Genomic DNA, 113,002 nt, shown 5'->3' with positions numbered 1-113,002 from the left:
GAACCGGTATATCAGCGACCGATTCCTTCCCGACAAGGCGGTTGATCTTGTTGACGAGGCGGCCTCCCGGCTGCGCATTGAACTCGACAGCATGCCTGCGGAGATTGACGCCCTCGACCGGCGGGTAATCCAGCTCGAGATCGAAAGGCAGTCGCTGAAAAAGGAGACCGATAAAACCTCAGTCGAAAGGCGGGGAAAGATAGAAAAGGAGCTTGCCGATCACCGCGAAGCGATGGACAAAATGAAGCTCCACTGGGCGAGCGAAAAGGAAGCGATCAAGAAAATTCAGAGCATCAAGGGACAGATCGAAAGCTTCAAGCTTGAAGAGCAAAATGCCCAGCGCTCAGGCGACCTCGCGCGGGCGGCGGAAATACGGTACGGAAAACTCGTCGAATTGAACCGGGAATTGGAGCAGGAAAATCTTAAACTGCTGGAGGCGCAGACGGAAAAACAGATGCTCAAGGAAGAGGTGGACGCGGAAGATGTGGCCGAGGTGGTGGCAAACTGGACAGGCATCCCCGTTTCCCGGATGATGGAGGGCGACGTCCAGAAACTCCTCCAGATGGACGAGCGTCTATCCAAACGCGTCATCGGACAGCAGGAAGGGATCGCCGCCATCTCCAGCGCTCTGCGCCGGGCTCGTTCCGGCCTTCAGGACCCAAACCGGCCGATCGGTTCCTTCATCTTTCTCGGCCCGACCGGGGTCGGCAAGACCGAACTGGCCAAGGCGCTCGCGGAATTCATGTTTGACAGCGAAGCAGCCTTGATCCGCATCGACATGTCGGAATTCATGGAAAAGCACTCGGTAGCCCGACTGATCGGCGCTCCTCCAGGCTACGTCGGTTATGATGAAGGGGGATTTCTGACCGAGGCGGTCCGCAGGAAACCGTACTGCGTTCTATTATTCGACGAAATCGAAAAGGCGCACCCTGATGTCTTCAATATCCTGCTGCAGATTTTCGATGACGGCAGGCTGACGGATGGCCATGGCCGCACGGTTGACTTCAAAAACACGATTGCTATTATGACCTCGAATATTGCCGGCAGCGCGATCCAGGATCCGCTTTTGTCAGAAGAGGAAAAGACAGACATGGCCATGGAGGCCCTCCGGGCGACATTCCGTCCGGAATTTCTGAACAGAATCGATGATATCATCATTTTCCATTCCCTGCGGATGGAGGACATCGAACGGATCATTGACATCCAGCTTAACCTGATCAGAACCCGCCTCCAGGAACGGAAAATAACGGTTGAATTGACACAAAAAGCAAAAGATTATATAGCTCGCCAAGGTTACTCTCCGGTGTACGGCGCCCGCCCTTTGAAAAGGGTAATGCAGAAGGAAATTCTCGACCGTCTGGCAATGGAGCTCCTGGAAGGCAAGTTCGTCGAGGGGAACTCAATCGTGATAGATTACGATGAAACAGCTATTTCACTAAATAAAATATGAACATGCGGCAATAACAACTATTCGGCATGTTGTATGTAACCGCCTAAAGGAGAAGAAAAGATGAATACGCTTAAAACGGGATTGCTCCTCGGCCTGCTGACCGGGCTTTTGATGCTGGCAGGCGGCCTGTTCGGGGGGCAGCAGGGTGTTTTTATTGCGTTTATTTTCGCCACCGTGATGAACTTCGGAAGCTACTGGTTTTCGGACAAGATCGTTTTGCGGATGTACCACGCCCGCGAGGCAACGGAACGGGAGGCCCCCGAACTGTACAATCTGGTCCGAAACCTCGCCCTCCGGGCACAGTTGCCGATGCCGCGGGTCTATATCGTCCCCGAGGAAACCCCGAACGCCTTTGCGACGGGGAGAAATGAACACTACGCGGTTGTGGCCGTTACCGAGGGGCTCCTCCGGGCGCTGAAAACGGATGAGCTGGAGGGGGTTTTGGCCCACGAACTGACCCATATCAAAAACAAGGACATCCTCATCGGCTCGATTGCGGCGACAATGGCCGGGGCAATCGTCATGCTGGCGCACATGGCGCAATGGGCAGCACTTTTCGGAGGCGGCCGGAGCGACGACGATGAGGGGGGAAGCAACATCGTCGGCCTGATCCTGATGGCGATCCTTGCCCCGCTTGCCGCCTCGCTGATCCAGATGGCGATCTCCCGGTCAAGGGAGTATCTTGCCGATGAGGGGGGGGCAAAGATCTCCGGCAAACCTTACAGCCTGGCCAGCGCGCTCGGCAAGCTTGCCGGCGCCGCGCAGGCGATTCCGCTTACGGCAACCCCCTCGACCGCCCACATGTTTATCGTCAATCCACTGACCGGCAAGTCGCTGATGAATCTATTCAGCACCCATCCGCCGATCGAGGAGAGAATTGCCCGGCTTCGCAAAATGCGGACGTTGGGGGAACAATAGTTAAAAGTTAAAAGGCAAAAGTCAGAGTGCAAACAAATATTGAGGAGGCTCCATGGAAGAGGGAAAAAATGACAAGGGGTTTGTTATAAAGGACCGCCGTCTGTTTGACGAAGCGGGGGGAGTGCGGGCCGAGGCAGAAAAAAAGGCCGACGAGCAGGCCGACGAAAGCCTCGGCAAAGAGGAAATCCCCTCTTCACCTGTTCAGGATGAGGGTAAGGAAGAAGATTACGGCCCGCTTCCCGAAATGAATTTCGCCGGCTTCATCTACTCGCTTGCCACGACGGCCTTTTATCACTTCGGCGATTTTCCCGATCCGGCGACAAAAAAGCCTGCCCGGAATCTCATCGCAGCCAAGCAGACTATCGATATCCTCAGCATGCTCAAGGAAAAGACGGAGGGCAACCTCGAACAGGCCGAAAAAAAGATGCTGGAGGATGTCCTGTACGAATTGAGAATGCGCTATGTGAAGGAAGCCGAAGGCAAGTGACCTCAAAAAAGGCGCCGGCAAAGATAAACCTCTGTCTGAGGGTGGTCGGAAAGCGCAGCGACGGCTACCATGACATCATCTCCCTGATGCAGTTGATCAGCCTCTACGATGAACTGACCTTCGTTCAGAGAGCTTCCGGAATAATGGTCAAATGCCCGGGCAGCATTTTGCCCGAGGATGAAAACAATCTTGTTTTCCGGGCAGCCGCGGGATTTTATGACAGGACAGGGCTCAAGCCGGGGATCGAAATAACCTTGCAAAAGCACATTCCTGTTGGGGCCGGGCTGGGGGGCGGCAGTTCGGATGCAGCGACCACTCTCGTTACCATGAACGAACTGCACGACTCGCCGCTTTCAACGGAGGAACTGCTGCGACTGGGGGAATCTCTGGGGGCGGACGTTCCTTTTTTTATTTTCGGGAAAACAGCCTGGGCCTCCGGCAAGGGGGAGATGCTGACGGAGGCGCCAGGCCTGCCTTTATTCTGGATTGTTCTGATCAACCCCGGGTTCCCGGTTTCGACAAGGGAAATTTACCAGGGTCTTAATTTGGGATTGACAAAAAAAATAATTAAATATAGTATTCCGCGTTTTTCCTCAGTAAAAGAGGCGGCATCGGGTCTTGTAAACGACCTCGAACGGGTTACGCTGGCGCTTCATCCTGCTTTGGCGGAGATCAAGGCCTTTTTACTGAAGAACGGCGCCCTGGGGGCGGCCATGACCGGCAGTGGGCCAACGATGTTTGGCGTTTTTGCCGACGAGGCGTCAGCGCAGAGGGTTATAAGAAGCTCCGCTGCGCAAAACGGATGGCTGATGTTTTGCGTTCGCTCGCTTCAGGGGAGTCTTGGATAATTTAAGTAAACGATTTTAATTGGGGCGTCGTCAAGCGGTAAGACACAGGAATTTGGATCCTGCATTCGGAGGTTCGAATCCTCCCGCCCCAGCCATCAGGAATAAATTGGTGCAAGGAGTTGACATGCTTGAAAGAATGAGGGTTTTTACCGGAAATGCCAACGTTGACCTGGCACGCCGGATAACGGAAAATCTCGGCATCGCCATGGGCAAGGCCAACGTGGTATCCTTCAGCGACGGCGAAACGCGCGTGGAAATAAATGAAAATGTTCGGGGAATGGACGTTTTTATCATCCAGCCTACCTGCCCGCCGGTAAACATCGCCCTGATGGAGCTGCTGATCATGATTGACGCCCTGCGCCGGGCCTCGGCGGATCGGATAACAGCCGTTATCCCCTATTACGGGTATGCCCGGCAGGATCGCAAGGTTGTGCCCCGCGCCCCGATCAGCGCCAAGCTCGTCGCGGATTTGATAACCCAGGCAGGCGCCAACCGCGTTATGGCAATGGACCTTCATGCCGGCCAGATACAGGGATTTTTCAACATCCCCGTGGACAATATTTTCGCCACCCCCATTCTCTTTGAATACTTCAGGCATAATTACACGGGCGACAACATCGTGGTTGTCTCCCCGGACACGGGGGGCGTCGAGCGAGCCCGCGCCTTTGCCAAACGGCTGGGGGCAAGCCTTGCCATTATCGACAAACGCCGGGAAGGCCCCAATGAGGCTCAGGTAATGAATATCATCGGTCACGTCAAGGGGATGAGGACCATTCTGCTGGACGACATGATAGACACCGCCGGCACCATTGTTCAGGCGGCAAAGGCCCTCTCCGAGGAAGGGGCCCTTGAGGTGGCCGTCTGCTGTACGCACCCCGTTCTTTCCGGGCCGGCAATAGAAAGGCTAAAACAGTCAGCCATCAAAGAGGTGGTCGTTACGGATACGATCCCGCTGAATGAGAATGCCAAAAACTGCGATATAATAAAGGTTCTTTCCGTTTCCGCGCTTCTCAGCGAGGCGATTCGCAGGATCTACTACAACGACTCAGTGAGTTCATTATTTATTTAGGAGGAGCAAATGGAAACAATTGAATTAAAGGCCAGTATCAGGGAAAATTCCGGCAAGGGGCCGTCGAGACGTTATAGGATGGAGGGGCTTGTTCCTGCGGTAGTTTACAGCAAGGGAGACTCATCCGTTCACCTTACCGTCAGCGAAGCAGATATGCAAAAAATAATCCGTTCGAAAAAGGATAAGCATTTCATAAAGCTCGTAATCGATGGGGAAAAGCAAATGGAAAAAATTTCCATGCTGAAGGAATTGCAGTATGAACCGATGAGCCGGCATCTTTATCATGCCGACTTTTATGAGATCATAATGGATCACCGGCTGACGGTGGATATCCCCCTCAATTTCATCGGTACGCCGGTGGGCGTTGTCAATGGCGGCGAACTTCTGCATTCGAAAAGGGATCTGAAAATTTCCTGTCTGCCTGCAGATATGCCGGATTACATAGACGTTGCTTTGGCCGGACTGGATATTGGCGACTCGCTTAAGGTAAAGGATCTTGTTCTTCCGGAGGGGGTTGCCGCCGTTGACCACGGAGATGTGGGAATAGTGGCTGTCGTTGCGGTAAAGGCCGCTATCGTGGCGCCGACGGAAACGGCAGCAGGGGAAGGCGCTGCCCCGGCGGAAGCAGCGGCCAAGCCGGCAGCCACTGACAAGGGGAAAACAAAATAGCATTTCACCAAAGGCAGAATTTACCGCGTAACGGTGATTTTGCCATGCTTTTATGGCGCTGATGAGGGGATGGATTGAAGCTTGTCGTGGGACTGGGGAATCCTGGCTTAAAGTACAAAACCAGCAGGCACAACGCAGGCTTCATGATCCTTGAGCGCTTCTCGGATTTACATGACATATCCATCAATCAATCGCTTTTGAGTGCAGAGGTGGGCAAAGGCCGGATAAACGGAGAGATGGCAATCCTTGCCAAGCCCCAGACCTTCATGAACTTGAGCGGCGTTTCCGTCAGAAAACTGGCAGATTATTTTAAAATAACGACGGAAGATCTGATCGTGTTGCACGATGATCTGGATCTGCCCTTTCAGACAATTCGCCTGAAGTACGGCGGCGGCCACGGAGGGCACAAGGGACTGCTTTCCCTGATGCAGCACATGGGGAGCGGCGATTTCTGCCGCGTCCGCTTCGGGATCGGGAAACCCACCCGTAAATCCATGGTGGAGGGGTACGTTCTGGAAAATTTTTCCAGCACGGAAGCAGAGTCACTTTTCGAGGCGACGGACAAGGCTGCCGCGGCTCTCCATGATATTCTTTTCTCGGATATCCGGACAGCCATGCAGAAATACAACCGTAAGGAGGGTACGAACTCCGAAAAGTAAAACTTATTTTATTGACATTGCAAATAGCTTCAGTATATAAGCCGCGCGATGTAAACCGGCGCCGCGAAAGCAGTCATATCTGACCGGTGTAGGGTAAAATCAGAACAACTGTTTAAGGAAGTTCGTATTCGTCTCATTGGAGAACACGCGGCGGTTGACGTAACGGGTTTTTAAAACGCAACTTTAATTAAGGAGGGGATTTATGTTTGGTGAAAGTGCACTTTTCTACATTGCTCCACCAATAGCGGCTCTGACAGCGTTGTTTTTTGCCTATATCAAGGCCAGTTGGGTCAGTCGGCAGGACCCCGGCACCGAACGGATGCAGATGATCGCGAGTTGGATAGCCGCCGGCGCCCTGGCTTTTCTGAAGAGGGAATATCGCTATCTCGCCATCTTCGTAGTCTGTGTGGCGGTATTGCTTGGCATCAGCAACGCCGGCCTGGAGGACTCCAGCGCGATGATCGCCCTTTCCTTCATCGTCGGCGCGATCTGCTCCGCCGGAGCTGGCTGGATCGGCATGAAAGTGGCCACCAAAGCCAACGTCCGCACCGCTGCAGCCGCACGCACGGGGCTGAATCCCGCCCTGCAGGTTGCCTTTGCCGGCGGCTCGGTCATGGGAATGTGCGTGGTGGGTCTCGGTCTCCTGGGACTCAGCCTGGTTTTCATCCTCCTCACCTATATGTATCCCGCTTCAATCACCGACACCAAGGTCATGAACCTCGTACTTAACGTACTGGCCGGCTTCTCCCTCGGCGCATCCTCTATCGCCCTTTTCGCCCGGGTCGGTGGAGGCATCTACACCAAGGCAGCCGATGTCGGCGCTGATTTGGTCGGCAAGGTCGAAGCCGGCATCCCCGAGGATCACCCCCTGAACCCGGCCACCATCGCCGACAACGTCGGAGACAACGTAGGCGACGTGGCCGGCATGGGCGCTGATCTCTTCGAGTCCTACATCGGCGCCATTGTCTCTTCGATGATCCTGGGCACCGTCTGGTTTTCCGGCATCCAGACTGCCGGCGGCAACGGCATGAACGCCGTTTACCTGCCCCTCGCCATCTCGGTTATCGGCATCGTCGCCTCGATCATCGGCGCCTTTTTCGTCAGAACCAAGGAGGGCGGAAATCCGCAGACGGCACTCAACATGGGAACTATCGTCGCCAGCATCCTGATGATTATCATGACCGCCGTGGCGATTAAGCAGCTTCTTCCCGCCGGCGGCATTACCGTCACGGGCATAATCAGTAAAACTACGACTACTTACCAGTGGTGGGGGGTCTTTCTCGCGATCGTCGGCGGGCTGGTTGCCGGTATGGCGATCGGCTTCGTGACCGAGTATTACACAGCCACGGAAAAAACCCCGGTTAATACCATTGTCGAAGCCAGCAAGACGGGAGCGGCCACGACAATCATTCAGGGAATTGCCGTAGGCATGAACTCCACGTCCATCCCGATCTTCCTGATCTCAGCCGCGATTCTCCTTGCCTACTTCATGTCCGGACTTTACGGTGTGGCCCTCTCCGCCGTGGGCATGCTCTGCACCACAGGCATCCAGCTCGCAGTTGACGCCTACGGACCGGTCGCCGACAATGCCGGCGGTATCGCCGAAATGTCGAGACTCGGCAGAGAGGTCCGCGCCCGCACCGACAAATTAGACGCTGTCGGCAACACCACTGCCGCCATTGGCAAGGGCTTCGCCATCGGCTCGGCAGCACTCACCGCCCTGGCTTTAACCAGCGCCTACATGACCAAGATGGGAGGCAAACTTGCCCTCGACGCCGCCGACCCGGTCGTCCTCGTCGGCCTGCTGATCGGGTGCATGCTGCCTTTTCGCTTCTCCGCCATGGCCATGGTCTCGGTGGGCAAGGCAGCCCAGGACATGATCCAGGAAGTGCGCCGACAGTTTCATGAAATCCCCGAGCTACGGCCCGCCCTCGACGCCGCCCAACGCGCCGAACACGAGGATCGCGCCCCGACTGCCGAAGAACAGAAGATCATCCAGGCCGCCGACGGCAAGGCCGATTACGCCAAGTGCGTTGACATCTCTGCCACCGCTGCCGTCAAAAAGATGGTCGCCCCTGGTCTGATGGCCGTCAGCGCCCCTGTTGTTGTGGGCATCATCAGCCCCAATATGCTGGGAGGACTGCTGATCGGCGTGACGATCTCCGGCGTTTGCCTCGCCATTTTCCAGGCCAACGCCGGCGGCGCCTGGGACAATTCCAAAAAACAGGTCAAAGAAGGCGGCCACGAAAAGTGGGGAGTTGGCTACGATGAGATGCACAAGGCAACCGTTACCGGCGACACCGTCGGCGACCCGTTCAAGGACACCTCCGGCCCCTCGCTCAACATTCTGATCAAGCTGATCAGCGTGGTGGCCATGATCATCGCCCCGATGCTCTACAACATGCACTTCAGATAGAACCGGATTCCCTCCGGACATTAAAAAGCCAGGCTCGCTTGCAGCCTGGCTTTTTATTTTTCCATAATTCCCTGCGGCTCGCCCAAGACATCCTCATTGCCTTTGCAAACTGTGCTCCCGCGCTTAATGTAACGATGGTAAAGTCAAGGGAAAATGCAATGAAACGTAAATACTTACTGGTTTTGCAGCCTATTTCTCGTTACACTGATTCAGAAACGCAGGGTGTAAAAAAGTGGCGGATGGAAAAGGAGGGAGCCTAAAAACCATCCGCCACCGTGGCACCGAAAGGGGGAATTGCTTCCCGTCCTTCAGTTTTCAGGAAAAATACTATTCACCGCCGGCTTGTCTGCCCCGGTTTGCTCATCACTGGCTACAAAGAATTCAAACTCCTCTTTTTTTGCCATTTCAGAGCTATTGCCCTCATATTTATGCGAATTTCCGTCTTCCGGCTCTTTGTGCATAAAACTTCCGCTCTTACGGGTTGCCAACATAAACTAAAAAACTCGCCAAACAATCAGTCCGTAGCAAATTCGCCAATCCATCAAGCAATAGAAATGCCAGAATTGCATCTATTCTTTAAATCTTAGCACTGCTGACAATAGTTGAAAATATTCCTGAGCCGCAGGTTTTCCTGCAATTTTTTCCTCTGTTAAACAAGTCCCCATATATTCAGATTATTATCAGTCTCGCCTCTTGATAAAAAATATGGTAATGGCTCATCGGCTTTGCAGAAAAGCGCTCTTTTGCTGTATTGAAAGACACGGCTTGCTGTGTGACAAGCCGATCAAGCCCGCGGTAACAGCGCTAATCGCGATAATTCTTGCGCTGAAATGGCACATAGTGTGCTAAATTGGCACTTATTTTAAAGGAATCCCTGAAAATGGCAGAGATTAATAAAGACAATTATCCACCGCCGCGCCTTGCCTGGTTTATGTGGGGACTGGGGGCGGTTTTATATCTGATAGGCTTTTTTCAGAGGGTCGCGCCAGCCGTAATAACAACGGAACTAATGCATGATTTTGCCATCGGCGCCACCGGTCTCGGAAATCTCTCCGCCTTTTACTTTTATAGTTATGTCTTCATGCAGGTTCCTACCGGCATCCTGGCTGACCGCCTCGGCCCGCGCCGTCTGCTTGCCGCAGGAGCGCTAGTCGCCGGCATAGGCACACTGTTTTTCGGGCTGGCGCCGACACTCTTTTGGGCTGGCATAGGCAGACTGCTGATCGGCGGCTCGGTTGCCGTTGCCTTTGTCGGAATGCTGAAGCTGGCTGCCCACTGGTTTGCCCCGCGTCAGTTTGCCCTGGCCACAGGAATGGCGCTTTTTTGCGGCATTATCGGGGCCGTCTCTGCGGGGGCGCCGCTCCGGGTGCTGGCTGATCTGGCTGGCTGGCGCCAAATAATAGTGGCCTCCGCCCTCTTCACACTGGGGACGAGTCTGGCGATCTGGCTTCTGGTCCGCGATGATCCCGCGTTAAAAGGGTTCACAAGTTACGCCCACCCGGCAGCGGAAGAGGCTCGGAAGAGCTCTGTTAAAGAAGACCTCCGGGAAATTTTCCGCTCTCGGAATACCTGGCTGCTTTGTCTGATTCCGGGTGGGGTGGTCGGCCCGATTCTGACCTTTTCCGGACTTTGGGGTTGCCCTTTCTGGTTACCCATTACCATTTCACCGCAACCGGGGCGGCAGCGCTCAACTCGTCCGTACTGATTGCCTGGGCGCTGGGCGGGCCATTGGCCGGCGGGCTTTCCGACAGGATCGGCAGGCGCAAACCCCTTTATATAGCAGGCTTGCTGACTCTTACCGGCGCCTGGGGACTGGTCATTTTAGTTCCCGCCCTGCCGGTTCCCCTGCTGATTGGCTTGCTGCTGCTGGCCGGGCTCGCCTCGGGGAGCATGGTTGTCGGGTTTGCCTTTATCAAGGAGTCCGTCCCCCTGCGGCTGGGGGGAACAGCTTCCGGTCTCGTAAATATGGGAACAATGACCGGACCGATGATTTTACAACCGGCGGTGGGGATGATTCTCGATTGGACCTGGCAGGGCAAGCTGGTTGACGGAATCAAGGTTTACGGATTTGACGCCTTCCGCCTCGGTTTCTCCCTGATGCTGGCCTGGGCAGTGGTCAGCTCCGTGCTGATTTTCTTTACCAAGGAGACTGCCAAAGATGGCCCAAAGATGAGATGCAAGATGTTCAGGTTATTTGTGGTCAGGCCCTTAGCTTTTTTTCTTCCCGGATCAGCTTGTAGCGGGAAATGCCCAGCCGCTTTGCCGCGCGGCTCCTGTTGCCGCCGCTTAACGCAACGGCGCCGGCGATGATCCTTTTCTTCGTCTCCTTGGTAACCCGGTCAACTGTCCCAATAAAATCGACCTCCGCGGTTGACAAATCGGGGAACATGTCGTCGATGCGCAAATTCAGTTCTTCCTTGTTCGCCGTTTTTCGCATCTCCGCCGGCAGCTTTTCACACGCGATCAAATCTCCTCCACTGTGGAGTATCATAATCCGCTCGATTATGTTCCTCAGTTCACGAACATTCCCCGGCCAGGGATAAAGGATAATAATCCGTTCCGCCTCTTCCGTAAAACCCTTTACCGTCTTTTTGAATTTATCATTGAACTCTTCCACATAATAGCGGGCCAGCAGCAGCAGGTCCTCTTTTCTCTCCCGAAGAGGTGGAATCTGGATCGGGACCACGCTGATCCTGTAATAGAGATCCTCCCGGAAAGAGCCTTCTGCGACCATGCGGTTCAGATCCCGGTTCGTGGAAAAGACGAACCGCACATCGATCGGAATGCTTTCATTGCCGCCCAGACGGCGGATATGCCTGTCTTCCAGCATCCGTAGAAATTTTGCCTGAATACGGATATCCATATCGCCTATTTCGTCGAGCAGCATCGTGCCGCCATTGGCGTATTCGATAAGGCCGATCTTCCGTTTTCTCGCATCGGTAAAGGCCCCTGCCTCATAACCAAATATCTCGCTTTCTAAAAGCGCCGCGGGAATCGCCGCGCAATTGACATCGACAAACGGTTTGGCAACCCGGTTACTCTGGCGATGAATCGCCCGCGCAATCAGCTCTTTGCCTGTACCGCTTTCGCCCTGGATAAGAATGTTGGTATCGTGCCCGGCCACTTCCTTGATTATGTGAAAGAGCTCCAGCATCTTTTCCGATTTGCCGATGATGTTATGAAAACCCAGCAGGATATTCTCCCGTTCCTTGAGTTTTTTCACCTCGGTTTTCAGGGAGTTCGCTTCGATCGACAAAAGCGAATGCATAATCGCATTTTCGTAGGAATTGGAGGCGTTGTTGACAAGAATGTCCAGAATATGAATCTTCTCCGGCGCATAGTCCCCTGTTTTTTTGGCCAGATAAAGCGCGCCCTGGAATTTCTCCCCAATCTTCAGCGGAATGGCAAGCTCCGAGGGATAATCGGCAAAAAAAGGACGAGTGGCCGCTCCTTGCGAGTTATTCCGCCGCAAAACGAAAGCGTTGTCATCGATCGCCGTCTTTATAATGGTATGGGCTATTTCCTCCTTATAGGACATCTGGTCGTCGATCAAAACCTTGCCCCCGTCATTGACCAGACAACGGTTCTTTTCAAGATCGAGAATATAGACAAATACCTTTTGCGCGCCCGCTATCCGCATCGCCCCCTCGGCAAGAATTTCCAGGATATGGTTATTGAGGATGTAGCTGGCGTTCATGCGGGAGACAGAATCCTGCAGGACGGTAAGCATCCTGATTTTTTCCAGATTGTCTTCAAAAAGCCTGATATTGTGGATCATCATGCTCAGAATGTTGGCATAGGTTACAAAAAGGTTGATTTCCTCCGGGCAGAATTTGGTCTCCTCGTTAAACCAGGCGGCGATGATGCCGATCACCTCCTCCCCTATCTTTAGCGGGGCACAGAAGTATGAACCACGATCGTATATTTTTGTAAGCATCCGGTCCATTTCCGTCATACGGGGATCAGTCGCGGTCACCTCGACCGCGATCGGCTGGCCCGTTTTTGCCACCTTGGTGACAATGCAATCGTGTTCATAGATATTGATGATTGAAACGATCTTGCGCAGCTCTTCGCGGCTGTAATTGTTGATTGCTCTGGCTTCCAGATTCTGGCGCGAGGCGTCAAAAAGACGGATGATGCCCCGGTCAAAGCCGATGCTTTCGACAACCTCATCGAGTATCTTCTCCAGTATCTGATCGACCTTGGAAGGCGCCGCCAGAAACGTGCTCAGCCGAAAGATGCTCTGCAGCAGCTTGTCTTTGTCGAGTTGAAGCGCCGCCGGGGGCGGCAGATTAGCCAATTTTGTCATAAGCCAGAAACTGCATGGTAAACATCGCCCGGCCCTGCGTCGCAGAGCGCAGGTCGGTGGAATAGCCAAACATTGCCTTGAGCGGAACCTTGGCCCTTATCTCGCTGATTGTCCCTTTGGGGGAAATCTCCTGAATTTCCCCCCGCCGGGCGTTGATATCCCCGATAACCTCGCCCATAAACTCCGGAGGTGTAATGATATCAACCCGCATGATGGGATCAAGCAAAACAGGTTCGGCCAGTTGACAACCATCCCGGAAGGCGGTTGCCGCGGCAATTCGGCAACCCAGCGGGGTGGTTTCGCCTTCCCGAATCACACCGCCTGCAATCGCAATCCGGATGTCAATGACCGGATAACCGGCCAGAACGCCGCTCTGCAGCCCCTCTTTTATCCCTTCTTCCATGGCCAGGAGCATTTCTTCGGTAAACAGGGGCGCTTGATCATCGAGTTTGCGGATTATCTCTGCACCGCTCCCCCTTTTGCCCGGTTCCAGCAGAAGCCTGACGCTGCCGAAATGCCTCTTGTCCGCCAATTCCCGCTCGAAAACCCCCTCGCACTCCACCTGTTTTTGAATGGTTTCGCGGTGGACAACCCGCGGCTTGCCGACATTGATGCGGGTATTGAACTCGCGCAGCAGGCGGTCGGTTATTATCTCGAGATGCAGTTCTCCCATTCCGGAAAGCACCGTCTGCGCCGTCTCGTCATCGTCTTTTACCCGCAGCGTGGGATCCTCCTCCATCAGCTTCCCCAGGGCAACAACAAGCTTTTCCTGGTCAGCCGGGGTCTTCGCCTCGATCGCCAGACTGATGACCGGTTCATAAAAGTCGATCAGCTCCAAAAGGATCGGGTGCTCCTCGCTGCAGATCGTATCGCCGGTCGTTATCTCCTTGAGTCCCATGACGGCAATGATGTCCCCGGCCCCGGCCTGCTCCAGCCGCTCCCTCTTGTTGGCATGCATCTTCAGGATGCGCGAGATCTTCTCCTTCTTGCCCCGGCTGGCATTGAACAGCTCGTCCCCGGCGTTTATCCGTCCGGAATAGATGCGCAGATAGGTAAGCTTGCGGCCTTCATCCTGCATTATTTTGAAGGCCAGCGCCGCCAGCGGCTCCTTATCACTGCTGATCCTGATTTCTTCCTGCTTGGTCAAAGGGTTTATCCCCCGCACCGGGGGGATATCCTCCGGCGAAGGCAGATAAAAAACAACGGCATCCAAAAGCGGCTGCACCCCTTTGTTTTTGAGGGCGGAGCCGCACAGAACCGGAACAATCTTCAGGGAAATCGTCGCCTTCCGCAACGCCTCGTTGATCTCGGCGCCGCTTATTTCCACCCCTTCCAAATATTTTTCCGCAATCCCGTCGTCAACATCGGCAAGGAGCGAAATCATTTTTTCCCGTTGCTCCTGCGCCTGCGGCATTGCCTCCTCGGGAATATCCTCGTACTGATACTCCAAACCCTTCGTAGCATCGTCCCATTTAAGCGCCTGCATGCGGATCAGATCAACAACGCCCCGGAATGACTCTTCTGCCCCCAGGGGCATCTGGACAGGCAAAGGCAGCGAGTTGAAGCGCTCCTTCATCTGCCCGATCGTCCCCTGAAAATCGGCCCCGATCCTGTCCATTTTATTGATGAACGCAACCTTGGGAACCCCGTAGCGGTCGGCCTGCCGCCAGACAGTCTCCGACTGCGGCTCCACGCCGTCCACGGCGCAGAAAACGACGACGGCCCCGTCGAGCACCCGGAGACTCCGCTCCACCTCAATCGTGAAATCCACATGGCCGGGGGTGTCGATCAGATGGATCGCATGGTTCTCCCATTGGCAGGTTGTCACCGCCGAGGTTATCGTGATGCCCCGTTCCTGCTCCTGGGGCATCCAGTCCATAACCGCCTCGCCGTCGTGAACTTCCCCCATTTTATAGGACTTCCCCGTATAGAAAAGTATCCTCTCGGTCACCGTCGTCTTGCCGGCGTCGATGTGGGCGGCTATCCCGATATTCCTCGTCCGCGAAAGTTTTGATTTTGCTGCCATAACTGCACCAGAAAATATTTATTAACTATTGAGGCTGAGGAACCCTGATCAGTTCCTGGTTGGGATAAAAAGGCTGGTCAAGCCCGATATGCCCCTTCAGCGACTCCCGGCTCTTGCCTTCGATCAGAATTTTCACCCTCTTTATCTCCGGCAGGTTGGCAGTCAGGGTATTCGTCAAGGAATAGACGGTAGCCATCTCCGCGGCGCTTCCCCCGGGATGGTTTTTAATCAGGCTCTCCCGAAAATCGACAAGCAGCAGGTCGCTTCCCTCTTTTTTCACGCTTAGAAGTTCGGCATTCTGGGGAAACGTATTGACAAGCCCCGTTTTTGAGCCGGCGATCAAGGCATTTACCATCTCAACCGCCTGACTCTCCGGGGCCGTCTCCTTGACCAGAAATCTTTTTTCCGGAAGCAGGTAGCGTTCATTGGCATCGGAAAAGTACAGGATCGCCTCTATCTTCTCTTTTTTCGACTCGGCGATATGCTTGCCGGTCGCGGGCGGATAGATATAGTCAAAAAGCGTGATAAAAAAAACGGCCAGAAAAACTACCGCAACTACGACAATCACCGATAAGATCAGCGTTCTTTTGTTCTTTTTCGTTTTTTTCGATTTAACCCCGGCGCTGCGGATTTGCTTTTTGGTGGACATATTGCTCCTTAATTATTAGGGGTTTAGTTGACAACCCCTCTAAAATTATCCCTGCTTCTTGAATTTACTGCCTGCCCCGTTATTGCCGTTGACCCACCAGTCGTCATTTTCCTTCGACCACCAGGCCGAGTAATCCGTTTCGAGAATGCTCACGGCAAGTCGGCGCGCCGTTTCCGTCACCAGACGCTCCCGGGCAAAACGCATCCACTCCTTGCTGTATTTGTTTCCCAGATCGCCGCATTCCTTCAAGTGGAGGATCAACGCCAGTTGATCGGCATCCCGGGCCAGGAGCGCCTCTCTCGTTTGGCGCTCGTTGAATTCATCAAGGGCGCCTTCAATCTCCCCGCCGAAAAAAAGCGGGGCCGCCAGCTCTTTTACCGCCTTTTTCTCATCAACCTGCACATACTTTTTATTCACGTAATTCATGTCGCCGGTGCGCGCCTCGGGCAGATCGTGCATCAGGCATAGTCTTAAGACCTTCAACTCGTCGGCCTCGGTATCCATTTTACACAATGCATACCCAATATAAAGAGTGCTCAACACATGCTCGGCAACCGACTCGGAACCGGAGCCGAGGAACTGAAACCCGCTCCGGGGGGTCTTCCTCAACATGCTCGTTTCAAAAAGAAATTCAGCTATTTCCTTCATGCACCATCACCATCTGCTCTCCAAAAGAGGGTGCCGCCTTATTTCCAGCAACACTCCAACGACTTGCCTCAATGCGACAGATCTTTCTTGATTGTCCGCACCCGATTGCCCATCATCTCGGAAATCTTTTTCAACTGCTGCTGCAGGGCGGCGATGCCTTCCGGCTGCATTGCCGCAACCCGGTCGATCTGTTCTTTCCAGTACTCAACTATTTCTATCTCGCCATCCTTCAGCTTGCGCTCCATTCTTGCCTGTATTTCCTTAAGCAGCGCCGCATTCTTCTCCATTTCGCCCATATCTTTTTTCCCCCCCGACATCGCAAATGTCTCCATTAAGCAGTAACAATAATTTACTGGCGGGGTGTATATATCACTTAAACCATATCTTGCAATCAGGAAAATGGGTATCTGCAGCCCTGGCAGCGCCGGGCAAGGTCGTTCAGGCGGGGCAGGATGCCCGATTCCCCGGATGCCTCGACAAGGTTTTGCAGGGCACGGGGAATGTGCTGCAGGAAATGGGGTTTGCCGCGCGTGAGTCCGAGAAAGCCGTACGCGCCAAGGGCCTGCATCAGTCGCTGCGCGGAGGCTTGAAAAAAAAGCGCGCGGAATTTTTCCCATGAAGAAGTTGAGCCGGCAAGATCGTAATAAAAACGCAGCAGGTAAGCGCGCGCACCTTCCGGAAACTGGACGTAAGGATCGTAAATCAACGACCCGAGGTCGTAAAACAGGCTTCCGAACCGCATCCCCTGAAAATCGATAAGTACAGGTTTTCCTTCCTTAACCATTACATTTTGCGACTGAAAATCGCGATGGATCAAGGATGCCTGTGTTTGCAGAAGTCCGGCAGCCAATCCGGCCAACTCCGCTTCCAAGTCATTTTTTTCCTGCGGGGCAAGCTCCATCCGGCAGACTTTTTGAACAATATTCTCCAGAAAGTAGTTTCTCTCCCAACGGTATAATTTTTCATCATAAGCCGGCATCAAGGGAAGCGAGTGCGATAAATGGAGCTTCCTGTCAATCTGCTCCGGGGAAAATGCGTGCATTTTTGCGGCAAGCGCCAGCGTCTTTTCATAAATTGCCCGTCGCTTCCCCCACGTTTTTTCGCGCAGGCTATAGAGATCGCGATCGCCCAGATCCTCCATCAAAATCAGCCGCCGTTCCGGAGCGTGGTTATAAATGGCCGGCACACTGACGCCGCTTTCCCGAAGCAATGAGGCGGCGGCAACATAAACGTCGTTTTCCGCGTACATATCCCCGTAGCGCATCAGAATCGCCGACGGAAAACCAGGCGCTGCGACTCGGGAATAGCAGCGATCCGACCCGCCCTTGCCGACCGCTGACAGCTCTACGGGGGTGTCGGCAGGAATCCCCAGCGTTGTCCGGACAAACGCCTCTTCATCCGGATTATTACTGCATTTTTCCTTTTCCACCGGCTTCGCGGCAGCAGCGTTTTCACCCGGTTTTTGCCCCGCCTTTTTGCCTTCACTCGCACCGGGCGGCCATTTTTCGTAATTCAGCGGCGGCACAAAGGGGGCAAGCCTAAGGTATGCTTCCAGATTGCCGACATCCTCCCAGATCCCCTCGTCGATCACAACCGAGGCCACCGCGCCCGGTTTTTGTCTTATCATTTCCACCAAGGGCAAAATGATCGATTCCACGTTACCACTGGTCAGACGGCGTAAAAACCTTCTTTCCACAATGTAGATGCCGGTAAAAAGACAGTTTCTCACTCCAGGATTGCCGAGAATATTTCGAATGTCGCAGATCCGATCGTGATTATCGAGAGAAACGTTTCTGTTCGCCCCCCGGCTTCTGAGTGCCAGGGTAACTTCCCGCCCTTTTTCCCGGTGGGCGGCAAGCAGCCGGGAAAGCGGCAGATCCGAAAGAATATCGCCGTTATAAACAAGCAGGCTTCCCCCCTTTGCAAGCAGGTCTTCAATATTCTTGAGTCCGCCGGCCGTATCGAGCAGGATAGGCTCGTGCCGAAAAATAAGCGGTTTCCCCCGCCAGAGTCGGTCAGGAAAGGCAGCGTCATAAGCGGCGGCGAGGTAGTGGGTGTTGACGATAAAACGCTCTGCACCCACGGTCAGACAGTGATCCAGCGCATAGCTGACGAGCGGACGTCCGCCTACGGGGAGGAGCGGCTTCGGCAGGCTGTCGGTAAGGGGCCGCAACCTCGTACCCAGCCCGGCCCCCAGAATAAAACATGTTGTCGGCGTCATGCCCTACCCCTTTTTTCTACCAAACTCCGGATCGATCTTCACGAGCGCGGCGACGATAAAGCCGGGGACAGTCGAAACCAGTATCCACAGAAAGAACCCGGGGTAGCCTAAGCGTTCCTGAATCCAGCCGCTCGACATAGCCGGGATCATCATCCCGAAGGCCATGATCCCCGTTGCAATCGCATAGTGCACCGTCTTGTATTCACCCTCGCAGGCCATGATCATGTAGAGGGAATATGCCGTAAAACCAAACCCGTATCCGAACTGTTCGATCGCCACTGCGGCGTTTATTATCCAGAGATTCTGCGGCAGCGCGACGGAAAGATAGATAAAAATGACGTCCGGCAGGTGCATGGCAAAAACCATTATCCACAGCCAGTATTTAAGTCCCTTTCGCGAAGACGCCCAGCCGCCGAGGAGCCCTCCCGCCATCAGCGCCAGCGCCCCGACAGTCCCATAAACGATGCCGACTTCCGTCGTCGAAAGGCCAAGCCCCCCCTTCGCCCGTCCGTCGAGCAGAAAAGGGGCAACCATCTTGACGAGCTGCGCCTCGGCAAAGCGATAAAAGAGAAAAAAGGCGATTATCGGCACGATATCCTTCCGCCGGAAGAAAAGGACGAACCCCCGCAGGAAAAGCGCAAGCGAGCTCTTCTGCGGATCGCGCCGCACGGGATGATCCGCAGCCGGAAACGGAAGAACAATAACATGGTAAATGAAGAGGGCCAGCACCAGCGCCGCCAGCAGGAAAAAGGTCAGCGACCACGCCGTCTGCACGCTGAAGCCCCGCGTTTCCAGGTTCCCGGCAAAAACAACGAGAATTCCCTTGGCGGCGATCACCGCAATCCGGTAGAAGATCGTCCGCACCCCGATAAACGCGGCCTGCTGGTGCTCCTCAAGCCCCAGCATATAAAAGCCGTCGGCGGCGATATCGTGCGTCGCCGAGCTGAAGGCCATGATCCAGAAAAATGCCAGCGTGTAGCGGAAAAAGGCGGGTGCCGGGATCGTCAGGGCAACGCCGGCGAAAGCCGCCCCGACGATAAGCTGCATCGCCACGATCCAGAAGCGTTTTGTGCGGAACATATCGACAAACGGGCTCCACAGCGGTTTGATCACCCAGGGCAGGTAGAGCCAGGAGGTGTACAGCGCAATCTCCGTGTTGGAGACGCCCAGCCTTTTATAGAGGATAACCGAAACGGTCATCGCCATGATGTAGGGGACCCCCTCCGCCAGGTAAAGAGACGGAACCCAGATCCAGGGGTTAATGTGTTGCATCTTCGGGAATTTCATTGCCGACTGGTTTTGTCCCTTCCTGCAGTGCGCCGGAGTTTTTCGTCATTCCTGTAAAATTATGAATGGGGGCTATATCACAGGGGGAGAAACATTGCATTTTATTCTTGAGCGGTCAGCTAAAACAGTTTGGACCCCCGCTTCCTCCCGGGGGGCCAAAGGGCATAATCATTCTAAAAAGCGGAGCTTAATGTTAATACAATTGGAGGGACGCGCGTTGTCGCCACAATCGTATTGAGGGCCACATTGGGCCCGGATACGGACTGACTGGAGGCAACCATGCGGAATTCGAATTTATTCCCCGTAAAGGCAAACGGCGAGGTGCGGTTCCGATCCGTCGTATCCTTGGGAAACTTTGGCAGGGTAGCGACATTCATATCCAGTTCGCCTATGGCTTTGGCCGGCTGGAAAACGCCCTTTTCGATGCCGGTCAGAATTTCGGTGATCTGATCTCCCAGAAAGACCGAAATAATGGCCGGCGGCGCCTCATTCGCTCCCAGGCGGTGATCATTGCCGGCGCGGGCGGCCGTGGCGCGCAGGATGGGCGAGTAACGATCGAGCGCGGCCAGTACCGCCATCAGAAAAATCAGAAACTGGAGATTCTCGCACGGCGTTTTCCCCGGCTCCAGCAGGTTCTGGCCATCGTTGGAGCTCAGCGACCAGTTGTTGTGTTTCCCGGAACCATTGATCCCCGCGTAGGGCTTTTCGTGCAGCAAACAGACCAAATCGTGGCGCAGGGCAACCCTTTTCATGGTGTCCATGACCAATTGATTGTGATCCGCAGCAATATTGGTGCTTTCATAAATCACTGCAAGTTCATACTGGGCCGGCGCCTCGCCGGTATAGGAATAGAAGGCAGTCGGGATACAGAGCGTCAGACCGTCGCCGTCGTCGCGTAAAAACGCGGGCGAGGTGCAATCCCAGGCCGTATAACCTCGGGCCTCAAAGGTTGCCCGCAGACCTCCGGAAGGAAACGAGGAGGCATCCGGTTCGCCCTGGTTGAGCTCTTTCCCGCTGAACTCGAAAATCGCCTTGCCGAATCCCAACGGCTTTAAAAAGGCTTCATGCTTTTCGGCGGTAATGCCGGTTAACGGCTGAAACCAGTGGGTAAAATGGGTTGCCCCCTTTTCCATTGCCCAATCCTTCATCGCATTGGCCACGGAATCGGCAATGGTTCCATCTAAGGGTTTGCCTTCGTTGATCGTCGCCATCAACTTTTTATAAGCGGCTTCCGGCAGGCGCTCCCGCATAACCTTGTCGTTAAAAACATTTTCTCCGAACGAATAAAGCGCATTTTCAGTGTGTTGCATATAAACTTCTCCTTGTATGGAAATAACCCCCAATATTACAAAACGGCTCAATCGGTTGACCGGGCCTCTGTTTTTCAAGCGAATAGCATGCCAAAATTTAAATATATGATTATATGAGATATTTTAAAAAAACACCCGTGTGGAAGGTGATTATTGATACATATTTATACTTTTAATCCAGAAGGTCCTCCAAAAATTGCGAGGCGAACGGCCGACAAGACAAGCTGCAAACAGCTAACATAGCGATTTATAATGGATTTACCCAACGTGCTTGCAGCGCCGGCAAAGCGATACATTTTTGCACCAAGGGCGGCATTCTCCACTCTCCGTTGAGAAACTCATTGGCAACTAATCCACAATGACGCCGTATGAATTGTTTGCGGGAATAACCCCCGCTTTTCAAGGGAGACGCTGCATTCGGGAAGTGTGTTTTGCGGGCTGCCAGCGCCTTAACAGCTCACCTCATTTTTTTCCGCCATATAGGTTCGTTCTGGCTCCTCTATCTGCTCGGTTACAACATGAGTATCGCCGTCTGGGTCGGCATCATCGCCTTTGCGGGGCTGGATGCGGAAACGGGCGTCGTCATGCTCCTCTACCTCGACCTTGCCCATGAGAAGTGGCGCAAGGAAGGAAAATTGAATAGCCTGCAGGATCTCAAGGAATCGGTCATGTTCGGCGCCGTCAAGCGGATCCGGCCCAAGATGATGACGGTCAGCGTCATCCTGGCCGGCCTGGTCCCCATCATGTTCAGCCACGGCACAGGCGCCGATGTGATGAAACGGATCGCCGCGCCGATGGTCGGCGGCGTGGTCACCTCCACCATTTTTGAACTGGTGATCTACCCCGCCATTTACATGATCTGGCGCGGCAGGGAGTTAAAGACGAAGGGATAGATCACCCTGCATAAAGAGGTAAGCCGCTCCTTGGCAATATTTTGATAAGACGTTCAAACGGGGAAAAGCCAGTCCTGGAAGCTTGGATCGCGGCCCGACGCTATCGCCTGCATCCTTGCGGCAAGCATGCGCGTAATCGGTCCGGGCGCTGACGGAAGGAGGCGCTCTCCCACCCGGCTTACGGGCAGAACCCGGTGAACCGTTCCGGAGAAGAAAATCTCATCGGCTTCGTTCAGCAAGCCCTCTTGCAGGGCGCCGGCAAAGGTCTCGATGCCCATCGCCTTCGCCGCCGCCAGGATTGACTTGCGGGTTATGCCCTGGAGAATGTGACCGATATTGGGGGTGAGCAGACGCCCTTCGCGCACCAGGAAGATCGACTCCGTGCCGCCCTCCGCGATGTTTCCCTCCAAATCGAGCATAATCGCGTAAGCGAACCCGAGATTTTTGGCTTCCGTTCGGGCAACGAGGCCGTTGAGATAGTTGGCTGCCGCCTTCGCCTCAATCGGCACGGTGCGCGGATCAAGCCGCCGCCAGCGGGAGACAAAGGCGGTCACGCATTCATTTTCCGCCAGAGGCTTTTCTCCAAAATCGCCGTCGGGATCCAAAACAAAAATTGCCAGATGCAGCGGCTTTTGCGGGGGCAGAAGCGAAAACGAGGGCTCCGGATAAAAACCGATTATTTTTATCGCCCCCACCTGCAGCGTGTTGCGGCGAACCGTTTCTTTGATCGCCTCGTGCAACTCTGCCACGGAAAGGGGAAGCGTCATCTCCAGCGCTAAAGCCGAGCGCAGAAAGCGGGCAACATGCTCGTCCAAGCGAAAAATCGCCCGGCCCTTCGTCGTTTCGCCGAAGGCAAGCACATCGAAAATCGCCGAGCCCCTCCCCACACTGTGACTAAGGATGGGGAGCTTTGCCTCGCCCATCGCAACAAAGGCGCCATCCAGATAAACAATACGATTTTCCGGCATCTTCATTCTCTTCCAACCGCCCCGGAGACGGCGGGGCTCTGCAAATCATCCGGGGAGAAGGCAAATCGCTGCTCCAATAACCCCGGCAGCTCTTCCGGCGCAAACGGCAACATTGCAAAGAGGTGCTTTTCCAGCTCCACTGACCTCCGCCAAAGTCTGCTTAGCAACTCCCTGCGCTCCGACGTCCCGCCGTACCTCTCCATGATATAGTCCATCCGCTCCGCAAGCGAGGCAACCCTGTCATGGAGCACGCGTTTGTCGGCGTAATTGACCACTTCCGCCTCGGTTGGGTTCACTGAGAGAAAATAGCTTTCGAGAAAAACGTGCTGGCCGATTATCCGGCCAACCTCGGGGTACCCCTTTTCGGCAATCAGCAGTTCCCCGGTTCTGGCGTGATCCTCTTTTGTCTGCAAACTTCTTGTCTTCGTTATGTCATGAAGGAGCGCTGCCGCGCCGAGCAGTTCCCTGTTCAGACCGCTTTTCAGAAGATTATCCGCGATAAACAAAGAAACCCGTTGCACCTGCAAAGAGTGAGCGATCATGTTTTCCAGCATCCCCACCTCAGAAATTATTTCCATGCATACCGCTTCTGAAGGGATGGCGATTGGCCTTGCTTTCATACGCTCGCTTCATAGCAGATCGGCGGCCGGATAGCCATAGAATTTAAGAGGCCTCCAGAAGAACAGGAAATGCAAAAATCACCTTGACATAAGCTTGCAACTCCCCCTATTATCGGCTGCAAAAGAGATTGGCAGATGGCGCCGATTCACAATCACCCCTTGAGGAGGAAAAAATGAAAGCAACCGTTACCAAAAAATGCATGGGAGACAGAAACTGCAATAAATTATGCCCGGAGGTTTTCGAATACAATGAGGACGAACTGAAATCGACCATAAAATTGGACCCGATCCCGGATAAATATAAGGATGTGGTGCGACAGGCCGCAAAAGAGTGCGGCGCCGACGCGATTGAAATCGCAGATTAATGTTCACAAATCGCAGATTAGTGTTTAAGGGCTTGTTTTTCAAAGGTTTTCAGGAGGAAAATGCGACATGGCAAAATTCAGGGAAAGTAAAACAGCAAAGAATCTGCTTCTTGCCTTTGCCGGCGAGTCGCAGGCCAGAAACCGCTATACCTACTTCGCCCGGGCGGCGCGGCTGGATGGCTATATACAGATAGCTGATATCTTTGAAGAAACAGCTAATCAGGAATGCGAACACGCCTTTAGGTTCTTCAAATTCTTCAATGGGGGGGAGATGGAGATTAGCGGCAGTTTTCCCACTGGCGTCGTTAAAACAACCTATGAAAACCTGCTTGCCGCGGCCGAGGGGGAACATTTTGAGCATGCCGAATTGTATCCAGGTTTTGCCCAAATCGCCCGCGCCGAAGGGTTTGACCGCGCCGCCGAGACCTGGGAGGCGATCTGCGTCTCGGAGAAGCAGCACGAAAAGAGATATCGAGAGCTGGCCGCCAACATCAAGGCGGACAGGGTTTTCAAACGCGACCGGCCCGTAGTCTGGCGCTGCCGGAACTGCGGCTACCTGCACACCGGAGAGGAAGCGCCCCTTCAATGCCCCGCCTGCGCCCACCTCCAGGAGCAATTCGAACTGCTGGGCGAAAACTGGTAGCAAGAGACCGCTGCGCCCGCTTACTATCGCTGGCCGGATACAATGGAAAGGGAACAGATTTGTTTATTGACAATAATAAATCCGTCCCCTTTTCTCCCCTTGAAGATTCCTCTTGCTTTTATGTATCCCAAAAGATACAATTCGTCCATGATCGAAATCCGACAAACCGAGGCATATTTTCAGTGGTTCGACAGCTTGCGCGATCGACAGGCACGGGCGCGCATCAATGCCCGTATCCGCCGTCTGTCGCTCGGCAACTTTGGCGACGTGAAGCCGATTGGCGGGGGCGTCTCGGAACTGCGAATAGATTTTGGTCCCGGCTACCGAGTGTATTTCGTACAGCGCGGCCAGACGTTGGTGGTTTTGCTTGTCGGCGGCGATAAACGCACTCAAGACCGGGACATCAAGAAAGCGCTGAAACTGGCGCAAGAATTATAGGAGACTATCATGACAAAGACTAAAACCCGCCCTTGGGATGCTGCAGAACATTTGGAAACCGCAGAGGATATGGCCGCTTATCTGGAAGCCGCACTCGAACAAGGCGATCCCGCGCTGGTGGCGGCAGCTATGGGAGATATCGCACGGGCAAAGGGAATAACGCAAATCGCTCGCGAAACAGGTCTCGGACGCGAGAGCCTTTACAAGGCGTTATCACCCGAAGGCAATCCGGAGTTCGCTACAGTACTTAAAGTCGTGCGGGCGCTTGGATTACGGCTTCACGCAACCGCGGTCCAGTCATAGACTTTATGCCGTTATCCGCCGTTGACCAAAGGAACATGTTGAAGTCGCCATGGTGAAATACTGGTTGACAATTTAATCGTTTTATGGTGATATTGTAAACCAATAAACATTGGTGAACATATGATAGAAAAAAGACTCAAACAGTTGCGCTTGGTCAATGGCCTGTCACTGGATGGACTGGCAGCCCAGTTGGGTGGTTTTGTTACCAAGCAGGCGCTTTCAAAATATGAAAGAGGAATGGCAAAGCCTTCTCCGGTTGTCCTGAATAAGCTGGCGTCTGTCCTCGGTGTCAAGGCGGTATCCTTGTGGACGGAACCGACTATCTCGTGCAGTTTCATCGCCTACCGGAAAGGGTCGGGGCTAACAAAACATGAACAGACACGGGTCGAAGCCCTCGTGTACGGGCTCTTGGAAGAACGGATCCGCCTACGGGATCTCCTGCATGAACCGGCAAAGATGACCTTGCCCATCAAGGGCTTTCACGTAAAAGCGATCGGCGATACGGAAGCGTTTGCCAAGGAACTCCGGAACGTCTGGGGCGCGGGACTTGAACCCATAGCCAGCGTGACGGGGACCCTCGAAGATCATTCCGTTTTTGTCGCAGAGATCGAGGCTAACGAGCGGTTTGACGGGGTGTCGGCTGTCGCTTATGATGCCGAGCAGAACTTGTCCGCAGCTGCGGTTGCCTCCCGCAGGTCGCTTCCAGGGGAACGACAGCGGCTCAACCTGTCTCATGAGTTGGCCCATCTCGTCTTGGATGTTCCGGAACCGATTAACGAGGAAAAGGCAGCCTTCCGCTTTGCCGGGGCGTTTCTCGCCCCGGACGAAACACTCTACAGAGAAGTTGGCAGAAAGAGAGCGTTTATTCCGGCGGCGGAGTTGCTCCTTTTGAAACAACGCTTTGGCATGAGCCTGCAGGCTTTGATTTACCGGCTGCATGACCTTGGAATCATCTCGGACTCCCACTACCGGCAATGGTTCATGGACATCAATCGTCTCCACTGGAAAAAGCAGGAACCCTCGCCGCTGCCGTCGGAACAGCCGATGTGGCTGAGAAAAAGCGTGTTGCGCGGTGTGGCGGAAGGGTTGCTTACCGAGGAGGATGGAATGAAGATGCTGGGCGAATCGATGAAGATGAAAGAACCCGTGTCGCTTGTCGAACGCCGTGCGTTTATGAAGCTCCCTCTGCTTGATAGGCGGAAGATCATGGCCCGGCAAGCCAAAGAAATTGCGGCTCATTACGAAAAGGATGCGTCATGGAAAGATTTGGAGGGGGACGACATCGTTGACTATTAGGCGTGGCGACGTCTGGTTGGTCAACTTTGATCCAACCAAAGGCGCGGAGATGACGAAGACCCGGCCGGCTGTGGTGGTGAGTTCCGACGCCATCGGCATATTGCCGATCAAAATGATTGCACCGGCAACGGACTGGAAAGATCGTTACTCACGGAATCTCTGGCACATCCGGATAGATCCCGACAAAACAAACGGCTTATCAAAGACCTCTGCCGTTGACGCCCTGCAAGTGCGCGGCGTGGCAACGGAAAGGTTCATCCGTAAGCTCGGTCAAATCTCAGCATCCACGATGGATGAGATCGTCGCTGCGATAGCGGCTGTCATCGAGTATGAATAGTCAAGATTTTACCCTACAATCTAAAACAAACATACGAGATTTATCGGAAACCAAAATAATACGGGGAGTGTCCCTGTATTCATCAAAACGAAAAGAGGGAGCCTGCCGGTTCCCTCTTTTTCTTCATCCAATAATGCTTACTTTTGAATTCCCATTCTCTCTTTCTACAAGTCCGTTTTCAGTCCTACGAGCAAGGGCTTCAATTCCGGTAAACGCTCCTGAGCAACCTTCCAGACGGTTTTCAGGTCGACCCCCATGTAATCGTGGATGAGCACGTCACGCATGCCTGCCATGTTACTCCAAGGAAGATCGGGGTGTTTCTTTCTAAAGGATATTGGAATGTGCTTCGTTGCTTCGCCGATAATTTCGAGACACCTGATCACCGCATTGACCGTCTTCTTATCCGCCGCAAATATTTCGCAGGACATGCCTTGGGTAAACTCGGCGGTATCGGTAATAGCAGTTATAATATCATCAAGGTAGTCTGATATTTCCCACCCTTTAGACATATTCTACCTCGGATAGAATACGTTTGCCTATGGCTGGCTTGAGAGCGGTTTCCATGACCAGATCAACCTTGGCCTGGAGCTGGCTTTCGAGGTATGTGCGCAGGTCTAAAAAATCGAAGAGGTCGATATCTCGGTTGAAGGTAACGAGTATATCGATATCACTCTTCTTTCTCTGCCTCCCCCTAACATAGGAGCCAAACAAGCCGAGCCGCTGGACTCCGTAGCGGGATTCCATTTCGGTCTTTTTGTTCCTGATGATTTTAATTATTTCTTGCTTTCCCATAATTGCTTGCCTGCATTATTACGGGGATACAATAGGAGAATCTTTGTTTCATGTCAACGTGATTTAAGGCGACCTAATGGACCAGTTCCGCGCCGGCGTGGGTGTGCCAGAAATAGAGGCCCCCATCTTCCTTGTCCAGTTTTCGGCATACGCAATCAACGACCTATGTTGAAAAATAAAGCGTTGTATTTGATTTTTCAATGATAAATGCAACTCAATCCTTTCGCTTATCCTGACCGGCTTTCGGAATAACTACGAAGTAAGGACCGCATAGAAATCGTTCATGCCGGCAAATTCGGAGAACATCATCACCTCGCTGGAGATGCGGATGAAGTGCGGGATCGGGAAATGCGGCCGCTGCAATGTGGGGAAAAATACGTCTGCAAGGACGGCCCGGTTTTCTCGCTGGCCGAGCTCGACAAATTGACGAAGGAATATTGATTGCCTCCCCTTCGGAACAGCCTCTGTTTCCAGTCAAGATCCGCGATCTGCAAAAGAGGGAGCCCGCCGGTTCCCTCATTTCGTACATCGAATGAAGCTTTCTTTTGAACGGCTCTGCCACCGTCTGCAAACGGCGTTTTCTGCTAAATACTACTCTGGCGAAAGTTTACTGAAAGCTCCAATCAATCGGCAAAACGCACTTATTGACGGTTCCAGTGACTCGGCACCCCGCTGCAGAACTTGGCGCAAGATTTCGGGCGGAACCTTCGCAAGCATGGGGTCCAACATCGACAACAACTTTGACAGGTCCGTCCTGGCAACATCATGTGGACTTAGGAGTTTCTCGAAAATCGAACGTATTCCTCGCAGAAAGACAGCTTCAGATGATTCTGAGCTCTTCCCACTGTGTGCCCACAAAACAGAAGGAAAAAGAAGTTCTGCCCAGGTATTCGGCACTTCGCCCTTATTGGGGAACCATGGTGTTTCGTTTAGAACTAAGATCGCATTCTCGGCAGATTTGACTGCTACCTCCTTTGTACTATCGATTAAGTCGCCAGAAAGCCATTTACAAAGATGAAAGAACAACACTTCATGTAGGAAAGTCCGATGTTTTGCATAATCAGCAAACAGCAGCGGTATCTGTGCATCTATAAGCGAGCCTCGAATTTCGAGAATATCCCAAGCTATCGGCAGTTTCCATAAATCAGTGTTAAGAAGAGATGCATCCAATGCAGCCAAATAGGCCTGTCCAGAATCCGGGTCGTCAAATATAGCAGACTCTCTGAGGATTGCCCACATCCGCGTCAGTTCCCTCAAATGGGGCTTATTGCTATCTCTGTCTGACCAAATTTTACTCCATACATCGAGCAAAGGAACCGTTTCCGCCATTTTGGGTTGTTGACCGTAAATGAATCGCAGGATTGTGGTGATTAGAATGCCGGTCTTGCCTACAGTTGAAATAGATGACAAAGATTGTTCGTCCAGGGCATCCAAGAAAAGGCAATCTTGAAGAATCGCTGGTAGCGCAGGATGAACTTCATTGGAATCGCGTGCGCAGTCTTTCAGTTGTAGAATTACTTTTGCAGAATCTCTGTCGTTTGAAACTTGACCAATTGAAGTTGCAGGGCGGTGACGATACTTCCTATCGCATGAGAAGCCTTCAGGAACCTCTCCAAGTCTACCAATCAACGCTGTTGTTGCTGAATAATGGATTGGCCTACCGTGTAGGATTGCATCACGAACGGTATTCTCATCAAGTCCGCCGAATTCATCTGATAACAGAGCAAGCCAATGATAGACATCGTGCCAGCGGTTTTGCTTGACTCTTGGATCAGCCATACATTCTTTGGCTGCCTGTCCGATTGATGCTCTACGTTGTTCAGCCATAAGACCGAATTCCAATAAAGCCATACCCCCACTCTCGCCCTCACTAATACCCCCAACTCGTGTGTCGTCGCAAAGCAATGACCACACTACATCCTTCCATTTAGCCTTTTCACTGATTGCCTGTGCTACCAAGGCGAGGATCGGTGGGGTTCCTCCCTTTTCGCAGATTTCTCTGCCTACTTCGATTAGACGCCGTCCGAACTCTGGATCTCTTGCAACCCTATTCATATTGTTTACTAATTGCCAACTGAATGATGTGCTCTGTTGAAGAGCAATGCACTTGGCTTCATTGATAGGAGTTAATCGTGCTCGGTGAAACTCCATAAGATGTTCGGCAGCACGACTAGCCGAATCAAGCTTCGGTTGATCAATCTGTCCCAACAAGAATTCGAAGGATGCTTCCGCAGCAATCAAAGCCTGCCCAGAGGGTTCACGACATAAATGCCAATTACCCAAAGACAAAAGAGATGCCATCAATTCCTTACGATAGGCATGATCCAGTTCAACCCCTCCTTTTTGAAGCACAATGAGAGCTAACGCCCGGGACTGAGGTTCAAGAAGGTTCAGTTTACTTCTCAAGGAAGCGAGTACACTGGGACCAAAGTCGAGTGTTAGACAGAAGCTCTCCCATTCATGCCAATCAAAGCTATGACTTTGCGCACGCGAGCGAATGGACACAAAAAGAGCCTCAGCCTCGGTTTGTGGATCAGCAGAGACTAGGATTGCAGCAGCACCCCGTCGCGCATAAGGATCGAGACTCTTCAATCTGTTTCGTAAAGCATTGCGAAAGATTTTGCCTTTTGGTCCCTTCAGTACTCGCACAAAACCTTCTCGCACCTCTGGATGACGTGGAAGAATATATTGCCCCAGACTACGCGTACAGCGCGCCAGCAATTCCGGCCCATTCTCGATTGTTTCGATTCTTTCGAGTAAAAGACGCCACCACCCGGAATGAGCTCCGTGCGGTTCCTCAGCATGGGAAATTCGGGAGGCTAGCCAGTGAACTCCACTGTCCCCTCCGTGTAAAACCAGCGCCGAAAGTATTTTTTCCGCCGACGCAATATATCCGCCATCGTGCATCGCCTTCATCAAAGCACCACCTAGGACGGATAAGCGCCGCTCACCGGCATCATAGAGGACCTTGGCAGCACCAGCAGCGACTGTTGCGTCCTCCGTGGCGAGCGCCCACCTAGCGAAACGCATCCATCTATCACCTAGGCGTTCGCGGCATTGTGCGAGAATCTCTCCCTCATCGGCAACCACTTCTTGTTTTGATGTGGTTCGTAAAGCCTGTCTGATAATAGAATAAGGCGGATCAACCTTCGGGTTCCAGTCGAGCCATAGGCGTGCAGCCCGTGCGCTCTCGCTTGACCGCTGCAATAATAGAGCATCAATAATCTTAGCTGAATCTTCCGCCCCCTTTGCCAAAAGTAACTGCTCCTTCACCCATTCAGTGAACAGTCCATCGTCCATTGCAAGGGACTGATACCAGAACCTATCTTCATGCAAAAAAGCTTCTGGCACTAGCACCGACAGTATGGTTAGAACTCCGAAGAAGTTACCCTCACCCGTGGCTTGGTAAGGGGAGACGAGCCTAGCAAGTTTTTCCTTTTGCGCCGAAGTCAGTGTTGCGCGCACAAGTGCAGCCCATTCTGCAAACACCTCCTTGACTATCGCAGACCCTGCATTTGGAATCGGATATCTCGGGTCCAAATAGTCCTTGAAGAACCACTCGAATCCAGTTTCTCCTGCAAGTGCGAGAGTCTTTGCTATGTTTCGAGCTGATGCCTTTCTCTCATTTTGGAAAAAGGTCAACGGGCGATACCCAAGATCGTCGATTTGACAAACTGTATGTGACGCAAGAGCAGTATCGGCGGCTTCAGCAACGATGTAACATGCCGCAGGAAGATAGCCATGTTCATTCATCAGAGCATCGATATAGGCGTTCAGTCGCTCTCGAATTTTGGGGAATAAACCACGCCGCTTTGCAATTGCAGCGACAAATGAGATGGGCCGCCAAACCTCACGGTCTGGAAGAGGTTTACTATCGTGACTGTTGATCCATCGAGAAAGATAGCCCATCGCTGCGCATACTTCCGCCAGAGGCTGGAGGGGGAATTCAATTGATTCGGCTTTTGTGAGCAAACCGAGCCATTCGTAAAACGAAATCGCTTCTTCCGCAAGTTGATAGCTGTTCGCTCCGGGAATAGTAGTTGCGCGTTCCTCTAACAATGTTTTTGCTTCTTCCTGGCCTATTTGTCTTTTTGTTACAGCTTTTTCTGCTAGAATTGATAAAAATAGTCCTTTTTGTTCAGGAGTGGGGAAAATTTTATCGAAATGTAAGTACGCAGAGGGCTTATCATCACGTTTTTGCCATCCATCTAGCCGCTCTATCAGGAGATCATATAGCAAGTCACCGAGCGTTAATTGAGCAACTGAGGAAAGACTTTTCAAATGTTGATATATCAGACGGATCGAAAGCGGAGAGTTTGCTATCGAATCGAGAGAGGTCATGTCCTTTAAAGATCTAAGCAAAACCGATGTCCTCTCATGCAATTGCTCTGTTGGAACACCCTCGGCGATCAACTCTTCTCGAATAAAGTCACTTTTTGAGGTGTCATCTAACGCTACGGTATGCACAATTCGCCAATCGGCGTAAGATACACCGACTAATTCGACAGGCCTTGCGGTACTGACCACCTGAATTGTCGGCCAATTCTCGACGAGCGCAGCCGAGTGCCTCAACAAGCGAGCGGCGACATCGCGAGCAAGCTCATCTAGTCCATCAAGGACGAGCAGCACCTCAATTCCTCGATCGAGCATTGAGCTAAGGTTGAATTTCGGTGTTTTTAGCCATACTGCATTGGCAACATAGTCGTCGATGTAATTGAGCAAATCCCGTGGCGTAAATTGGCCTGAACATCGGAGGGACTTTACCGGAACAAAAACTGCCACAGCATTTGCGGACCTGTCTATTGTTTCGGTCACCAATTGAGCGGCGAGTGTGCTTTTCCCAGTTCCCAAGTCCCCAAGTAACAATGTACGCCTGGATTCTCGAACAGCGTCGTAAAATGGCATCTCATGTTCTGTGTGTTTTTCTCTGATGAGCCGGCCAGCCCTATCATATTGATTACGCTGAACGCTTATTCGTACTGCTACCGGTCGCCTGACTATTGCGGGGAGTATTCCAGTTTGCCTTAATAGACGAGACTTTATTTCAAGATGTCTTACAGCGTCATTACGAAACGAATTCCGATACTCCTGTGTGCTGAATGCAGCTTCAACCTGGAATAAATTCCGCTCACGATCGCGTTCGATTACCAGATATTGAGTAAAGGCTTCATGTGCTCTCCACTTGTTTTCGACCGAGCGCGGATCAAACTCGAATGAGCGGTCAATAACCTTATCCCCAGCAATCTGAATCAACCGAATTGTGTTAAAATGTGCGGCACCTGCGTATGCCGATCCACCGGTAAAATTCAAAGCTCCTTCCGCTATACGATCCGCACGCCTTACAGCATCGTGTGTATGCCCAGTCAGCATGATATGCGAGCGATGGGCGAAATAGTCGTAAGTATTCTGGCGGAGGCCGGAGGTGTGTCTCTCGTCTTTATTCAGCATTTCTGCGGGATGATGAAACAGTGCGATTGTCAGGGGAGCACTAGGCTTATCTTCAAGAAGTTGAAGGTCGCTATGACTCTCCATATATTTTAAATGTGGCAATCCAATCCAAAGCTTTCCTTCGTCAAAGTCGTCCTTAGAAAACCATGAAGAGTTTAGTACGATAAATCGAATCTTATTTATCGTTCTCATCCCCACCAAGCGGGATTCGGATTCGCCAAACTTCATAATTGGCATCTCCACCTGGTTGCAGAAGGAAATGAATTGTGTGAAAGGTTCTTCGAAATGTTTGGCAATTGGTGGTGACAGAACTTTGTCAGCATCTTTTGACGATTCAGGACGCGAAAGCTTTTCTGCCGTGGTACGTATGACATCATGATTTCCAGCACAAACGATCATCTGTTTGTATGTCAGACCACAGACTTCAAGAAGCTCGTCAAGCCAATTCCTCGCCTCTGCATATTCTGATTCATAGCCGTGCCATGCAATATCTCCAGAGATGCATATGATTGTCGGTTTCCATGGGGGCTCAAGTTTCTTCAATTCGGCAAGCATACCATCCAAACAAAGCTTACGATCTGCATGTCCTGATGGTTCCTTGCCTTCCCAACCAAAATGTATGTCCGTGAGGTGGAGGATAGTTTGCATCTTAAACTCGATCATAGATGAAAGAATAAGGGTCGAAACCGTTGCCGGTCAGCGCCGGGCTTATGCCCTGTGCACCTTCACGGGTTCGATATCAACTTCAGCCCCCAAGGGGCGCGGCGACAGTGGGTGAGAACAAGACAGGGTTAAATACTCACGATTTCATGATGATTCTTGCGGAGGACAATACAGAAAAATCGGGGGGATATCAAGAAAAATAATGTAGTCGCTCGGTGTCAATGGTTATTCATTGTCGGGCCGCTTGCCATCGGCCACGGATAAATCTCTCCGGTGGCTCCGTGATCAAAGGATGACTGGGAAAAGTTCGGCATAAATCAATTCTGTACAGTCAGTTCGGCAACCACGGCTTCCATGAGGTTGACGGCAGCAGTGCGGGAGGCCATGAGTTGCATTTCCAGCTGGTCCACCAAGGCCATCAATTGATCGACTTTGGCAACGATCTGGTGTTGTTCGGCGAGGGGTGGGATGGGAATTGGGTAGGCCTTCACTGTGGCCACATTTACGCGGGGTGCGGCCCCACCGGTTGTCTCGCGGCGAGCGATATCCGTTATGAAAGGGGAGTTCAAAATCAATTCCAGAAACGGGGGAATCATCTTTTCTCCAGATCTGATCAGCATCATCCTCTGGCCCAAGCATAGCTCTACATTCGGTGGGACACGACAAGCTACGCCAAGTATTCCACCCTCTCGGCTGTAAAGAATATAGTCCTCTTGAGGGCGCAGGCGTTGAATTCTCTCGGTGTAAGTTTCTTCGCTCACATACCGAGGAGTCGAAAGATCAAGACGTCCAGGGCGAAACTGAGTGGTCCTTATGCAAATTTTTCCATATTCGGTCCACTTCGGCGTTGAATGAGGACAATCAACAATTTCCGCAGTAATACTGACAAGCGGCGCACTTGACCAACCATTCGGCAGAGCCGGAATACTCATCACTTTTTTAGTAATTGTGTTATTGGACGACCATGCATCGTACGATGTATTTTCATCCAAAATTGGGGGGACGAGTTTTCCTTGGACGGCGAGGGTGAGGATGGTTTTGCGGAGGTCGGCGGGTGCGATGGCGTAAGACGGATGAAAGAGGGAGTTGAGGTTCTCTGGTGTGGGCGCGTCGGCAAAGCGGGCGAGAGAGGCGCGGGCAAGTGCGGCGTGCCGGGTTTCGCGTTCCTGCTGCTGCGTCTCCAGTCGATCACACAAGGCCATCAATTCATCCACCTTCGCCACGATCCGCTTCTGCTCGGCGAGGGGTGGGAGGGGGAACGGCTTCAGCGCGAAATAACCGGTGGGGACTCTTTTTTGTCCCGCCGATCCTGTCATGGCCGGAATTCCCTCAGCGATAAATAAGGGTGATTTTAGGAAAATCCAGACATATTCTGGAAGCACTGGTCCTCCGACAGGACGCGCGACATGAAGTTCTGTAGTACCGGCGCCAATTCCGTTCTTCAGTCCACGAAAAACTGCTGATTTTCCGTTCTGAAAACATGGTGTGATTTTGGCGAGAGCTATGTCACCATCTGCAAAGTGTGTGAATGATTTTTTTATCTCACCCCAGCGCCGGATTTCCCCATCAAGCGGTCCACGGTAGTTTTGCGGTATACCGGGCATAGGAATGAAAGTCGCTAAAGCATCATCCTCGACGTCATTGCGCGGGTTGATCAACGAAATCTCGGCAAGGGTTGTCCATGCCCAACTTTTAGGAAGTGATCCGGCGGTTTTAAATTCACTCACCGGTGTTATTGACTGGGAATTACGTATCCGTTTTTCTTTAACAAGACGGTTACGCTCATTTATTGAACGTTCAATAAGATCTGTTGCACTACCGTCGTTTGGGCTCTGCTCCACCAACTTTCCTTGAACCGCAAGTTGCAACACCAATTCCCGCATCTTCGCCACCGCGTTGGGCGCTTCGGCGAATTGTTCGAACTTCTCGAAGAACGTCTCCAGCTTCATACGCCCGCTTCCTGCTCCCGCACCCAATCGGGCAAGGCATAGAGGGGCCAACCGAGGGCAAAGGGTGATTTCCGCGACGGCGTTGCGGAAATCACCAATTGTGCAGAAGGGTTCTGCACAATCCTCCTGAATTGGTCAGTAGCCTTCTGACCTTTTTGCGTCAGCAGTAATTGCCCAGACGCCTTCTGGGGAATCTTGACGGACAAAGATTTGTCAGACGCCTTCTGAAAAATTGGGAAAGCGATTATTTCCTTCATCCTTCTGCCTTCATACTTCGTGTCAACGCCTCCTGCAACTGCGCCTTCAATTCGGCGCGGGTGGCGGCGATCTGGGCGAGGAGTTTTTCGTATTCGGGTAGAAGGTGATCCAGGTCTCCGGGGCCGGTGTCGCTTACGTGCGGATTCTTGAGGTCGAGGTTGTAGTTGCCCGCCTTGATCTGGTCGATGGAAACGCGCCAGGCCTGCTCGTTTTCCACGCGCCCGGCGAAGCCATTCGTTTCATCTCCCCACCAAGCCCGCTCCGGCTCGAACTCCTCGATGCGGATCGGTTTCCCTTTGTTGTAGGACTTGGCGCCGGGCGGATAGGGATGCTCGTAGTACCAGACTTCGGTGGTTGGCTGACCCTTGGTGAAGAAGAGAAGATTGGTCCGGATGCCGGTGTAGGGATTGAAGACACCGTTGGGCAGGCGGACAATGGTGTGCAGGTTGCACTCGCGGAGCAACTCTTCCTTGATGCGGGTCTTCACGCCTTCGCCGAAGAGTGTACCGTCGGGGAGAACGAGACCGGCGCGGCCGCCGGGCTTGAGGATCTTCATGAGCAGGACCAGAAAAAGATCGGCTGTCTCACGGGTGCGGAATTCCGCGGGAAAGTTGGCCTCGATGCCGTCTTCCTCCATGCCGCCGAAGGGCGGATTCGTGACGATGACATCCACGCGCTCCCTGGGCGACCAGTCGCGCAGGGGGCGGGCCAGGGTGTTGTCGTGGCGAACATTGGAGGGGATGTCGATGCCGTGCAGCAGAAGGTTGGTCATGCAGAGCACGTGGGGCAGATGCTTTTTCTCGATGCCCGCGAAACAGTCCTGAATGAAGCGTTCGTCGGCTTCCGTCTTGGCCTGCTTGCGCAGGTACTCAATGGCGCAGGTAAGGAAGCCGCCGGTGCCGCAGGCGGGATCGAGGATGATTTCGTGTTTATCCAGGCGCGGGTTGACCTGCTCGACGATAAATTGGGTGACGGCCCGGGGCGTGTAGAACTCGCCCGCATTGCCGGCGGATTGCAGGTCCTTGAGCAGCTTTTCGTAGATGTCGCCGAACATGTGCCGGTCGTCGGAGGCATTGAAGTCTATGCCACTGATTTTATTTATGACCTGCCGCATGAGGGTGCCGTTCTTCATGTAGTTGTTGGCATCCTCGAAGGTGGTGCGAATGAGGGGGGTGAGCTTGTCCCCAGTTCCGCCCGTCAGGGCCTTCAGCTTAGACAGGAGGGTATTGTTGACGAAATCGAGCAGGGGCTCGCCCGTGATGCCCTCGTCATCGGCAGCCCAGGTGGACCAGCGCAGTTCGGCGGGGAGCGGCGACCGGTACGCATCTCGGAGGAGTTCGAGTTCCTTTTCGCGGTCGTCGAAGATTTTGAGGAAAAACATCCAGCCGAGCTGTTCCAGGCGCTGGGCGTCGCCGTAGGTGCCGGCGTCCTTGCGCATGATATCCTGAATGGTTTTAACAATATTGGAGACATTGGGCATAGGTCAGGCCGCCTTGAGGTAAAGTTCTGTTTCCAGTTCCTGAATGGCGGCCAGGTAGTTCTCCTTGCCACCGAAGAGATTGATGATTTCCACCGGTGTGCCGAAGGTGGTCAGCGGGTCAACTTTCAGGATATCGAGAGATTCCACGCTCCTGATGCCACTGTCGGCGTACTTCTGCAGCAGCTCCTGAAGAACGGCCCGCGCCTGCTCGCCGTACCGGGCGAAAACATGGCGTTTTTGCACGCGCTCGGCTCGCTCACGGCGGGTCAAGGGCGGCTGGTCGAAGGCGACATGGCAGACGAGATCGAAGGCGTCATAGTCGCGTCCCACCTGCTCGGCCAGTTCGTCGAGGAAAACCCCTTGGCCGGCCAGCTCATCGATCACGGCCTGTTTGCGCTCCGCGCTGTTCCATGCGGTGAGAAAGTCGCTCAGTGAGGTATAGGCCTTACGGATGGTCTTACGGGTATAGTCCCGGAGCGACTCGGTAATGAGCTTGCCATCGGCGTCGAGGTATTGCACGCGCTCGGTGGCAATGGTTACTTCCACGTCGTCGACGTAGTACTTCTTCCGAGGCTCTCCTGTCTCGGGCGGATCGATCAAGATTCCGCCCGAAGGATATTCGGCGCCGGTCTCGGGCTGGTCGTCCGGAGGAACAACCGAATCTTTTGCATCCGGCTCATAGATCTGCACGGGATCGCCGTCGAAATCCGGGTCGGCAAAGAGCGCCGTGGCCCGCTTGAAGTCCATGATTGTAAAGAAGAATTTGTTATAATCCTCGTTGATGCGGGTGCCGCGGCCGATGATCTGCTTGAATTCCGTCATGGAGTTGATGCGTTTGTCGAGCACGATCAGATGGCAGGTTTGGGCATCCACGCCCGTGGACATCAGTTGCGAGGTCGTGGCGATGACCGGAAAAGTGGACTCCGGATCAATGAAGTTGTCGAGCTGCGCCTTGCCCTCGTCATTGTCACCGGTGATGCGCATGATGTATTTGTTGTTGGCCGCGGCGAGGTCGGGGTTGGCGTTGACCAGGGCCTGGCGCATGCGCTCGGCGTGATCGATGTTGTCGCAAAAGACGATGGTTTTTGCGAATCGGTCGGTGGCCTTGAGGAATTCGGTGATCCGGGCGGCGACGAGTTCGGTCCGCTTCTCGAGGATGAGGTTACGGTCAAAGTCGAGATCGTTGTATTCCCGGTCCTCTATCTCCTGGCCGTACTTGTCGGTCTTGCCCTTCTCGGGCCGCCATCCTTCCAGGTCTTTGTCGATGCCGATGCGCACGACTTTGTACGGCGCCAGGAAGCCGTCGGCGATGCCCTGCCGGAGCGAGTAGGTGTAGATCGGGTCGCCGAAGTACTCGATGTTGGAAACGTCTTTGGTTTCCTTGGGGGTAGCGGTCATACCGATCTGGGTGGCGGAAGAGAAGTATTCGAGTATCTGGCGCCAGTTGGCATCGGCGGCGGCGCTACCGCGGTGGCATTCGTCGATGACGATCAGGTCGAAAAAGTCCGGCGAGAACTGCTTGTAAATATTCTGCTCTTCCTCGGTGCCCGTAACGGCTTGGTAGAGCGAAAGGTAGATCTCGAAGGCCTTATCGGCGGTGCGGTTGGTGATCTTCGTCATGGCCGTGCCGAAGGGTTTGAAATCGTTGATCTTGGTCTGATCGGCCAGGATATTGCGATCCACGAGAAAGAGAATGCGCTTTCTGGCGCCGGACTTCCAGAGCCGCCAGATGATCTGGAAAGCGGTGTAGGTCTTGCCCGTACCGGTGGCCATTACCAGCAGGATGCGGTTCTCGCCGCGGGCGATGGCATCCACGGTGCGGTTGATGGCGACGAGTTGGTAGTAGCGCGGCGACTTGCCGGAACCGTCGTAGTAGTAGTCCTGGGTTGTTACTGTCTCCTGTGTAGCCGTGTAACCCTTGGCAGCGCTGTAGCGCGCCCAGAGCTCAGCGGGGGTGGGGAACCGGTCGAGGGGGATTTCCGTTTCCACAATGCCGCAGGTGGAGGTGCGGTCGTGCTCCAGAAAAGCATCGCCATTGGAACTGTAGGCAAAGGGAACGTCCAAAATCGCTGCATATTCCAGGGCCTGCTGCATGCCGGCACCCACGGTGTGGTTATTGTCCTTTGCCTCGATGACGGCGATGGGAATGTTGGGTTTATAGAACAGAATGTAATCGGCCTTTTTGGCCTCGCCGCGTTTAACCGTTTTGCCGCGCACGATGACACGGCCTTTGGTGAAATAGATCTCCTCGCGCAGTTGGGTCATCACGTTCCACTTGTTGCCGTCCGCACCTGCGAGCGCCGGCGTGATGAACTTGGTGCGGATATCTGCTTCGGTCAGAGATTTCTTATTCATGGCGATTAGAACCCTGTCGTGGTCTTTTGCAGTATTTTCTCTACCCTTCTTTTTATTTCCGGCGTCATTGCGATATCATCCGGCCATGGCCGTTTATGGCCGTCGGCGGGACCTTTTCGGGTTGCGTCGATAGTGATATTCGTTTCGGCAATCGCAATATCCCGCGCAGGATCGACATTATTGAACGCCTTCCAGAGCAGCAGCGAATCGTCCGCGAGGTCTATCGCGGCATCGTAGAGGACAAATATTTCCCCACCCCGGAGCTCCCGGGCCAGCAGAGCGAGATAGGGGCGGGAGGATTGCCCTTTTTCCTTATCGATGGTTGCCGCGATGAGCCGTCTTTTACACCCGGGAAAGAATATCCTCAATCCGGTAAAGCCGCCCTCTTTTTCTTGCAGCCGCCGCAGCAGCTCCGCGTCGCCTTCAGGGGAAATTGATGAAGAATCAAGGCATTCCCTTAATCGCTCCCCTTCACCGGCAATGCGGGCGGTCGCATCGATCGCGATTTTCGCCCCCAGCAGAGGATTAACCGCGGAGTGGTCGAGGACATCGAGAATGCCGCTGGCAATGGTAACATCGGAAGAGAAATCTATTATATTGAGGATATGCTCAAAGAGTCGCCGACCGTCTGCCAAAAGCGATTGATCGTCAATGATGATTAGAGCCTTGGCAAAGCTCATCTGGCCGCTCCCCCACAGGCCGTAGGCGATCTTGGCGGCGTGCCCCGGATACTCCTTTTCGATGGCGACAACGGCAATGCTATGAAAAACTCCCTCCCAGGGAAGCAGATAATCCTTTATTTCCGGCATGACCGTCTGGAGCAGCGGCAGAAAAAGGCGCTCCGTCGTATAGGCAAGGTAGCAATCTTCCATGGGCGGACGTCCCACCACCGTCGCGCTGTAAACGGGATTTTTCCGGCGGGTGATCGCCGTCAGATGAAATACCGGGTAGAGATCGGCAGCGGAGTAGTAGCCCGTATGATCGCCGAACGGCCCTTCGAGCCTTGTTTCTGCAGGATCGACATAGCCCTCGAGGATAAACTCCGCCTCCGCCGGCACGTCGATATCTACGGTAACCGCTTTGACCAGGACAACCGGGCTTTGCCGGATGAAGCCGGCCATCATCATTTCATCCACCCCTCGCGGCAGGGGCGCCGTTGCCGCATAGGTAACAGCGGGATCCGTGCCGATGGCGACGGCAACCTCCATCCGGCGGCCGGCCTTTTGGTATTCAATAAACTGGTGCGATCCGTCCTTGTGGATATGCCAGTGCATCCCGGTTGTTTTCCCATCATACATCTGCATCCGGTACATCCCGACATTCCGCCTGCCATCTCCCAGCCCCTTCGTAAAGACAACCGGGAGCGTAATGAACCTCCCCCCATCCTTTGGCCAGCATTGAAGAATCGGCAGCTTCGTCAGATCGATCTCATCCCCCGTAAGGACAACCTCCTGACAGGGCGGCGCCTTCAGCTTTTTTGTCCTCGGGATGAATTTAGCCCAGGACAGCGCTTTCGGGATCATCCCGATCTTTGCGAGGATTGACTGCGGCGGCGCCTGTTTGATGATCCCGGCCAGCCTTGCGGCAAGCTCCTGCGGGGTTGATTCGAAGGCCAGGGCAATCCTTCGGTAACTGCCGAAGGCGTTCGTGACAACCGGAAACGCTGAACCTGCAACCTTTTCAAAGAAAAGCGCCTTCCCGCCATCTGCGGATTTGGACATCCGGTCGGTTATCTCCGTTATCTCCAAAAGGGGAGAAACCGTATCCCTGATCCGCAGCAATTCCCCTTCTTGCTCAAGTCGGGCGATGAACTCGCCCAGATTTTTATAACCCATCGCGTTTACCCACTTCCCAATGAAACCCTGATGAGGGAGCGCGTCCCTCCGGTAAATTGAGCATTCTTATTGCTTCATAATACAGTCCCCAGAAAAATCGCCGCCAGCACGAGCAGCGAAATAACGCTGTTGACATTGAAAAAGGCGATGTCAATTTTGGAAAGGTCGCCGGGATTGACAAGCCGATGCTCTACAATAAAAAGAATCCCGATAACGGCAACGAATACAAGGTAGATATGGTTCAACGGAAACAGCCAGTAGAGACCCGCGAGCGACAGTACGCTTGCCGCATGCAGCAGCCCCGAGATGATCATCGCCTTTCTGACGCCGAAATAAACCGGGATGGAATAAAGGCCCTGCTTGTGATCAAACTCAACATCCTGGCAGGCGTAAAGAATATCGAAACCGGCGATGTAGGTCATAAGCGCCAGACTCAGCACCGAGATCGCCCCGGGCATTTTCCCGGTCGCCGCCACCCAGACGGCCATCGGGGCAATTCCGATGGCAACTCCCAGAAACAGATGGGCAATCCAGGTAAATCTTTTCGTATAGGAATAGGCAAAAACAAACGCCAGCACAGGGAAGGAAAGCCAGAAACATAAAATGGATAGCGCCCCGGAAGCAATGATGAAAACCAGGCTGGAAAAAAAGGTAAAGAAGGCGGCCTCCCGTTTGGAAATAGCGCCCCGGGGAATCTCCCGGATGGCGGTGCGCGGATTCGTTGCATCCAGTTCGGCATCGGCGATGCGGTTGAACCCCATCGCGGCCGACCGGGCGGCCGCCATCGCAATTACAATCCAAAATACGGTTTTAAGAGCGAGCGGACTTGTCGCCTGCACCAGGACAACCGCGGAAAGGGCAAACGGCAGGGCGAAGATCGTATGGGAAAATTTTATCATCCGTGAATAAACCACGGCTTGGGAGAATATTTTCATCGCTGACTAAACCTTGCTGCTGTTATTGGCAGCCACTGTGACCCATTCCCGCCGCTCCGGGCTATCTGCCTTGGGCAGAGCAGGCAAGACCAGATACTCGAAAAAACGCAACTGGACATCGCGGAGTCGCTCGATGTTTTTTATGATGGCGCTTCTTTGGTCATGCTCCGGGGTATCGGAAACAAATTTGAAGATAAAGCAGCCCAGACCAAAACGGCGGGCGGTCTGGACAAGGGCGGCCCCCTCCATATCGACGAGATCGGCAAGCCCAGCGACCCCTTTTCTCTCTTCCGCCGTCCGTAGCGGCCGATCCTGAGTGGCAAGCGATGCCATGGCAAAGCCTTCCAGAACATCAGGAACGTGCTCCATAAAAACCCCCGTCCGGAGATCAGGCCGATCCGGCTCGATTATTTTACTTATATGGTAGAGCGCGCCCAATTCGCTTTTCTCGTCAAGAGCCCCGGCGGCGCCGATATTGCAGATCAGATAAGGCCGAAAGCCCTGAATAAGCCAGGCGCCTGCCATCGCGGCATTGACCTTGCCTATTCCGGATATGACCAACGCCATTCTTGAATCCTTGAAGATCCGAAACGGCGAACTGGCTATTTCGGCAAGCGCCAGCCCTCTGATCAGGGGCGCCGCCTCCGTCATTGTCGCCATTACCAGCCCTGTTAAAGGAGTTTCCAACGCTCTGCCCTCTCTTTCAGGACGGATATGGCGTCCTTGCCCGCGGAACCGAGAGACAGCGTAAAATCATTGACGTACAGTGCGATGTGCTCTGCCGTTACCTTATCGTCCAGCTCCCGGGCGTGTTCCTTGATAAAATCCCGTCCCGCGGCGGGGTGTTTCCGCGCATAAAGAACCGAATCGCGAATGAGGGCGGAAACGGCCTCCTGATTAGAAGCCATGTCGCGGCGGATGGCTATGCAGCCCAGCGGAATCGGCAGCCCCGTTTCCTGCTCCCACCACTTACCCAGGTCAACCAGGGAGGAGCAGTTGTACCTTTGATAGACGAATCGCCCCTCATGAATGATCAGTCCCGCGTCAAACCGGCCAGCGGCAATGCCGGGGAGTATCTCGTCAAATCTCGCAAACTCGACCTTCGCCTGCTTTGCGCCCCCCATCCAGAGCTGCAAGAGCAGATAAGCAGTCGTGTAACGTCCGGGGACGGCGATCCGGGCGCCTGCGAGTGACTTGAAAGAAGTCCCGGCGACCAAAAGCGGCCCGCAGCCATAGCCGAGGGCCGCCCCCGCATCCAGCAGCAGATAGCGCCCGCCCAGGAGCAGATACGCATAAAACGACAGCTTTGTAACCTGCCAACCGCCGGAAAAGGCCTTCTCATTGAGCTCCTCCACGTCCGCAATCCGGGGATGAAAGAGATAGGGAGTTGCGTCTATTCTCTTATTGACAAGCGCATCGAAGATAAACGTATCGTTCGGGCAGGGTGAAAAACCGATGTCAAGTTCTATTGTTTCGCTCATGCAAATGACCTGATCTGCCGGTAATCCGAATCCCGCTGGATGGGAATCCGTCCGGCATCCCTGATGATGTCGATCATCTCGTCCATGCTGGTTTTGTTTTTCAGCCCCGTCGCCCCTACCACCACCTCTTCGGTAAGCACCCCGCCCATGTCGTTTGCCCCCATCGTCAGGGCGAGCTGCGCCATTTTCATCCCCTCGGTCAGCCAGCCGGCCTGGAGATAGCGGACATTGTCGAGAAAAATACGGGCAATGGCGACGATCCGCAGGTAGTCCATTCCGGTGGCCGCAGCAACATTTTCCATCCGCGTCTGGGCTGGGGAAAAGGACCAGGGGATAAAAGCCCGAATCATGCCGGTGCGATCCTGCAGACCCCGGATGACGCTTAGATGCGCGATCCGCTCCGCCCGGGTTTCTCCCAACCCGTAGGTCATCGTCGCGCTTGATTTCAGGCCGCACCGATGCAGGGACTCCATTGTCTCCACCCACTCCCCGACAGAAATTTTCCGGGGACTGACCAGCTTGCGCACCCGCTCCACAAGGATGTCGGAGGCGCCGGGAACGGAATCAAGACCCGCCTCCTTCAGGACTTCTATAACATGAGCAACGGAAAATCCCGAACGGCGGGCGGCGTACACGAGCTCCGCCGGCGAGAAGGAGTGGAGCGTCACCCCGGGGAAACGGTCTTTGATCGCCCGCACCATCGCGGTCAAGTCATCCAGTGCATAGCGGGGATTGAGCCCCCCCTGCAGCATCACCTGCGTGCCTCCGCTTTCAACCAGTTCTGCTACTTTGCTCAGAATCACTTCGTTGGTGAGTTCATAAGGCTCTATTTGACCGGCCCGGGCGTGGAAAGCACAAAAACTGCATTCGGCTTCGCAGACATTGGTAAAATTTATAATCCGATCGATGATGAATCCGACCTCAGCGCCGGGCACAGCCAGCCGCGTCCGGAAGTCGGCCGCCCTGCCCAGCTCCAGTATGTCCCAGTCAAAAAGGTTCAGGGCCTCTTCTGCGCTGAGCCGCTTTCCTGCATAGATCTTTTCATTAAGTTCATTCATGCCGTACCCCTGCACAACGCCCGTTGTTATTCTTTCAACGGTCCCAGGAAAGCCTCCCCCGCTGTTTTCTTAAGCAATCCCATTTCCGCGGCGCTTTGCAGATAAAAGGAAAACGCCTCCCGCAAAGAAGGGGTAAAATTGTATTTCAACACCCGGTAGTAGGCATCAATATCGTAGTGAACAAGCGGGTATCTTTCCGCGGCCCTCCGGATCACCGTCTCGCGCTTCTCGGCGAGCAGAACCAGTGATTTTCTGTAGGATTCCACAACTGCGGCCACGACAGCGGAATTTTTCTCCAGCAGTCTTTTATTGACGGCAAAAACGGCAAACACCACGGGATGATTAGTTTTCCTCATCCATAAATCCCCCAGATCGTAAGTATAGGGCGCCATCTCCCCCATCATCGCCTCATTGCCGATAATCAGCGCCGCATCAACGCCTGCGTCTTTAAGCGAGGGATTGGGGGCGGTCGGAACATACCGGGGCTCTATCCGATAATACCGGGAAAGGAGTATTTTCAGAATAATCACCGAAGTCTTGGAGGCGCTGGTCAGACCGATCCGTTTTTTGTCCAGATCCTCAATCGGCATGTTGCTCGAAAGGATCACCGAATGGACATAGCCGACGGAGCTGAGGCAGAAATCGGGCAACAGCAAGACCCTGTCGGCCAGTTCCGGATACATCGCGGCGGAGACCGGGCTCATGTCCAGCTTCTCCTCCGCCATCATCCGGTTGAGCTCGCTGGGGTAACCCGGGACCACCTCTACACCGGCAGGCGGCGCCCCTTCAAACATCTGATAATAAAACGGGTAGCAGTTCAAATAATCTATATAGCCGAGCTTCATCAGCTTTTCCTTTCCTGGTAGTTAGCCGCCGCCCGGACCGGCCTGAACCCTGAAGCTTCAATGAGTTTTCTCAAACTCGCCTCACTGCCGACATCGGACGTTTTTGCCCCGGCGGCATGAACAACCTTTTCATAATGATAGGTTCCCCCCAGATCATCGACCCCGAAATGGAGCAGCATCTGCGCCATCTTGTCGCCCAGATACATCCACAGCGCCTTCAGATGGGGGACGTTGGCAAGAAAAATGCGGCTGGCGGCAAACAGGCGGACATCGCCGAAGCCGGTGGTTTGAGAGCGCCGGGCGCGGATAGCGGTGTTGGATTCGTGAAAGGGGAGCGGGACAAAGGTCTTGAAGCCACCGGTCTCATCCTGAAGGGCGCGGAGCATGGACAGGTGAGCGACGATCTCTTCCGGGGTTTCCAGATGGTTGTAAAGCAGCGTCGCATTCGTCTTCAGACCAAGCGAATGGGCAATCCGCATCACCTCTATCCAGCGCGTACCCGGGATCTTCAACGGCGCGATCCTCTTTCTTACCCGGGGGGAAAAGACCTCCGCCCCCCCGCCGGGAAGCGCGCCCAAGCCGGCGCTCCGGAGGCGCGTGAACACCTCTTCCACGGAAATGCCGTTTAGCCGGGAGAAATAATCGTATTCAACGGCGGTAAAGGCCACGATAAAAATTTCCGGATTAATCGCCTTGATCCGCCTTAGCATCTGCTCGAAATACTCTATCTTCAGGGCCGGATTCAGCCCGCCCACAATATGCACCTCGTCGATGCCGAAGGAATTTGCCGCGCGCACCCTCTCTTCGATCTCAGCGAGCGAGAATGTGTATGCGTCCGGGTCTTTATCTCCCCGCGAAAAGGCGCACAAGGGGCAGCGCAATTCGCAGACATTGGTGTAATTGAGATTCATGTTGACTTCATAATAGGCGGCATCGCCGTTGAGCTTCCGTCGCAAGTAATCGGCAATTACTCCCAGCTCGAGAATATCGCTGGTTTCAAGCATGTAAAGGGCCTCGGTTTCATTTACCGGGCTCTCGTCGGCAACCTTGGCGGCGATCAGCCGGAGGTTCTTGTTCCTTATCCTGTCCACAAAATTTGCACTCATGCCGTGGATTTCCCGAAATGTTTATAAGCTTGGAGGGACACGCTAAAGTCGCGTCCGGGGCGGGCTATTCTATCGCCCATGTCGTGGAATCAGCCTTATCCTGAATAACGACGCCCATGCCGGCCAGTTCTTTGCGCAGCTCGTCGGCCTTCGGCCAATCCTTTGCCGACCGGGCCTCTCGGCGCTTTACGATCAGCTCTTCAATCGCGGCAACATCCAGACCCCGTTTTTTTGCCTCCCGCAGCCGGTCCTCACGGAAATAGGTTTCCGGATCCTCCAGAAAAATCCCCAGCACCTTTCCCAATTCCAAAAAGAGATCCCGCATCTGCATGGCAAAGACCGGCGAAACGAGCTTCTTCTTATCGGCAAGATAGGCGTTAACCGCCCGCACGGCATCAAAGAGGTGGCCAATGGCCCGCGCCGTGTTGAAATCATCGTCCATCGCCTCGATAAAGAGCTCCCGGAGCCCTTCCTCATCTTCAACGACCAGCGCCCCTCCCGACACAGCTGCAAACCCCTTTTCCGGGGCAATCTCCACAAGCGCCTTCAGCGTCGCGTAAAAGCGGTTCATCCCCTGCCGCGCCTCATTGAGGGCGGTATCGGAAAAATCAACCGGGCTCCGGTAATGACTCTGCAACAGGAAAAACCGGAGCACTTCGGGATGATACTGTTCGATAATTTCCCGGATCGTAAAAAAATTACCCAGTGATTTTGACATCTTTTCACTGTTCACCCGGACAAAGCCATTGTGCATCCAGTAGCGGGCGAAGGTCTTGCCGGTTGCCCCTTCCGACTGGGCGATCTCATTTTCGTGATGAGGAAAGATCAAATCCTCCCCTCCCCCATGAATGTCAAACGTTTCGCCGAGATAGCGCTGGCTCATCACCGAACATTCGAGGTGCCATCCTGGGCGCCCCTTGCCCCAGGGGCTGTCCCACCATGGCTCTCCCTCCTTGCTTGCCTTCCAGAGGGCAAAATCAAACGGATTTCTCTTTTTTTCGTTCACATCAACGCGAGCGCCGGCAGTCATTTCTTCGAGATTCCGGCCGGAGAGCTTCCCGTATTCCGGAAACGCCTCTACGGAATAATAAACATCGCCGTCGCTTGAATAGGCCAACCCCTTTTCCATCAGGGCGGAAACAAGGCTGATCATTCCCTCAATGTTCTCGGTAGCCCGGGGGGTGAAGGTGGGGGGGGCAACCCGCAGTTTCTGCATATCCTCGTCGTGCTCAAGGATATAACGCTCGGCGATCTCACGGATGTCGCTTCCTTCCCGTTTTGCCTTGTCGATAATCTTGTCGTCCACGTCGGTGAAGTTCTTCACATAGGTTGCCTCATAGCCGCGGTAGCGCAGATAGCGGGTTATCACATCAAAAACGACCGCCGAGCGGGCGTGGCCGACATGGCACAGATCGTAAGCCGTGATCCCGCAGACGTAAATCCCCACCCGGCCAGGCGTGAGCGGCTGGAACTCCTCCTTTTTGCGCGACTGGGTGTTATATATTTTCAGACTCATTTCTCCTCCTGCTTTTCACGGGTACAGGCCTGACTTGGGCAGGCCGCTTCCTTCCGGAAGATCGCACATCAGATTCATGTTCTGGATCGCCTGACCGGAGGCGCCTTTGATCAGGTTATCGATTACCGAAACCACGATCAGCCGGTTTGTCCTTTTGTCAACCGTCACTCCGATATCGCAAAAATTGGAGCCGGCGACGGAGGAGATATTGGGAAACTGACCGGTGCGGCAGATCCGGACAAACGGTTCCTTTTCGTAAAATCCCCGATAAAGGGCCGTTGCCTCTTCAGCGCTGATCTCCTTTGCGAGTTTTGCATAAATGGTGCTGAGAATGCCCCGCTTCAACGGCAGCAGGTGCGGCGTAAAGGAGATCGTCAGCGGCTGACCGGCAAGACAGCTCAATTCCTGTTCGATCTCCGGGGTATGACGATGCCCGCCAATCTTGTAGGCCTTGAATCCCCCCGCAACCTCGCAAAACAGGGAGGCGATCTGCGGCTCCCGGCCGGAGCCGCTTACCCCTGATTTGGAATCGGCGATGACCGATGACGGGTCAAGCAGATGGGAACGCAAAGCCGGCGCCAGGCCGAGAATAACGCTGGTCGGATAACATCCGGGGTTGGCAAGAAGCCTGGCGCCGCGGATATCTTCCCGATAAAGCTCGGGAAGCCCGTAAACCGCCTCGGGAATCAGCTCCGCCGCCGAATGCTTGCGATACCATGCCTCATAGACAGCCTTATCGCGAATTCGGAAATCCGCGCTTAAGTCAATTACCTTCTTGCCCGCCTTCAGGAAAATGGGGGCAAGCTCCATCGAAGCTCCGTGCGGCAGGGCCAGAAAGACCACGTCGCAGTTCTTCGCCAATGCCTCCGGCGAATCGTTTGTGTAAACAAGCTCCGTTTGCCCGGCCAGCGCCGGATAAACATCGGCAAGAGAAACCCCGGCAAACCTCCGGGAGGTTATTGAGACCACCTTTACCCCGGGATGGTCAAGCAACAGTCTCGCCAGCTCCTGACCGGTGTAGCCGCTACCGCCGTAGATACATACCCTGATCACCTTTTCTGCCTCCCTTTTCTCTTTGTTCTTTTCCAACACCGTCTGCGGCCCGCCAATTACATGCCGTTTTTCGCCATTTTCACCCCAAAAAAAAGGGAGGCGATCAGCCTCCCTGCGGGATTTATCTCTTGGAGAACTGGAAGCGTTTCCGGGCCCCCGGTTGTCCATACTTCTTTCTTTCCTTAATTCGGGAATCACGCGTCAGAAAACCGGCCTTTTTCAGAACAGCCCTCAATTCCGGTTCATATTCAAGCAGCGCCTTGGAGATTCCATGTTTGACTGCACCCGCCTGACCGGCGATTCCACCGCCCTCAACGCTGATATCAAAGGAGAGCAGACCCTTTTTCCCCGTTATCTCAAGCGGCTGCTGAATGAGCATCTTCAGGCTTTCCCGCGTGAAGTAGTCGTCGAAATTACGTTTGTTTACAGTCCAGTTTCCAGTGCCCTCCTTCATATAGACCCTGGCAATGGCGCTCTTTCTTTTTCCCGTCGCGTAAAAACTTTTTCCCGTCATCTGCTTCTCCCCTGTACGTTCGCCGAACAGCCTGTCAGCGGTAAAATACTATAACTCAAGTATCCGTGGACACTGCGCCTCGTGCGGATGATCGCCGCCGGCGTAGATCTTGAGTTTCTTCATCATGGCGCGCCCGAGCGTGTTCTTCGGCAGCATTCCCCTGACCGCCGCCCGGATCAGCTCTTCGGGCTTCTCCTTGAGCATCTTCCCCGCCGCGGTCGCCTTAATCCCTCCCGGATAACCGGAATGATGATAATAAATCTTGTCGGTAAGCTTCTTGCCGGTAAGGGCCACACTGCCGGCATTTACGACAATCACGAAATCGCCGGTATCGGTATAGGGGGTATAAACCGGTTTGTGCTTCCCCCGCAGACGGGCTGCTATCTCGCTTGCCATCCGGCCCAGAATCTTGCCTCCGGCGTCCACGAGGTACCAGTCTCGCTGAACTTCTCCCTGTTTTGCCTGATATGTCTTCATTACTTCTCCTGCTACGCACGAATTTGAAAGGTGGAAACTACGCAAATTGTCGCTGTTTGTCAAGCAAAAACTTGCATAATGTCTCAATCAATTGCTCCCCCCCAACCCCAGCAGGGAAAAATATGCCATCACGCTCCGGTCGTTATAGCGATCGGCAACGGTCAACTCCACGGCCCAGCACTGTTTCTGATACCTCAGCCCCACGGTGGATTCGACTGTCGTGCGCTCAAGCTGATTTTGTCTGATGATATAATAGACATCAAGGGAAGAAAAAAGTTTCGCCCTGACTGCAAGGTTTATCTCTTCGAGTATGTCCCTGGTATAGCGGTAACCAACCGAGACAAAATCGCCGCGCTTGTCGGATAATGCCAAATCGTAGTTGTTCTGCGCTATCCTCCCGGAATTGACGTCAAATTTATTACGGGTTGACAGTAAAAAATAGCGAAAAGGCGACATATCCAGCTCCAGATCGATAGTGCCGAAGGGACGAATTTCCCTTTGTCCTTCCCCCGCGTCCCTTCTGGCTTCCCTGATATCGTACGCCTGGCTTAACTTCAGCCGCATCAGTTCCCGGTAGCTGGTTCCCCCGCCTTTTTCCTTCATCCTCGCGGTAACAAAGCTGACCATTCCATATCTCAGGCTATGGTAATCAGCAACCCGATCGAGAAAGTCGGGAATATTTTCCGATGCGCCCGGGGCATAAGTGTAGGTGATTTCCGGCTTGACGACATGCCGGAGTTTTTCCAGCGTTTGGCCCCCTGTTTCATAGACGCGGCCAAACTCGGTGGACAGCGTTGTCCCCATTGCCAATAAGCCGCGCTGGCCGTTTTTTTCCAATCCGTCGGTCAGGGAATCGGAACGTTCCCAGACATCGCCCCGGAAGCCGGTCCATGACGTCATTTTCAGATACTTCCCCAGCTTGACGGGGAAAAAGAGGGTCGGGCTCAGTTCCCCAAGCTGCCCCCGCTGACCATCCTGACTGAAGAAATAATCATAGCCGCCGGTAAATTCCATCTGCAGCGGGCTGCCGAAAAGGGGCCGCCGAAAACCCGTCAGGATCGCCTCCGGATATTTCTGCAGCGTCAGATTGTTGTCCGGTGAGGAAAAATCGTCGGTATAACGGACAAGCGCCGTCAGGTTGTAGAGGGGCCAATCCTTTGCCATTCGTACGGTGGAATTCAGATATCCGAGTGATTCATCCCCCGGGAAGGAAACTCGCCGGAATCGCTCCTCCCCGCCTGGCGAGTAATGTTCCGCGTAGTAGTTGAAGGTGGAAAAGTCGCGAAAGTACCAGTGGTCAGAAACTCTGTTGATGTCGGCCCTGATGTTTAAACCATTCGCCAGGGCTGCTTCATGGTTGAAATAATAGGACCAGCGGTTCCGGTCATCCTGCCAATCGCGGCTGATCGCTCCGGTTGTCTCCGCAATCTGCTGACGGTCGCGGATAAAATCGCCATAAAAAACGCCGGAGGAATCGGGGGTGATAACGTAGCGAAGTTCCAGACCTTCCTTGAAACCCCTTTTTTCCAGGTAGCGCTGGTAAAAGGTCGCGTCGGCGCCCTCGGAAATGGCCCAGAAAAACGGGATTTCCACATCAAGCCCGTTTTTGTCGAGTGAGTATGAGAAACGGGGGAATAAAAATCCTGTCTGGCGAGTAGTTTTTGCGGGAAAGATCAGCCAGGGCAGATATAAAATCGGGATGTCGCGGATCAGAAACCGCCCCTGTTTGAGCGTTCCGTAACCATCAACAGTAACATCCACCTCTTTGCCGGTTATTCTCCAGTCCGGGCAGCTCCCGTCACAGGTTGTAAACGACCCTTCTTCGACCCGGTAGTTGGCCTCCGTCTTTTTTTCAATCCGCTCGCCCTGGATGTAAAGATGGTTCTCGGCAATAAACATCCCCCCTTCTTCCACCGTTCCGGTCCGGGCGCCAATATTGAAGGAAACCTTCTCCCCGGTGAGGATGTCCTGGTCGTTTTTGAGCTCCACGCGGCCTGCGGCATGGGCAAGATTCGCCGAGCGCTTGAATGTCACCGAATCGGCTTTGAGATAGCCCCCGGGAAAGGTTATCGTCACCTTCCCCGTCGCGTGAAACGAGTCATCATCGCCGTTATAGGCAATCGAATCGGCCTCAATTGCAACCGGTCCATCGCCCAAATCCTTTTCGAAAGCCAAAAGAGGAGAGCCCCCCAGGCAGAGCAAAAGGATGATTGTCAGTGAAAAAAAAATATCGGTTCTTCGCACAGCAGTTTCTCTCTTTGCGCTTCAGCTTTGCTTTCCCTGGTACATTTTCTTGATTTCCCCCACAAGGTAAAGGGACCCGGCCACACAGATCAGGTCTTCCTTCCTGGCAAGAAAAAAAGCCTGCCGCAGGGCCTCGCCCGGACTTTGGATGACCTCAATATTTTCGCCGAATTCGGAAGCAACGGGCAAGAACGCCTCAAGGTCAAGCGCCCGCTCGCAAGGCGGACGGGTAATGATTATCCGGTCGGCAAGGGGGAAAAGCCTTTTGGCCATCATCCGATAGTTTTTATCCCCCAAAACCCCGAAAACGAGGATCAGCTTCCGGTAGTGGAAATCATTGACCAAGGCGCGACACAGGGTAGCGACTCCCGCTGAATTGTGCGCTCCGTCAACGACAACTTCCGGCGAGCGTCCGAGAACTTCCAGACGTCCTTCCCACTTGGCATCGCCGAGCCCTCTGCGCACAGCCTCTTCCGGAACGGCAAACCCGGCGTTGACCTCCCCGACCATTTCAATGACGCCCAGCGCCAGCGCGGCGTTGGCAAGTTGATGCGCCCCGGTGAAGGGGCACGTCAGACCCTTGTAGTTTTTCCTGATCCCCCGGTAGGAAAAGGCGCCGTCTCCCTTGAGGATAGTGCGGAACTCCTTCCCCAGCCGGTAGAGGCCGGCATTTTTTTCCTGACAGATCCCCGCTAACACTTTCAGAACGGACGGCTGACGGGCCGCAGTGAGACAGATTCCCCCGCTTTTTATAACCCCGCCTTTTTCGCAGGCTATTTGCTCCAGGGTGCTGCCCAGATATTCCTCGTGTTCGCGGGAGATATTGGTGATGACGGAAACGAGGGGGTTTATGACATTCGTGGCGTCCTGTCTTCCCCCCATGCCCACCTCCAGCACAGCAATATCGATTTTCTGCCGCTGAAAATACAAAAACGCCATGGCGGTAATAAACTCGAAATAACTGACTGTTTCGACGACGCTTTTTTTAACGGTTTGCAGGCAGGCGACGGCCGCTTGCTGGCTTATCATCTCGCCATCGATGCGAATCCGCTCGCGAAATTCAATCAAATCAGGGGAGGTGTAAAGCCCTGTCCGGAAGCCGGCTGCAGACAGCATCGAAGCGGTCATGGCGGCAACAGAGCCCTTGCCATTGGTGCCGGCAATAATCACCGCCGGGCAGGCATCCTGGGGATTGCCCAGCCGCTCCAAGAGCGCCTTGATCTGTTCAAGCCCCAGACGAATGCCCATGGGGTTCAGGGCTTTCAAATAGGAGAGCGACTCTGTATAGGTCATGATTGCGCAGTTCGGAAGTGTTACGTATCAAGGGGGAACTAAATGGTTGCAGCAGGAGAGCGAAAACAAGGAAGGCGGATTTGCACCCGCCTTCCCTCTTGTCGGCTATCCCTTTGCAGCGGGTTTTTTTGCGGCCGGCTTTTCGCTGACAGCGCCGGGCATAAGTTCAATTATCGACATCGGAGCATTGTCGCCGGCGCGGTTTCCGGCATGAACGATCCTCGTATAGCCGCCCAGACGCTCCTTGTAACGTTCCGCCAACTCACCGAAGAGCTTTCCCACAATCTCGCGTTCGCGAACATAGGAGGCAGCCTGGCGACGGGCATGCAAATCGCCCCGTTTGCCCAGCGTCACCATCTTATCCGCTACCTTTTTGAGCTCCTGCGCTTTGGTGTTGGTGGTTTGAATCTTCTCATATTTAAACAGGGACGTTACCATATTCCTCAACATCGCCTTGCGATGGCTTGTGGTTCTGCCCAATTTACTTCCGAATTTTCCCTGGCCCATCGAATCTTATCCTTTCTAAAACTTCACTGCTTATACGCCCTCTTCGTCCAAGTCTCTGGCGCTTTCATTTTTTGCAGAAGCCGGCTCGAATCCCATGCCAAAACTCAGACCCGCTTCCAGCAGGACTTCTTTTATCTCATTGAGCGATTTGCGGCCAAAATTCTTGGTTTTCAACATTTCCGCTTCCGTCTTCTGAACAAGCTCGCCGATCTGGTTGATCCCGGCGTTTTTCAGACAGTTCGCCGAGCGCACAGAGAGCTCCAACTCTTCCACGCTGCGCGTCAGCAATTCATTGTTATCGATCTCCTGCGCCTGCTCTACCATCAAGGTTTCTTCCTCGTCCACTTCCTCGGGGAAATTGATGAACAGATCGATCTGCTCCTTGAGGATCTTGGCCGCATAGGCAACCGCATCCTCCGGCAACACGCTTCCGTCTGTCCAAACCTCCAAAACCAGACGGTCATAATCCGCAACCTGTCCGACCCGGGCGTAAGTTACGGTATAGTTGACCTTCTTTATTGGGGAATAGATGGCGTCGATATTGATCGTGCCCTCCGGCTGGTCGCTTTCCTTCTCCTTGCGGGCAGGCACATAACCCTTGCCCGTCCTGACCTCCATCTGCGCCTTCAGGGAATAATCCCCCAAAATTGTCGCAATGTGGTGTTCCGGATTGAGTATTTCCATAGTTGGGTCAAGCTTGAGGTCGCCGGCCTTGATCTCCCCCGGCGTGGAAACGTCAAGATAGATTGTTCTCGGGCCTTCACTTTCAAGCTTCAGACGAACGCCCTTCAGGTTGAGAATTATATCCGTCACATCTTCCTTTACGCCAGGAATCGTCGAAAATTCATGAAAAACTCCGTCAAATTTGACGGAAACAATTGCCGCTCCCTGGATGGACGACAGCAACACCCTGCGCAGGGAATTACCCAGCGTCGTTCCGAAACCGCGCTCCAGCGGCTGACAAACGAACTCGGCAAAGTACCTTGTATGAGTGCTTTCGTCTATTTCTATTCTTTTGGGCTTTATTAAACTGCGCCAGTTCTTATGCATAATTCATCCCCTGAATTCCTGATGGTTCGTTACATTCTTTCTTACTTGGAGTAAAGTTCTACCACCAGCTGTTCATTCACAGGCATCGTCAACTCCTCACGGGTAGGAAGCATTTTGACGGAAGCGCGGAAATTCTTTTTGTCAACATCCAGCCATTGGGGAACCCCCCGGCGGGAAACAGTTTCCATCGCTTCAATAATCTTCTCCACCTTGCGACTTTTCTCGCAGACCTCGACCGCATCGCCCGTATCAAGCAGGTAGGAAGGAATGTTGACAGGCTTGCCGCCCACAAGAAAATGCTTGTGCCTGATAAGCTGCCGGGCTTCCGTCCGTGAATTGGCAAATCCCATCCGGAAGACCATATTGTCGAGTCTTCTTTCCAGAAACAAAAGCAGGTTCGTTCCGGCGACACCCTTGCGCTGCTCGGCCTTCTCGAAATAGCCTCTGAACTGCTTTTCCAGCAGTCCGAACATCCGCTTCAGCTTCTGCTTTTCCCTGAGCTGCACACCGTAATCGGAAGATTTCTTGCGCAACTGGCCGTGCTCTCCAGGCACAAAGCCCCTTCTTTCAAATGAGCATTTTTCGGTGTAACACCGGTCGCCTTTCAAAAAAAGCTTCAAGCCTTCCCTGCGGCACAACCTGCAAACTGAATCTCTATACCTTGCCAACAAAGCCTCCTTGTCAATAATCAACAGTAATTGTTATTTATTATCAACACTATTTCAAATTATATAAGAAAATATCTTAAACCCTTCTTCGTTTCGGGGGGCGACAACCGTTGTGCGGCACCGGAGTCACGTCACGGATAGTGGTGATTCTGATTCCGGTCGTCGAGAGCGCCCGAAGCGCCGATTCCCGTCCGGAACCTGGCCCTTTCACATAAACCTGGACGCTTCTGAGTCCGTGCTCCTTTGCCTTTTTCACCGCATCCTCAGCCGCCATCTGCGCCGCAAAGGGGGTGCTTTTTCGGGAACCTTTAAAACCCTGCATCCCCGATGAAGACCAGGCAATCACATTGCCGCTTAAATCGGCAATGGTTACAATCGTATTGTTAAACGTTGACTGAATATGAATTATTCCCTCGGGAATATTCTTCTTTTCTTTCTTTTTACCTGTTTTTCTAACCGGCTTTGCCATTGTCCCTCCGAACAGACTTGAAAACTATTTCTTTTTTGCTGCAATCGACCTTCTCGGTCCTTTCCTGGTCCGGGCATTCGTACGGCTTTTCTGCCCCCTCACCGGAAGCCCCTTGCGATGGCGCAAACCCCGGTATGTTCCGATATCCATAAGTCTCTTGATCGACATTGAGACGTCTCTTCTCAAGTCTCCCTCTACCTTTAAATCCTTGTCGATAATGCCGCGGATGGCCGTTAACTCCGAATCCGCCAGCATATCGGTTTTCGTGTCGGGATTTACACCGGCATTATTAAGAATATACAGGGATTTTGCCCTTCCTATGCCATAGATATAGGTGAGTGCAATCTCCATCCTCTTATTCTTAGGTAAATCTACGCCCGCAATTCTTGCCACCTTAAAAACCTCCTGATAACTGTATGCCTATCCCTGACGCTGCTTGTGCTTGGGATTTTCGCAAATCACACGCAAAACGCCCTTTCGCTTTACAATCTTGCACTTATCGCAAATTTTCTTTACGGACGATCTTACCTTCACGGCTTTAGCTCCTTTACACAACTTACGGCGCGTTCCGGCGCACCGACTTTATAAATATGTCACTTGGTCCGGTAAACAATCCTGCCGCGCGTCAGATCATACGGGGAAAGCTGCACCGTAACCTTATCCCCCGGGAGGATTTTTATAAAATGCATCCTCATCTTTCCGGAAATATGGGCAAGCACCTTATGGCCATTTTCCAGTTCCACCCTGAACATTGCATTGGGCAGAGGCTCGACAACCTTGCCTTCAACCTCTATGGATTCTTCCTTTGCCATAAATATTTCTTTCCTGCTGCCACCACCGGCTTGCCCGCGTTTATAAACCTATCTTCTTCTGGCTATGTGCCCCTTTTTCATAAACCCCTCATACTGCCGCGTCAGCAGATGGGTCTCGATCTGACCGGCAGTATCCAGGGCTACGCCCACAACTATCAAAAGCGCAGTCCCACCGAAATAAAAGGGGACATTGAAGTAGCTGATTAAAATACTGGGGATGACGCAGATGATCGATACGTAGAAAGCACCCCAGAAGGTCAGCTTGGTCATTACCTCGTCAATGTAATCGGACGTCTTTTTCCCCGGTCTTATCCCCGGAACATAACCGCCATATTTTTTCATGTTATCGGCCATATCCACAGGGTTGAAGGTAACCGCCGTATAAAAATAACTGAAGAAAAAGATGAAAGCGACATACAGCGTTTCATAAAAGAACCTTCCCGGAATCATCGCCCCGGCAACCGCCTTCATCCAGGGATGGGGAATGAAATTCGCAATCGTCGCTGGAAACATGATGATCGAGGAGGCAAAGATCGGAGGAATAACCCCGGCGGTATTGACCTTCAGGGGCAAGTGGGTAGATTGCCCCCCATACATCTTCCGCCCGACGACGCGCTTTGCGTACTGCACCGGAATCCGGCGCTGTCCGCTTTCCACGAAAACTATTACCCCGACGATCAGCAGCATCATCGCTATCAAAATAATAATGAAAAATACACCCATCTCCCCCGAAGCAAGCAGTCGGAAGGTGTTGATGATGGCCTCCGGCCCGCGGCAGACAATGCCGGCAAAGATGATAAGCGAGATGCCGTTCCCGATTCCCTTTTCGGTTATCTGCTCGCCCAGCCACATGATGAAGGCCGTTCCGGCCGTAAGCGTGATCACCGTCATCAGGCGGAAACTCCAGCCCGTGTCGATAACTATCGAGGCGCCGGTGGGTCCGGCCATGTTTTCCAGACCAATGGCAATGCCAAAACCCTGGATCAGGCTCAACAGCACCGTTCCGTACCGCGTGTACTGGGTGATTTTCCTGCGCCCGGATTCTCCCTCCTTGGAGAGCTTTTCCAGATAGGGAATCGCCACGGTCAGCAACTGCAGAATGATCGACGCGCTGATATAAGGCATTATTCCGAGGGCAAATACGGAAAGATTGCTCAGCGCCCCACCTGCGAACATATCAAACAGCCCCAGGAGGGAACCTTTGGCCTGTTCGAAAAATGCAGCAAGCGCCGCCGTGTCGATGCCGGGGGTCGGCACATGCGCCCCTATCCGGTAAACAGCCAGCAAAAGAAAAGTGAACAGAATCCTTTTGGAAAGCTCCGGGACCTTGGATATATTTCCTAAACCCTCTAACAAATCAGGCTACCTCTACAATCGTTCCGCCGGCGGCTTCGATCTTTTGTTTCGCGCCCCGACTGACCATATCAACTTTAACCGAAAGAGGATAATCTATCTCCCCATTGCCCAGAACCTTGATTCCGTCAAAAGCGCCCGCTACGAGGCCTAAAGCCTTCAACGACTCGGCATCCACCACAGAGCCCTGGATGAACATTTTCAACTGCCTTATATTTACCGTCGCAATAATCTTGCGCATCGGGTTTTTGAAACCCCGCTTGGGAATTCTCCGGGACAAAGGCATCTGCCCGCCCTCAAAACCGGGGCGGACACTATGCCCCGAACGGGCGTTCTGACCCTTGGCGCCTTTGCCGGATGTCCCTCCGTGTCCATTGCCATTGCCTCTTCCCACCCTTTTGCGGTTTTTGCGTGAACCTTTCGGCGGTGTTAACGTAGCCAAATTCATTATTCATTCCCCTTGACTTCTACGGAAGCGACGAGATGCTCAATCTTCTTTATCATCCCGCGAACTTCTGGAGTATCTTGCAAAATAACACTCTTATGCATCTTGCCCAACCCAAGGCCGCGCAACACCTTGCGCTGCTTCTCCGGCCTGCCTATATAACTTTGAACCTGCGTGACCTTCAGCATTTTACCCACAGCTCGACCCTCTCCTCTTCAATTTCTCGACTATTTGCCTCTTGCCGCGAGTATTTCCATGGGTGCCCGCAACTGCTCAAGCCCCTGGATGGTTGCCTTGACAAGGTTGTGGGGATTATGAGACCCGAGGCACTTGGTAAGTATATTATGAACGCCCGCAACCTCCAACACCGCGCGCACAGCCCCACCGGCTATCAATCCGGTGCCTTCCGATGCGGGACGAAGAAGAACCTTGCCAGCGCCGTAATGACCGACCACGCTATAGGGAATTGTCTTATTTTCAACGGCAACCTTCACCATTGACTTTTTGGCCTGCTCCATCCCCTTTCTGATTGCCTCCGGCACCTCATGAGCCTTGCCCAGACCAGCGCCTATTGAACCCTTGCCATCGCCGACGACTACAACCGCGCTGAAGCGAAAACGCCTACCGCCTTTGACAACCTTTGCTGTTCTGTTGATGGTAATTACCCTGTCGAGCAGTTCCAAATCTTCCATATTATCGTTTCCCACTTTTAATAATGAAGTTTATATTAAAAATTCAGTCCAGCTTCCCTTGCTCCATCCGCCAGGGATTTGACCCTGCCATGATAGAGAAAACGACCCCTGTCAAAAACTGCATCGGCAACCCCGATTTCCTGCAACCTGTTGGCCACAAGCGTCCCCACAGATTTGGCCATCTCTGTTTTCTTGAGTTTTTTCCCCTCGCCGCTCAACTCTTTGGCAAGGGATGAAGCCGCAGCAATTGTCCGGCCGGATACGTCATCTATTGCCTGAACGTAGATGTGAGAGGCAGACCTGAATACGCAAAGACGCGGTCTTGCCTGACTCCCCGCGACCTTTTTTCTGACCCGTAATTTTCTCTTGTCCCTGACTTTTTCTATTTTTCTGTTAGCCAATTTCTTACCTCTTTTCGGTATATGCCAACGTAATCACGCTAAATAACAAGATTACTTGGCCGCAGACTTGCCAACCTTGCGCTTGATCTCTTCGCCTGCGTACTTTATTCCCTTGCCCTTATATGGCTCAGGTTTTTTAATGCCCCTGATTTCCGAAGCAACCCGCCCCACCTGCTGCTTGTCAATTCCGGAAACCATAATGGCGACCAGCTTCTCCACCTTAATATCAATCCCTTCCGGTATCTGATATTCGACCGGGGCCGAATAGCCGACAATCAATTTCAGTACCTTGCCAGTTACCTCAGCGCGATAACCAACGCCGGAAATCTCCAGCCCTTTTTGAAAGCCGACGCTCACCCCGCTTACCATGTTGGCAATCAGGGTCCTTACCAGACCATGCAGGGACCTATCCTGTCTCAGGTCAGATCTTCTTTTTACTTCTATCGTTTGCTCATTGAGCACTACATCAATCAGACCAGGCACCTGATACGTCAGTTTCCCTTTTGGCCCCTCAACGGCGAGCAGCTCATTCTCGCGGCTTATCTTCACGCCCTGGGGAATCTGAACTGCCATTTTTCCGATTCTTGACATCTCTTACCCTCTATCTTTTCCTGATGAACAGACAAATTCACCAAGGGTTAAAAAGGCTGCTTACCAAACATTGCAGACAAGTTCTCCGCCGATGTTCAATTCACGGGCTTCCTTGTCCGTCATTACGCCCCGCGAGGTGGTGACGATGGATATCCCGTATCCGTTCAACACCGGGGCAAGTTTCCCGCTTTTAACGTAAACCCTTCTTCCGGGTTTACTTATCCGCTGTATATCCGTTAAAACCAATTTTTTTGCATCCTGATACTTCAAATAAATTCGCAGCATCTCCTGCTTCTGTGAATCGGTCTTAACGTCATATCCGGCAATGTAGCCGCTTTTTTTCAACACCTTGGCCACATTCACGTTTATCTTCGTATTCATTACATCTACGCTCTTGAAATGAACCCGGTTGGCGTTCCTTATTCTCGTGAGCATATCCGCGATAGGGTCGGTCATCCCCATATTTTCACTCCTTTTCTACCAGCTTGATTTGATTACACCCGGGATTTCGCCGTTAAGCGCCATTTTGCGCAAGCAGATGCGACACATGTCGAATTTACGGTAATATGCCCTGGGCCTGCCGCATACCGGACATCTGTTATAGTCCCGGACCGAAAATTTGTTTTCACTCTTGGCTTTCACAATTAAGGATTTCTTTGCCACGTTCCCTCCGCAGAACCACACTCGTCTTAATTTTTAAACGGCATTCCCATCATCTTCAGAAGCTGTCTTGCCTCATCATCCGTCTTTGCCGTGGTTACTATCGCAATGTTCATTCCCCGGATCTTGTCAATCTTGTCATAGTCAATCTCAGGAAAGATTATCTGTTCCTTCAAGCCCAGGGCAAAATTTCCCCGGCCGTCAAAAGATTTCGTCGGAATTCCGCGAAAGTCGCGGACGCGCGGCAGGGCTACATTGACCAGCCTGTCAAAGAACTCATACATCCGTTCCCTGCGCAGGGTTACACAGCAGCCAATCGGCATTCCCTGGCGGAGCTTGAAGGTCGCAATGGATTTCCGCGCCTTGGTGATGATCGGCTTCTGGCCGGTAATCGCCGCCATTTCGGCCACCGCGCTGTCAAGTATCTTGACGTTCTGGATGGCCTCGCCCAGCCCCATATTGACGACTATCTTGACGATCTTCGGAACCTCCATGGCGTTTTTGTAAGAATTGGCCGCCGTCAGCTCCTTTACTACTTTATTCATGTATAAATCTTTGAGTCTTGCCATTATTCACCAGCCTATGCTTCAAGTATCTCTTGGCACTTGGCGCAGACGCGCACCTTTTTCCCATCGTCAAGAAATTTATATCTAACCCTGACCCCAACGCCGCATTTACTGCAAAGATACATAACATTGGAGATGTGCAGCGGCCCCTCTTTTTCCACGATGCCGCCCTTGCCTTTGGCATCAGGCTTCTGATGCTTTTTGATCAAATTGATCTTCTCGATAACTACCCGTTCCTTATCCACAATGACACTCTGGATCTTCCCCGTTTTTCCTTTTTCCTTGCCGGAGATCACCTTTACCGTGTCCCCTTTTTTGAGCCTCTTTATCTGCATTGCTTGATCCCCAGTCTCAATTCGCCCTGCTTCAAACTACAGCACTTCAGGCGCCAGCGAAATAATCTTCATAAATTGCTTTGCCCGCAGCTCGCGCGCCACTGGCCCAAATATTCTTGTGCCCACCGGTTCCATCTGATTGGAGACGAGAACCGCGGAATTGTCATCGAACTTCAGGTATGAACCATCGGGCCGTCGCACCTCTTTTACCGTACGCACCACAACTGCCTTCATTACGTCACCCTTTTTCACCTTGGAATTGGGCAGAGCCTCCTGCACGGCAACGACGATGACATCGCCCAGACTCGCATAACGCCTTTTGGAGCCCCCCAAAACCTTTATGCATGTAACCTTCCGGGCGCCTGAATTGTCGGCTACGTTTAGAACCGTCTGCATCTGTATCATTATGAACACTCCGCCTGGTAAAAACCGTTGTTAAGAAAATCCTGCCATCCCCGGCTTTTACCGAATTTTGAGTTATCTGCTTCTACTTGGCTTTCTCAACGATCTGCACCATCCGCCACCGCTTCTCTTTGCTCAAGGGGCGCGACTCGGCAATCATCACCCTGTCGCCCTTGCGACAATCGTTGCCCTCATCATGAGACTTATATTTCACAAATCGCTTCACATACTTATGGAATATGGGGTGCTTGACCAGTCTTTCCACTCGAACAACAATGGTCTTGTCCATCTTGTCGCTGATTACCACACCCTCAATAGTAGTCTTTTTCCCTCTTTTTTCCACTACTTTGCCTCCTTTTCGGCCAACACCGTTTTGACGCGGGCAATGTCCCTGCGGACATGGCCAAGCAAGGCCGGCGATTCCAATTGCCCTGAGGTATGACGCATGCGCAAATTAAAAAACTCCTCGGTCAGCTCGCTTTTCTTCTGTTTTAACTCATCAGAGCTAAGATCTCTTATGTCCTTAATCTTCATCGGAAACATCCCTCGAAAGAAATTTCGTGCTTATTGGCAGCTTATGAGCCGCCAGCAAGAGAGCCTCCGCGGCAATTTCCTTTTCCACACCCTCAATCTCGTACAAAATAACGCCCGGCTTGATAACCGCCACCCAATCTTCAGGCGCGCCCTTGCCTTTTCCCATTCTTGTTTCAGCGGGCTTCTTCGTAATCGACTTATGGGGGAAAATCCGTATCCATATCTTTCCACCGCGCTTGATATGCCTGGTCATCGCAATACGGGCCGCTTCGATCTGTTTTGCCGTCAGCCACCCACACTCGGTTGCCTGCAGTCCATACTCCCCAAAGGCGATATAGCCCCCCCGGGTGCATGTGCCGCTCATTCGGCCCCGCTGTATTTTTCTATATTTAACCCTTTTAGGCATTAACATTTTTCGAATACCTCTTCTTTTTTTCTAACCTGACGCTGCTCAATTACTTGTTTTCAACCCTGCCCGGCAACACCTCGCCATGGAAAATCAGCACCTTGACTCCAATCTTGCCATAGGCAGTAAGAGCCTCCGCAAACCCGCAGTCAATGTCCGCCCTCAATGTATGAAGCGGCACCCGCCCCTCCCGATACCATTCAGATCTGGCCATCTCCGCGCCGGCCAGGCGGCCCGCGCAATTTATGCGTATCCCTTTGGCGCCGAACTTCATCGCCGTGGTTACCGATTTCTTCATCGCCCGGCGAAAGGCAATTCTTCTTTCAAGCTGCTGCGCCACACTTTCGGCAACAAGCTGAGCATCGGCTTCCGGCTTGCGCACTTCCAGAATGTTGATAATTACGTCACTGGCGGTAATCGCCCCTACATCCTTCTTCAGTTTTTCTATTTCAGCGCCCTTTTTCCCAATAATGATCCCCGGACGGGCAGCGTATATGTTTACCTTAACCTTGCTTGCCGCTCTTTCAATCTCTATTTTAGAGATTCCCGCAGCATACAGCTTTTCTTTAAGGAATTTGCGAACCTTGAGATCTTCGTGCAGCAGTCGTGAGAAGTCCTTCTCCGCATACCACTGAGATTTCCAAGTTTTAATCCCGCCCAGCCTCAGCCCAATCGGGTTTACCTTCTGCCCCAAACTTTCACCTCCTCAAAGATTTACTGCTCATCCAGGACCACGGTTATATGGCTGGTACGCTTTTTAATTGAAGCCGCACGACCCTGCGCGCGCGCCCTCCATCTTTTCAAAGATGGCCCCTGATCAACAAATATTTCCCGTACATAGAGTATGTGTTCATCGATATTGGGATTCTGTTTGGCGTTCGCAAGTGCCGACAGCAGAACCTTCTGCACCGGGTCCGCCGCATACTTGGTCGTAAACTGGAGAAGCTGTTTTGCATCCTCCACACGCTTGCCCCTGATCAAATCGGCAACCAGCCGCACCTTTTGGGGCGACATCCTGATGTATTTTGCCACTGCTTTTGCTTGCATTTCCTACTCCAAGGTACTGCAGTATAAAGTATCGATTGAAACCAAACCAGCGCCTATTTGCGCAGCTTGGTCTTGCGGTCGCCGGCATGACTGTAAAAAGTCCGCGTCGGCGAAAACTCGCCCAATTTATGACCAACCATATTTTCCGTCACAAATACGGGAATGAATTTCTTACCGTTATGAATGGCAAATGTTTGTCCAATCAGCTCCGGTGTGATAGTCGAACGGCGAGACCAAGTCTTGATCACTGCCTTGTTGCCGTCAGTATCCTGCCTTCTGACTTTTTCAAGAAGGCTGCTGTCGATAAAAGGTCCCTTTTTGATTGAACGTGCCACGCCTAACCTCTTCTTTTCACGATATATTTATTAGTGCTCTTATTTGTCCGCGTCTTATGACCCTTGGTGGGTATCCCCCAGGGGGTGCAGGGATGCCGACCGCCAGAGGATCTGCCCTCGCCGCCGCCCATCGGGTGATCGACGGGATTCATAACCACCCCTCTGACATGGGGAAGTTTGCCCTTCCATCTTTTTCTGCCGGCCTTGCCGAGGCTGATGTTTTCGTGATCGATGTTGCCTACCTGACCGATTGTCGCCCGGCACTCTTCGAAAATCTTGCGGACCTCCCCGGACGGCAGTCTTACCAGGGCATAGCTGTTTTCCTTTGCCATCAACTGACCATAAGCGCCGGCAGAGCGCACGAGCTGGGCGCCCTTGCCCACTTTCAGTTCGATATTATGGATCAGGGTTCCCAGGGGAATGTTTTTCAGCGGCGCAGCGTTGCCGGGTTTGATATCGGCATTGATGCCGCTTACCACCGTATCCCCGACAGACAACTTGGCAGGAGCGACAATATAGCTCTTTTCGCCATCGGCATAATTGAGCAGCGCGATGCGCGATGAGCGGTTCGGATCATATTCGATCGCGGCGACGCGGGCGTCAATATCGTCTTTGAGCCTCGTGAAATCGATCAATCTGTATCGCCTTTTATGACCGCCCCCGATGTAGCGGCTGGTGATCCGGCCGTTATTGTTGCGCCCACCGCTTTTTTTCAAAGGTCTCAACAGGCGGTTCTCCGGAGTATCTTTGGTAATCTCCGCAAAATCCGAACAAGTTTGAAATCTTCTCCCCGGTGATGTCGGCTTGTATTTTCTTATTCCCATCCGCCTGTTTCCTTATATTTGAAATAAAATTAAAGTGGCCTTTTTTTCAATCTGTCCCGTTTTGCGACAATATCCCAATGCCTACTGAATGGACTCAATTCGGTTGTCCGGCGCCAGGGTGACGACCGCCTTCTTCCAGTCGCTTTTCCTTCCCATCACCTTGCCTACCCTTTTCACTTTTCCATGCACGTTTATCACCCGCACCGCCAGCACATTAACCTTGAAAATCTTCTCAACCGCCTTTTTTACTTCGATCTTGTTGGCTTTGGGATTGACTTCAAAATTATACTGGTTGGACTGCTCGCGCAGGATCGTGCCTTTTTCCGTCAGCAGCATTTTTTTGATGACCTGATAAAGTTCCATTACGCTGTCAGCACCCCCTCAAGTTTATTTACCGCAGGCTCAAGAAAGACAACGTGTTCGTACTTCAAGAGATCGTAAACATTCACCCCTTCGGAACGGATCATTTTTATGTCTTTAACATTGCGCGATGATTTTAATAAAACCGGGCGGTCAACATCTATGACAATCAGCGCCTTTTTGAACCCGAAAAGATCCATAACCTCTTTGAATTTTTTAGTCTTAATCTCTTCCATCGGAAAATCGCGGAGGATCGTCATCTGATCTTCCTTGAATTTCATGCTCAACGCAGAAACAAGGGCCAGTCGGCGAACTTTCTTTGGCACTTTAAACGCGTAACTGCGCGGCTTGGGCCCAAAAACTGTACCGCCGCTCCTCCAGAGGGGAGAACGGGAGTGTCCGGCACGGGCTCGTCCCGTACCCTTTTGCTTCCAGGGTCTTTTCCCGCCGCCGCTTACCTCGCTCCTGCCTTTCGTGCAGGCAGTGCCGCTTCTTCCAGCCGCCATCTGCATCCGCACTACCTGGTAGATTACGTCCTCATTTACCGGAGCGCCAAATACCAGATCGCTCAATTCAATATCGGACACCTTGTTATTTTCTATATCGTAAACACCTGCTATTGGCATTTTTCCACCTGAAGAGCCTTTATTTATCTGCTTTTACTTTCTTGATTGCCTGCTTGATCAGAACAAAACCCTGTTTTTTGCCGGGGACAGCGCCCTTCACTAAGAGGGCGTTAAGCTCCGGCCTGACTGCCCAGACACGCAGATTCTGGACGGTTTTCCTGTCTGTTCCCATATGTCCGGGAAGCTTTGTTCCCTTGAACACCCTGGCCGGATCGGCACTGGCGCCAATGGAACCGGGAGCGCGATGAAACATCGAGCCGTGACTCGCGCGGCCGCCGCCAAAACCATGCCGTTTGATGACGCCTGCGAACCCCTTGCCTTTTGTCGTTCCCACTACGTCAACAAAATCTCCCGGGGAAAAAAGTTCCAACCCGATTTCCTGACCCAGCTCGCAACCATCGGCGCTGCCCTGAAACTCCCGCAGGATTCGGAAAAAGCCCTTATCGGCCTTTTTCTGATGACCCTGAAGCGGTTTGGTCAGTTTGCGCTGGCTTACCCTGCAGTAACCAAGCTGCAGGGCCTCATAACCGTCTTTTTCCAAGGTCTTTTTCTGAACTATGACGGATGGTTCAACCTCGATCACGGTAACTGGCACGAAAACGCCCTCATCGGAGAACACCTCGGTCATGCCCAATTTTCTACCAATCAATCCCTTTGTCATACCCACACTCAATAAGCGACTTTAACGCCTGCTAAAAGACCGCTTTATCCTTCCGGCGTATTTATAATTTGATCTCGACATCAACTCCCGAAGACAAATCAAGCTTCATCAGGGCATCGACTGTCGCCTGGGTTGGCTCCACTATGTCTATGAGCCTTTTATGAGTTCTTATTTCGAACTGCTCGCGCGATTTCTTATCCACATGCGGAGACCGGTTGACGCAGTACTTGTTGATCTCCGTCGGCAGCGGAATCGGACCGCCCACCCGCGCGCCGGTTTTCCGGGCCGTCTCCACGATATCATCCGCGGAGCGGTCCAGCAATTTGTAGTCATACGCCTTAAGGCGAATCCTTATCTTTTGATCTTTCATAGTTTGATTATATTCCCGTCAACTTCAGTATATGTTTATTCCATGATTTTGCTGACTACGCCGGCGCCGACAGTCCTGCCGCCTTCACGGATGGCGAAACGGAGCTGCTCTTCCATGGCAATCGGAGTAATGAGTTCAACATTCATCTCGACATTATCGCCGGGCATCACCATTTCGATCCCCTCGGGCAACGTGGCAACGCCAGTCACATCGGTTGTACGGAAATAAAACTGCGGTCGGTATCCGGTAAAGAACGGCGTGTGCCTGCCGCCTTCTTCCTTCGTCAAAACATAGACCTGGGCCTTGAACTTCGTGTGAGGGGTGATCGAACCCGGCTTGGCGACAACCTGCCCTCGCTCAACCTCCTCGCGCTTCGTCCCCCGGAGCAGGATGCCGACGTCGTCGCCCGCCCGCCCTTCATCAAGCGTCTTGCGGAACATCTCAACGCCGGTACATACCGTCTTGAAGGTGGGCCGGATGCCGATTATTTCCACTTCGTCGCCGGTACGGACTATTCCACGGTCAACACGGCCGGTAACAACTGTGCCGCGTCCGGAAATGGTGAAGACATCGCCGACCGGCATCAGAAAAGGCTTGTCCAGATCGCGAACCGGCTCGGGAATGTAATTGTCAACGGCTTCCATGAGTTCCCAAATGGACTTTGCATCCTCCGACTTCGGATCGTCGGCCTCAAGGGCCTTTAACGCAGAGCCGCGGATGATCGGAACATCGTCGCCGGGGAAATCATAGGCGGTAAGGAGCTCTCTCAGTTCCAGCTCGACCAGATCAAGCAGCTCGGGATCGTCAACGAGATCGCATTTGTTCATATAAACGACTATCGAAGGCACCTGAACCTGGCGGGCAAGAAGAATGTGCTCTCTGGTCTGCGGCATCGGCCCGTCGGACGCGGCAACAACGAGAATCGTGCCATCCATATGGGCGGCGCCGGAAATCATGTTCTTGATATAGTCGGCGTGACCCGGGCAGTCAACGTGCGCATAGTGCCGTTTATCTGTCTGGTATTCCACATGGGAGATATTGATCGTCACCCCGCGTTCTTTTTCCTCCGGCGCGTTGTCAATCGAATCAAACGGCCGATACTCCGCATACCCCTTGGAGGCCAAGTGTTTTGTGATCGCGGCCGTTAAGGTCGTCTTGCCATGATCGACATGGCCAATCGTGCCGATATTCAAATGCGGCTTTGTCCTCTCAAATTTCTTTTTAGCCATCACTGACCTCCTTAAAACGTGGAAAAGTTTGTTTGTTTTTCAATAAACATTACACCCTACGGAACATCCCTCAGACAGAACTGCTTAAAATCTGTAATGGGCAAAGGCCTTGTTGGCCTCGGCCATCTTGTGAACGGCCTCTCGCTTTTTAATGGCGCCCCCGCGATTATTCGCGGCATCAATCAACTCTCCTGCCAGTTTTTCCCTCATTGTCTTCTCCGAGCGTTCCCTGGCGTTGGAGATGAGCCACCGTATCCCCAAGGCTAACCGGCGCGAAGGGTTGACCTCTGTCGGCACCTGATAGGTTGAACCGCCGACGCGCCTGGATTTGACCTCGATTATCGGCTTAACATTGCTGACCGCCTTTTCGAAAATATCTACCGGCGCGGCATCCTTCATTTTTGCTTCTATGATATCGAAAGCCCCGTACAAAATGGACTCGGCCGTGCTTTTTTTGCCACACTTGAGCAAATTATTTACAAATTTGGCGACAAGCTGGTTATTGTATTTTGGATCCGGGAGTATCTCCCTTTTCGCAACTTCTCTTCTCCTCGGCATAACCTCTATCTCCGCTTAACTTGGCCTTTTGGCGCCGTATTTAGATCTTCCCTGTTTCCTGTCCTGAACCCCGACCGCATCCAGCGTCCCTCTGATAATGTGGTAACGCACCCCCGGCAGATCCTTCACACGTCCGCCTCTTACCAGGACAACTGAATGCTCCTGAAGGTTATGTCCCACCCCCGGGATATAGGAAGTAACCTCGTACCCGCTCGTCAGGCGAACCCTGGCAACCTTTCTTAAAGCCGAGTTCGGCTTCTTCGGCGTAGAGGTGTAAACCCTGACACAGACCCCTCGGCGCTGCGGAGACCCAACCAATGCGGGCGTTGTCGCTTTACTGCTTATTTTGGACCGCCCTTTTCGAACTAATTGATTTATCGTCGGCATCAACCCTCCTGATTTAACTCCCGCCCTGTATTTATCCGAACCCGTAAAAGAGCGACTAAATATCAACTTGCACCATCGTTGTCAAGCATTTTCTCGGTAAATTTCACCCCTGCTGCTCCACAACCTCTAAATCATCAAAATTGCTTTCCGTCAGCGGCAATGGATTGCTGATTTCCGTCTTTATTCCCAATTTTTTGTACATGGGAAGCCCCGTCCCGGAGGGAACCAGCCTGCCCATTATGACGTTTTCCTTCAATCCCAGCAGATAATCCGTTTTTCCGGCAATGGACGCTTCCGTCAAAACGCGCGTAGTCTCCTGGAAGGAGGCCGCGGAGATGAAACTCTGCGTGGTCAGCGACGCCTTTGTAATCCCCATCAGGATCGGTTCGCCCTGGGCCGGAGTGCCTCCCCCAGCCAGGACCCTTTCGTTTTCTTCCGTAAAACGGAGACGATCCACCTGTTCATCGGCAATGAAGGAGGTGTCGCCCGGATTCTTGATCATGACCCGGCGCAGCATCTGGCGGACGATCACCTCGAGGTGCTTGTCGTTGATTTTCACGCCCTGCAGTCTGTAAACCTCCTGCACCTGATCCACGAGGTAACGGGCCAGCGCCTTCTCGCCCTTTATCGTCAGCAGATCGTGGGGGTTATGCACCCCATCCATCAACGCCTCTCCGGCCACAACCCGGTCCCCCTCCTGAACGCTGACGTGCTTTCCCTTGGGAATCAGGTATTCCTTTTCCTCATCCGTGCTGGGGGTGACGATCACCTTGCGTTTGCCCTTGGAATCCTTGCCGTAGGAAACTACGCCGTCTATCTCGCTGATCACCGCATAATCCTTCGGCTTTCTTGCTTCGAAAAGCTCGGCTACCCGGGGGAGACCACCCGTTATATCCTTTGTTTTTGTTGTTTCCCGCGGTATCTTGGCCAGAATGTCGCCCGCCTTGACTGCATCCCCTTCCGAAACGACGATATTGGCGCCCAGCGACAGCAGATGCCGGGCAACTGCATCCGTTCCGGGAACTTTTGCTGTCCTGTTCTTGCTGTCCTTGATCGAAACCCGCGGCCGCATGTCCGTTCCCTTGAACTCGACAATAATCTTCCGCGACAGGCCGGTTACCTCGTCAACCTGCTCCTGCATGGTCTTGCCTTCGATGATGTCCCCGAACTTGACCACTCCGTCAACCTCGGCCAGGATGGGAATGGAGAAGGGATCCCATTCGGCGATCAAATCGCCTTTTTTCTGATCGGTCGGCCCGTTCACCCGGCTTCCGTCTTCCACCTTTATGTATGCGCCATAGGGAACGGTGTATTTGCCTCTGCCTCTCCCCTTTTCATCGAGAACATGCACCTCGCCGTTGCGGTTCATAACTGCCAGCTCGCCGGTTGACCGTCTGACCGTATTGATGTTGACAAACTTGATAATCCCGTCGTGCCTCGACTCCAGGGTGGAATGCTCTTCAAACTTGGCGGTTCCACCGATATGGAATGTTCTCATGGTCAACTGCGTGCCTGGCTCCCCAATCGACTGGGCGGCGATTATTCCCACGGCCTCCCCGATGTTGACGAGATGGCCATGCGCCAGATCCCGGCCATAACACATGGCGCAGACGCCATGCTTGGATTTGCAGGAAAGCACCGATCTAATCCTTACCTTCTCGATACCGGCATCGTCGATCTTTTTGGCCAGCGCCTCGTCAATCGGCTGGTTAGCCTCTACCAGAATATCGCCGGTAAAGGGATCGCGAACGTCTTCCAGCACAACCCTTCCCAGCACCCTCTCCCCGGCAGTTTCGATTATCTCGCCGCCTTCCATCAGCGCCATGACATCGAGACCGTCAATCGTCCCGCAGTCATGCTCGGAAATGATTGAATCCTGCGCCACATCGACAAGCCGGCGGGTAAGATATCCCGAATTGGCCGTCTTGAGGGCTGTATCGGCCAACCCCTTGCGGGCGCCATGAGTGGAAATAAAGTACTCCAGAACGGTCAGCCCCTCCCGGAAATTGGCCCTGATCGGGGTTTCGATAATTTCCCCGGAGGGTTTGGCCATAAGTCCCCGCATGCCGGCCAATTGACGGATCTGAACGGCGCTGCCGCGGGCCCCGGAATCGGCCATCATGTGAATTGGATTGAAGCTTTCCCCCCTCGTCTTTTTGCCGTCGGCGCCGATTCGTTCCTCGGTTGTAATCCCGCCCAGCATCTCCTCGGCGATCTTCTCGGTTGCCTGCGCCCAGATGTCGATTACCTTGTTGTACCGTTCGCCGTAGGTAATCAAACCATCCATGTACTGCTTCTGGATCCCCAAGACGTCGCCGTCGGCCTTATCGACAATTTTTTTCTTGTTTCCGGGGATGACCATGTTATGGATTGCGATGGAAACACCGGAGATTGTGGCATATTTAAACCCGATATCCTTAAGGCGATCGGCCAGCAGCACCGTCGTTTTTACCCCGTTGGCGCGGTAGCAGTTATTGATCAGGTTGGCCAGTTCCTTCTTGTTCATTACCTTGTTGACGGCGTCGAAGGGGATTGTTCCCGGCACAACCTCGTAGAGGACAACCCGGCCGACGGTAGTCTCTTTCAGCTCGCCATCAACTCTAACCGTTATTTTCGCCTGCAGATCGACGGCGCCGGCATCAAGCGCGGAGCGAACCTCGGCGGGATCGGCAAATTTCATCCCCTCGCCCGGCACCCCGCTGCGCATCCTCGTGAGAAAATAGATGCCCAAAACGATATCCTGGCTGGGAATTATTATCGGCATGCCATTGGCCGGGGAAAGAATATTGTTAGTTGACATCATCAGAACCCGCGCCTCGGTTTGCGCCTCCACGGAAAGAGGCACATGCACCGCCATCTGATCGCCGTCGAAATCGGCGTTGAAGGCCGTACAAACCAGCGGATGAAGCTGAATGGCCTTTCCTTCGATCAGGATCGGTTCGAAAGCCTGGATCCCCAGCCGATGGAGGGTAGGCGCCCGGTTTAACATTACCGGATATTCGCGCACGACCTCATCGAGGGCGTCCCAAACCTCCGTACCCTCCTTTTCCACCATTTTCTTCGCACTCTTGACCGTCGTAACAAAGCCTCTTTCCTGCAGGCGGCGATAAATAAACGGTTTGAAGAGCTCCAGCGCCATCTTCTTGGGCAGTCCGCACTGATGCAGTCTCAGATTCGGACCGACGGTAATGACGGAACGTCCCGAATAATCCACCCGCTTGCCGAGGAGATTTTGTCTGAATCTCCCCTGCTTGCCTTTGAGCATATCGGACAGGGACCTGAGCGGCCGCTTGTTGGTGCCGGTAATCGCCCGCCCCCGCCGACCGTTGTCGAACAGGACGTCAACCGCCTCCTGAAGCATCCGCTTTTCATTGCGGACAATTATTTCCGGGGCATTTAGCTCCATGAGGCGCTTTAACCTGTTGTTTCTATTGATGACCCGGCGATAGAGATCATTCAGATCGGAGGTAGCGAACCGGCCGCCGTCAAGGGGTACAAGCGGACGCAGATCCGGAGGCAAAACAGGGAGCACCGTCAGCACCATCCACTCCGGCTTGTTTCCGGACTTGCGGAGCGCCTCGGCAATCTTCAATCGTTTTATGCACTTCTTCTTTTTGGTCTCCGAGACGGAGGTCTTTAGTTCCGAGCGCAGCTCTTCTACCAGCCCATCGAGATCGACCTGCTGCAAAAGAATGCGGATCGCCTCGGCGCCGATGCCTACCTCAAAGGAGTCATACCCGTACTGCTCGCGTAAATCGTACAGCTCTTCGTCGGTCAGGATATCCTGTTTGGCCAGAGGGGTTTTTTTCGGATCAAGAACAATCCACGCCTCGAAATAAAGAACCCTTTCCAGATCCTTCAGGGTAAGGTCGAGAATATTGCCGATGCGACTCGGCAAGCTCTTCAGAAACCAGATATGGGCAACCGGCGTCGCCAGAGTGATATGGCCCATCCTCTCCCGGCGCACCTTGGACTGGGTGACCTCCACGCCGCACTTTTCACAGACCACGCCGCGATGCTTCATCCTTTTGTAGCGCCCGCAAAGGCATTCGTAATCCTTTACCGGACCAAATATCTTCGAACAGAAGAGGCCATCCCGCTCCGGCTTGAAGGTTCTGTAGTTGATGGTCTCAGGCTTCTTGACCTCGCCGCGCGACCAGGAAACTATCTGCTCCGGCGAGGCAATGGATATCTTGATCGCGTTAAACCTGACCGGATCTTTAGGTTTTTCAAAATAACTAAAAACGTCTTCCACGGATTATATCTCCTAATAAGCCAAAGTTACGGGCGCCGCAAAACCCCTGCGGCATCATTCTCAAGCGGATAAGCTTGTGCGAATCCTGAAGCTTAAGCTATTTTTCTTCTATCAGATCAACATCCAGACAGAGGCTCTGCAGCTCTTTTACCAGGACGTTGAAAGACTCGGGCAGACCGGGTTCGAATGTATGCTCGCCCTTGACTATTGCTTCATAAATACGGGTTCTTCCGGCGACATCATCGGACTTGACGGTGAGAAACTCCTGAAGGGTGTAGGCGGCGCCGTAAGCCTCGATCGCCCATACCTCCATCTCGCCGAGTCTCTGCCCGCCGAACTGCGCCTTCCCGCCCAGGGGCTGCTGGGTAACCAGCGAATAGGGCCCGATCGACCGCGCATGAATCTTGTTGTCAACCAAATGATGCAGTTTCAGCATGTAAATGATGCCGACGGTGATTTTCTGACTGAAAGGCTCGCCGGTTCTGCCGTCATACAACACCGTCTGCCCGGACTCGGGTAAATCGGCAGCCTTCAACATCATGTTTATATCTTTTTCATCAGCCCCGTCAAAAACAGGCGTTGCAACCAGGACGCCGCGCTTGAGGCGGCGGGCAAAGTCAATTATTTCACTATCATCGGCCTTTTTCAGAAAACTGTCAAACTGCGGGGAGGAGTAAACCTTCTTCATCTCTTTTTTGATTTGCTCAATCCCGCGGTTCTCCTCCAGCAGCAGATTGATCTTCTCCCCCATCCCCTTGGCGGCAAGGCCCAGATGCGTCTCCAGAATCTGCCCCACATTCATCCGGGAGGGGACGCCCAGCGGATTCAGAACGATATCCACCGGCGTGCCGTCCTGCAGATAGGGCATATCCTCTTCGGGAAGGATCCGCGAAAGAACGCCCTTGTTTCCGTGACGGCCGGCCATCTTGTCCCCGACGGAGAGCTTCCGTTTGATCGCCACATACACCTTAACGAGCTTTATTACCCCCGGCGGCAGTTCATCGCCGGCGGTGAGCTTTTCAATTTTCCTGTCAAAGTATTCATTGACAAATTCTTTTTTCCGGGCAAGGTTTTTGTAAAGAATGCCGATCTGCGTTTCCGTTTCCTCGGCGCCCTCCAGCGCCACCTCCCGCCACGTTTCCATATCGGTCTTGCTGAGGATCTCTTCGGAAATGGTTTCTCCCTTTTTGAGAAGAATCCGCTTTTTCTTCGGATCCATAACCTTCTCGGTCGTTTTTTTGCCGATCAGCAGCTCGAATATCCGGGTTTTGACGCCCTCGGCGATGATTTGGAGTTCTTCATCCCGATCCTGTTTAATCTGCTCGATCGCCTCTGCTTCTATATACTTGGAGCGGCTGTCCCGCTCGGTCCCCTTCCGGGAAAATATCTTGGCGTCGATTACCGTGCCCTCAACCCCGGGAGGAACCCGCAAAGAGGTATCGCGGACATCACTGGCCTTTTCCCCAAAGATGGCGCGGAGCAGTTTTTCCTCGGCGGAAAGCTGCGTTTCCCCTTTCGGGGTAATCTTGCCGACCAGGATATCGCCGGGTTTCACCGCCACGCCCATGCTGACAATCCCGCTATCGTCAAGATGTTTCATGACATCTTCGCCGAGATTCGGGATATCGCGGGTAATTTCCTCTTTTCCCAGCTTGGTATCCCGCGCCATGACCTCAAATTCTTCTATATGGATCGACGTAAAGATGTCGTCCTTGACTATCCTTTCGGAAACCAGGATGGAGTCTTCGTAGTTATAACCGCCCCAGGACATGAAGGCCACCATGACATTTCTTCCCAGCGCCAGCTCACCCTTGTCGGTAGCGGGGCCATCGGCGATGATTTCCCCCTTGCGAACCTTCTGCCCCTTGTTGACAATGGGCTTCTGGTTGAAACATGTGTCCTGGTTGGAGCGCTTGTATTTTATCAGGTTGTAGATATCCACCCCGGTGTCCAGACTGTCCTTTTCCGGATTGCTGCTTTTGACGACTATCCGGGCGGCATCAACGCTTTCCACAACGCCGTCCCGGCGCGCCGCCACGACCGCTCCGGAATCGCGGGCAACGTACAGTTCCATACCCGTTCCGACAATCGGCACCTCCGGCGCCATCAGGGGAACGGCCTGCCGCTGCATGTTCGACCCCATCAGCGCCCGGTTGGCGTCATCGTGCTCCAAAAAGGGAATCAGGGTCGCCGCCACGCTGACGAGCTGGGTGGGCGATACGTCCATCATGCTTACCTCTTCGGGAACGACGGCCAGAAAGTCCGGGCCTCGGCGCGCAGGAATAAGCTGTTCGGTGAACCGGCCGTCGCGGGAAAGCGGTCTGTCCGCCTGGGCAATAACCAGATTTTCCTCTTCGATTGCCGTCAAATACTTTATCTCGTCAAACACCTTGCCGTTTTCCACAACCCGGTACGGCGTTTCGATAAACCCGAACTCGTTCACCCGGGCAAAGGTGCTCAGAGAAACGATCAACCCGATATTCGGCCCTTCCGGGGTTTCTACCGGGCAGATGCGGCCGTAATGGGAGGGATGCACATCCCGCACCTCGAAGCCGGCCCTCTCCCGCGTCAATCCCCCCGGCCCCAAAGCGGACAACCGCCGTTTGTGGGTGATTTCGGAGAGCGGATTGGTCTGATCCATGAACTGGGAAAGCTGGCTGCTGCCGAAAAATTCATTGACAATCGCCGAAACCGGTTTGGCGTTGACGAGGTCGTGCGGCATCATGGTTTCGATGTCCTGCAGCGTCATCTTTTCCTTGATTGCCCTCTCCATCCGGACCAGGCCGATGCGGTACTGGTTCTCGATCAACTCCCCAACGGAACGTACACGCCGGTTGCCGAGGTGATCGATATCGTCCACGCTGCATTCCGGAGCGCCGTTCTTCAGATCTATCAGGTACTTGACCGCCGACATGATATCGTCATTGCGGAGCACTGTCACATCTTTCGGAACATCGAGATGGAGTTTATAATTAAGTTTTGCCCTTCCAACATCGGACAAATCGTAGTTTTCCGGCGCAAAAAACAGGCTGCGGAAAAATTTCGCCGCGGTTTCCGCCGTGGGAGGATTGCTGGGCCGCAAGCGTCGGTAGATCTCAATAATCGCGTCTTCAACCTTGTCGATCCGATCCATCAGCAGGGTGTTTCTTATCGAAGAGGTTTCCTTGTCTTCGCCCATGTTGACAAACCGCACCGAACCGACATCACCCACCCGCAACTGATTCAGCCCCTCCGCGCTCAACTCGTCATTGCATTTGAGCAGCACCTCGCCGGTCTGCCGATCGAGAACATCGGCGGCAAGTACGCGACCGATCATTTCCTCTTCGTTCAGAGGTATTCTGACCTCCCCGGAATCGATCAGCCTGTGGAGCAAAGGCTTGGTAAACTTCCGCCCCTTCTTGACGACAACTTCGCCGCTTTTGGCAACTACATCGAAGGGCGCCTTCCAGCCGAGCAGGGAATCGTTAACCGCAACAAAAAAATTGCCGTCCTTGATATGCACCTGGTCAATATTGTAAAAATACTCCAGGATTGCCTCTGTGGAATTCCCCATTGCTTTCAGCAGAATCGTCACCGGCATTTTTCGGCGGCGATCGATGCGTACATAGAGCAAATCCTTGGAATCAAATTCCAGATCCAGCCAGGACCCGCGGATGGGAATAACCCGGGAGGAGTACATAACCTTGCCGGCGGATTGGGTTTTCAGCTTGTCGCTGTCGAAAAAGATGCCCGGCGAACGGTGGAGCTGGCTGACAATGACCCTTTCCGTCCCGTTTATAATAAAGGTCCCGTTTTCGGTCATCAGCGGAATCTCGCCGAAATAGATTTCCTGCTCCTTGATGTCGCGAATGGCCTTCGGCTCGGTATTTCTTTCAACATCATAGACAACCAGACGGACAACTATCTTCAGCGGCGCTGCCAGGGTCATCCCCTTCTGAACGCACTCCGGCACATCGTAGCGGGGCGCGCCGATTTTATAACTGACAAACTCCAGGGAGCATTTGCCGCTGAAATCGGAAATCGGGAAAACACTTCTGAAGGCAGCCTGCAGCCCGGTGTTTCCCCTTTTGTCCGGATCAATCGTTTCCTGAAGAAACTTTCGGTATGAATCAGTCTGAATATCGATCAGGTTGGGGATATCGAGTATCCGCCTGATGCGGCCAAAACTTTTTCTGAATTCTTCCATAGTATCCTTTCGGCCTCAGCCGTCAGAGATTTCTTTTTCACCAATAGCGATATGGGACATGAACCCCAACAATTCATCCCGCCGCTTTGGCAGGAAAATCGTTTTTTCAGGGATTCATAATCCCACCCACTGCACAAGATAACCAGCACGGACCAAGAAGCACCCGTGTATTGCCTTTTGCTACTTTACTTCTACCGTCCCGCCAACTTCCTCTATCTTCTTCTTGATATCGGCAGCTTCGTCCTTGGAAACGGCTTCCTTGATCGGTTTGGGAACGGCCTCAACCAAATCCTTCGCCTCTTTCAGCCCCAAGCCGGTGATGGCGCGCACAACCTTTATAACCTGGATCTTCTGATCGCCGAACCCGGTCAGCACTGCGTCAAATTCGGTTTTTTCCTCAACCGGGGCAGCCGCGGCCGCGGGGCCGGCAGCCATCATCGCCACAGGCGCGGCGGCGCTTACGCCCAATTTCTCTTCCAGTTCCTTGACAAGTTCCGAAAGCTCCAGAACCGTCATCCCCTCGATGAACTTTACGACATCATCCTTGGTAATCTCAGTAGCCATTTTCTTATTCCTTCCTGTATGTAATATTTTTAGTTTGCAGATGACTTCTTTTCTTTATACGCATTAAGAACTTGCACGAAATCCCTCGGAACCCCGCTCAACACCCTCACGAGGGATGTCTGGGCGGCGACCATCACCGAAAGCAGTTGCCCCAGGAGCACCTCGCGGCTCGGCAGCTCGGCAAGAACTGCAAGCTGCGCGGCAGTGAGCGCTCTTCCACCCATAACCGCGGCCTTTATCTGAAGCTTCTCGTTTTTCTTGGCGAAATCGATCAGCGTCTTGGTTGCGTCAACCTCATCGCCGTGGGCGATCGCCACCGTCAGAGGTCCGCGAAACTGATCCTCCAAGACGCTTAACTCGGTCCCCCGGGACGCAATGGACAGAAGCGTATTCTTGACAACCCGCAACTCAACATTCGACTTGCGCAGCGCCACCCTCAGCGCCGTCATTTTCGCCACATCCATCCCGCTGTAACCGGCTAAAACGGCTATCTTGAAATCCTTCAGTCTTTCGTGCAGCTCAGCAGCAATTTGCTCTTTAGTTCCCCGATCCAATATTCAGCCTCCTTCCTTTTTTACTTCCCCGCTTCAAAACGAAGCCTTGTTAGAGTCAGAGAACACAAGCAACATACAGGATACTCTCCGGTTCGATAAACAACCGCTCATCCCAATGCCTCGGCAGGCCAACCGCAAATGTTTAAACGTAACGTACCCGCTGTCTCAGACACAATATTAAAAAGTTATCCGCCCATAAATCCGGTTTAGAGATTGCGAACCGAAAGCGGATCTACCTTTACCCCTGGCCCCATTACCGAAGAAAGGGAAATGCTGCGCAGGTAAATGCCCTTGCTCGAGGCCGGCTTCAGCTTCTGAACCATCTCCAGCAAAGCCATGAAGTTCTCTTTGAGCTTTTCGGCGCCAAACGACACCTTTCCGACCGGACAATGGACTATCCCCGCCTTTTCGACGCGAAACTCGACCCGACCCGCCTTCAGCTCAGCCACCGCGTTGGCCACATCAAAGGTGACAGTCCCGACCTTCGGGTTCGGCATCAGGCCGCGGGGGCCAAGGATCTTGCCCAGCTTGCCGACGTTTCCCATCATGTCAGGCGTGGCGATAACCCGATCGAAATCCAGCCAGCCGCCTTTGATCTTTTCAACTATGTCATCCGCCCCTACAAAATCGGCGCCGGCATCCAGAGCCTCTTTTTCCTTATCGCCCTTGGCAAAGACCAGCACCCGCACCTTTTTTCCCAAACCGTTCGGAAGAACAACCGAACCCCGTACCATCTGATCCGCGTGCGCGGGATTTACTCCCAACCTGATTGCCGCATCAACGGTCTCGTCAAATTTTGCCGTTGTCGCTCCCACTACGAGCTCCATTGCCTCCTGTACAGCGTAGCGATTGGCTGCATCGATTTTCTGCCTCGCCGCTGAATATTTCTTGCCCCTTTTCGCCATGATCAAACCTCAAATAAAAAGCTTAGATAATTTCAATCCCCATTGATCTCGCCGTACCGGCAACAATGCGGATGGCGCCCTCTACATCAATCGCGTTGAGGTCGCTCAATTTCAGTTCTGCTATCTCACGCACCTGCTGCTTGGTCACATCCCCGACTTTTACCCGCTTCGGATCACCTGAACCCTTGGCTATCTTTGCCGCCTGCTTCAGCAGCACCGAGGCCGGCGGTGTCTTGGTCACAAAGGTAAAGGAACGGTCGGCATACACGGTAATGAGAGCCGGAACAATCATCCCCTCCTGGCTCTGCGTCATGGCGTTGTAAGCCTTGCAGAATTCCATGATATTGACCCCATGCTGACCGAGAGCCGGGCCAATAGGAGGAGATGGGGTGGCCTTCCCCGCCTTTATCTGAAGTTTTATGTTTGCTATAACCTTCTTCGCCATTATGATCACCCTTGTCTATTTATGAATTTATCAAGCGCCGTCCGTAAAACCCTTAAACCTGCATTACCTGAATAAAATCAAGCTCTACCGGCGTTGAACGACCAAAGATGCTGACAATAACCCGCAGCTTCCCTTTTTCCGGTTTCAGCTCATCGATAAAGCCGTCAAAATTTGTGAAAGGTCCATCGATGATCTGCACATGATCGCCGACGTCGAACTTGAACTTCGGTTTCGGTTTCAGCGTCCCCTCATCGATCCTGGTTATCAGATTCTCGACATCCTTATCCAGAATGGGCGACGGCTTGTCTTTCGCGCCGATGAATCCGGTCACCTTCGGCGTATCCTTGACAATGTGCCAGGTCTCATCGTTCAGCTCCATCCGGACCAGTATATAGCCGGGGAAAAACTTCCTTTTGGAGGTCTTCTTCTCGCCCGAGATCAACTCGACGACATTCTCTTCCGGAATAAGGATATCCGAAAAGAATTCCTGTTTCCCCGACTTATCCACCCGCTCCTGCAGAGAAAGCTTTACCTTGTTCTCATAGCCGGAATAGGTGTGGACAACGTACCATCTCAAAGCCATTTTATCAACCCAGTACCAGTCTTACAATCTTGCTCAAGCCGAAATCCACAATCCCCAAAAAAACAGACACAATTATTACGACAATTACTACCACCGAAGTTGATGCCAGGGTCTGCTTGGGTGTGGGCCAGACAACCTTTTTTAACTCAGCGCTGGAGCTGGACAAAAACTGCCTTGTCTTCTCCAGAATTACCTTTATCTTGCTGATAATCTTGTCCATTTAATAACCCTCTCAACATCATCGCCGGCATCATGAAAATAAACTTGGCAGGCCAGGAGGGACTTGAACCCCCAGCATCCGGATTTGGAGTCCGGCGCTCTATCCATTAGAGCTACTGGCCTGTTTTAAATAAACCGCGGCGTCTCGTTATTTTGTTTCCTTGTGCAGCGTATGACACCGGCAGAACTTGCAGTATTTTTTGATCTCAAACTTGTTCTGCATCGTTCTTTTGTTTTTAGTCGTCGTATAATTGCGATGTTTGCAGTCTGCACATGCCAATGTAATAATATTTCTCATTTATCAAACCACCTTACATAAATGGAGCCCACGACCAGGATCGGACTGGTGACCTCATCCTTACCAAGGATGTGCTCTACCGACTGAGCTACGTGGGCATATCTAAACCTGAGAAGCTCCGCCCTTGCAATCCTTAGTGCCGACGCCAGCCGGAAAAACCGGCTCTCTAACACTAATCCGCGCGCCTCTTAAAGAAGCGGAAAGCAACTCATCAAAAAATTGGAGCGGGAAACGGGATTCGAACCCGCGACCCTCAGCTTGGAAGGCTGACGCTCTAGCCCCTGAGCTACTCCCGCCAATCACCGTCCATAAAAATTTGCCGTCATTTTGGGGAAACCCCACCCTGCGGCAATTGGTGGAGGGGGGAGGGTTCGAACCTCCGTAGGCTTCGCCGGCAGATTTACAGTCTGCTCCCTTTGACCGCTCGGGAACCCCTCCGTAACTGAACCACAAATCCAAACATACCTGGAGCTGGCGATGGGACTTGAACCCGCAACCTGCTGATTACAAATCAGCTGCTCTACCGATTGAGCTACGCCAGCGGCATTCCTCGCCACCACAGGGGCAATAACCCGCCCCCATAGAAACCGGGACATTAATTTTAATAGTCGATTTTGTCAAGAAATTTTTTATTGTTTTTTTGCGTATCACTTTGAATGGCGCCGCAGTCAACCGTCATACTTGAGAAGTCTGATTTTTATGAACTGCACCCCTTCTTCCTTCAATGTTTCTTCTTCGCCCTCGGTGGTCATCCCTTTTATGTTGCGGGCCTCTTCCTCTCCCCTGTGCATCTTCAGGGCAACATCGGCAAACCTCTCTCCGACATCATCGAAATTTTTATTTAAATATTCCCGAATGTAGCGGATAATTTTCAGCGATTCCCGCCCCTCTTTTATCTCCCGGGAATGCGACGCCGGCTGACGCCCGCCAATCGCCACCGGCGACGGGGCCAATAAAATATCGGCATCCCCACAAACAGGGCAGATAATTTGCCTGTCTTTTTTCTGCTCCTCAAAGGCTTGGCGCGCCTTGAACCAACCCTCGAACCGGTGATTATTTTTGCACTCAAGTTCGTAAATTATCAAAACAGGGATTCTCCATAAAAAATATTCTTTATTTTCCTGATCTTCCCGCCCGCCGTTTTGCCGGAAATGACAAGGAGCCGGCATTTTTCAGGGGCCCTGCAAAAAAATGATGGACAATTCATCGTAAATCGTTTATTAGCCCCCCTCAGTCGGGATGTGGCCCAGCTTGGTAGGGCACTGCGTTCGGGACGCAGGAGTCGCGCGTTCAAATCGCGCCATCCCGACCATTTTTTATTCCCCGCCCTTACCCAACCACCGCCGCCATCTTGAAGATCGGCAGGTACATGGCGATAATCATGCCGCCAACCACCCCTCCCAGAAACACCATCATGAAAGGCTCCAGCAGCGCCGTCATGGCGTTTACCGCCTCGTCAACCTCGTCGTCATAGAAGTCCGCAATTTTGGAAAGCATGGTGTCCAGGGCGCCGGTGGCCTCGCCGACCGCGATCATCTGCACCACCATCGGCGGGAAGATATCGGTTTCCATCAGCGGCTCGGCAATCGTTTTTCCCTCGCCGATGCTCCTTCTCGTCTCCATGATGGCGTTTTCGATTATCTTGTTTCCCGATGTTTTACTTACTATATCAAGGCCTTCCATGATGGGAACGCCGCTTGACATCATCGTCGAGAGCGTTCTGGTAAATTTGGCCACGGCCACCTTCTTGAGCAGGGGCCCAAAAACCGGCATTTTCAGGACAAGGGCGTCCACCGTCAGGGTTCCGTTCTCCGTTTTATAATACATTTTGAAGGCGTAAACGAGCGCAGCGATGCCAATTATCACATAAATGAAGTAACTCTGGGCCGCGGCGCTGGCATCCACAAGAAACTGCGTCGGGCCCGGGAGCGCCGAGCCCATCCCCTCAAACATCTTCTGAAAGACGGGGATGACCTTCAGCAGCAACAGCGCGATGACCCCGAAAGAAATGCCGAGGACGCTGATCGGATAGGTCATCGCGCCCTTGACCTTGCTTTTGAGCTTCATCGCCTTTTCCATGTAGTTGGAAAGACGCTGGAGAATGACATCGAGGATGCCGCCGCTTTCTCCGGCGGCCACAAGATTCACGAACAACTGGTCGAATATTTTGGGATATTTTTTAAGGGCGTCCGTGAGCGTCGAGCCGGCTTCGATGTCGTCCTTCATCCCCTTGATTACCTTGGAGAAGGTCTTATTCTGCTCCTGCGCGCCGAGGATATCGAGGCACTGCATCAAAGGCAGGCCCGCGTTGATCATCGTCGCGAAGATCCGGGAGAATACCACCACGTCCTTTTCTGTAATTTTTTGCTGAAAAAATGGAATGTTTTCAAAAAGATCCTTCGGCTTGGCCTTTACCTTCCCTACCTTGAGCCCCTGCCGGCGCAGCCTGCCCCGCACCGCCGCCTCATCGGCCGCTTCCATCTCTCCCTTTTTTTTCTCGCCCTTTTTTGTTTCCGCCTGCCAAAGAAATACCGGCATAGCTCAATGCCCCCACTTTCTGAGAATCTCAAAAAGAATCACCCCGGTTGCCACAGAAACATTTAACGAAGTCACCCTCCCCCGCATCGGCACGGAAATCAGAAAATCGCAATTTTTGCGGATAAGCGGCCGGATCCCCCGCCCTTCGCTTCCCATGACCAAAGCGACATTTCCGTCATAAGGAAACGAACCAATATCCTTCCCTGCTTCCGCGTCGGCGCCGTAGATCCAGAAGCCTGCGTCCTTCAGATATTCGATTGTCCGCACAAGATTGACAACCCGGGCCACGGGTAAAAGTTCCGCAGCGCCCGCGGAGGCCTTGACGGCAGAGGCGGTAATTGAAGCAGCGCGGTTTTCCGGGATGACAACCCCGTTTGCCCCCAGGCAATGAGCCGTACGGATCACGGCGCCCAGATTGCGGGGATCGGCAACTCCGTCCAGCAGAATCACCAGGTCATGACTGTTTTCCGGATGACGGTTGGCAACCACGTCTTCAATTGCTGCATACTCATGCTCCCGACCCAGCCCCAGTACGCCCTGGTGGACGCACTTCGGGGCCAGCTTTTCTATCGCTTCCCGCCCCACATATTCGACAGGAACATCGGCCTTCCGGGCCAGAGCAATGATTTTCGGCAGCTCTTCCCCGCCCCGCCCCCGGGCGATTAAAATCTTCTCAAAAACCGGGGGTTGGGAAAGAAGACCCTCAACGAGCGGGTTAATGCCATAGGTAAGCTGCATGGCAATCCTCAATGCACCCAGGGGCGAGGCATGCCGAGCCCCTACTCCGAATCGTCGTCATCGCCGATGAATTCCGTATCGTGGGGAACAATTTTGTAATTATCCTTAACGATCTCCAGATATTCAGGCTTCGCGTAATATACCTTCCCCGCGGCGACTTCTCTGAGGGCGGTCACAATCTCCCGGTTGTTTCCAGGCTCAACAAGCGTATGCGAGCCCTTCATAATCTGCTTGGTGCGTTGCGAGGTCAATAAAACAAGGGCAAAGCGGTTCTTTGCCTTCTTCAATGAATCTTCTACGGTAACTCTTGCCATATACTGTAAACCTCCATTTTTTCAATAATTTCTTTATTTGAAAAACGATTCGATCTTCTCTGCGCAGCGCTCCCGCCTGCTTTTCTCGGCAAGATAAATCGCCCGGAATCTCTCCACCGCTTCTTCAATTTTTTCATTGACGATGATGTAGTCATACCACATCGCTTCCTTTATTTCACTAACAGAAGCCGCAAGCCGCCTCTCCAGCGCCTCCGCGCTTTCCCCCCTTTTGGCCAGCCGTTTTCGCAACTCGGCAACGGAGGGGGGAAGGATGAAAACAAAGGCCCCCCGGGGATAGCGCTTGCGGATCTCTTTGGCCCCCCGCGGCTCGATGTCCAAAAGCAGGTCGCCGCCCCGCTCCAGAAAGTCGTCCATTGTCTTTTTCGCGGTTCCATAGAAATGTCCGTAATTTTCCACCCATTCGACAAACTCGTCGCGGGCGATCATTCCCCGGAATTCCTCAACGGAAACAAAATGGTAATCCTTCCCCTCGCTCTCGCCGGGGCGCGGCGCCCTCGTCGTCACGGAGACGGAGAAATGGAGCTCGGGGAACTGCCTCATCACCCTGCGGCCAACCGAAGTCTTGCCCGCCCCGGAAGGGGCCGAGACCACCAGCAGCAGGCCGGGCGACTTTTTAGCTTCATCACTCAATGTTCTGCGCCTGCTCCCGCAACTTTGCCAGTTCGCTCTTGATCTCAACTACCAGACGGGCTATCCCCACATCCCCGCTCTTGGAGCCGATTGTGTTGACCTCCCGGCCCATCTCCTGCAGCAGGAAATCTATCTTCCGGCCGGCCGCGTCCCCGCCCGTCAGCAACTCGGAAAACTGCTCAATATGACTGCGGAAACGCACGAGCTCTTCGGTAATATCGCTCTTTTCGGCCATGATCGCCACTTCCTGCAGCAGCCGGGATTCGTCCAGCTCCGCCCCGGCAGTCAGTTCCCTTATCCGCTCGGAGAGCCGCTTTTGATAATCCAGCACCACTTCCGGCGCCCGGACAGCGATTCCCTCCAGAAAACCGGAAATTATCTCCAGGCGGTTCCGCAGGTCGAGCATCAGGCTTGCCCCTTCTTTTTCCCGCATTGCGGAAAGATTGTTCATCGCCTCGTCGAGGATCGGGGAAAATCCCCCCCACAGATCCGCTGCCTCCTCGACTGCCTCGACGGGGATAAAGACATCCCGCAGGCCGGTCACGGCAGATAGGGAAATTTCTTCGGTTATGTTGAGTTCTTCCTGCAACTGCTTCAGCAGGACGCAGTAATTGCGGACAAGCGGCAGGTTCAGCGCCAGCCGCGTCGCGCTTTCGGCAGCGCCATTGCCGTCCGCCCGGATCGAGACATCGATCTTGCCCCGGGAAAACCTCTCCCCCATCCGTCTTTTTATCTCTGCTTCCAGCGAAAACAATATTTGCGGCATCCTCAGCGAGATCTCCAGAAACCGGTGATTGACCGATTTCATCTCGACCGTAAACTTCCTGTCAGAGACAACCCCCTCCGCCTTGCCGTATCCCGTCATGCTTTTAGTCATTCAGACTCCTGTTCTTTATTCTCTGCGGCCTCGCCCCGGAGCTGCAACAGATACTTTTCCCGAATCCGGGTCAAAATCCCGATCATCTCGCCCGCGGCGTAATCAGGGTAGGTCCAGGGAAGGACCTGAAACGCCCCCTTCCGGTAGATCAGCGTCAAATCGGCGTAGATTCCGTCCCGCAGATAGGGCCGGTGCGAATACCCCTTGCCGGTGGCCAGAATCAGATGGGCAGCGGACAGATAACCGGGATCAATATTGACCCGCCTCTTTTCTTGCACCGCAAAACCACTTTCCAGCGCGTTGGTCCACAACTTCACATCCGGCAGCGCCTCCGGCTCGATCAGCCGCTCGAAGGCGACAAAACGCCGGATCAGGGAACCCCCGAACTCCTTTTCGTAATAGTCCGTGTACGAAAACAAGAGCGGGGCGCTGATATAGTCGGCCTGCCCATATTTTGCCGACATTGCCTCCACGACAGCGCCAATGACGCCGAGATCACCGGAGAAAATGCTCGCCGCCAGCTTGACTCGCGGCGGCCTCTGCGGGGCGCTCATAGAACCCTTTTCAACTCAGCGGCGCTGAGAGTTGCCGTGCCGGCCTTGCCGACGGCGATCCCCGCGGCGTGATTCGCCAGGCAAGCCGCCTCCCGGAAGGAGGCCCCGGCGGCCAGGCAGAGGGCAAGCACGCCGATTACCGTATCGCCCGCGCCGGTCACATCGAAGACCTCCCTCGCCTGCGTCGGAAATTCGGTGTGCCGCAGCGGCGAATTTTTGCGTGCATCAGACCCGGTTTTTTCGAAGAGGCTCATCCCCTCCTCCCCTCTTGTCATCAGCAGAGCCCTGAATTTGCTCTCTTTCAGGAGTTTTTCTCCGACGCGTATATGGGCGTCGGCGCCCGTCATCTCCACGGCTGCCGCCAGCCCCGCCTCGTGATGATTGGGGGTAATGATGTCAAAGCCCCCGTACAGCGAAAAATCCCGTTGCTTCGGATCGACGCAGGTGACAATCGCCCTGCCGCCAAGCGCCTTCCTTATCCCGTCAAGCAGCGGCCGAACCACCACGCCCTTGTTGTAATCGGAGATCACCAGCGCCCCCAGCTCGTCGCGCAACGACTCTACATAGGCAATGATCGCGCGAATTGCAGCTTCACTGATCATCCGGCGATCCTCGCGGTCGAACCGGACCACCTGCTGCCCGTGTGCGACAATCCGCGTTTTCAGCGTGGTCGGACGCCCTTCCTCGATAATGACGCCTCTTGTCTCCAGCCCCCTGTTGCCCAGATCGCGAAGCAGACGTCTGCCGGTGTCGTCGGCGCCGATCACCCCCGCCAGTGCCGCCTGTCCGCCTATTGCTGCTATGTTATTGAAAACATTGGCGCAGCCGCCGAGCATGAAGCTTTCCCTCTTTACCTCCACAACGGGTACCGGCGCCTCGGGCGAGATTCGCGACACGGCGCCCCAGATAAAGTGGTCGGCCATTATGTCGCCGATCACCAGCACCCGGGAGCGGGGAAACTTTTCAATAATCTCCAGGGCCCGTTTGCTGCTCATAACATTTTTCATCAGCACTCCCGCCTTCCTGCGGCGCAAAAAACCTTTTAAAAGCTGATGCTTTTATTATTTGGGGACAGTTTTGTCAATGCTTTTTCTGAAGCGGCAAGCTTATTGACACCATGCAGAAAGCATGTTAGGAAGGCCCGCAATCAAGTTCACGCCCCTGTAGCTCAGATGGATAGAGCGTCGGATTCCTAATCCGCAGGCCCTGAGTTCGAATCTCAGCAGGGGCACCAAAAATCGGGGGCAGGTCTTTTTTACAGAAACACCCGATAATCCGTATCCAGAGCTTTGGCGAAGAGCTTTGCGTTCTTCTTGCCGATGGTCCGCCGACAGTTCTCCATTTCGCTTATGTGCCGCTGATGCACGCCCGTCATATCGGCAAGCTGTTTCTGCGACAACCCTGCCTTGTGCCTGGCGCCGGAAAGGACCTGGCCAATCAGAGCGTCATCGGAAAGATCAGAGAAGGCATCACGCCACGGGATAGAACCAGACGTCTCCGAAAAACCAAGCGACATAAGAGCGTCTATGGCTTGGGCCTTGTTCGCCTCCGGACCGATCATGAATATTTCAATGCTTTTGGTAGGGTGCGCCTTCGTGGGTTCCAACATAAATCACCTCTATCTGTCTCTCTTTTCTGCTCGTGATCTCCCAAACCACTACATGTGTCGGTCGGCCTTTCTTGATGTGGCAATGAAAACGTTCTTTGGTCAAGGCCCCGTAGTTGTCCCAATTGCCCCGGTTCGGTCCTCTGATTTCAAGTTCCTTCATGAAAAACTTGAAGATATCCAAAACACCCTTGGGCAAGCCTACAAGCTGTTTCTCCGCATTCCTGTGCAACGTTACCGCCCAAGTCATTTTCGTCAACCGTATATACCATTTTATGGGAAGGGTCAAGCGTCTTTCACGTTGTTTATTGCCTCATGTTGGATGGCTGCGTAATGGCCATCCGACGTCTATCTCAGGTCGGCTGTCTTTTGCAGGATGAAGACGATATCGGCGGTGTCGATTTTGCCCGTGTGATCAGGGTCGGCAGGGAGATTAATCGTCTTGCCGGTCATGTCCATCCCGGAGAGCAGTTGCAGGGCCAAAACGGCATCGGCGATGCTTACCTCTTCATCCCCAGTGAAATCTCCCGCCTTGATTATGGGCAAATATGCACCCGCAAGATCAATTTCGAGAAGCTCGGCGACCGTAAGCGGGGTTGCCTCCGCCGCAGGACAACTGACGGTCAGGACGTAGCCGTCGCCAACGCCTTCCTGATATGGGTATTGGATTCCGGCGGTCTCGTTTTGGAGGGAAACCGAGAGCTGGTAGAGCGCGCGGTCAAAGGATGCCTGAATCGTCACATCACCTGCCGGGATGATCACCTGGCCCGAGGCGTCGAGCACAGAGGAAAAAAAGGCCTGATTCGTATAGCCGTTATATCCCTGAATCTCGCACGCGCCATCGAGAATCGCCTTGCGGATTTGGACATCGCTCTGGCTGGCAAATGTGCCGCTGACCGTAAAGGATTTGCCGAAGGCCGTCTGGCCGTTGTCCGTCATGACGAGGAAGGATTTCTGCACGCTCTGGCCGTCCGCCGAGGCCGTGATCACAATCCGGCTCGTTATCTTTGCCGTCCCCGTCGGCATCAGCTCTAGGACATTGCCGTTTAAAACTGCCGTGACGGCGGCCGGATTGCTATTTTCCACCGATAAAGCAACCGTATCGCCGTTTTCATCCCGGGCGTCGATCAGGATCTCCCTTGCCGCTGAAAAGCCTGCATCGAGGATTATATCCGGCAAAAGGCTGTTGATTACCGGCGGCTTGCGCAGGGACTGGTCAACGGTTGCCTTATCTTCGTCGCTCAGCGGCTGCGATGTCAGCGTCACCGTATATTTGTTATAGAGCTCATCGTTGGCATCCGGTTCGTAGCAAAGTCCGCCTTCCGTGCAGAGAGACAGTCGCACCAGATATTTCCCTGCCGCCAGACTGTCGACAAAGATTGTGGCGTTGGCGCTAGTGCTTACTTGCATAATTAATAGTTACATGATATACCTTTGGGCAGGAGGTAAAAATTATGCCCAAAGGTTATCACATTCCACAGTGTTCTGAAAAGGATCGTCTGCTGATTGAAGAATGGGCGAAGAGCAGAACGATGGAGTCGAGGCTGGTTGAGCGGGCCAGGATTATCCAGCGATGTCTTGGCGGAGAACCGGTCAAGAAGATCGTCCAGGAATTGAAGGTGCGTCCAAACACCGTGATTGATTGGCGACGCAGGTTTGATGCGAAAGGGATCGCAGGCTTGACGGATCTCCCTCGTTCTGGAAAGCCGCCGAAATATACCGCAGAGTTTCGCAATGAGGTTTTGGCCACGCTGGAGATACCGCCACCACTGGGACAATCTGTCTGGGATGGACCAGCTGTAGCAAAGCATTTGGGTGCATCGGTTCACGCGGTATGGCGGGTGTTGCGCAAAGAAGGAATCTGTCTGAGTCGCCAGCGAAGTTGGTGTGTGAGTACGGACCCGGAGTTTACCGCCAAGGCAGCGGACATTGTTGGTCTTTATTTGAATCCGCCGGAGAAGGCCCTTGTGATATCTGTGGACGAGAAGCCAAGCATGCAGGCGCTGGAACGATCCACTGGGTATGTGGAAACGGACAACGGTAAGATCGTTCGAGGATTCAAGAGTACCTATAAGCGGCATGGGACGTTGAATCTCTTTGCCGCCCTGGAAGTTGCTACCGGTGCAATCCACACCGAGACAACAAAGCTTAAACGACGAGTTGAGTTTCTGAAATTTATGGACAATGTTATGGCAGAGCTCCCGGCAGGTAGAGAAGTGCATGTGATCTTGGATAATTACTGCATTCATAAACGAAATGATGCCTGGTTGGCTACACACCCCAACGTCTTTTTTCATTTCACTCCTACATCAGCCAGTTGGCTAAACCAGGTGGAAATATGGTTTGGCATTATGTCCCGCAAAGCATTGCGAGGGGCAAGTTTCAAAAGCACCGACGATTTGGCCAAAGCTATCAATGACTTTATAACTGCTTATGGGCTAACCGCAAAGCCCTTCGTCTGGCGGAAAAGAGAAGTAAAGGGTTCGCAGTTGAAAAATACTATCGTTAACTTACGCAATTAAACACTAGCGGGTTCAAGTTGCTCGAAAACTGCACTTCCGTCTGCGATATTGATAAAGGAGACGAAAAAAGCCATATAGTCGCTGTAGCCCCGTGTCGCGCTGAAGGAGGTCTCGCCCTTCAGGTAGAATTCATATTCGTCCTTATCCTTCTCCCTGTCGAAATTGCCTGTAATATCAAGGCTGCTTGCCGCGTCGCCCGCTTCGAGATTGACGTAACAGTCGCTGCCGCTCGTGCAGGGTTTGATATTGTAGTGGATGCTGAGTTTTCCGGCGCTCGTATCGAAATTGGGAAGGGTTCCATCCGGCAGCGGGGCCGGTGGCTGTGGCGGCGGATCGAGGAAATAGAAGTCGTCCACGCTGCCGCCCCAGCCCATGTTAAGATGAACCTTCCGGCCTGGATCATCGGCAGAGTAGCCGTCCACCACAACCATGTGGTCCGATCCTTCTTTGTCGATGCGGGTGGACAGGCCCAGAAGGAGCGGCCGTCCCGCATCGAGATCGCCCTTGAGCGTCGTCAGAAAATCTTCATAAGCCGTGTTGTCCATCGTGGCAAGCGCCGTGGAATAACCGAAATTCTCGACCAGAGCTTGGGGCAAAAAGACAGCCGAGGAATCTAATATCCCGAAATTGGTATGGTTGGCAACACCCAGATCCCGCATGAGGAGCGCTACCTCGTCGGCCTGATACTCCGGCGTGGCCGCATCCAGTTTATCGGGCATGTTGTCCCAGTCGTAATTGCGGTAAAGAATGGCCTTCAGGGGAGTCAGTGTGGCGGGGTCGGTGCTCTTATCTTCCCAAGTATATGAAAGTACGCCTTCTCCCGCAACGGGATATTTATAGTACCGCATGATCTGTCCTGCGGCCACATTGACGCAACCGGCAAGAACGTTTTTGCCGCCGCTTGCCGCAAGGGGAAGAAACTTGTTGTAGGGATAATCCTGAGCCCAGTGGGAGCTGAGCAGATAGCTGCCGGGCTCATAGACGGCCAGCGGTTGACGCGCCGCAGCCGCATCGTAGCTAAGAAGAAAATTCCACCTGGCCTCGGTCTCGGAAACCCCGGTTGCCAGGGGAGTACGGCCGGCGACGGGCAGCGCGGCAACCCGGACGCGCAGCTCCAACTCATCGAGGATCGCCTTTTGGTAGGGTTCGGGAAGGGCGGCAAAATCACCGGCCAGCGAGTAGGCCTTGACCGGGGAGATGCTCCGATCCGTTGCGACAAGCACATAGCCGCCGTCTGCCAGTTGAAAGAGATGGGCCACCGGAACGGAGGCAAGCGTCGGAGCGAGGATGTTCCTTTCCACGATCTTTTCGGAGATGATTTTCTTGTCGCTGCCGAGGAATTTCAGGAAGTTCGAGGCGATTGTCGCCTGATCGCCGGCCTGGGCCGTAACTGCCGCAAACAGTAAAAAAACCAGGCAAAGCGCTCCCGTTAGACGCTTAATGATCCCGCAACGGTTAAAACCTCTCATGACTGTCCTCCACTTCCGCCATTTCTCCCTTCAAGCCTTACAAGTTTATTCTGATGAGAGCGCAAAGACTTTTTCTCGGAGGGGGAATTAAATGAGAACATGGATGTCACAGCCCTTGCAGCGCCTGAATTTCGTCAGGGAGGCGCCGTCTAAGACCGGCAATGCCGGCGATGAAGGACTTTTTTTGATCAATCCGGGTTCCGCGACCAGAAGGACTCGACCAGCCCCACCTTCCACCGGCCTTTTTCCATAGACATCCGGAGCACTGCCGGCTCTTTCGCCTTCTTGTAGAGGAGACGTATCTCCGCCCGCTCCTTCCTGAGCGTGCCGATGCTCCAGGCGCTCTGGTTGAGCGCGAGGTCCGGGTCAAAGACGCTCAGATAACCCTGCCAGTACTCCCCGGCAACGCCCTCGCCCCGCCGGAAGTCAGCGGCTATTTCCTCCCGGGAATGCTTGACTACGGTTTTGGAAAAACTTTTATACGTGTCCTTGACGATGGTTTCCTGGGACTTCTTTGTCAAAAACTCCCATACGGTTTTGTATTCTTTTGCCTTGAGTTTCACAAAGAAGGTTTCGGCCGCCACAAGGACGGCGTCGGTCTCACGCCCGTTCGTCTGCGCAAAAGCAAAATCGGCAAGGGGCGCTAATAAACAAAAGGCCATAATAATGGCCAATAACTTGTTTTTCATCGGCAGAATTGAGGGCGCCCTTAGTGCGGACGATGGTTTTAAATGACGATCCCCTTGAAAACGCTAAACTTCTTAGCCATTTTGCTTCGACGGAAACGAAAAACCGTCAAGTTTAGGCAGGAAGAACTCAAAGGTCACAGGGTGGGCTCAACCTTCAGAATTGAGCCCACCCTCGGAAACGCTAAAAACAAAGACCTGACCCACCAGCTACTTTACGTGGGTGGTGGTGGTATAGACATCGTTGCCTAAATTGACCACCTTGACCTCGATCGAGGCGCCGGGATGCCGCGCCGTGAGAATAGCTAACTGGGCTAGTCGCAAATTCTCCGCCCGCTGGGCTGCCGTGCCGGCGCCCGACTGGGTGATAACCCCTGATATTCCAGTCAGGGTGGCGGTGTTGACCGTCCCGTTCACAACCGCTGCGGAATAAATGCTCTGCAATGCCGCAAGCTGCGAGGGGGTATAGGATGAATAAAGGCTCTGCAATGCCGTGTACTGCGCGCTGCCGGCGGTGAGTCCCATTGACGCGGCGACGGTATTGAAATTCGCGAATTGAGCGGGGCTGAGCGTGTTTGCCGCCTGGGCCAAACTCGTCTGCCCGGCTGTACCCAGTGCCGTATTGGCAGTTGCCAGGGTCGAAAGGGCGGTTGTATTCAGGGTGCCCAGCGCATTCGACACGGTCGAAGCCGCGGTCGGATTCGTTGTCGCCAAAGCGGCGCCTGCGGCCGAGGCGGGCGAGGCGGCGGCAACGGCAGTGTCGGAGCCCCCGCTCGTGGCAATGGCGAGGGCCGCAGCCGCAGCGACGGCAACGCCGGCGGCGATCGTGCCGGTAGTCAGGCCAGCCGCAGTTCCTGTGCCTGCAGCCGCCCCGGCTGCCCCGGCGCCTTCAGCGGCCATTCCCTTGGCGGTGAATGCCGGAATGGCCAGGATATTGATGAAAAAAACAGCGGCGACAATCAAACTCATCTTTCCGAATGCACCTAACCTTACATTACCATTTTCCATAATTATTTTCCTCCTTTAGTATAGCGGCCCTTTCAATCGGATAACATTTCTTGTGATTCCCCGGATGACTAAATATCATTTCCCGGCCGTTTTCTACTAATGATATTTGTTTTTGTCAAGAGTTTTTCCCAGGAAAACATCCGTATTCCTCCCTATCAAGTCGAACAGGCTGGTAAAATGGTCAATGTCCTGCGCCACATCCCTCGTCCAGGGAGAGATCGCCTGCCCGTAAACCGCCCGCGACTCCTTGCCGGTGAAGAGCCGGATCGGGATCGAGACGGCAATTCCCTTGTCGTGATAGCCCCGGTTGTCGCTGTCCGCAAAGATCTTCGTATCCGTCACGCTGTACCAGGCCGAAAGGGTCACCCCGTTGATGAATTTGGACAGGGTGATCTTCGCCCCCTTGTCGCCCGCCAGAAACATCCCGTATTTCACGTCGAGGGCGATGTCGGACTGCGGGAAATTGAGCCTCGTATTGAAAAAGGCCGTTTTATAGTACTCCTTCACGGTATTTTCGGCAAGCTTCAGCGGATTATCGGGATCCCTTTTTTTTACCAAGCTGCCCCCCAGCCCCAGGAGCAGCCTCCCGCCCAGCGTCGGCAGCGCCGCCTCCGCATCGAGGCCCGCATACTGCATCTCCAGAATCCCCGCGGTAATTTTTGCATAGACCGAGGTTCCCGGAATCCTTTCCACCTGGTTGAACAGGAACCGCTCGAAGAGCGCCTTGTTCTTCAGGTAGTTTACGATATCGGTGCGAACCGGGATGGAGAGGGGCTCGTTTACCGTCTCCACATTGGCAAACGGATAGAGCGCCGCCCCCGCCACCAGGGAACCTCCCGCCCGGACCGGATAACTCGCCCAGAGCGAAAGCCCCACCTTGCCCTTCCAGAATCCGGAAGGGTCGTTGAGAAAGAGCTGCACCTGCGGCTTGTAGCCGATGACGTACCCCGGAGTCAGCTCCTTGCGACCCTCGGGGAGCGCCACATAGCCTGTGTCGATCGTTGCCAGGGAATGAAACTCCCCGTCGCTCAGCCGCTCTGCTGCATATTCCAGCAGATCCTCCGCCCCGGTCCGGTACGAATAGAGGGGAACCCCGTTTTCCTTGACGATGATCAGAATGCTGTCAATTCGTCCGTTTTTCCCCGAAGCGTTATGCTCCCTGACCATCGGCGCAATGGTAAAAAGCGCCTCCTGAACGCCCCGCGCATTGTAAAAGAAGCGGTTATTCTCCAAATCGATCGTCAGATCGCCGCCGGATAGCGTGATGCCGATGCTGCTGAAACCGCTCAAACCGAGCCCGAAGAGCATCCGTCTCTCCACGTCCATAAGCGCGATTTCCGGATGCTCCTTGTACCGGGGGGCGTAGATCGGAATCATCGGTTTGCCGATCTCGAACGGCATTGAAACATTGACGCCCCACTGGTTGCCCCGCTGCCAGGAGAGGGTGAGATCCGCCCAGTTATAGAAATTATAGCGGAACCCGAAGTTGTACGGCGAAGGAACCGCCTCGCTGAAATACCCGCCCCGCAGCGCCGGGTCGCCGGCCTGCTCATGGTAGCGGATCGGACTGTATTCAACCATGAAGGCATACCGGTCGGAAGGGGCAAACTGGATTCCCCCGAAGAACTGGGAGTCCGAAAGCCACCCCTGCCGGTCCTGCAGCATCTCGACTCTTATCCCTTCCCCCTGGGCGGGCAGAGGCCGCTTGCCGAACCGTCCGTTTCCGAAGCCGAGCGTAAAATCGAACGGGTAGAGCTGCTTGCTGGCGACTATGTACTGCGAGGCATAAAGACGCGTCCCGTGGGGGTCCATGATGCCGACCGCCAGCGCGGGGGAATATTTCCCCTCCGCAACAAACTGATATTTGACGTCAACGGCCTTGTCCTTGTAGTTCCCGTAGCCCTCCCAGTTCGTCCCCGGCTTATCTATCGAAACCATCGTCTCCGTCATCCGCCCGTCGATCTCCAGCCCCGGAAGCGGGCTGATGGCGCCGTAATAGTAGCGATAGGGCTCCACCTGACTGAAACCGATCCGGTAGCTGTTTTCCCGGAGCACCCGCGCCGAGGGAATCTCCATGAGCCCCGTCCCCCCCCAGTTGGCAGGGGCGGTAAACGGCTCATCGGCAGCAAAACCGGCAGCCGCGCCGATGAAAAGCATGAGCAGCGCCCCGAAAACCTTCACCGTGCGCTGTTCGCAGCGCGCGCTCCGGGGTATTGAGGAAGATTTGAAAAAAGCCCCGGTTGTCATTGCGGGCGCAAAAAAGCAATCTCGCAAGCTTCCGATAAACCATGAGTTTGCTTTGTCGCTCCGTTCCTCGCAATTACAGGAAGGGAAGAAATTCACAGTTCTCATTGCGAGAAGACAGAGGGCCGACCAAGCAACCCCGCAAGCATAAAAGCAACTTTTCAAAACTCTCCAATAATCAAGAAGAAGAACTGCAAAGCACGGTCTGGTCTATAAATAATCCCTTCCCGCCCTGTCAAGAAAATTATGCAGTTTATGTTAATTTTTTCACACCCCTGCCTGAAAAAACCGCCCGCCTCTCTTCCCGTTAGAAAAGCGCCTTGAAGACGCCCGCGGTCACGGCGGTGTTCACCAGAATCTGGGTTATGTCCTTGATCTCCCTGAGCCAGGCAATCTTCTCGACCTTCTCCGGGACGACTATCGTGTCGCCCGGCTCGATGGTTCTGACTTCCCGCTCAAACCCGGCGACCTCCCAGCGATCACGGGAAGAGCTCCAATTGAAGAAACCCCGGGAGAGTTTCCGGGCAGAACCATCCACCTTCAGGACAAAGATGTTGTCGGTGTCGGCATATTTGGCGTAACCGCCGGTCAGACCGATGTAGTCCTGATAATCCATCCGGCTTGCATAGATGAAGCTGCCCTGCGACATGACGGAGCCGGCGACATTGACCACATTATTGCTGGGGGGAATATAAAGGGTGTCTCCCTCCTCGAGTTCGATGTCGTACTCGCTGCCCTTGAGCAGGCGCAGATGGGCAATCCTGATCGTCATCCGTCCTGTCGCCTTCAATCCCCGCAGATAACCGACAAAATACTTCTTCTGCTCCAGCTCCGCCTTTTTCGCCGCCACCTCCTCGGCGGAGGTGGACGTGGAAAGCTCTCCGCCGGAAAGCAGCTCCCGCTCCATGCGGTCGGCCATCTCGGTGAGCCCTTTTTGCTGCATCGCCCGCACCGACTCCCGCGTGAAGAAGGCCCCTCGCAGGTACGCGTCATCGCTGTAACCGCCGGCGCGCTCGATCACCGCCGAGAGCCTCTCGCCCTTGGAAATGACATAGCGCCCGGGATACTTCACCTTTCCCGAGAGGGTTGCGTATTTCTCCACCCGCCAGTCGGAAATGGCCTTGATAAAAAGCCGGTCGTACGGTTTCAATGGCAGGTTGTGCTCCGGATCCCCCGCCAGGGCCTTGCCGAGGTTTATCTGCCGGTGGACAACCCGGGCACGGTTGTCTTGTTCGACTATTCGCGAGGAAATCTCCGCTTCCTCAAGCGACGCCGACTCGAGGACATTGCCGGCGGCGAAAACCAGATTGCGCACCGTCATTTGCTCCGCCAGCGGGTAGGTTCCCGGCTTCAGCACATCCCCCTCGATTGCGACGTTTTTCTTGTAAACCTTCTCCCAGAGCGAATGGACGATCAGGCGGTCGAGATCCTGCAGTTCGATGTTGTCCTGCGGCTCGCCGGCCAGCGCCTTCCCGAGATTGACCTTCAAGAGCGTCGTCTGCTTTGTCTTCCAGTCGGTCCGGTAGAGCTCCGCCTCGTCCAAAAGCGTGTCGCGCGTCTGCCCGCCCGCCTTGAAAAGCAGGTCGTTTACCCGCATCTTTTCCGTCAGGACGAACTCGCCGGGTTTTTTCACCTCCCCGCTGACCGAGGCGGTTTCCTTCCATTTTTCCTCATACAGGGAGTGGATCACCAACTGATCCTCATCCTCCAGCAGGATATTCTCCGCCGGATCTCCGGCCATCGCCCGGGCGACGTCAAAATAGAGGGTGAAAAACTCCTTGTTTTTGTCAACGCGGATGATCTCGCCCTTTTTCATGTAGGCGTCTTTCGTCAGATCCCCGGCGGTGCGGAGCGCGTCCTTGACCCGGCTGTTGTCCGAGAGTTCAAACCGGCCGCCCTTGCGCACCTCGCCTTTTACCGTGAAGTAGGGCTTGTCCTTGAAAAACCACTTGCTGAAGATATAAATGCTGTCCTGACGCTGCAGGAGCAGGTTGTTTGCAGAATCACCCCGGAGGATCAGGGCGCCGAGGTTGAAGGGGACCAATGTCGTTTCCATCCCGGGCGGCTGGAGCCGTTTGATCAATGCATAATCGAAATAGGTGTCCGGCAGGAAATCCTGCTCGTCTTTGAGAATATCGCCGAGGCGCATCCCCGGCGTCAACGCATATTTGCCCCCCCGCTTGACGTTTCCGTTGAGATAGACGGCATTGAAGTCCTTCTCCACGATGGGAAAAACCTTTACGATATCGGAATCATGCAGGATGAAGGACCGCGTGCGGGCGAGATTCTTGTCATCTATGTCGATGACTACCTTTTTCTCGTTTTTTACGGTGCGCTCCACCTGTATCTGCTGGGTGTAGGCCGTCGGAATGATCCCGCCGGCCAGCTCAAAGAGATATTCGAGGGAATAGTTGTCCTTCAGTTCGTAAATAGCCGGACGTTTGACGTTCCCGGCAATCCCCGCATAAGCGCCAACGACGGGGACAAACACGATGTCGCCCGCCTGGAGAGTAACGTCGTGAGATTTGTCCCCTTTCAGCAGCAGATCGTAGAGATCGTAGGTCTGAACTACCTTATCCTTTCTTCTGAGCTGGATGTTGCGCATCGAACCAATCTCCGACGGTCCGCCGGAGATGAGCAGCGCGTCGGTAATCGTCGCGAACGCGCCGATCGTGTAAGCGCCCGGCCTGCGGACATCGCCGAGGACAAAAACCGGAATCGTCCGGAGGGAGCCCATCGAGATATCGACACTGGTGCCGGTCATCTGCTCGGCCTGCTTGATAAGCTTTGCGGACATTTCTTCGAAGGTCATCCCGGCCACGGCAAGCGGCCCGACCCCCGGAATGTCGATCTTGCCGTCACGGTTTACCACGAGCGTGTAGGAGGCGTTCACCCTTCCCCACAGCGTTACCTTCACCTCGTCGTCCGGGCCGACGACATACTTGAGCGGGACGGGGACATCCTTGCGCTCCGTTATGATATTGACGGCCGCCTCCCGGAAAAAGTCGTAGCCGAACGGCTGGAGTTTGAGCGAGATATCCTGATATTTACCGATGTCCTGCGCGCGCTCGAAGAGGGTCCGTCCCTGCGGCTCCTCGGCGATTACCTGCTTGGGCTCCAGGGCAGTTTTATCTTTCTCTCCGGTCTTCAAAAGTCCCTCGCCTTTGGGGGTCTCTTTCTGCTGCTCACCCTCCTTGCCCTTCAGCAGCTCCCTGCCTTTAGCGACTTCTTCCGGTGATATTCCCTTAAATTCAGGCTTTTCTTTCAGGGCTTCAACGGCCTCCGGGGTAAGCTGACCTCCCGATTTAAACAGTTCCCGGGAAATTGCCTCCTTCTGCCCAACCGTCATCTTTTCGTAAACGGCTGCCTGCTCCGCAGTAAGAGCCGCCGCCGGCGCCGACTGGGCCCCTGCAAAAACCGGGATCATAATCAGGATACCAAAACACAATAGAGCCTTCTTGATCATTTTATCACCTTTCAAAAATAGGGACAGCAACCTATTTAATTAATATTTTTCCCCCCGTCTCAACCACAGCGGAGAGCTTGAATACCTGCCGAAATTAGGCATATCGAGACGCTTCGAATTGCTCGCGAAACTCAACAAATCGTCATCCCGTCGAAAGACGGTATCCAGTATTTTCGGTATCTTCTGGATTCCAAGTCAAACCAGGAATGACAAAAAAGTAGATTTTCCAAGGTTTCATATCGTCATGCCTCCAAAAACCGGCATCCAGTTTTCTCAAGACTTCCGGACAAAGGCTTGCGCCGGAGCGACAACCGAAGGCAGGCTTTCGCGGAAACCGGGATTCCGAAGCCCGGCAGTTCAGGCCTTCTGCGCCGGCCCGTCTTTCGTGCGGAAGCGCAGATATTTGCGCAGATTAGCCAGCCGCTCCGGGTCTTCCCGTGTCCCGATGTTTTTTATGTATTCGAGAAAAAAGGCAAGAAAGATCGCGATGAAAAAGGCCACGACCACCGTCAGCAGGCAGATTTGCGCCCGCTTCGGCTTGAACTTGCGCTCCGGGACAAAGGAGGGGTCAATAATATTGAAACTATAATATTTTTGGACCTTGGCCAGCGTCTCCGTTTCGATCTGCTTCGCAATGAGTTCATAGAGCTTGTTTTTCAAAAGCGGGTCGGTGGTCAGTGCGAGCTGCTGGTAAAGGTGCTTTTGCTGCGCCAGAGCCTCTTCGAGCTTCTGCTGCCGCAGAAATTCACTCATCCCGACCACGAAATAATCGAGAATCTGTTTCGCCTGCGCCGGGTCTTTCGACTGAAAGGCGACCGTCATTACGTTTTTCTTCTTGTCCGGCTTGACATCAAGCAACGCCTCTACCGCTTTGTAGATGTCTTCCGTCTTCGGGGGCTCATCCTTCCATTTTTTGGCGGCCGCATCCCAGCTATCCTCAAAGAGCACCGGCAGCAGGTTCTTCTCCCGGACGATCGCGCCGGTCAGCTCCCGGCTCTTGAGAACGACCTCGAACTGCTCGAGCGATCCGCCGGCGCCGATCCCCCCCTCGGAGGCGATCATTGCGCCGAAACCGCCCAGCGCCGACAGGGCGCCCCCCTTTTCCTGGGCCGTGGGCGCGATCATCACCTCGGAGCGGTAGATGTTCGTCATCAGCAGGCTTGCCACGACCGCGGCGACGCCTGCCAGAAAAACGACCGAGATGATCATCACCTTATGCCGCAGCAAGACAATGAACAAATCCAGGAGGTTGATTTCATCCTCCTCCGGCATCGCGCCCTGATATTCAGACTGTTTTAAATCATTCTGCATCATCAACCTCGGGGGTCAGGTCTTTAAATTAAGTGTTTTTCTTATGAACACACTGCCAACTGCCTATCGATCACCTTGTGAAAACCTATATTTTCTTGTCGATATCATAAATTATCCCAACGGTGCAAACACTTCTTTTATTTTAATAGGGACAGAAACCTATTTAATTCCACTGTAAACCCCGATGAACCTCATCGTCAACGAATTGATATCCTGGCTAATCTGCTTCAGATTGCCGATATTCGCCATGCCTGTGAGGCTGAGCGACCAGGCGCCGGCAAACGTTTTCACCGCCGGGTTCGCGCTTCGAGGTTGACAACCTGCCGCACCTCGATCTTGATATTGTACGAAAATCAGTACTTCTCGCTTTCGTGGGTGTTGACGTTCACGTAGAAGACCGGTTGCCCCGGCGTCTTCGGCCACTCCTCGCGGGAAAGGACGCGGATGCCCGCCTTCGTCAATTGCCGCTTGATGTCCCGCTGGATGCCCGCTTTGTTCAAATCGAATTGTTTCGCATACTTCTCATACTTGAGCAGATTCGGCTGGAGTTCTTCGACAATCACATAAAACCCCGCAAGTCCCTTCAGCGTCCGGCGATTAATCTCCGAATCCTCCGCGAACGCCCGCGCGGCGACGCACAGCGACAAAACCAGCAGCAACCAGCTAAATTTCTTGGCGTACAGTCATCTCATCGTTCCCCCCCGTTTTCAATAGGTTTCTGTACCTATTTTAACAAACGGCGACAGGCGTCGTCGAGCACATCGTCATCCTTCGCGAAGCAAAAACGCACGAGGTTCTCTCCGCCGTTGTCGTGATAAAAGGCGGAGCCGGGAACGCCGGCCACACCGGTTGCATGCAGCAGGTGCATCGCCTTTTCCTTGCTCGTTTTTCCGGGAACGCCTGCCACATCCGCAAGTACGTAATAAGCCCCACCCGGCACATGGGGCGCAAGCCCGGCCCGCGCCAAGGCATCGCAAATTTTGTCGCGTTTTGCAAGATATTCCGCAGCGAGTCCCCGATAATAATCATCGCCCAGCTCCATCAGCCCTCTGGCGACGCCTACCTGCAGCGGCGCCGGGGCACAGACATAAACCAGATCGTTGAAATAGCCGATGACCTGCGCCCAGCGGGCCGCGGCCAGGCAGTAGCCGATCCGCCAGCCGGTGATGCTGAAGGTCTTCGAGAGGCCCGAGATCGTGATCGTCCGCTCCTTCATCCCCGGCAGCATCGCCAACGCGCTGTGCCGATTGCCGTCATACAGAAAATGCTCGTAAATTTCATCCGTAAAGACAAAAAGATTATTTTCCTCGGCAAATCCGGCGATTATCTGCAGTTCCGCCTCGGAAAAAACCTTCCCCGAGGGGTTCCCCGGCGTATTGACCAGCAGCGCGCGCGTCTTCGGGGTTTTTACCCGTTCGAGGTCCGCGCGGTCAAAGGACCAGTTGGGCGGCGACATCCGCAGATAGGCGGGCACGGCCCCGGTCGCCACGATGGTGTTTACATGATACCCGTAATAGGGCTCAAAGACGATCATCTCGTCGCCCGGGTTGAGCAGGGCCAGGCAGGTGCAGTAAAAGGCCCCCGTCGCGCCGGCGGTCGCAATAACCTCCGTTTGCGGATCGACGATCATCCCGGTAAAGCGCCGCTGCTTGGCGGCAATCGCCTCGCGCAGCTCGATGAGCCCGGCATAGTTGGTGTATGTATTGATCCCCGCCTCCATCGCCTCCGCGGCGCCGCGCCGAACCGCCGCCGGCGCCCCCGTATCGCAGACCCCCTGCGCAAGGTTGATCCCGCCTACCCGGTTGCATTCAATCGTCATGTTCCGTATTTCCGACTGCATGACCCACTCATGCCGCAGCGCCGGTTCAAGTGCGGGGGTCAGGTCTTTAAATTTAGCGTTTTTCATCTGAACATAAACCTTTCTAAAACTAAGGGACAGAAACCTATTCCCCGGACTTCCGGGGGCAGCCCCGCGTCAGGGCTTCAGTATGCGACCAAGGCGCTCTTCCACGCCCTTGATGAAATCGGTTTTATCCTCGCCCGACGTCCCAGAAATTGCCGCCGGTCCGTCACGGTGTCCGCAGAAAACTATGGCCCGACAGGAAGGGGGCACTCTCACACGCAATATGGGCTTTAGCGCTCGACCAACTGTAATCACCCGGCGCGGAAACGAGGCCGGCGCGCAGCATATTTCGTTCCACGTACCGGACAGCCGCTTGCACATGACGCTCATACAAGGCACAGGGGAAAAAACGCCCCTGCCAAAGATGAGCGATGGTGTTCCTCTTTTTGCTGAAGCCCCGGACATTTTCATGTGGACGGCGTGCAAAGTTCGGGAGAGCGAATCCGGCTGCCGGGAAACGCACACCAGGTGGACGTGGTTCGGTATGCCCATATCTCAAGATCGTATTGAATCCAAATACTTGCGATAATCAGCCGCCTCTGCGAAGACCGTCTGCCGGTAATTTTCCCGTTTCGCAACATGGTGGGGGCAACCGACTGCTATGGTACAGGATATTCTGAATATTTTGGGGGGTTATAAGCGAGGGAAGGCTCGCTTGTCAATAAAAAGGTTTCTGCCCTCTTTTTTACTTGACTTTGGTGAACACATTCATTGAGAATTGTCCATCGAGGTAAACAATTTAAGATGGATAGGGAAATTCTCAAGAAAATCAATGCGGAATGGCTGTTGGAAAAGACATTGCCGTCTCTGGTGAGACGGGATGCGCCGGAAATTTCCCTCGAACAATCAGCGGACATCATCGCCGTGGCCGACCCAAGAAGAGCGGGAAAGACCTGGTATCTGTATCAACTGATCCGGGACCTCCTGACAACGGGAAAAGCTCGCCGGGAAGATATTCTCTTCGTCGATTTTGAAGCTTAACAGTGTCGTCCTTCCCCACGCGTCAATTACGGGGCTCAATTCCTTCAACCTTACGGCTTACGGCCTGCCTGCTGTCCTACGCTTAAAAACTGACTGTTGCCAGTCAGCCTCCAAGGACTCGCTACCCGGTGGATGGCCTTCATGCCGGGGCAGGATTTCCTCCCGTTTGATTACACGACCTTGCCCGGCCGCACTAAAGACCTGACCCCCAAAATTCCCTGAAGGGAATGGCATCGATTCGGTCAGCCATTGGATAAGCATGTTCCCCTGCATGGATAACCGCAAGATGATCGAGCTTGAGGCTCTCCAGGGCGGAACGTATGGAAAGCGTCAGGCGCGGGGCGGTCGTCCGTTTGATCTCAAACCCGAGGCGCTGCGAGCCGCGAATGACCAGGAGATCGAGCTCGGCGCCACTGTGAGTTGCCCAGAAATAACACTCTTCAGGCTCGGCCCCGAGCCGCTGGATGATCTCCTTAATGACAAACCCCTCCCACGAAGCGCCGATCTTGGGGTGGTTTTCCAGGTCGTCCTGAGACTGGATTCCCAAAAGGGAGTGGAGAATTCCGCTATCCGAGAGATAAATTTTTGGCGCCTTCACCTGGCGTTTCCCCAGATTTTCGTGCCAGGGCTTCAATTGTCGCAACACAAGAGCTCCGGTCAGCATATCAAGATAATTGCGAACCGTTGTGTGTGAAACACCGAAGGCGCGCGCCAATTCACTGCCGTTCCATACCTGCCCGTGGTAGTGGGCAATCATGCTCCAGAATCGGTAGAGGGTGGCAGCGGGGATACGGATACCCAACTGCGGAATATCGCGTTCAAGAAAGGTTCGAATAAAATCACGTCTCCAAAGAAAGCTCTCCTGTTCTGAAGAAGCCAGGAACGAGGGCGGGAAACCGCCGCGCCGCCAGAGTGTTTCTTCATCATTGACTTCATCGAGAGCAAATCCGTCAAGCTCGTGATAGACGATTCTGCCGGCCAATGATTCGGAACTCTGCCGCAAGAGCAGCGGCGAGGCGCTCCCAAGGATAAGAAAACGCGCAGGAGTTCCGGGACGATCGGCCAGCACTCGTAAAAGTGGAAAAAGATCGGCCCGCAACTGGATTTCATCGATCACAACCAGACCACGCAGACGCTCCAGCGCAAGCTTCGGCTCATTCAGGCGCGCAAGATCGTCCATGTCCTCCAAGTCGAAGTGCGCGGCAGCACCGCCAAACCCGGCAGCGATTTCTCGGGCCAGGGTCGTTTTTCCCACCTGACGCGGTCCCAAAATGGCGACTACCGGGGCGCGTTCAAGGGCGTCCAGCACGATGCCCTTATGGCGAGGGCGAGGTATATTTTTGACAGGTCGCTGTGGAATCATCATGGTTGAATTATGCCACACAACGTTTCATATTTCAATACAAAAGCCATCTTTAATCACGGTAATTTTGTTCTGTCCGCAACAGGCGGAAAATAGCGGGTTTTCCATTTCCGCCCTTCATTTGAAATCAGGTACTTGCATGGAGAACAAAATTATCGTGTCCCCACTTTGGGGGAATGGTTGGGGTGGGGGATGAAATAAATAGGTTTCTGTCCCTGATTATGCCCCGGCAAAACGCTAAAAAACGAGACCTGACCCCCAAAAATTGACGTTGACAAAAGGAAATACTGCACGTACAATTGTACCTATGAAAATAATTGCTGACACAAATACATTCATCGCCGTTGCCTTAAATGAACCTGAAAGACATAGAATTATTCGACTTACCGAAGGCCATGAGTTAATCGCGCCTGATGTTTTACCGTTTGAAATCGGAAATGCATTAACGGCGATGATGAAGAAAAACACCTTGCAAAAGGAAGAAGTCTTATCAGCGTGGGGGGCTATACAACAGATACCTGTCGATCTGAGACCTACCGACATAGAATCGGCATTAAGCATCGCAATTCAATTTAAACTGTACGCATACGATGCATATTTCCTGCAATGCGCCAAAGACCTCCATAGCCCGTTGCTTACGCTGGACATAGCAATGCAACGGACAGCCCGCGAGTTGGGAATTACAGTTCTGGAATGAGGAGATGTCATGAAGGTTTATACGTACTCTGAAGCGAGACAGCGTCTTACTAATGTTCTTGATATCGCCCGAAATGAAGAAGTCGTTATCAAAAGAAAGGGCGGAGAAACATTTTCAGTCATTTTCAGGAAAGAGAAAAAATCGCCCTTTGACGTTCCGGGAATCCAGACGAAAGCAACCACAAAGGATATTCTTGCGGCAGTAAGAGAGTCAAGGGAACAGGATAAATAGGGGCTCTGTCACTATTTATCGAGGATGGTGCGGGCGACGACGAGGGCGGGGTTGTCGGGGGAGGCGGGCTGGACAGCCCACTTCACAAGCGAAAAATGCGGGCGGATTGCGCCGCCCGCATCGGTTTTTGCGGTGATCTCGATTCCGGTGATGCAGCGCGGAAGGACGCAGGCGCCGGTGTTGTAATAGATTGCCTCGGGGCCTTTCTTCCGGGCGATCCCCGGCGGGCCGCTGCCTCCGCCCTCCATGATCCGCCGTTCGGTCAGCGACAGCCCCTCGAACACCGACCGGTGGGTGTGGCCGGCGACGACGACCGTCGGGTGCATCGAAGAAAACGGGGCCAGGTTTAAACCTGTCCCCGTTTCCCCTGTCCCCTTTTCACCCCTCGCCAGCTCCATCAGCTTTTCATCAACCCCGTTGCAGCGCCCCGGATTTTCCGCCGTCCGCGTCGTCGGATCGCCGATATTGATGTTCTGCAAGCCCCGCCAGAGATGCCTGATCCCCCAGCGGGCCAGCCGCGCACGCCATCCGTAGCAGACCGGGTCGGCCTGGTGGCCGTGGAGGAAGAGCACGCGTCCCCCCTCCCCCGCGTCGAGGAGAGCCGCCTCATAGACCTCGATCTCCGGGAAGATCGCCCGGAGCGGCCCGGGGTCGTCCTGCCAGTCGAGATCATGGTTCCCCCGGATTTTGATGTAGCGCGTCCGGGCGGGGTCGGGGTCGTGAAACTTCGCCAGCAGATCGTAAACCGACGTGTGGGTGATGTAAATCTGCGCGAAGTCGCTGTTTTCCCAGAGCTCCTCGGCATCTCCCAGCTCGATCAGCGTGAAGCCCTCGCGCAGGTAGTGCTCCAGAGCAACTTTGTACGTCATCGAATTGCGTGCAAATTCGTCCCCGGCGGAGCCATCCCCCCGGTGGCAGTCGGAAAAGACAATGTGGCGACTGTCGGCCTTCAACTCATGCGTGATGACCTTCATTGCTGTCTCACCCCGGCAAAACGCTAAAAACGGAGACCTGACCCCCAAAACTTGTTAAAAAGAGATCCCCGCGTTCTTTGGCGAGTTTTTCCAGATTTGCAGTAAAGCCGGAGCGGCTGAAAAGGACGAAATATTCCTTTCGTTCCCCTTTGCGCCAATCCACCAGCTTCGCCTTCCTTTCCAGGTCATCCAGGATGTCCGTGCCGACCGGGTTGACGCTCCATTTGACCTCTCCGAAAACAGCGGCATTTTCATCCTCGGCCAGTCCCACAATATCGATTTCGCCTTCCTTGCTCCACCATCGCCCCACCCGGTTGCATTGGATACCCCCCGGCAACCCTTTGCGAACCTGGGAGCGGCAGACCTCCTCGTACGACCACGCCACGAATTGGTCGAGGGAAGGCCTCATCTTCCGGTCCAGAACATAATCGCTTTGCCCCTCTTCGAGGAAACTCCGGTTGGGATAGACGTAATGGAACCAGAAACGGAAAAAATGATCTTCAAGAAGGTAAATGCCCTTTTTGCTTTTCTCGAAGCCCCACTCCGTGACGGGTACTTCGCGCCGGATGACCTTCAGATCGGTCAGGACGGAGAGGTACTTGCCGACCATGTTCTTTTCAAACCCCGTTTCGTTGATTATTTCCGCAGGGCGGGTTTTTCCCATCGAGATGGCCCGCAGAATGGAAAAGTAGTTGCGGGGCTCCCGCAGATCTTCCCGCAGAATGAAGTCCGGCTCGCGGTAGAGATAGGCCTCCGGGGCAAGGATGCGGCGCCGGACATTCTCGCGAAAATCGTCGGCCGGGTCGAATTGCAGGAGATAGGCGGGCGTCCCGCCCAGGGCGCCGTAAAAATACATGAACGCGTCGTCGGACAGGCCCGGAAAAAGGTTTTTCGCATCGGTAAAAGAGAGCGGTTCAACGAGAATCTGGCCGGTGCGCCTGCCGAACAGCGGCGATTTGTGGCCGAGGACCTCCGTTTCCATCATGCCCATACTGGACCCGAGCAGGATCATAAAAACGCCGGCCTGGCTCAATTCTTCGTCCCAGCCCTTCTGAAACAGGGACGGAATGGCCGGATTGCTTTCGATCAGATAGGGAAATTCATCGAAGATCATCACGAAATTCCCTTTTGAGACGATTTCTCCTGCCGGGGCGGGAGCACTTTTTGACTTGATATATTTGAAGAAATCGTGCCAGGTTCCAAACCCGCGCGAGAGAAGAAAGTCGTCCTGGAAATAGAGACCGACCTTCTCGGAAAGCTGGGCAAGCTGGTCTCTGTCGGGCGCCTTGTCGGCGAGGAAGTAGATATGGGGCAAGTCCCGGGAAAATTCCTTGACCAGGGCCGTCTTGCCGACGCGCCTTTTTCCGTAAATCACCACGAATTGCGATTTTTTTTCCTGCCAGGCGCGGCGCAAAAAAGAAAGTTCAGTCTCTCTGTTGACAAAAATCATGATTGTTCCTCCCCGCTCAAGGTTACACGCAAGTAACTTACTCGTGAGTAATCAGCTTGTCAAGGGGGGAAATAAGGGCTCTGTTCCTAAAACGAGAAAACAACTTTCAGGGCGTGATCAATCATACGCATATCATCTTGTTCTAATTTGCCCCGCACCTTTGACAATCTCAAGCGATAGTCAATCGGACGGGTTTGCAGACAGTCGGCGACGGACTTCTTGTCCAGTCCGTTTATTCGAGACGGAGTAAGAGTCACATTAACGCTTCTGGGCGGGAAAACGAAGTTTAATGTTCATAATCCATTTTTTAACCATTTGAAATCATGGATGCCCGACAAAAGCACTCGGGCATGACACGGAGTTTTGCAATTACCCACTCATCTGCCAATTATTCTTTTTGACACCGGCTCAGTTCATGTGTACGATGGGAACATACTCAAAGGAGGTACACCATGCCCAAAACACGAATCAACATCAGTCTCGATCAGGATATCGCGGATTTCGCCCGGATTTTTGCTGCGGAAAACCGCGTCACTGTTGCCGATTTGATGACGCAGTATCTGCTCAACCTGAAAAGAACGGTTGATGGCAGAAACGCCGAGTTCATTTTTGCCGACCCGGCCTTTCAGACCGCCATGCAGGAAACCCTGACCCGCCTCCAGGACGGCTCGGCTGTGTGGCATACCTACGACGAGGTGTTTGCGGAATGATGGAAGCGCGTTTCGCGACAGCTTTTCTCGATGCTTTAAAGAAGCATGCGTCCATCAGGAAACTGGTGAAAAGCAAAGTTGACATGATTCTTGAGAACCCCGTTTCAATGGGTGAGCCGTTGAAGGGAAATTGGCAAGGGTTCTATTCCTGCCCAGTCAAAAGCAATTTCATCATCATTTACCTGTTCTGCGAGGTCTGCCGGAAAAAGGGCGATGATGCCGTCATCCTCTGCTCAGACTGCGGAACGACCCCTGACCAGACGGTCAAGTTTGTGTTGCTTGTGCCGCATGATCAGGCATATGGGGCCCATTAGTAAGTAGGGCTCTGTCCCTATTCAAACATGTTGTTCGGGGTTTGAAAATCAACTTGGCAGTTGTCGATCGTCTGGGTGGTTTCCAGGGAACGGTTCAGGATCACGAATTTTTCCGGGTGGTAGGCGTCGATAAAGCTGCGGCCGGAACGACTGAGCCCGGGCCGATCCAGCTCGGCGAATTTGACTTCCATGGCCATGATTTTCCCCGCCTGTTCGACCACGAAGTCCAACTCGCCCCCGCCCTTGCTTCTCCAGAAATGGATGTCTGAAGTCAGCGGCAGACGTTTGTAAAGCTCCGAGAACGCCCAGTTCTCCATCAGGGCGCCTTTGTCGGTTCTCAACAAAATATCGTCCGAAAAGGCATTGAGCAACTGATTCCGTATCCCGTTGTCGATAAAAAATATTTTGGGCGCCGTGGTCAGTTCCCGGCGCTTTCCGCCGGCAAAGGGCCGGACCACTTTGACGATATGGCTCTCTTCAAGAATTTCCACGTAGGCATGGATCGTGCCCGCGTCCACTCGACACACCGAAGCCAGTTCCGAAAAATTCACAAGATTTCCGGCTTGTCCTGCCAGCAACGTGAGGAGCTTCCGGAAAACATCCACCCGTTTGATACGGAAGAGATCCGATGCGTCTCGCAGTATCAAGGCTTCGGTCAGGTCGGAGAGCAGGCGCACCCGATCCTGGTCCGCGGGCGCAAGATAAACGGCCGGGTAACTGCCGTGGATCATCTGCCGGTGGAAAATTCTCTCGCATAAACTCCTCATGGCGACAGGGTTCTCCGGGTTTTCCTGTCGCATCAATTCCTTAAGACTGAACGGCAGCAGCCGCAGCCGGTCCGCCCTGCCCGCGAGGGATTCCCTTGTCTTGCTCATCAGGTGGAAGGATGAAGAACCGGTCACCAGAACGGGGAGGCCCAATCTGGCATCTACCAGCCCCTTCACGAAGATGCCGGCGTCGGTCAGGTGTTGGGCTTCGTCAAGAAAAACGGCCCGGATGAAGGAGTAGCGCTCCCGGAGCAGCGAAACAAGCTCCACGGCAGCGCCGAGGACCGAGCGCAGGAGCGGGTCTTCCAGATTGAGGTAAAGGATATTGGGCGCAAGAGGTTGGAGAAGGCGCCAGGCAAGGGTGGACTTCCCGGATTGACGGGGGCCGACGACGAGGAGGGCGCGATCATTCCGGAGCGAAACCGGTTCAGGCTCACGCAGAACATAGGTTCCGGGCAGATAGCGACGAATCAACCCGTCGGCCTGGTCAGGCTGCGTCAGCCAGGGATTGTATTGGAGTATCCGGTTTTGGACTTCGCCACTCAACATGGCCGCTGTCTATCCTGTCTGATAATGATTGTCAATCATAATTAACCAGCACTAATAGGGACAGAAAAAGTCGAGTAGATCAGTTTCTCCCGCTGCTACAGGTCGATGTTTGTGTTCTCCGTTCCCGCCTGGTTTCCCGGCGGTGCCACATTATCTCAACCATACATCAGTTGTCGCTGACCCCTCTCAGAACCGTGCTTGCGCTATTTACGCACACGGCGTCTCGCTCAAGGCTCTGAGCGCATCATGACAGCTTCGCTTCGGACGGAACCCGTACGAGTCCTTTATAAAATCCTGCTCGTACACCTGCTCCAGTATCCGCACCAGCCCTGCCTGCACAAGTTTGTCTTCACAACACGGTATTCCCAAGGGGCGTTGTTTGGCACTGCCCGGCTTGGGTATATAGGTGCGCCGGACAGGTTGCGAAATGTATGCCATCCGGTGCAGCCGCCCTATTAAATCTGAGAGGTTGGCGTCCAGATTGTGAAGATTAAGCTTCGCTTTCTCGGCGTACATATTCTCAGTCATACCCTGCTTATGTCATTATGTCAATATGTCATTGTTGATTGATCAGGGACGGCGCCCTATTGTTCCAGCACTTCCCGCGCGATAGTCAGTGCCCGCCCCGCGCCCTGGGCGGCATAGCCCCAC

121 protein-coding genes and 8 tRNA genes (1 of these 129 cut by a window edge) are annotated in these 113,002 nt (G+C 53.6%); 27 read left to right on the top strand and 102 right to left on the bottom strand.

Annotated elements, in window-relative coordinates; translation table 11 throughout:
• From clpB to K0B01_01310, 9 genes are all read left to right on the top strand, one after another.
• Positions 1–1,450, top strand: the 3' portion of a protein-coding gene (clpB, locus tag K0B01_01350; GenBank protein ID MBW6484782.1) for an ATP-dependent chaperone ClpB. Its footprint begins 1,136 nt before the window's first position; 1,450 of the gene's 2,586 nt are visible here — the last part of the coding sequence; the start codon falls outside the window, past its left edge; the stop codon is at positions 1,448–1,450.
• Positions 1,451–1,510: 60 nt separating this feature from the next.
• Positions 1,511–2,368 carry a zinc metalloprotease HtpX gene (gene htpX, locus K0B01_01345; protein ID MBW6484781.1) on the top strand — a complete coding sequence of 286 codons (858 nt, stop codon included), beginning with the start codon at positions 1,511–1,513 and terminating at the stop codon, positions 2,366–2,368.
• A 52-nt stretch (positions 2,369–2,420) separates the two neighbouring features.
• Positions 2,421–2,855, top strand: coding sequence for a DUF1844 domain-containing protein (locus K0B01_01340; GenBank protein MBW6484780.1), 435 nt, complete (start codon positions 2,421–2,423; stop codon positions 2,853–2,855).
• Positions 2,852–3,703 (top strand): 4-(cytidine 5'-diphospho)-2-C-methyl-D-erythritol kinase, encoded by an 852-nt coding sequence (ispE, locus tag K0B01_01335; GenBank protein MBW6484779.1) that lies wholly within the window; start codon positions 2,852–2,854, stop codon positions 3,701–3,703. Before K0B01_01340 ends, ispE begins: the two co-directional genes overlap by 4 nt.
• 20 nt (positions 3,704–3,723) lie before the next feature.
• Positions 3,724–3,798: transfer RNA gene (locus K0B01_01330), tRNA-Gln, on the top strand.
• A gap of 29 nt (positions 3,799–3,827) precedes the next feature.
• Positions 3,828–4,772 (top strand): ribose-phosphate pyrophosphokinase, encoded by a 945-nt coding sequence (locus tag K0B01_01325; protein ID MBW6484778.1) that lies wholly within the window; start codon positions 3,828–3,830, stop codon positions 4,770–4,772.
• A gap of 9 nt (positions 4,773–4,781) precedes the next feature.
• Positions 4,782–5,441 carry a 50S ribosomal protein L25 gene (locus K0B01_01320; protein ID MBW6484777.1) on the top strand — a complete coding sequence of 220 codons (660 nt, stop codon included), beginning with the start codon at positions 4,782–4,784 and terminating at the stop codon, positions 5,439–5,441.
• Between the two features lie 74 nt (positions 5,442–5,515).
• Entirely contained in the window at positions 5,516–6,100 is a 585-nt protein-coding gene (pth, locus tag K0B01_01315) for an aminoacyl-tRNA hydrolase (protein MBW6484776.1), read from the top strand.
• Between the two features lie 202 nt (positions 6,101–6,302).
• Positions 6,303–8,516, top strand: a complete 2,214-nt coding sequence (locus K0B01_01310; GenBank protein MBW6484775.1) for a sodium-translocating pyrophosphatase — start codon at positions 6,303–6,305, stop codon at positions 8,514–8,516.
• A 308-nt stretch (positions 8,517–8,824) separates the two neighbouring features.
• On the opposite strand, the gene K0B01_01305 is transcribed toward K0B01_01310, so the two are convergent.
• Positions 8,825–8,977 carry a hypothetical protein gene (locus K0B01_01305; protein MBW6484774.1) on the bottom strand — a complete coding sequence of 51 codons (153 nt, stop codon included), beginning with the start codon at positions 8,975–8,977 and terminating at the stop codon, positions 8,825–8,827.
• Between the two features lie 419 nt (positions 8,978–9,396).
• Here K0B01_01305 and K0B01_01300 point away from each other — a divergent pair, with 419 nt between their 5' ends.
• Both K0B01_01300 and K0B01_01295 read left to right on the top strand, forming a co-directional pair.
• On the top strand, positions 9,397–10,221 hold the full coding sequence (locus K0B01_01300) for an MFS transporter (protein ID MBW6484773.1): 825 nt from the start codon (positions 9,397–9,399) through the stop codon (positions 10,219–10,221).
• Positions 10,152–10,826 (top strand): MFS transporter, encoded by a 675-nt coding sequence (locus tag K0B01_01295; GenBank protein ID MBW6484772.1) that lies wholly within the window; start codon positions 10,152–10,154, stop codon positions 10,824–10,826. The genes K0B01_01300 and K0B01_01295 overlap by 70 nt, the downstream gene beginning before the upstream one ends.
• On the opposite strand, the gene K0B01_01290 is transcribed toward K0B01_01295, so the two are convergent.
• From K0B01_01290 to K0B01_01255, 8 genes are all read right to left on the bottom strand, one after another.
• Positions 10,717–12,825 (bottom strand): sigma 54-interacting transcriptional regulator, encoded by a 2,109-nt coding sequence (locus K0B01_01290; protein MBW6484771.1) that lies wholly within the window; start codon positions 12,823–12,825, stop codon positions 10,717–10,719. The genes K0B01_01295 and K0B01_01290 overlap by 110 nt on opposite strands.
• Positions 12,809–14,851, bottom strand: coding sequence for an elongation factor G (gene fusA / locus K0B01_01285; GenBank protein MBW6484770.1), 2,043 nt, complete (start codon positions 14,849–14,851; stop codon positions 12,809–12,811). The genes K0B01_01290 and fusA overlap by 17 nt, the downstream gene beginning before the upstream one ends.
• Positions 14,852–14,876: 25 nt before the next feature.
• On the bottom strand, positions 14,877–15,500 hold the full coding sequence (locus K0B01_01280; GenBank protein MBW6484769.1) for a GerMN domain-containing protein: 624 nt from the start codon (positions 15,498–15,500) through the stop codon (positions 14,877–14,879).
• 45 nt (positions 15,501–15,545) lie between these two features.
• A complete protein-coding gene (locus K0B01_01275) occupies positions 15,546–16,148 on the bottom strand; it encodes an HD domain-containing protein (GenBank protein MBW6484768.1) in 603 nt (200 codons plus the stop codon).
• 68 nt (positions 16,149–16,216) lie between these two features.
• Positions 16,217–16,444, bottom strand: coding sequence for a hypothetical protein (locus tag K0B01_01270; protein MBW6484767.1), 228 nt, complete (start codon positions 16,442–16,444; stop codon positions 16,217–16,219).
• 95 nt (positions 16,445–16,539) lie between these two features.
• Positions 16,540–18,369, bottom strand: a complete 1,830-nt coding sequence (locus tag K0B01_01265; protein ID MBW6484766.1) for a phosphotransferase — start codon at positions 18,367–18,369, stop codon at positions 16,540–16,542.
• Between the two features lie 3 nt (positions 18,370–18,372).
• Complete coding sequence (locus K0B01_01260) at positions 18,373–19,656, bottom strand: AmpG family muropeptide MFS transporter (protein MBW6484765.1); 1,284 nt, start codon at positions 19,654–19,656, stop codon at positions 18,373–18,375.
• Positions 19,657–19,829: 173 nt separating this feature from the next.
• Positions 19,830–20,966, bottom strand: coding sequence for a glutamine synthetase III (locus K0B01_01255; protein MBW6484764.1), 1,137 nt, complete (start codon positions 20,964–20,966; stop codon positions 19,830–19,832).
• Positions 20,967–21,484: 518 nt separating this feature from the next.
• Here K0B01_01255 and K0B01_01250 point away from each other — a divergent pair.
• Positions 21,485–21,859 carry an efflux RND transporter permease subunit gene (locus K0B01_01250; GenBank protein ID MBW6484763.1) on the top strand — a complete coding sequence of 125 codons (375 nt, stop codon included), beginning with the start codon at positions 21,485–21,487 and terminating at the stop codon, positions 21,857–21,859.
• 53 nt (positions 21,860–21,912) lie between these two features.
• Here K0B01_01250 and K0B01_01245 read toward each other — a convergent pair whose 3' ends face one another.
• Both K0B01_01245 and K0B01_01240 read right to left on the bottom strand, forming a co-directional pair.
• Positions 21,913–22,827, bottom strand: coding sequence for an aminotransferase class IV (locus K0B01_01245; protein MBW6484762.1), 915 nt, complete (start codon positions 22,825–22,827; stop codon positions 21,913–21,915).
• A gap of 2 nt (positions 22,828–22,829) precedes the next feature.
• On the bottom strand, positions 22,830–23,405 hold the full coding sequence (locus K0B01_01240; GenBank protein ID MBW6484761.1) for an HDIG domain-containing protein: 576 nt from the start codon (positions 23,403–23,405) through the stop codon (positions 22,830–22,832).
• Between the two features lie 215 nt (positions 23,406–23,620).
• On the opposite strand from K0B01_01240, the gene K0B01_01235 reads away from it, so the two are divergent.
• From K0B01_01235 to K0B01_01210, 6 genes are all read left to right on the top strand, one after another.
• Positions 23,621–23,812, top strand: a complete 192-nt coding sequence (locus K0B01_01235; GenBank protein ID MBW6484760.1) for a ferredoxin — start codon at positions 23,621–23,623, stop codon at positions 23,810–23,812.
• A 67-nt stretch (positions 23,813–23,879) separates the two neighbouring features.
• A complete protein-coding gene (locus K0B01_01230; GenBank protein ID MBW6484759.1) occupies positions 23,880–24,455 on the top strand; it encodes a rubrerythrin family protein in 576 nt (191 codons plus the stop codon).
• A 147-nt stretch (positions 24,456–24,602) separates the two neighbouring features.
• The gene (locus tag K0B01_01225) at positions 24,603–24,893 is read left to right on the top strand and encodes a type II toxin-antitoxin system RelE/ParE family toxin (GenBank protein ID MBW6484758.1); all 291 of its coding nucleotides are present in this window, start codon (positions 24,603–24,605) and stop codon (positions 24,891–24,893) included.
• Between the two features lie 9 nt (positions 24,894–24,902).
• A complete protein-coding gene (locus tag K0B01_01220; protein MBW6484757.1) occupies positions 24,903–25,196 on the top strand; it encodes a putative addiction module antidote protein in 294 nt (97 codons plus the stop codon).
• Positions 25,197–25,316: 120 nt separating this feature from the next.
• Entirely contained in the window at positions 25,317–26,492 is a 1,176-nt protein-coding gene (locus tag K0B01_01215; GenBank protein ID MBW6484756.1) for an XRE family transcriptional regulator, read from the top strand.
• Positions 26,482–26,829, top strand: a complete 348-nt coding sequence (locus tag K0B01_01210; GenBank protein ID MBW6484755.1) for a type II toxin-antitoxin system PemK/MazF family toxin — start codon at positions 26,482–26,484, stop codon at positions 26,827–26,829. Before K0B01_01215 ends, K0B01_01210 begins: the two co-directional genes overlap by 11 nt.
• A 164-nt stretch (positions 26,830–26,993) precedes the next feature.
• Here the strand turns inward: K0B01_01210 and K0B01_01205 are convergent, their stop codons facing one another.
• Positions 26,994–27,338, bottom strand: a complete 345-nt coding sequence (locus tag K0B01_01205) for a DUF86 domain-containing protein (protein ID MBW6484754.1) — start codon at positions 27,336–27,338, stop codon at positions 26,994–26,996.
• On the bottom strand, positions 27,331–27,621 hold the full coding sequence (locus tag K0B01_01200; protein ID MBW6484753.1) for a nucleotidyltransferase family protein: 291 nt from the start codon (positions 27,619–27,621) through the stop codon (positions 27,331–27,333). The genes K0B01_01205 and K0B01_01200 overlap by 8 nt, the downstream gene beginning before the upstream one ends.
• A gap of 283 nt (positions 27,622–27,904) precedes the next feature.
• Here K0B01_01200 and K0B01_01195 point away from each other — a divergent pair, with 283 nt between their 5' ends.
• Entirely contained in the window at positions 27,905–28,048 is a 144-nt protein-coding gene (locus K0B01_01195) for a hypothetical protein (protein MBW6484752.1), read from the top strand.
• 164 nt (positions 28,049–28,212) lie between these two features.
• Here the strand turns inward: K0B01_01195 and K0B01_01190 are convergent, their stop codons facing one another.
• From K0B01_01190 to K0B01_00870, 65 genes are all read right to left on the bottom strand, one after another.
• Positions 28,213–33,717: a metallophosphoesterase gene (locus K0B01_01190; protein ID MBW6484751.1), complete on the bottom strand. Its 5,505-nt coding sequence runs from the start codon at positions 33,715–33,717 to the stop codon at positions 28,213–28,215.
• Positions 33,718–34,049: 332 nt separating this feature from the next.
• Positions 34,050–35,681: a restriction endonuclease subunit S gene (locus K0B01_01185; protein ID MBW6484750.1), complete on the bottom strand. Its 1,632-nt coding sequence runs from the start codon at positions 35,679–35,681 to the stop codon at positions 34,050–34,052.
• On the bottom strand, positions 35,678–35,938 hold the full coding sequence (locus K0B01_01180) for a hypothetical protein (GenBank protein MBW6484749.1): 261 nt from the start codon (positions 35,936–35,938) through the stop codon (positions 35,678–35,680). The genes K0B01_01185 and K0B01_01180 overlap by 4 nt, the downstream gene beginning before the upstream one ends.
• Positions 35,935–37,419, bottom strand: a complete 1,485-nt coding sequence (locus tag K0B01_01175) for a type I restriction-modification system subunit M (GenBank protein ID MBW6484748.1) — start codon at positions 37,417–37,419, stop codon at positions 35,935–35,937. Before K0B01_01175 ends, K0B01_01180 begins: the two co-directional genes overlap by 4 nt.
• 3 nt (positions 37,420–37,422) lie before the next feature.
• Positions 37,423–39,774, bottom strand: a complete 2,352-nt coding sequence (locus K0B01_01170; GenBank protein MBW6484747.1) for a DEAD/DEAH box helicase family protein — start codon at positions 39,772–39,774, stop codon at positions 37,423–37,425.
• Between the two features lie 5 nt (positions 39,775–39,779).
• Entirely contained in the window at positions 39,780–41,609 is a 1,830-nt protein-coding gene (locus K0B01_01165; GenBank protein MBW6484746.1) for a menaquinone biosynthesis decarboxylase, read from the bottom strand.
• A 74-nt stretch (positions 41,610–41,683) separates the two neighbouring features.
• Positions 41,684–42,544: a putative 4-hydroxybenzoate polyprenyltransferase gene (ubiA, locus tag K0B01_01160; protein ID MBW6484745.1), complete on the bottom strand. Its 861-nt coding sequence runs from the start codon at positions 42,542–42,544 to the stop codon at positions 41,684–41,686.
• A 6-nt stretch (positions 42,545–42,550) separates the two neighbouring features.
• Positions 42,551–43,231 carry a hypothetical protein gene (locus K0B01_01155; GenBank protein ID MBW6484744.1) on the bottom strand — a complete coding sequence of 227 codons (681 nt, stop codon included), beginning with the start codon at positions 43,229–43,231 and terminating at the stop codon, positions 42,551–42,553.
• Entirely contained in the window at positions 43,216–44,025 is an 810-nt protein-coding gene (locus tag K0B01_01150) for a 1,4-dihydroxy-6-naphthoate synthase (GenBank protein MBW6484743.1), read from the bottom strand. The genes K0B01_01155 and K0B01_01150 overlap by 16 nt, the downstream gene beginning before the upstream one ends.
• Positions 44,022–45,083, bottom strand: a complete 1,062-nt coding sequence (locus K0B01_01145; GenBank protein ID MBW6484742.1) for a CofH family radical SAM protein — start codon at positions 45,081–45,083, stop codon at positions 44,022–44,024. Before K0B01_01145 ends, K0B01_01150 begins: the two co-directional genes overlap by 4 nt.
• A gap of 26 nt (positions 45,084–45,109) precedes the next feature.
• Entirely contained in the window at positions 45,110–45,928 is an 819-nt protein-coding gene (locus tag K0B01_01140; GenBank protein ID MBW6484741.1) for a menaquinone biosynthesis protein, read from the bottom strand.
• Positions 45,928–47,034 (bottom strand): CofH family radical SAM protein, encoded by a 1,107-nt coding sequence (locus K0B01_01135; protein MBW6484740.1) that lies wholly within the window; start codon positions 47,032–47,034, stop codon positions 45,928–45,930. Before K0B01_01135 ends, K0B01_01140 begins: the two co-directional genes overlap by 1 nt.
• Before the next feature lie 64 nt (positions 47,035–47,098).
• Positions 47,099–48,550, bottom strand: coding sequence for a cysteine--tRNA ligase (gene cysS / locus K0B01_01130; GenBank protein MBW6484739.1), 1,452 nt, complete (start codon positions 48,548–48,550; stop codon positions 47,099–47,101).
• Between the two features lie 15 nt (positions 48,551–48,565).
• Positions 48,566–49,603, bottom strand: coding sequence for an N-acetyl-gamma-glutamyl-phosphate reductase (gene argC, locus K0B01_01125; GenBank protein ID MBW6484738.1), 1,038 nt, complete (start codon positions 49,601–49,603; stop codon positions 48,566–48,568).
• Positions 49,604–49,724: 121 nt separating this feature from the next.
• Positions 49,725–50,117 carry a 30S ribosomal protein S9 gene (rpsI, locus tag K0B01_01120; protein MBW6484737.1) on the bottom strand — a complete coding sequence of 131 codons (393 nt, stop codon included), beginning with the start codon at positions 50,115–50,117 and terminating at the stop codon, positions 49,725–49,727.
• 48 nt (positions 50,118–50,165) lie between these two features.
• Complete coding sequence (rplM, locus tag K0B01_01115) at positions 50,166–50,594, bottom strand: 50S ribosomal protein L13 (GenBank protein MBW6484736.1); 429 nt, start codon at positions 50,592–50,594, stop codon at positions 50,166–50,168.
• A gap of 87 nt (positions 50,595–50,681) precedes the next feature.
• A complete protein-coding gene (gene lptD, locus K0B01_01110) occupies positions 50,682–52,769 on the bottom strand; it encodes an LPS assembly protein LptD (protein ID MBW6484735.1) in 2,088 nt (695 codons plus the stop codon).
• Positions 52,770–52,859: 90 nt separating this feature from the next.
• A complete protein-coding gene (locus tag K0B01_01105; GenBank protein MBW6484734.1) occupies positions 52,860–54,131 on the bottom strand; it encodes a bifunctional folylpolyglutamate synthase/dihydrofolate synthase in 1,272 nt (423 codons plus the stop codon).
• Positions 54,132–54,236: 105 nt separating this feature from the next.
• Complete coding sequence (gene rplQ / locus K0B01_01100; protein MBW6484733.1) at positions 54,237–54,638, bottom strand: 50S ribosomal protein L17; 402 nt, start codon at positions 54,636–54,638, stop codon at positions 54,237–54,239.
• Positions 54,639–54,668: 30 nt separating this feature from the next.
• Positions 54,669–55,688 (bottom strand): DNA-directed RNA polymerase subunit alpha, encoded by a 1,020-nt coding sequence (locus K0B01_01095; protein ID MBW6484732.1) that lies wholly within the window; start codon positions 55,686–55,688, stop codon positions 54,669–54,671.
• 41 nt (positions 55,689–55,729) lie between these two features.
• The gene (rpsD, locus tag K0B01_01090) at positions 55,730–56,356 is read right to left on the bottom strand and encodes a 30S ribosomal protein S4 (protein ID MBW6484731.1); all 627 of its coding nucleotides are present in this window, start codon (positions 56,354–56,356) and stop codon (positions 55,730–55,732) included.
• 76 nt (positions 56,357–56,432) lie between these two features.
• On the bottom strand, positions 56,433–56,825 hold the full coding sequence (gene rpsK / locus K0B01_01085; protein ID MBW6484730.1) for a 30S ribosomal protein S11: 393 nt from the start codon (positions 56,823–56,825) through the stop codon (positions 56,433–56,435).
• A gap of 24 nt (positions 56,826–56,849) precedes the next feature.
• Positions 56,850–57,218 (bottom strand): 30S ribosomal protein S13, encoded by a 369-nt coding sequence (gene rpsM, locus K0B01_01080; GenBank protein ID MBW6484729.1) that lies wholly within the window; start codon positions 57,216–57,218, stop codon positions 56,850–56,852.
• Positions 57,219–57,245: 27 nt separating this feature from the next.
• Entirely contained in the window at positions 57,246–57,359 is a 114-nt protein-coding gene (gene rpmJ, locus K0B01_01075) for a 50S ribosomal protein L36 (protein MBW6484728.1), read from the bottom strand.
• Positions 57,360–57,418: 59 nt separating this feature from the next.
• Positions 57,419–57,637, bottom strand: a complete 219-nt coding sequence (gene infA / locus K0B01_01070; GenBank protein MBW6484727.1) for a translation initiation factor IF-1 — start codon at positions 57,635–57,637, stop codon at positions 57,419–57,421.
• Positions 57,638–57,685: 48 nt separating this feature from the next.
• Positions 57,686–58,993, bottom strand: a complete 1,308-nt coding sequence (secY, locus tag K0B01_01065; GenBank protein ID MBW6484726.1) for a preprotein translocase subunit SecY — start codon at positions 58,991–58,993, stop codon at positions 57,686–57,688.
• A gap of 1 nt (position 58,994) precedes the next feature.
• Positions 58,995–59,438, bottom strand: coding sequence for a 50S ribosomal protein L15 (gene rplO / locus K0B01_01060; GenBank protein ID MBW6484725.1), 444 nt, complete (start codon positions 59,436–59,438; stop codon positions 58,995–58,997).
• A complete protein-coding gene (gene rpmD / locus K0B01_01055; protein ID MBW6484724.1) occupies positions 59,438–59,623 on the bottom strand; it encodes a 50S ribosomal protein L30 in 186 nt (61 codons plus the stop codon). Before rpmD ends, rplO begins: the two co-directional genes overlap by 1 nt.
• A 39-nt stretch (positions 59,624–59,662) precedes the next feature.
• On the bottom strand, positions 59,663–60,127 hold the full coding sequence (rpsE, locus tag K0B01_01050) for a 30S ribosomal protein S5 (GenBank protein MBW6484723.1): 465 nt from the start codon (positions 60,125–60,127) through the stop codon (positions 59,663–59,665).
• A gap of 35 nt (positions 60,128–60,162) precedes the next feature.
• On the bottom strand, positions 60,163–60,528 hold the full coding sequence (rplR, locus tag K0B01_01045; protein ID MBW6484722.1) for a 50S ribosomal protein L18: 366 nt from the start codon (positions 60,526–60,528) through the stop codon (positions 60,163–60,165).
• A gap of 51 nt (positions 60,529–60,579) precedes the next feature.
• Positions 60,580–61,119 (bottom strand): 50S ribosomal protein L6, encoded by a 540-nt coding sequence (gene rplF, locus K0B01_01040; GenBank protein MBW6484721.1) that lies wholly within the window; start codon positions 61,117–61,119, stop codon positions 60,580–60,582.
• Positions 61,120–61,179: 60 nt separating this feature from the next.
• Positions 61,180–61,581 (bottom strand): 30S ribosomal protein S8, encoded by a 402-nt coding sequence (gene rpsH / locus K0B01_01035; protein ID MBW6484720.1) that lies wholly within the window; start codon positions 61,579–61,581, stop codon positions 61,180–61,182.
• A 15-nt stretch (positions 61,582–61,596) separates the two neighbouring features.
• Positions 61,597–61,782, bottom strand: coding sequence for a type Z 30S ribosomal protein S14 (locus tag K0B01_01030; GenBank protein ID MBW6484719.1), 186 nt, complete (start codon positions 61,780–61,782; stop codon positions 61,597–61,599).
• Between the two features lie 26 nt (positions 61,783–61,808).
• Positions 61,809–62,348, bottom strand: coding sequence for a 50S ribosomal protein L5 (rplE, locus tag K0B01_01025; GenBank protein ID MBW6484718.1), 540 nt, complete (start codon positions 62,346–62,348; stop codon positions 61,809–61,811).
• A gap of 11 nt (positions 62,349–62,359) precedes the next feature.
• A complete protein-coding gene (rplX, locus tag K0B01_01020) occupies positions 62,360–62,680 on the bottom strand; it encodes a 50S ribosomal protein L24 (GenBank protein MBW6484717.1) in 321 nt (106 codons plus the stop codon).
• Positions 62,681–62,716: 36 nt separating this feature from the next.
• Positions 62,717–63,085, bottom strand: coding sequence for a 50S ribosomal protein L14 (rplN, locus tag K0B01_01015; protein ID MBW6484716.1), 369 nt, complete (start codon positions 63,083–63,085; stop codon positions 62,717–62,719).
• An 82-nt stretch (positions 63,086–63,167) separates the two neighbouring features.
• Positions 63,168–63,425 (bottom strand): 30S ribosomal protein S17, encoded by a 258-nt coding sequence (gene rpsQ / locus K0B01_01010; GenBank protein ID MBW6484715.1) that lies wholly within the window; start codon positions 63,423–63,425, stop codon positions 63,168–63,170.
• A complete protein-coding gene (gene rpmC / locus K0B01_01005) occupies positions 63,425–63,616 on the bottom strand; it encodes a 50S ribosomal protein L29 (GenBank protein ID MBW6484714.1) in 192 nt (63 codons plus the stop codon). Before rpmC ends, rpsQ begins: the two co-directional genes overlap by 1 nt.
• Positions 63,606–64,028: a 50S ribosomal protein L16 gene (rplP, locus tag K0B01_01000; GenBank protein MBW6484713.1), complete on the bottom strand. Its 423-nt coding sequence runs from the start codon at positions 64,026–64,028 to the stop codon at positions 63,606–63,608. The genes rpmC and rplP overlap by 11 nt, the downstream gene beginning before the upstream one ends.
• Before the next feature lie 43 nt (positions 64,029–64,071).
• Complete coding sequence (rpsC, locus tag K0B01_00995) at positions 64,072–64,716, bottom strand: 30S ribosomal protein S3 (protein MBW6484712.1); 645 nt, start codon at positions 64,714–64,716, stop codon at positions 64,072–64,074.
• A gap of 20 nt (positions 64,717–64,736) precedes the next feature.
• Complete coding sequence (gene rplV / locus K0B01_00990; GenBank protein MBW6484711.1) at positions 64,737–65,069, bottom strand: 50S ribosomal protein L22; 333 nt, start codon at positions 65,067–65,069, stop codon at positions 64,737–64,739.
• 53 nt (positions 65,070–65,122) lie between these two features.
• A complete protein-coding gene (rpsS, locus tag K0B01_00985) occupies positions 65,123–65,404 on the bottom strand; it encodes a 30S ribosomal protein S19 (protein ID MBW6484710.1) in 282 nt (93 codons plus the stop codon).
• Positions 65,405–65,406: 2 nt separating this feature from the next.
• On the bottom strand, positions 65,407–66,228 hold the full coding sequence (rplB, locus tag K0B01_00980; protein MBW6484709.1) for a 50S ribosomal protein L2: 822 nt from the start codon (positions 66,226–66,228) through the stop codon (positions 65,407–65,409).
• 81 nt (positions 66,229–66,309) lie between these two features.
• Positions 66,310–66,591, bottom strand: coding sequence for a 50S ribosomal protein L23 (gene rplW / locus K0B01_00975; GenBank protein ID MBW6484708.1), 282 nt, complete (start codon positions 66,589–66,591; stop codon positions 66,310–66,312).
• Positions 66,591–67,214 (bottom strand): 50S ribosomal protein L4, encoded by a 624-nt coding sequence (gene rplD / locus K0B01_00970; protein ID MBW6484707.1) that lies wholly within the window; start codon positions 67,212–67,214, stop codon positions 66,591–66,593. Before rplD ends, rplW begins: the two co-directional genes overlap by 1 nt.
• A 19-nt stretch (positions 67,215–67,233) precedes the next feature.
• The gene (rplC, locus tag K0B01_00965) at positions 67,234–67,875 is read right to left on the bottom strand and encodes a 50S ribosomal protein L3 (GenBank protein ID MBW6484706.1); all 642 of its coding nucleotides are present in this window, start codon (positions 67,873–67,875) and stop codon (positions 67,234–67,236) included.
• Between the two features lie 61 nt (positions 67,876–67,936).
• Positions 67,937–68,245 (bottom strand): 30S ribosomal protein S10, encoded by a 309-nt coding sequence (rpsJ, locus tag K0B01_00960; protein MBW6484705.1) that lies wholly within the window; start codon positions 68,243–68,245, stop codon positions 67,937–67,939.
• A 35-nt stretch (positions 68,246–68,280) separates the two neighbouring features.
• On the bottom strand, positions 68,281–69,474 hold the full coding sequence (gene tuf, locus K0B01_00955) for an elongation factor Tu (protein ID MBW6484704.1): 1,194 nt from the start codon (positions 69,472–69,474) through the stop codon (positions 68,281–68,283).
• Between the two features lie 84 nt (positions 69,475–69,558).
• Complete coding sequence (gene rpsG, locus K0B01_00950) at positions 69,559–70,032, bottom strand: 30S ribosomal protein S7 (protein MBW6484703.1); 474 nt, start codon at positions 70,030–70,032, stop codon at positions 69,559–69,561.
• Between the two features lie 15 nt (positions 70,033–70,047).
• The gene (gene rpsL, locus K0B01_00945) at positions 70,048–70,419 is read right to left on the bottom strand and encodes a 30S ribosomal protein S12 (protein ID MBW6484702.1); all 372 of its coding nucleotides are present in this window, start codon (positions 70,417–70,419) and stop codon (positions 70,048–70,050) included.
• Between the two features lie 103 nt (positions 70,420–70,522).
• On the bottom strand, positions 70,523–74,674 hold the full coding sequence (gene rpoC / locus K0B01_00940) for a DNA-directed RNA polymerase subunit beta' (GenBank protein ID MBW6484701.1): 4,152 nt from the start codon (positions 74,672–74,674) through the stop codon (positions 70,523–70,525).
• A gap of 97 nt (positions 74,675–74,771) precedes the next feature.
• Positions 74,772–78,860, bottom strand: a complete 4,089-nt coding sequence (gene rpoB / locus K0B01_00935; GenBank protein ID MBW6484700.1) for a DNA-directed RNA polymerase subunit beta — start codon at positions 78,858–78,860, stop codon at positions 74,772–74,774.
• A gap of 180 nt (positions 78,861–79,040) precedes the next feature.
• Entirely contained in the window at positions 79,041–79,424 is a 384-nt protein-coding gene (gene rplL, locus K0B01_00930) for a 50S ribosomal protein L7/L12 (protein ID MBW6484699.1), read from the bottom strand.
• Between the two features lie 29 nt (positions 79,425–79,453).
• The gene (rplJ, locus tag K0B01_00925) at positions 79,454–79,978 is read right to left on the bottom strand and encodes a 50S ribosomal protein L10 (GenBank protein MBW6484698.1); all 525 of its coding nucleotides are present in this window, start codon (positions 79,976–79,978) and stop codon (positions 79,454–79,456) included.
• 206 nt (positions 79,979–80,184) lie between these two features.
• Complete coding sequence (rplA, locus tag K0B01_00920; GenBank protein ID MBW6484697.1) at positions 80,185–80,883, bottom strand: 50S ribosomal protein L1; 699 nt, start codon at positions 80,881–80,883, stop codon at positions 80,185–80,187.
• Between the two features lie 22 nt (positions 80,884–80,905).
• Positions 80,906–81,328, bottom strand: a complete 423-nt coding sequence (rplK, locus tag K0B01_00915; protein ID MBW6484696.1) for a 50S ribosomal protein L11 — start codon at positions 81,326–81,328, stop codon at positions 80,906–80,908.
• A 52-nt stretch (positions 81,329–81,380) separates the two neighbouring features.
• Positions 81,381–81,911 (bottom strand): transcription termination/antitermination protein NusG, encoded by a 531-nt coding sequence (gene nusG / locus K0B01_00910; GenBank protein MBW6484695.1) that lies wholly within the window; start codon positions 81,909–81,911, stop codon positions 81,381–81,383.
• Between the two features lie 4 nt (positions 81,912–81,915).
• Positions 81,916–82,131, bottom strand: a complete 216-nt coding sequence (secE, locus tag K0B01_00905) for a preprotein translocase subunit SecE (protein MBW6484694.1) — start codon at positions 82,129–82,131, stop codon at positions 81,916–81,918.
• 45 nt (positions 82,132–82,176) lie between these two features.
• Positions 82,177–82,253: transfer RNA gene (locus tag K0B01_00900), tRNA-Trp, on the bottom strand.
• Positions 82,254–82,278: 25 nt separating this feature from the next.
• Positions 82,279–82,428 carry a 50S ribosomal protein L33 gene (rpmG, locus tag K0B01_00895; protein ID MBW6484693.1) on the bottom strand — a complete coding sequence of 50 codons (150 nt, stop codon included), beginning with the start codon at positions 82,426–82,428 and terminating at the stop codon, positions 82,279–82,281.
• Between the two features lie 22 nt (positions 82,429–82,450).
• Positions 82,451–82,526 (bottom strand) — tRNA-Thr (locus tag K0B01_00890).
• Positions 82,527–82,648: 122 nt separating this feature from the next.
• Positions 82,649–82,724 (bottom strand) — tRNA-Gly (locus K0B01_00885).
• A 57-nt stretch (positions 82,725–82,781) separates the two neighbouring features.
• Positions 82,782–82,866 (bottom strand) — tRNA-Tyr (locus K0B01_00880).
• A 28-nt stretch (positions 82,867–82,894) separates the two neighbouring features.
• Positions 82,895–82,970 (bottom strand) — tRNA-Thr (locus K0B01_00875).
• Between the two features lie 126 nt (positions 82,971–83,096).
• A complete protein-coding gene (locus tag K0B01_00870) occupies positions 83,097–83,513 on the bottom strand; it encodes a DUF1178 family protein (protein MBW6484692.1) in 417 nt (138 codons plus the stop codon).
• Between the two features lie 150 nt (positions 83,514–83,663).
• Here K0B01_00870 and K0B01_00865 point away from each other — a divergent pair.
• Positions 83,664–83,740, top strand: a tRNA-Pro gene (locus K0B01_00865).
• A 17-nt stretch (positions 83,741–83,757) separates the two neighbouring features.
• Here K0B01_00865 and K0B01_00860 read toward each other — a convergent pair.
• Genes K0B01_00860 through rfaE1 form a run of 7 tightly spaced genes read right to left on the bottom strand, consistent with a single transcriptional unit; the run spans position 83,758 to position 89,107 of the window.
• Positions 83,758–84,966, bottom strand: a complete 1,209-nt coding sequence (locus tag K0B01_00860; protein MBW6484691.1) for a type II secretion system F family protein — start codon at positions 84,964–84,966, stop codon at positions 83,758–83,760.
• A 3-nt stretch (positions 84,967–84,969) separates the two neighbouring features.
• Positions 84,970–85,704: a 23S rRNA (guanosine(2251)-2'-O)-methyltransferase RlmB gene (gene rlmB / locus K0B01_00855; protein ID MBW6484690.1), complete on the bottom strand. Its 735-nt coding sequence runs from the start codon at positions 85,702–85,704 to the stop codon at positions 84,970–84,972.
• Positions 85,705–85,745: 41 nt separating this feature from the next.
• A complete protein-coding gene (gene rpoZ / locus K0B01_00850; GenBank protein MBW6484689.1) occupies positions 85,746–86,018 on the bottom strand; it encodes a DNA-directed RNA polymerase subunit omega in 273 nt (90 codons plus the stop codon).
• 33 nt (positions 86,019–86,051) lie between these two features.
• Complete coding sequence (gmk, locus tag K0B01_00845) at positions 86,052–86,669, bottom strand: guanylate kinase (GenBank protein ID MBW6484688.1); 618 nt, start codon at positions 86,667–86,669, stop codon at positions 86,052–86,054.
• On the bottom strand, positions 86,662–87,546 hold the full coding sequence (locus tag K0B01_00840; GenBank protein ID MBW6484687.1) for a YicC family protein: 885 nt from the start codon (positions 87,544–87,546) through the stop codon (positions 86,662–86,664). The genes gmk and K0B01_00840 overlap by 8 nt, the downstream gene beginning before the upstream one ends.
• Complete coding sequence (locus tag K0B01_00835) at positions 87,543–88,100, bottom strand: DUF4416 family protein (GenBank protein MBW6484686.1); 558 nt, start codon at positions 88,098–88,100, stop codon at positions 87,543–87,545. The genes K0B01_00840 and K0B01_00835 overlap by 4 nt, the downstream gene beginning before the upstream one ends.
• Positions 88,097–89,107: a D-glycero-beta-D-manno-heptose-7-phosphate kinase gene (gene rfaE1, locus K0B01_00830; GenBank protein MBW6484685.1), complete on the bottom strand. Its 1,011-nt coding sequence runs from the start codon at positions 89,105–89,107 to the stop codon at positions 88,097–88,099. The genes K0B01_00835 and rfaE1 overlap by 4 nt, the downstream gene beginning before the upstream one ends.
• 150 nt (positions 89,108–89,257) lie before the next feature.
• On the opposite strand from rfaE1, the gene K0B01_00825 reads away from it, so the two are divergent.
• Positions 89,258–89,334 (top strand) — tRNA-Arg (locus K0B01_00825).
• A 21-nt stretch (positions 89,335–89,355) separates the two neighbouring features.
• Here K0B01_00825 and K0B01_00820 read toward each other — a convergent pair.
• The 3 genes from K0B01_00820 to K0B01_00810 form a co-directional block, all read right to left on the bottom strand.
• Positions 89,356–89,709, bottom strand: a complete 354-nt coding sequence (locus tag K0B01_00820) for a helix-turn-helix domain-containing protein (GenBank protein MBW6484684.1) — start codon at positions 89,707–89,709, stop codon at positions 89,356–89,358.
• A complete protein-coding gene (locus K0B01_00815; protein ID MBW6484683.1) occupies positions 89,669–89,956 on the bottom strand; it encodes a cytotoxic translational repressor of toxin-antitoxin stability system in 288 nt (95 codons plus the stop codon). The genes K0B01_00820 and K0B01_00815 overlap by 41 nt, the downstream gene beginning before the upstream one ends.
• Before the next feature lie 98 nt (positions 89,957–90,054).
• Positions 90,055–91,116: a hypothetical protein gene (locus K0B01_00810; protein MBW6484682.1), complete on the bottom strand. Its 1,062-nt coding sequence runs from the start codon at positions 91,114–91,116 to the stop codon at positions 90,055–90,057.
• A gap of 44 nt (positions 91,117–91,160) precedes the next feature.
• Here K0B01_00810 and K0B01_00805 point away from each other — a divergent pair, with 44 nt between their 5' ends.
• Positions 91,161–92,228, top strand: a complete 1,068-nt coding sequence (locus tag K0B01_00805) for an IS630 family transposase (GenBank protein ID MBW6484681.1) — start codon at positions 91,161–91,163, stop codon at positions 92,226–92,228.
• Here K0B01_00805 and K0B01_00800 read toward each other — a convergent pair.
• From K0B01_00800 to K0B01_00765, 8 genes are all read right to left on the bottom strand, one after another.
• Positions 92,225–93,697: a C10 family peptidase gene (locus tag K0B01_00800; protein MBW6484680.1), complete on the bottom strand. Its 1,473-nt coding sequence runs from the start codon at positions 93,695–93,697 to the stop codon at positions 92,225–92,227. The genes K0B01_00805 and K0B01_00800 overlap by 4 nt on opposite strands.
• A 188-nt stretch (positions 93,698–93,885) precedes the next feature.
• Positions 93,886–94,386 carry a hypothetical protein gene (locus K0B01_00795; protein MBW6484679.1) on the bottom strand — a complete coding sequence of 167 codons (501 nt, stop codon included), beginning with the start codon at positions 94,384–94,386 and terminating at the stop codon, positions 93,886–93,888.
• A 207-nt stretch (positions 94,387–94,593) separates the two neighbouring features.
• Positions 94,594–95,391 carry a hypothetical protein gene (locus tag K0B01_00790; protein MBW6484678.1) on the bottom strand — a complete coding sequence of 266 codons (798 nt, stop codon included), beginning with the start codon at positions 95,389–95,391 and terminating at the stop codon, positions 94,594–94,596.
• Positions 95,392–95,487: 96 nt separating this feature from the next.
• Positions 95,488–97,572 (bottom strand): YjbH domain-containing protein, encoded by a 2,085-nt coding sequence (locus K0B01_00785; GenBank protein ID MBW6484677.1) that lies wholly within the window; start codon positions 97,570–97,572, stop codon positions 95,488–95,490.
• 370 nt (positions 97,573–97,942) lie between these two features.
• Positions 97,943–101,101, bottom strand: a complete 3,159-nt coding sequence (locus K0B01_00780) for an SLBB domain-containing protein (GenBank protein ID MBW6484676.1) — start codon at positions 101,099–101,101, stop codon at positions 97,943–97,945.
• A gap of 357 nt (positions 101,102–101,458) precedes the next feature.
• Positions 101,459–102,412: a hypothetical protein gene (locus K0B01_00775; GenBank protein ID MBW6484675.1), complete on the bottom strand. Its 954-nt coding sequence runs from the start codon at positions 102,410–102,412 to the stop codon at positions 101,459–101,461.
• A 353-nt stretch (positions 102,413–102,765) separates the two neighbouring features.
• Entirely contained in the window at positions 102,766–103,071 is a 306-nt protein-coding gene (locus K0B01_00770) for a hypothetical protein (protein ID MBW6484674.1), read from the bottom strand.
• Positions 103,072–103,136: 65 nt separating this feature from the next.
• Entirely contained in the window at positions 103,137–104,318 is a 1,182-nt protein-coding gene (locus K0B01_00765) for an aminotransferase class I/II-fold pyridoxal phosphate-dependent enzyme (GenBank protein ID MBW6484673.1), read from the bottom strand.
• Between the two features lie 741 nt (positions 104,319–105,059).
• Between K0B01_00765 and K0B01_00760 the strand changes: the two genes are divergently transcribed.
• On the top strand, positions 105,060–105,296 hold the full coding sequence (locus K0B01_00760; GenBank protein ID MBW6484672.1) for a hypothetical protein: 237 nt from the start codon (positions 105,060–105,062) through the stop codon (positions 105,294–105,296).
• A 193-nt stretch (positions 105,297–105,489) separates the two neighbouring features.
• Here the strand turns inward: K0B01_00760 and K0B01_00755 are convergent, their stop codons facing one another.
• Positions 105,490–106,662, bottom strand: coding sequence for an ATP-binding protein (locus tag K0B01_00755; GenBank protein MBW6484671.1), 1,173 nt, complete (start codon positions 106,660–106,662; stop codon positions 105,490–105,492).
• 268 nt (positions 106,663–106,930) lie between these two features.
• Between K0B01_00755 and K0B01_00750 the strand changes: the two genes are divergently transcribed.
• On the top strand, positions 106,931–107,356 hold the full coding sequence (locus tag K0B01_00750) for a type II toxin-antitoxin system VapC family toxin (GenBank protein MBW6484670.1): 426 nt from the start codon (positions 106,931–106,933) through the stop codon (positions 107,354–107,356).
• A gap of 9 nt (positions 107,357–107,365) precedes the next feature.
• Positions 107,366–107,587, top strand: coding sequence for a type II toxin-antitoxin system Phd/YefM family antitoxin (locus K0B01_00745; GenBank protein MBW6484669.1), 222 nt, complete (start codon positions 107,366–107,368; stop codon positions 107,585–107,587).
• Between the two features lie 11 nt (positions 107,588–107,598).
• Here K0B01_00745 and K0B01_00740 read toward each other — a convergent pair whose 3' ends face one another.
• The 3 genes from K0B01_00740 to K0B01_00730 form a co-directional block, all read right to left on the bottom strand.
• The gene (locus K0B01_00740; GenBank protein ID MBW6484668.1) at positions 107,599–108,561 is read right to left on the bottom strand and encodes a hypothetical protein; all 963 of its coding nucleotides are present in this window, start codon (positions 108,559–108,561) and stop codon (positions 107,599–107,601) included.
• Positions 108,562–108,568: 7 nt separating this feature from the next.
• A complete protein-coding gene (locus K0B01_00735; protein MBW6484667.1) occupies positions 108,569–110,011 on the bottom strand; it encodes an ATP-binding protein in 1,443 nt (480 codons plus the stop codon).
• Positions 110,012–110,097: 86 nt separating this feature from the next.
• Positions 110,098–110,268 (bottom strand): type II toxin-antitoxin system PemK/MazF family toxin, encoded by a 171-nt coding sequence (locus K0B01_00730; GenBank protein ID MBW6484666.1) that lies wholly within the window; start codon positions 110,266–110,268, stop codon positions 110,098–110,100.
• Between the two features lie 195 nt (positions 110,269–110,463).
• Here K0B01_00730 and K0B01_00725 point away from each other — a divergent pair, with 195 nt between their 5' ends.
• Together K0B01_00725 and K0B01_00720 are read left to right on the top strand one after the other, a co-directional pair.
• A complete protein-coding gene (locus K0B01_00725; GenBank protein MBW6484665.1) occupies positions 110,464–110,721 on the top strand; it encodes a hypothetical protein in 258 nt (85 codons plus the stop codon).
• A complete protein-coding gene (locus K0B01_00720) occupies positions 110,718–111,035 on the top strand; it encodes a hypothetical protein (GenBank protein MBW6484664.1) in 318 nt (105 codons plus the stop codon). The genes K0B01_00725 and K0B01_00720 overlap by 4 nt, the downstream gene beginning before the upstream one ends.
• 17 nt (positions 111,036–111,052) lie before the next feature.
• On the opposite strand, the gene K0B01_00715 is transcribed toward K0B01_00720, so the two are convergent.
• Both K0B01_00715 and K0B01_00710 read right to left on the bottom strand, forming a co-directional pair.
• Positions 111,053–112,351, bottom strand: coding sequence for an ATP-binding protein (locus K0B01_00715; GenBank protein ID MBW6484663.1), 1,299 nt, complete (start codon positions 112,349–112,351; stop codon positions 111,053–111,055).
• Between the two features lie 207 nt (positions 112,352–112,558).
• Positions 112,559–112,879 carry a hypothetical protein gene (locus K0B01_00710; protein ID MBW6484662.1) on the bottom strand — a complete coding sequence of 107 codons (321 nt, stop codon included), beginning with the start codon at positions 112,877–112,879 and terminating at the stop codon, positions 112,559–112,561.
• Positions 112,880–113,002 lie beyond the last annotated feature (123 nt).

Source organism: Syntrophobacterales bacterium (assembly GCA_019429105.1).
Lineage (GTDB): Bacteria > Desulfobacterota > Syntrophia > Syntrophales > UBA5619 > DYTH01.
Note: the sequence above shows the minus strand (reverse complement) of the source record. Positions and strands in the feature narration are given on the sequence as shown.

What these genes read in the sequence shown, in the direction of transcription:
- K0B01_00760 (MBW6484672.1), top strand. Translation starts at nt 105,060, where the DNA reads ATGGATAGGGAAATTCTCAAGAAAATCAATGCGGAATGGCTGTTGGAA.
- K0B01_00715 (MBW6484663.1), bottom strand. Translation starts at nt 112,351, where the DNA reads ATGTTGAGTGGCGAAGTCCAAAACCGGATACTCCAATACAATCCCTGG.
- rpsK (MBW6484730.1), bottom strand. Translation starts at nt 56,825, where the DNA reads ATGGCAAAGCCGGTTAGAAAAACAGGTAAAAAGAAAGAAAAGAAGAAT.
- K0B01_01230 (MBW6484759.1), top strand. Translation starts at nt 23,880, where the DNA reads ATGGCAAAATTCAGGGAAAGTAAAACAGCAAAGAATCTGCTTCTTGCC.
- rplD (MBW6484707.1), bottom strand. Translation starts at nt 67,214, where the DNA reads ATGCCAATAGCAGGTGTTTACGATATAGAAAATAACAAGGTGTCCGAT.
- rplM (MBW6484736.1), bottom strand. Translation starts at nt 50,594, where the DNA reads ATGAAGACATATCAGGCAAAACAGGGAGAAGTTCAGCGAGACTGGTAC.
- rpoB (MBW6484700.1), bottom strand. Translation starts at nt 78,860, where the DNA reads ATGGAAGAATTCAGAAAAAGTTTTGGCCGCATCAGGCGGATACTCGAT.
- K0B01_01195 (MBW6484752.1), top strand. Translation starts at nt 27,905, where the DNA reads ATGCCGGCAAATTCGGAGAACATCATCACCTCGCTGGAGATGCGGATG.
- rplP (MBW6484713.1), bottom strand. Translation starts at nt 64,028, where the DNA reads ATGTTAATGCCTAAAAGGGTTAAATATAGAAAAATACAGCGGGGCCGA.
- K0B01_01200 (MBW6484753.1), bottom strand. Translation starts at nt 27,621, where the DNA reads ATGGGAAAGCAAGAAATAATTAAAATCATCAGGAACAAAAAGACCGAA.
- rpsI (MBW6484737.1), bottom strand. Translation starts at nt 50,117, where the DNA reads ATGACGGGAAAAAGTTTTTACGCGACGGGAAAAAGAAAGAGCGCCATT.
- K0B01_01165 (MBW6484746.1), bottom strand. Translation starts at nt 41,609, where the DNA reads ATGGGTTATAAAAATCTGGGCGAGTTCATCGCCCGACTTGAGCAAGAA.
- rpsG (MBW6484703.1), bottom strand. Translation starts at nt 70,032, where the DNA reads ATGCCGAGGAGAAGAGAAGTTGCGAAAAGGGAGATACTCCCGGATCCA.
- K0B01_00820 (MBW6484684.1), bottom strand. Translation starts at nt 89,709, where the DNA reads ATGTTGGAACCCACGAAGGCGCACCCTACCAAAAGCATTGAAATATTC.
- K0B01_00805 (MBW6484681.1), top strand. Translation starts at nt 91,161, where the DNA reads ATGCCCAAAGGTTATCACATTCCACAGTGTTCTGAAAAGGATCGTCTG.
- rplV (MBW6484711.1), bottom strand. Translation starts at nt 65,069, where the DNA reads ATGCAAGCAAAAGCAGTGGCAAAATACATCAGGATGTCGCCCCAAAAG.
- K0B01_00710 (MBW6484662.1), bottom strand. Translation starts at nt 112,879, where the DNA reads ATGACTGAGAATATGTACGCCGAGAAAGCGAAGCTTAATCTTCACAAT.
- K0B01_01245 (MBW6484762.1), bottom strand. Translation starts at nt 22,827, where the DNA reads ATGCCGGAAAATCGTATTGTTTATCTGGATGGCGCCTTTGTTGCGATG.
- K0B01_01305 (MBW6484774.1), bottom strand. Translation starts at nt 8,977, where the DNA reads ATGCACAAAGAGCCGGAAGACGGAAATTCGCATAAATATGAGGGCAAT.
- rpsH (MBW6484720.1), bottom strand. Translation starts at nt 61,581, where the DNA reads ATGGGGATGACCGACCCTATCGCGGATATGCTCACGAGAATAAGGAAC.
- K0B01_01215 (MBW6484756.1), top strand. Translation starts at nt 25,317, where the DNA reads ATGATAGAAAAAAGACTCAAACAGTTGCGCTTGGTCAATGGCCTGTCA.
- rplA (MBW6484697.1), bottom strand. Translation starts at nt 80,883, where the DNA reads ATGGCGAAAAGGGGCAAGAAATATTCAGCGGCGAGGCAGAAAATCGAT.
- K0B01_00800 (MBW6484680.1), bottom strand. Translation starts at nt 93,697, where the DNA reads ATGAGAGGTTTTAACCGTTGCGGGATCATTAAGCGTCTAACGGGAGCG.
- K0B01_01300 (MBW6484773.1), top strand. Translation starts at nt 9,397, where the DNA reads ATGGCAGAGATTAATAAAGACAATTATCCACCGCCGCGCCTTGCCTGG.
- K0B01_01240 (MBW6484761.1), bottom strand. Translation starts at nt 23,405, where the DNA reads ATGGAAATAATTTCTGAGGTGGGGATGCTGGAAAACATGATCGCTCAC.
- K0B01_00735 (MBW6484667.1), bottom strand. Translation starts at nt 110,011, where the DNA reads ATGATTTTTGTCAACAGAGAGACTGAACTTTCTTTTTTGCGCCGCGCC.
- rpmC (MBW6484714.1), bottom strand. Translation starts at nt 63,616, where the DNA reads ATGAAGATTAAGGACATAAGAGATCTTAGCTCTGATGAGTTAAAACAG.
- nusG (MBW6484695.1), bottom strand. Translation starts at nt 81,911, where the DNA reads ATGGCTTTGAGATGGTACGTTGTCCACACCTATTCCGGCTATGAGAAC.
- infA (MBW6484727.1), bottom strand. Translation starts at nt 57,637, where the DNA reads ATGGCAAAGGAAGAATCCATAGAGGTTGAAGGCAAGGTTGTCGAGCCT.
- K0B01_01250 (MBW6484763.1), top strand. Translation starts at nt 21,485, where the DNA reads ATGAGTATCGCCGTCTGGGTCGGCATCATCGCCTTTGCGGGGCTGGAT.
- K0B01_01220 (MBW6484757.1), top strand. Translation starts at nt 24,903, where the DNA reads ATGACAAAGACTAAAACCCGCCCTTGGGATGCTGCAGAACATTTGGAA.
- K0B01_00790 (MBW6484678.1), bottom strand. Translation starts at nt 95,391, where the DNA reads ATGGAAAATGGTAATGTAAGGTTAGGTGCATTCGGAAAGATGAGTTTG.
- K0B01_00835 (MBW6484686.1), bottom strand. Translation starts at nt 88,100, where the DNA reads ATGAGCGCCCCGCAGAGGCCGCCGCGAGTCAAGCTGGCGGCGAGCATT.
- K0B01_01145 (MBW6484742.1), bottom strand. Translation starts at nt 45,083, where the DNA reads ATGAATGAACTTAATGAAAAGATCTATGCAGGAAAGCGGCTCAGCGCA.
- rlmB (MBW6484690.1), bottom strand. Translation starts at nt 85,704, where the DNA reads ATGCAGCTTACCTATGGCATTAACCCGCTCGTTGAGGGTCTTCTTTCC.
- rplC (MBW6484706.1), bottom strand. Translation starts at nt 67,875, where the DNA reads ATGACAAAGGGATTGATTGGTAGAAAATTGGGCATGACCGAGGTGTTC.
- K0B01_00780 (MBW6484676.1), bottom strand. Translation starts at nt 101,101, where the DNA reads ATGATCAAGAAGGCTCTATTGTGTTTTGGTATCCTGATTATGATCCCG.
- rpmD (MBW6484724.1), bottom strand. Translation starts at nt 59,623, where the DNA reads ATGCTGAAGGTCACGCAGGTTCAAAGTTATATAGGCAGGCCGGAGAAG.
- rplK (MBW6484696.1), bottom strand. Translation starts at nt 81,328, where the DNA reads ATGGCGAAGAAGGTTATAGCAAACATAAAACTTCAGATAAAGGCGGGG.
- K0B01_00840 (MBW6484687.1), bottom strand. Translation starts at nt 87,546, where the DNA reads ATGACTAAAAGCATGACGGGATACGGCAAGGCGGAGGGGGTTGTCTCT.
- K0B01_01150 (MBW6484743.1), bottom strand. Translation starts at nt 44,025, where the DNA reads ATGAGCGAAACAATAGAACTTGACATCGGTTTTTCACCCTGCCCGAAC.
- rplN (MBW6484716.1), bottom strand. Translation starts at nt 63,085, where the DNA reads ATGATACAGATGCAGACGGTTCTAAACGTAGCCGACAATTCAGGCGCC.
- cysS (MBW6484739.1), bottom strand. Translation starts at nt 48,550, where the DNA reads ATGAGTCTGAAAATATATAACACCCAGTCGCGCAAAAAGGAGGAGTTC.
- K0B01_00745 (MBW6484669.1), top strand. Translation starts at nt 107,366, where the DNA reads ATGAAGGTTTATACGTACTCTGAAGCGAGACAGCGTCTTACTAATGTT.
- K0B01_01205 (MBW6484754.1), bottom strand. Translation starts at nt 27,338, where the DNA reads ATGTCTAAAGGGTGGGAAATATCAGACTACCTTGATGATATTATAACT.
- K0B01_01290 (MBW6484771.1), bottom strand. Translation starts at nt 12,825, where the DNA reads ATGACAAAATTGGCTAATCTGCCGCCCCCGGCGGCGCTTCAACTCGAC.
- K0B01_01105 (MBW6484734.1), bottom strand. Translation starts at nt 54,131, where the DNA reads ATGACCTATACAGAGTCGCTCTCCTATTTGAAAGCCCTGAACCCCATG.
- K0B01_01235 (MBW6484760.1), top strand. Translation starts at nt 23,621, where the DNA reads ATGAAAGCAACCGTTACCAAAAAATGCATGGGAGACAGAAACTGCAAT.
- K0B01_00765 (MBW6484673.1), bottom strand. Translation starts at nt 104,318, where the DNA reads ATGAAAAACGCTAAATTTAAAGACCTGACCCCCGCACTTGAACCGGCG.
- rpsL (MBW6484702.1), bottom strand. Translation starts at nt 70,419, where the DNA reads ATGCCGACGATAAATCAATTAGTTCGAAAAGGGCGGTCCAAAATAAGC.
- K0B01_01170 (MBW6484747.1), bottom strand. Translation starts at nt 39,774, where the DNA reads ATGAATAAGAAATCTCTGACCGAAGCAGATATCCGCACCAAGTTCATC.
- K0B01_00815 (MBW6484683.1), bottom strand. Translation starts at nt 89,956, where the DNA reads ATGACTTGGGCGGTAACGTTGCACAGGAATGCGGAGAAACAGCTTGTA.
- ubiA (MBW6484745.1), bottom strand. Translation starts at nt 42,544, where the DNA reads ATGAAAATATTCTCCCAAGCCGTGGTTTATTCACGGATGATAAAATTT.
- fusA (MBW6484770.1), bottom strand. Translation starts at nt 14,851, where the DNA reads ATGGCAGCAAAATCAAAACTTTCGCGGACGAGGAATATCGGGATAGCC.
- K0B01_01280 (MBW6484769.1), bottom strand. Translation starts at nt 15,500, where the DNA reads ATGTCCACCAAAAAGCAAATCCGCAGCGCCGGGGTTAAATCGAAAAAA.
- rfaE1 (MBW6484685.1), bottom strand. Translation starts at nt 89,107, where the DNA reads ATGAAAAATGTTATGAGCAGCAAACGGGCCCTGGAGATTATTGAAAAG.
- K0B01_01255 (MBW6484764.1), bottom strand. Translation starts at nt 20,966, where the DNA reads ATGCAACACACTGAAAATGCGCTTTATTCGTTCGGAGAAAATGTTTTT.
- K0B01_01340 (MBW6484780.1), top strand. Translation starts at nt 2,421, where the DNA reads ATGGAAGAGGGAAAAAATGACAAGGGGTTTGTTATAAAGGACCGCCGT.
- tuf (MBW6484704.1), bottom strand. Translation starts at nt 69,474, where the DNA reads ATGGCTAAAAAGAAATTTGAGAGGACAAAGCCGCATTTGAATATCGGC.
- rplO (MBW6484725.1), bottom strand. Translation starts at nt 59,438, where the DNA reads ATGAATTTGGCTACGTTAACACCGCCGAAAGGTTCACGCAAAAACCGC.
- K0B01_01265 (MBW6484766.1), bottom strand. Translation starts at nt 18,369, where the DNA reads ATGACGCCGACAACATGTTTTATTCTGGGGGCCGGGCTGGGTACGAGG.
- K0B01_01270 (MBW6484767.1), bottom strand. Translation starts at nt 16,444, where the DNA reads ATGGGCGAAATGGAGAAGAATGCGGCGCTGCTTAAGGAAATACAGGCA.
- K0B01_01095 (MBW6484732.1), bottom strand. Translation starts at nt 55,688, where the DNA reads ATGCATAAGAACTGGCGCAGTTTAATAAAGCCCAAAAGAATAGAAATA.
- rplB (MBW6484709.1), bottom strand. Translation starts at nt 66,228, where the DNA reads ATGGGAATAAGAAAATACAAGCCGACATCACCGGGGAGAAGATTTCAA.
- K0B01_01185 (MBW6484750.1), bottom strand. Translation starts at nt 35,681, where the DNA reads ATGAAGCTGGAGACGTTCTTCGAGAAGTTCGAACAATTCGCCGAAGCG.
- htpX (MBW6484781.1), top strand. Translation starts at nt 1,511, where the DNA reads ATGAATACGCTTAAAACGGGATTGCTCCTCGGCCTGCTGACCGGGCTT.
- rplE (MBW6484718.1), bottom strand. Translation starts at nt 62,348, where the DNA reads ATGGCAAGACTCAAAGATTTATACATGAATAAAGTAGTAAAGGAGCTG.
- K0B01_00725 (MBW6484665.1), top strand. Translation starts at nt 110,464, where the DNA reads ATGCCCAAAACACGAATCAACATCAGTCTCGATCAGGATATCGCGGAT.
- rplF (MBW6484721.1), bottom strand. Translation starts at nt 61,119, where the DNA reads ATGTCAAGAATCGGAAAAATGGCAGTTCAGATTCCCCAGGGCGTGAAG.
- K0B01_01225 (MBW6484758.1), top strand. Translation starts at nt 24,603, where the DNA reads ATGATCGAAATCCGACAAACCGAGGCATATTTTCAGTGGTTCGACAGC.
- rplL (MBW6484699.1), bottom strand. Translation starts at nt 79,424, where the DNA reads ATGGCTACTGAGATTACCAAGGATGATGTCGTAAAGTTCATCGAGGGG.
- K0B01_00860 (MBW6484691.1), bottom strand. Translation starts at nt 84,966, where the DNA reads ATGCCGGTATTTCTTTGGCAGGCGGAAACAAAAAAGGGCGAGAAAAAA.
- K0B01_00740 (MBW6484668.1), bottom strand. Translation starts at nt 108,561, where the DNA reads ATGAAGGTCATCACGCATGAGTTGAAGGCCGACAGTCGCCACATTGTC.
- K0B01_00775 (MBW6484675.1), bottom strand. Translation starts at nt 102,412, where the DNA reads ATGCAGAATGATTTAAAACAGTCTGAATATCAGGGCGCGATGCCGGAG.
- K0B01_01140 (MBW6484741.1), bottom strand. Translation starts at nt 45,928, where the DNA reads ATGAAGCTCGGCTATATAGATTATTTGAACTGCTACCCGTTTTATTAT.
- rplX (MBW6484717.1), bottom strand. Translation starts at nt 62,680, where the DNA reads ATGCAGATAAAGAGGCTCAAAAAAGGGGACACGGTAAAGGTGATCTCC.
- rpmG (MBW6484693.1), bottom strand. Translation starts at nt 82,428, where the DNA reads ATGAGAAATATTATTACATTGGCATGTGCAGACTGCAAACATCGCAAT.
- K0B01_01275 (MBW6484768.1), bottom strand. Translation starts at nt 16,148, where the DNA reads ATGAAGGAAATAGCTGAATTTCTTTTTGAAACGAGCATGTTGAGGAAG.
- K0B01_00795 (MBW6484679.1), bottom strand. Translation starts at nt 94,386, where the DNA reads ATGAAAAACAAGTTATTGGCCATTATTATGGCCTTTTGTTTATTAGCG.
- rplW (MBW6484708.1), bottom strand. Translation starts at nt 66,591, where the DNA reads ATGGAACTTTATCAGGTCATCAAAAAAATGCTGCTGACGGAAAAAGGC.
- K0B01_01320 (MBW6484777.1), top strand. Translation starts at nt 4,782, where the DNA reads ATGGAAACAATTGAATTAAAGGCCAGTATCAGGGAAAATTCCGGCAAG.
- K0B01_00720 (MBW6484664.1), top strand. Translation starts at nt 110,718, where the DNA reads ATGATGGAAGCGCGTTTCGCGACAGCTTTTCTCGATGCTTTAAAGAAG.
- rpoZ (MBW6484689.1), bottom strand. Translation starts at nt 86,018, where the DNA reads ATGGCAAGAGTTACCGTAGAAGATTCATTGAAGAAGGCAAAGAACCGC.
- secE (MBW6484694.1), bottom strand. Translation starts at nt 82,131, where the DNA reads ATGGACAAGATTATCAGCAAGATAAAGGTAATTCTGGAGAAGACAAGG.
- K0B01_01260 (MBW6484765.1), bottom strand. Translation starts at nt 19,656, where the DNA reads ATGAAATTCCCGAAGATGCAACACATTAACCCCTGGATCTGGGTTCCG.
- rpsJ (MBW6484705.1), bottom strand. Translation starts at nt 68,245, where the DNA reads ATGAAAGATCAAAAGATAAGGATTCGCCTTAAGGCGTATGACTACAAA.
- rpsE (MBW6484723.1), bottom strand. Translation starts at nt 60,127, where the DNA reads ATGGAAGATTTGGAACTGCTCGACAGGGTAATTACCATCAACAGAACA.
- rplQ (MBW6484733.1), bottom strand. Translation starts at nt 54,638, where the DNA reads ATGGGCCAGGGAAAATTCGGAAGTAAATTGGGCAGAACCACAAGCCAT.
- K0B01_01175 (MBW6484748.1), bottom strand. Translation starts at nt 37,419, where the DNA reads ATGCCCAATGTCTCCAATATTGTTAAAACCATTCAGGATATCATGCGC.
- K0B01_01310 (MBW6484775.1), top strand. Translation starts at nt 6,303, where the DNA reads ATGTTTGGTGAAAGTGCACTTTTCTACATTGCTCCACCAATAGCGGCT.
- K0B01_01180 (MBW6484749.1), bottom strand. Translation starts at nt 35,938, where the DNA reads ATGAAGGAAATAATCGCTTTCCCAATTTTTCAGAAGGCGTCTGACAAA.
- K0B01_00755 (MBW6484671.1), bottom strand. Translation starts at nt 106,662, where the DNA reads ATGATGATTCCACAGCGACCTGTCAAAAATATACCTCGCCCTCGCCAT.
- K0B01_00810 (MBW6484682.1), bottom strand. Translation starts at nt 91,116, where the DNA reads ATGCAAGTAAGCACTAGCGCCAACGCCACAATCTTTGTCGACAGTCTG.
- K0B01_01135 (MBW6484740.1), bottom strand. Translation starts at nt 47,034, where the DNA reads ATGAGTGCAAATTTTGTGGACAGGATAAGGAACAAGAACCTCCGGCTG.
- K0B01_01190 (MBW6484751.1), bottom strand. Translation starts at nt 33,717, where the DNA reads ATGCAAACTATCCTCCACCTCACGGACATACATTTTGGTTGGGAAGGC.
- K0B01_01325 (MBW6484778.1), top strand. Translation starts at nt 3,828, where the DNA reads ATGCTTGAAAGAATGAGGGTTTTTACCGGAAATGCCAACGTTGACCTG.